This is a genomic window from Vibrio ichthyoenteri ATCC 700023, from assembly GCF_000222605.1.
Taxonomy (GTDB): Bacteria; Pseudomonadota; Gammaproteobacteria; order Enterobacterales; family Vibrionaceae; genus Vibrio; species Vibrio ichthyoenteri.
In genome coordinates this window covers 1-96,202 of sequence record NZ_AFWF01000107.1, presented here as the reverse complement: position 1 = coordinate 96,202, position 96,202 = coordinate 1, and the positions used below count along the sequence as shown (strand labels likewise).

At 45.0% G+C, this 96,202-nt stretch carries 81 protein-coding genes, 4 tRNA genes, 3 pseudogenes and 1 riboswitch; of the genes and pseudogenes, 41 read left to right on the top strand and 47 right to left on the bottom strand.

The window, feature by feature from the left end; genetic code table 11:
* Nucleotides 1-58: 58 nt before the first annotated feature.
* Together lptG and lptF are read right to left on the bottom strand one after the other, a co-directional pair.
* Complete coding sequence (gene lptG / locus RH85_RS09455) at nucleotides 59-1,129, bottom strand: LPS export ABC transporter permease LptG (protein WP_006711995.1); 1,071 nt, start codon at nucleotides 1,127-1,129, stop codon at nucleotides 59-61.
* Between the two features lie 3 nt (nucleotides 1,130-1,132).
* Nucleotides 1,133-2,236, bottom strand: a complete 1,104-nt coding sequence (gene lptF / locus RH85_RS09450) for an LPS export ABC transporter permease LptF (RefSeq protein ID WP_006711994.1) — start codon at nucleotides 2,234-2,236, stop codon at nucleotides 1,133-1,135.
* Between the two features lie 192 nt (nucleotides 2,237-2,428).
* On the opposite strand from lptF, the gene pepA reads away from it, so the two are divergent.
* The 3 genes from pepA to RH85_RS09435 all read left to right on the top strand — a co-directional run bounded on the left by pepA (nucleotide 2,429) and on the right by RH85_RS09435 (nucleotide 7,635).
* Complete coding sequence (pepA, locus tag RH85_RS09445) at nucleotides 2,429-3,949, top strand: leucyl aminopeptidase (protein WP_006711993.1); 1,521 nt, start codon at nucleotides 2,429-2,431, stop codon at nucleotides 3,947-3,949.
* Nucleotides 3,950-4,104: 155 nt separating this feature from the next.
* Nucleotides 4,105-4,554: a DNA polymerase III subunit chi gene (locus RH85_RS09440; RefSeq protein WP_006711992.1), complete on the top strand. Its 450-nt coding sequence runs from the start codon at nucleotides 4,105-4,107 to the stop codon at nucleotides 4,552-4,554.
* Between the two features lie 207 nt (nucleotides 4,555-4,761).
* Complete coding sequence (locus RH85_RS09435) at nucleotides 4,762-7,635, top strand: valine--tRNA ligase (protein ID WP_006711991.1); 2,874 nt, start codon at nucleotides 4,762-4,764, stop codon at nucleotides 7,633-7,635.
* Between the two features lie 94 nt (nucleotides 7,636-7,729).
* On the opposite strand, the gene RH85_RS09430 is transcribed toward RH85_RS09435, so the two are convergent.
* Nucleotides 7,730-8,692 carry a D-2-hydroxyacid dehydrogenase gene (locus RH85_RS09430; protein WP_006711990.1) on the bottom strand — a complete coding sequence of 321 codons (963 nt, stop codon included), beginning with the start codon at nucleotides 8,690-8,692 and terminating at the stop codon, nucleotides 7,730-7,732.
* 71 nt (nucleotides 8,693-8,763) lie between these two features.
* Nucleotides 8,764-9,501 (bottom strand): bifunctional tRNA pseudouridine(32) synthase/23S rRNA pseudouridine(746) synthase RluA, encoded by a 738-nt coding sequence (gene rluA, locus RH85_RS09425; protein WP_006711989.1) that lies wholly within the window; start codon nucleotides 9,499-9,501, stop codon nucleotides 8,764-8,766.
* A 330-nt stretch (nucleotides 9,502-9,831) separates the two neighbouring features.
* Between rluA and RH85_RS09420 the strand changes: the two are divergent.
* A pseudogene (locus RH85_RS09420) lies at nucleotides 9,832-11,112 on the top strand (Nramp family divalent metal transporter).
* A gap of 78 nt (nucleotides 11,113-11,190) precedes the next feature.
* Here the strand turns inward: RH85_RS09420 and rapA are convergent.
* Nucleotides 11,191-14,100 (bottom strand): RNA polymerase-associated protein RapA, encoded by a 2,910-nt coding sequence (gene rapA, locus RH85_RS09415; RefSeq protein ID WP_006711988.1) that lies wholly within the window; start codon nucleotides 14,098-14,100, stop codon nucleotides 11,191-11,193.
* A gap of 550 nt (nucleotides 14,101-14,650) precedes the next feature.
* Here rapA and RH85_RS09410 point away from each other — a divergent pair.
* The 5 genes from RH85_RS09410 to RH85_RS09390 all read left to right on the top strand — a co-directional run bounded on the left by RH85_RS09410 (nucleotide 14,651) and on the right by RH85_RS09390 (nucleotide 19,366).
* The gene (locus tag RH85_RS09410; protein WP_006711986.1) at nucleotides 14,651-16,027 is read left to right on the top strand and encodes a PhoH family protein; all 1,377 of its coding nucleotides are present in this window, start codon (nucleotides 14,651-14,653) and stop codon (nucleotides 16,025-16,027) included.
* Nucleotides 16,028-16,155: 128 nt separating this feature from the next.
* Entirely contained in the window at nucleotides 16,156-17,160 is a 1,005-nt protein-coding gene (locus RH85_RS09405) for an ornithine carbamoyltransferase (protein WP_006711985.1), read from the top strand.
* A 265-nt stretch (nucleotides 17,161-17,425) separates the two neighbouring features.
* Nucleotides 17,426-18,355, top strand: coding sequence for an aspartate carbamoyltransferase (gene pyrB / locus RH85_RS09400; protein ID WP_006711984.1), 930 nt, complete (start codon nucleotides 17,426-17,428; stop codon nucleotides 18,353-18,355).
* 16 nt (nucleotides 18,356-18,371) lie between these two features.
* A complete protein-coding gene (gene pyrI / locus RH85_RS09395; protein ID WP_006711983.1) occupies nucleotides 18,372-18,833 on the top strand; it encodes an aspartate carbamoyltransferase regulatory subunit in 462 nt (153 codons plus the stop codon).
* Between the two features lie 143 nt (nucleotides 18,834-18,976).
* On the top strand, nucleotides 18,977-19,366 hold the full coding sequence (locus tag RH85_RS09390) for a RidA family protein (RefSeq protein WP_005593163.1): 390 nt from the start codon (nucleotides 18,977-18,979) through the stop codon (nucleotides 19,364-19,366).
* Between the two features lie 55 nt (nucleotides 19,367-19,421).
* Here the strand turns inward: RH85_RS09390 and djlA are convergent, their stop codons facing one another.
* Nucleotides 19,422-20,276 (bottom strand): co-chaperone DjlA, encoded by an 855-nt coding sequence (gene djlA, locus RH85_RS09385; RefSeq protein ID WP_006711982.1) that lies wholly within the window; start codon nucleotides 20,274-20,276, stop codon nucleotides 19,422-19,424.
* 200 nt (nucleotides 20,277-20,476) lie between these two features.
* Here djlA and lptD point away from each other — a divergent pair, with 200 nt between their 5' ends.
* The 6 genes from lptD to apaH all read left to right on the top strand — a co-directional run bounded on the left by lptD (nucleotide 20,477) and on the right by apaH (nucleotide 27,241).
* Nucleotides 20,477-22,852 (top strand): LPS assembly protein LptD, encoded by a 2,376-nt coding sequence (gene lptD / locus RH85_RS09380; protein ID WP_006711981.1) that lies wholly within the window; start codon nucleotides 20,477-20,479, stop codon nucleotides 22,850-22,852.
* Nucleotides 22,853-22,903: 51 nt separating this feature from the next.
* Complete coding sequence (gene surA, locus RH85_RS09375) at nucleotides 22,904-24,199, top strand: peptidylprolyl isomerase SurA (RefSeq protein ID WP_006711980.1); 1,296 nt, start codon at nucleotides 22,904-22,906, stop codon at nucleotides 24,197-24,199.
* Nucleotides 24,189-25,178, top strand: a complete 990-nt coding sequence (gene pdxA / locus RH85_RS09370; RefSeq protein WP_006711979.1) for a 4-hydroxythreonine-4-phosphate dehydrogenase PdxA — start codon at nucleotides 24,189-24,191, stop codon at nucleotides 25,176-25,178. Before surA ends, pdxA begins: the two co-directional genes overlap by 11 nt.
* On the top strand, nucleotides 25,175-25,981 hold the full coding sequence (rsmA, locus tag RH85_RS09365) for a 16S rRNA (adenine(1518)-N(6)/adenine(1519)-N(6))-dimethyltransferase RsmA (protein ID WP_006711978.1): 807 nt from the start codon (nucleotides 25,175-25,177) through the stop codon (nucleotides 25,979-25,981). Before pdxA ends, rsmA begins: the two co-directional genes overlap by 4 nt.
* A gap of 63 nt (nucleotides 25,982-26,044) precedes the next feature.
* Entirely contained in the window at nucleotides 26,045-26,425 is a 381-nt protein-coding gene (gene apaG, locus RH85_RS09360; protein ID WP_006711977.1) for a Co2+/Mg2+ efflux protein ApaG, read from the top strand.
* 9 nt (nucleotides 26,426-26,434) lie between these two features.
* Nucleotides 26,435-27,241 carry a bis(5'-nucleosyl)-tetraphosphatase (symmetrical) ApaH gene (gene apaH, locus RH85_RS09355; protein ID WP_006711976.1) on the top strand — a complete coding sequence of 269 codons (807 nt, stop codon included), beginning with the start codon at nucleotides 26,435-26,437 and terminating at the stop codon, nucleotides 27,239-27,241.
* A gap of 140 nt (nucleotides 27,242-27,381) precedes the next feature.
* Here the strand turns inward: apaH and folA are convergent, their stop codons facing one another.
* The 6 genes from folA to rplU form a co-directional block, all read right to left on the bottom strand.
* A complete protein-coding gene (gene folA / locus RH85_RS09350; protein ID WP_006711975.1) occupies nucleotides 27,382-27,861 on the bottom strand; it encodes a type 3 dihydrofolate reductase in 480 nt (159 codons plus the stop codon).
* 29 nt (nucleotides 27,862-27,890) lie between these two features.
* On the bottom strand, nucleotides 27,891-28,364 hold the full coding sequence (locus tag RH85_RS09345; protein WP_039948930.1) for a threonine/serine exporter family protein: 474 nt from the start codon (nucleotides 28,362-28,364) through the stop codon (nucleotides 27,891-27,893).
* Entirely contained in the window at nucleotides 28,361-29,128 is a 768-nt protein-coding gene (locus tag RH85_RS09340; RefSeq protein WP_006711973.1) for a threonine/serine exporter family protein, read from the bottom strand. Before RH85_RS09340 ends, RH85_RS09345 begins: the two co-directional genes overlap by 4 nt.
* 170 nt (nucleotides 29,129-29,298) lie before the next feature.
* Nucleotides 29,299-30,474 carry an Obg family GTPase CgtA gene (gene cgtA, locus RH85_RS09335; protein ID WP_005593150.1) on the bottom strand — a complete coding sequence of 392 codons (1,176 nt, stop codon included), beginning with the start codon at nucleotides 30,472-30,474 and terminating at the stop codon, nucleotides 29,299-29,301.
* A 287-nt stretch (nucleotides 30,475-30,761) separates the two neighbouring features.
* Nucleotides 30,762-31,022, bottom strand: a complete 261-nt coding sequence (rpmA, locus tag RH85_RS09330; RefSeq protein ID WP_005593148.1) for a 50S ribosomal protein L27 — start codon at nucleotides 31,020-31,022, stop codon at nucleotides 30,762-30,764.
* Nucleotides 31,023-31,043: 21 nt separating this feature from the next.
* Entirely contained in the window at nucleotides 31,044-31,355 is a 312-nt protein-coding gene (gene rplU, locus RH85_RS09325) for a 50S ribosomal protein L21 (RefSeq protein ID WP_006711972.1), read from the bottom strand.
* 270 nt (nucleotides 31,356-31,625) lie between these two features.
* Here rplU and ispB point away from each other — a divergent pair, with 270 nt between their 5' ends.
* Nucleotides 31,626-32,597: an octaprenyl diphosphate synthase gene (ispB, locus tag RH85_RS09320; protein WP_006711971.1), complete on the top strand. Its 972-nt coding sequence runs from the start codon at nucleotides 31,626-31,628 to the stop codon at nucleotides 32,595-32,597.
* 71 nt (nucleotides 32,598-32,668) lie between these two features.
* Here the strand turns inward: ispB and RH85_RS09315 are convergent, their stop codons facing one another.
* Both RH85_RS09315 and mdh read right to left on the bottom strand, forming a co-directional pair.
* Nucleotides 32,669-32,860: a hypothetical protein gene (locus RH85_RS09315; protein ID WP_006711970.1), complete on the bottom strand. Its 192-nt coding sequence runs from the start codon at nucleotides 32,858-32,860 to the stop codon at nucleotides 32,669-32,671.
* Between the two features lie 97 nt (nucleotides 32,861-32,957).
* Nucleotides 32,958-33,893, bottom strand: coding sequence for a malate dehydrogenase (gene mdh, locus RH85_RS09310; protein WP_006711969.1), 936 nt, complete (start codon nucleotides 33,891-33,893; stop codon nucleotides 32,958-32,960).
* A 331-nt stretch (nucleotides 33,894-34,224) separates the two neighbouring features.
* Between mdh and argR the strand changes: the two genes are divergently transcribed.
* The 5 genes from argR (at nucleotide 34,225) to RH85_RS09285 (ending at nucleotide 39,833) form a co-directional block, all read left to right on the top strand.
* A complete protein-coding gene (gene argR / locus RH85_RS09305) occupies nucleotides 34,225-34,695 on the top strand; it encodes a transcriptional regulator ArgR (RefSeq protein WP_005593142.1) in 471 nt (156 codons plus the stop codon).
* 332 nt (nucleotides 34,696-35,027) lie between these two features.
* Entirely contained in the window at nucleotides 35,028-35,996 is a 969-nt protein-coding gene (locus RH85_RS09300; RefSeq protein WP_006711968.1) for a TAXI family TRAP transporter solute-binding subunit, read from the top strand.
* A gap of 220 nt (nucleotides 35,997-36,216) precedes the next feature.
* Nucleotides 36,217-38,796: a TRAP transporter permease gene (locus RH85_RS09295; RefSeq protein ID WP_006711967.1), complete on the top strand. Its 2,580-nt coding sequence runs from the start codon at nucleotides 36,217-36,219 to the stop codon at nucleotides 38,794-38,796.
* A gap of 44 nt (nucleotides 38,797-38,840) precedes the next feature.
* Nucleotides 38,841-39,278 carry a universal stress protein gene (locus RH85_RS09290; RefSeq protein ID WP_006711966.1) on the top strand — a complete coding sequence of 146 codons (438 nt, stop codon included), beginning with the start codon at nucleotides 38,841-38,843 and terminating at the stop codon, nucleotides 39,276-39,278.
* A gap of 150 nt (nucleotides 39,279-39,428) precedes the next feature.
* Complete coding sequence (locus tag RH85_RS09285; RefSeq protein ID WP_006711964.1) at nucleotides 39,429-39,833, top strand: DUF2061 domain-containing protein; 405 nt, start codon at nucleotides 39,429-39,431, stop codon at nucleotides 39,831-39,833.
* A 21-nt stretch (nucleotides 39,834-39,854) separates the two neighbouring features.
* Here the strand turns inward: RH85_RS09285 and RH85_RS09280 are convergent, their stop codons facing one another.
* Nucleotides 39,855-40,661 carry a glycosyl hydrolase 2 galactose-binding domain-containing protein gene (locus tag RH85_RS09280; protein WP_006711963.1) on the bottom strand — a complete coding sequence of 269 codons (807 nt, stop codon included), beginning with the start codon at nucleotides 40,659-40,661 and terminating at the stop codon, nucleotides 39,855-39,857.
* A 128-nt stretch (nucleotides 40,662-40,789) separates the two neighbouring features.
* Complete coding sequence (gene rraB, locus RH85_RS09275; protein WP_039948929.1) at nucleotides 40,790-41,206, bottom strand: ribonuclease E inhibitor RraB; 417 nt, start codon at nucleotides 41,204-41,206, stop codon at nucleotides 40,790-40,792.
* Nucleotides 41,207-41,735: 529 nt separating this feature from the next.
* Between rraB and arcA the strand changes: the two genes are divergently transcribed.
* Complete coding sequence (arcA, locus tag RH85_RS09270) at nucleotides 41,736-42,956, top strand: arginine deiminase (RefSeq protein ID WP_006711961.1); 1,221 nt, start codon at nucleotides 41,736-41,738, stop codon at nucleotides 42,954-42,956.
* A gap of 260 nt (nucleotides 42,957-43,216) precedes the next feature.
* Here the strand turns inward: arcA and tldD are convergent, their stop codons facing one another.
* The 26 genes from tldD to RH85_RS09140 form a co-directional block, all read right to left on the bottom strand.
* Nucleotides 43,217-44,662, bottom strand: coding sequence for a metalloprotease TldD (gene tldD, locus RH85_RS09265; protein ID WP_006711960.1), 1,446 nt, complete (start codon nucleotides 44,660-44,662; stop codon nucleotides 43,217-43,219).
* A gap of 9 nt (nucleotides 44,663-44,671) precedes the next feature.
* Nucleotides 44,672-45,490, bottom strand: a complete 819-nt coding sequence (locus tag RH85_RS09260) for a carbon-nitrogen hydrolase family protein (protein WP_006711959.1) — start codon at nucleotides 45,488-45,490, stop codon at nucleotides 44,672-44,674.
* Between the two features lie 12 nt (nucleotides 45,491-45,502).
* Nucleotides 45,503-49,375 (bottom strand): YhdP family protein, encoded by a 3,873-nt coding sequence (locus RH85_RS09255; RefSeq protein WP_083824859.1) that lies wholly within the window; start codon nucleotides 49,373-49,375, stop codon nucleotides 45,503-45,505.
* 10 nt (nucleotides 49,376-49,385) lie between these two features.
* A complete protein-coding gene (rng, locus tag RH85_RS09250) occupies nucleotides 49,386-50,855 on the bottom strand; it encodes a ribonuclease G (RefSeq protein ID WP_006711957.1) in 1,470 nt (489 codons plus the stop codon).
* Between the two features lie 19 nt (nucleotides 50,856-50,874).
* Nucleotides 50,875-51,435 (bottom strand): Maf family protein, encoded by a 561-nt coding sequence (locus RH85_RS09245; protein ID WP_006711956.1) that lies wholly within the window; start codon nucleotides 51,433-51,435, stop codon nucleotides 50,875-50,877.
* A 2-nt stretch (nucleotides 51,436-51,437) separates the two neighbouring features.
* On the bottom strand, nucleotides 51,438-51,926 hold the full coding sequence (mreD, locus tag RH85_RS09240) for a rod shape-determining protein MreD (protein WP_006711955.1): 489 nt from the start codon (nucleotides 51,924-51,926) through the stop codon (nucleotides 51,438-51,440).
* A complete protein-coding gene (gene mreC, locus RH85_RS09235) occupies nucleotides 51,916-52,803 on the bottom strand; it encodes a rod shape-determining protein MreC (protein WP_006711954.1) in 888 nt (295 codons plus the stop codon). The genes mreD and mreC overlap by 11 nt, the downstream gene beginning before the upstream one ends.
* A 59-nt stretch (nucleotides 52,804-52,862) precedes the next feature.
* Entirely contained in the window at nucleotides 52,863-53,906 is a 1,044-nt protein-coding gene (locus RH85_RS09230) for a rod shape-determining protein (protein ID WP_005593107.1), read from the bottom strand.
* Nucleotides 53,907-54,057: 151 nt separating this feature from the next.
* Nucleotides 54,058-57,849: a DUF6701 domain-containing protein gene (locus RH85_RS09225; protein WP_006711953.1), complete on the bottom strand. Its 3,792-nt coding sequence runs from the start codon at nucleotides 57,847-57,849 to the stop codon at nucleotides 54,058-54,060.
* A gap of 3 nt (nucleotides 57,850-57,852) precedes the next feature.
* Complete coding sequence (locus tag RH85_RS09220) at nucleotides 57,853-58,287, bottom strand: hypothetical protein (RefSeq protein WP_006711952.1); 435 nt, start codon at nucleotides 58,285-58,287, stop codon at nucleotides 57,853-57,855.
* Nucleotides 58,277-59,041: a PilW family protein gene (locus tag RH85_RS09215; protein ID WP_006711951.1), complete on the bottom strand. Its 765-nt coding sequence runs from the start codon at nucleotides 59,039-59,041 to the stop codon at nucleotides 58,277-58,279. The genes RH85_RS09220 and RH85_RS09215 overlap by 11 nt, the downstream gene beginning before the upstream one ends.
* Nucleotides 59,041-59,595: a type IV pilus modification PilV family protein gene (locus tag RH85_RS09210; protein ID WP_006711950.1), complete on the bottom strand. Its 555-nt coding sequence runs from the start codon at nucleotides 59,593-59,595 to the stop codon at nucleotides 59,041-59,043. The genes RH85_RS09215 and RH85_RS09210 overlap by 1 nt, the downstream gene beginning before the upstream one ends.
* Nucleotides 59,595-60,062, bottom strand: a complete 468-nt coding sequence (locus RH85_RS09205) for a prepilin-type N-terminal cleavage/methylation domain-containing protein (protein ID WP_006711949.1) — start codon at nucleotides 60,060-60,062, stop codon at nucleotides 59,595-59,597. The genes RH85_RS09210 and RH85_RS09205 overlap by 1 nt, the downstream gene beginning before the upstream one ends.
* Before the next feature lie 128 nt (nucleotides 60,063-60,190).
* Nucleotides 60,191-60,667 carry a type II secretion system protein gene (locus RH85_RS09200; RefSeq protein ID WP_006711948.1) on the bottom strand — a complete coding sequence of 159 codons (477 nt, stop codon included), beginning with the start codon at nucleotides 60,665-60,667 and terminating at the stop codon, nucleotides 60,191-60,193.
* 36 nt (nucleotides 60,668-60,703) lie between these two features.
* Complete coding sequence (locus tag RH85_RS09195) at nucleotides 60,704-61,279, bottom strand: prepilin-type N-terminal cleavage/methylation domain-containing protein (RefSeq protein WP_039948927.1); 576 nt, start codon at nucleotides 61,277-61,279, stop codon at nucleotides 60,704-60,706.
* Between the two features lie 70 nt (nucleotides 61,280-61,349).
* The gene (locus tag RH85_RS09190; RefSeq protein ID WP_006711946.1) at nucleotides 61,350-61,838 is read right to left on the bottom strand and encodes a hypothetical protein; all 489 of its coding nucleotides are present in this window, start codon (nucleotides 61,836-61,838) and stop codon (nucleotides 61,350-61,352) included.
* Nucleotides 61,822-63,042 (bottom strand): type II secretion system F family protein, encoded by a 1,221-nt coding sequence (locus RH85_RS09185; RefSeq protein ID WP_006711945.1) that lies wholly within the window; start codon nucleotides 63,040-63,042, stop codon nucleotides 61,822-61,824. Before RH85_RS09185 ends, RH85_RS09190 begins: the two co-directional genes overlap by 17 nt.
* 8 nt (nucleotides 63,043-63,050) lie before the next feature.
* Entirely contained in the window at nucleotides 63,051-64,775 is a 1,725-nt protein-coding gene (locus tag RH85_RS09180) for an MSHA fimbrial ATPase MshE (RefSeq protein ID WP_006711944.1), read from the bottom strand.
* Entirely contained in the window at nucleotides 64,765-66,009 is a 1,245-nt protein-coding gene (locus tag RH85_RS09175; RefSeq protein WP_006711943.1) for a tetratricopeptide repeat protein, read from the bottom strand. The genes RH85_RS09180 and RH85_RS09175 overlap by 11 nt, the downstream gene beginning before the upstream one ends.
* A 3-nt stretch (nucleotides 66,010-66,012) precedes the next feature.
* The gene (locus RH85_RS09170; protein ID WP_006711942.1) at nucleotides 66,013-66,852 is read right to left on the bottom strand and encodes an ExeA family protein; all 840 of its coding nucleotides are present in this window, start codon (nucleotides 66,850-66,852) and stop codon (nucleotides 66,013-66,015) included.
* A 6-nt stretch (nucleotides 66,853-66,858) separates the two neighbouring features.
* Nucleotides 66,859-68,499 carry a pilus (MSHA type) biogenesis protein MshL gene (gene mshL / locus RH85_RS09165; RefSeq protein ID WP_006711941.1) on the bottom strand — a complete coding sequence of 547 codons (1,641 nt, stop codon included), beginning with the start codon at nucleotides 68,497-68,499 and terminating at the stop codon, nucleotides 66,859-66,861.
* Between the two features lie 15 nt (nucleotides 68,500-68,514).
* On the bottom strand, nucleotides 68,515-68,847 hold the full coding sequence (locus tag RH85_RS09160; protein WP_006711940.1) for a hypothetical protein: 333 nt from the start codon (nucleotides 68,845-68,847) through the stop codon (nucleotides 68,515-68,517).
* Complete coding sequence (gene pilO, locus RH85_RS09155; protein WP_006711939.1) at nucleotides 68,840-69,490, bottom strand: type 4a pilus biogenesis protein PilO; 651 nt, start codon at nucleotides 69,488-69,490, stop codon at nucleotides 68,840-68,842. Before pilO ends, RH85_RS09160 begins: the two co-directional genes overlap by 8 nt.
* The gene (locus tag RH85_RS09150; RefSeq protein ID WP_006711938.1) at nucleotides 69,487-70,929 is read right to left on the bottom strand and encodes a type IV pilus biogenesis protein PilM; all 1,443 of its coding nucleotides are present in this window, start codon (nucleotides 70,927-70,929) and stop codon (nucleotides 69,487-69,489) included. Before RH85_RS09150 ends, pilO begins: the two co-directional genes overlap by 4 nt.
* A 7-nt stretch (nucleotides 70,930-70,936) precedes the next feature.
* Nucleotides 70,937-72,943, bottom strand: coding sequence for an RNase E specificity factor CsrD (csrD, locus tag RH85_RS09145; RefSeq protein ID WP_006711937.1), 2,007 nt, complete (start codon nucleotides 72,941-72,943; stop codon nucleotides 70,937-70,939).
* A 169-nt stretch (nucleotides 72,944-73,112) separates the two neighbouring features.
* Nucleotides 73,113-73,655, bottom strand: coding sequence for a single-stranded DNA-binding protein (locus tag RH85_RS09140; protein ID WP_006711936.1), 543 nt, complete (start codon nucleotides 73,653-73,655; stop codon nucleotides 73,113-73,115).
* Between the two features lie 298 nt (nucleotides 73,656-73,953).
* On the opposite strand from RH85_RS09140, the gene RH85_RS09135 reads away from it, so the two are divergent.
* The 4 genes from RH85_RS09135 (at nucleotide 73,954) to RH85_RS09120 (ending at nucleotide 80,544) form a co-directional block, all read left to right on the top strand.
* Entirely contained in the window at nucleotides 73,954-74,601 is a 648-nt protein-coding gene (locus RH85_RS09135; protein ID WP_006711935.1) for a LuxR C-terminal-related transcriptional regulator, read from the top strand.
* Nucleotides 74,602-74,719: 118 nt separating this feature from the next.
* A complete protein-coding gene (gene galU, locus RH85_RS09130; protein ID WP_006711934.1) occupies nucleotides 74,720-75,592 on the top strand; it encodes a UTP--glucose-1-phosphate uridylyltransferase GalU in 873 nt (290 codons plus the stop codon).
* Between the two features lie 181 nt (nucleotides 75,593-75,773).
* A complete protein-coding gene (gene uvrA / locus RH85_RS09125) occupies nucleotides 75,774-78,596 on the top strand; it encodes an excinuclease ABC subunit UvrA (RefSeq protein WP_006711933.1) in 2,823 nt (940 codons plus the stop codon).
* A gap of 178 nt (nucleotides 78,597-78,774) precedes the next feature.
* Entirely contained in the window at nucleotides 78,775-80,544 is a 1,770-nt protein-coding gene (locus tag RH85_RS09120; RefSeq protein ID WP_006711932.1) for a PglL family O-oligosaccharyltransferase, read from the top strand.
* A gap of 46 nt (nucleotides 80,545-80,590) precedes the next feature.
* Here the strand turns inward: RH85_RS09120 and RH85_RS09115 are convergent, their stop codons facing one another.
* Nucleotides 80,591-81,712, bottom strand: coding sequence for a pyridoxal-phosphate-dependent aminotransferase family protein (locus RH85_RS09115; protein ID WP_006711931.1), 1,122 nt, complete (start codon nucleotides 81,710-81,712; stop codon nucleotides 80,591-80,593).
* A gap of 155 nt (nucleotides 81,713-81,867) precedes the next feature.
* A riboswitch (Lysine riboswitch) is annotated at nucleotides 81,868-82,047 on the top strand.
* Nucleotides 82,048-82,177: 130 nt separating this feature from the next.
* Between RH85_RS09115 and lysC the strand changes: the two genes are divergently transcribed.
* Nucleotides 82,178-83,530, top strand: a complete 1,353-nt coding sequence (gene lysC, locus RH85_RS09110; RefSeq protein ID WP_006711930.1) for a lysine-sensitive aspartokinase 3 — start codon at nucleotides 82,178-82,180, stop codon at nucleotides 83,528-83,530.
* Between the two features lie 63 nt (nucleotides 83,531-83,593).
* Here the strand turns inward: lysC and RH85_RS09105 are convergent.
* Together RH85_RS09105 and RH85_RS09100 are read right to left on the bottom strand one after the other, a co-directional pair.
* Nucleotides 83,594-84,701: pseudogene (locus tag RH85_RS09105) on the bottom strand (PilT/PilU family type 4a pilus ATPase).
* A 9-nt stretch (nucleotides 84,702-84,710) separates the two neighbouring features.
* A complete protein-coding gene (locus RH85_RS09100; protein ID WP_006711929.1) occupies nucleotides 84,711-85,742 on the bottom strand; it encodes a type IV pilus twitching motility protein PilT in 1,032 nt (343 codons plus the stop codon).
* 24 nt (nucleotides 85,743-85,766) lie between these two features.
* On the opposite strand from RH85_RS09100, the gene RH85_RS09095 reads away from it, so the two are divergent.
* The 7 genes from RH85_RS09095 to hemW are packed head-to-tail and all read left to right on the top strand — an operon-like array spanning nucleotide 85,767 to nucleotide 90,492.
* Nucleotides 85,767-86,483 carry a YggS family pyridoxal phosphate-dependent enzyme gene (locus RH85_RS09095; protein ID WP_006711928.1) on the top strand — a complete coding sequence of 239 codons (717 nt, stop codon included), beginning with the start codon at nucleotides 85,767-85,769 and terminating at the stop codon, nucleotides 86,481-86,483.
* 50 nt (nucleotides 86,484-86,533) lie between these two features.
* Nucleotides 86,534-87,352, top strand: a complete 819-nt coding sequence (gene proC / locus RH85_RS09090; RefSeq protein ID WP_006711927.1) for a pyrroline-5-carboxylate reductase — start codon at nucleotides 86,534-86,536, stop codon at nucleotides 87,350-87,352.
* Nucleotides 87,353-87,393: 41 nt separating this feature from the next.
* The gene (locus tag RH85_RS09085; RefSeq protein ID WP_006711926.1) at nucleotides 87,394-87,951 is read left to right on the top strand and encodes a YggT family protein; all 558 of its coding nucleotides are present in this window, start codon (nucleotides 87,394-87,396) and stop codon (nucleotides 87,949-87,951) included.
* Nucleotides 87,951-88,241: a DUF167 family protein YggU gene (yggU, locus tag RH85_RS09080; RefSeq protein WP_006711925.1), complete on the top strand. Its 291-nt coding sequence runs from the start codon at nucleotides 87,951-87,953 to the stop codon at nucleotides 88,239-88,241. The genes RH85_RS09085 and yggU overlap by 1 nt, the downstream gene beginning before the upstream one ends.
* Before the next feature lie 31 nt (nucleotides 88,242-88,272).
* Nucleotides 88,273-88,704, top strand: a complete 432-nt coding sequence (locus tag RH85_RS09075) for a DUF4426 domain-containing protein (protein ID WP_006711924.1) — start codon at nucleotides 88,273-88,275, stop codon at nucleotides 88,702-88,704.
* A 12-nt stretch (nucleotides 88,705-88,716) separates the two neighbouring features.
* Complete coding sequence (locus tag RH85_RS09070; protein ID WP_006711923.1) at nucleotides 88,717-89,313, top strand: XTP/dITP diphosphatase; 597 nt, start codon at nucleotides 88,717-88,719, stop codon at nucleotides 89,311-89,313.
* 3 nt (nucleotides 89,314-89,316) lie between these two features.
* Nucleotides 89,317-90,492, top strand: coding sequence for a radical SAM family heme chaperone HemW (hemW, locus tag RH85_RS09065; protein WP_006711922.1), 1,176 nt, complete (start codon nucleotides 89,317-89,319; stop codon nucleotides 90,490-90,492).
* Between the two features lie 200 nt (nucleotides 90,493-90,692).
* Here the strand turns inward: hemW and glsB are convergent, their stop codons facing one another.
* Nucleotides 90,693-91,613: a glutaminase B gene (gene glsB / locus RH85_RS09060; protein ID WP_006711921.1), complete on the bottom strand. Its 921-nt coding sequence runs from the start codon at nucleotides 91,611-91,613 to the stop codon at nucleotides 90,693-90,695.
* A gap of 136 nt (nucleotides 91,614-91,749) precedes the next feature.
* Nucleotides 91,750-92,469 carry a tRNA (guanosine(46)-N7)-methyltransferase TrmB gene (gene trmB, locus RH85_RS09055; RefSeq protein ID WP_006711920.1) on the bottom strand — a complete coding sequence of 240 codons (720 nt, stop codon included), beginning with the start codon at nucleotides 92,467-92,469 and terminating at the stop codon, nucleotides 91,750-91,752.
* Nucleotides 92,470-92,641: 172 nt separating this feature from the next.
* Here trmB and mutY point away from each other — a divergent pair.
* From mutY to RH85_RS09020, 7 genes and pseudogenes are all read left to right on the top strand, one after another.
* Nucleotides 92,642-93,693: pseudogene (gene mutY / locus RH85_RS09050) on the top strand (A/G-specific adenine glycosylase).
* 16 nt (nucleotides 93,694-93,709) lie between these two features.
* Nucleotides 93,710-93,982, top strand: coding sequence for an oxidative damage protection protein (locus RH85_RS09045; RefSeq protein WP_006711919.1), 273 nt, complete (start codon nucleotides 93,710-93,712; stop codon nucleotides 93,980-93,982).
* A 74-nt stretch (nucleotides 93,983-94,056) separates the two neighbouring features.
* Nucleotides 94,057-95,193 carry a membrane-bound lytic murein transglycosylase MltC gene (mltC, locus tag RH85_RS09040; RefSeq protein WP_006711918.1) on the top strand — a complete coding sequence of 379 codons (1,137 nt, stop codon included), beginning with the start codon at nucleotides 94,057-94,059 and terminating at the stop codon, nucleotides 95,191-95,193.
* Between the two features lie 102 nt (nucleotides 95,194-95,295).
* A tRNA-Phe gene (locus RH85_RS09035) sits at nucleotides 95,296-95,371 on the top strand.
* Nucleotides 95,372-95,424: 53 nt separating this feature from the next.
* A tRNA-Thr gene (locus tag RH85_RS09030) sits at nucleotides 95,425-95,500 on the top strand.
* A gap of 7 nt (nucleotides 95,501-95,507) precedes the next feature.
* A tRNA-Phe gene (locus RH85_RS09025) sits at nucleotides 95,508-95,583 on the top strand.
* Nucleotides 95,584-95,622: 39 nt separating this feature from the next.
* Nucleotides 95,623-95,698 (top strand) — tRNA-Asn (locus tag RH85_RS09020).
* Nucleotides 95,699-96,202: the final 504 nt, after the last annotated feature.

Genomic DNA, 96,202 nt, shown 5'->3' with positions numbered 1-96,202 from the left:
ATAAAAAAGCCCTCACTATACCGTGAGGGCTTTTTTTTTTAATACTAAGATAAACGGGTTAAAGCTTACGTCTGAGTAACATTATCGCAATGGTCAAGAACACAATACTTGGCATGATCGCGCCAAATGCGGGCGGAATGTTATACACCAAACTGAGTGGCCCAAAGAATTCACTCGATATATAGAATGAGAAACCAGCCACAACGCCCGATAAGATACGCGCCCCCATGGTCACACTACGCAGTGGACCAAAGATGAACGACAGCGCCATCAACATCATTACCGCAATCGAGAACGGCTGCGTCACTTTACGCCAAAACGCCAGTTCATAACGCGAGGCATCTTGCTCTGATGCTTTTAAGTAATCGACATAATCATACAAACCAAGCAGAGAAAGTTCTTCAGGCTTTACCGTCACCACAGCCAAACGCTCTGGTTCTAGGGACGTTTTCCAATTTAACTCTGGCAATGTCTCTTTCGATAAACGAATAGGATCAGACATATCGGTCACTTGTACGTCTTTCATTCGCCAGTTTTTATCTCCAACGTATTCTGCTTCTTTAGCGTAAAATACATTTTCCAATTGTTTGCTGTCATCGAAACGCCACATCTGTAAGCCATAAAGCTTTTCATCTTCAATCTTACCAATAAAGATAAAATCATTGGCATCTCGCGCCCAAACTCCAGTTCGGACCGACATGATGGCCCCATTGGTGGTGGCAAAGGCACGTAAATCTCGCGCCATTTTTTGCGCTTGTGGTGCGCCCCACTGGCCTAATAACGTCACGATGATCATCAATGGTACTGCGGTTTTTAACACCGACAAGCCGATATCTAACTTCGAGAAACCCGCCGCTTGCATCACCACCAGCTCAGAGCTCGACGCCAACATGCCCAAACCAATTAGCGCACCTAACAGCGCTGCCATTGGGAAAAACATTTCGATATCACGAGGGACACTCAAGCCAACGAAAAGCAAAGCTTGGAGCAAATCGTAGCTACCTTGGCCAACTTTACGCAACTGCTCGACATACTTGATGATGGCAGAGAGACCAACAAAGGTTGCCAATACCATCGTCGAGGTAACAATAATGGTTCGACCGATATAGAGGTCTAAAATCTTAAACACGATTTAGGCTGCCTTCTTCTTTTGTCGCAATTTATCTTTAAAGCGTCGCACTGGAATACTATCCATTAAATTGACACTAATTGCCGTCATCAGTAACGCGAAATTAATTGGCCACATACCCACATACGAAGGAATCGAGCCATCTTCTAGCGCGGATTTCGTCGCGCTGATCGCAAGGAAATAAGCCAGATAAGTCAAGATAGCAGGGCCCATTTTCGCAAAGCGACCTTGACGAGGGTTAACCGCTGAAAGTGGCACCACCAACATCGTCAGCAATGGAATACACACCACTAACGAAATTCGCCATTGTAATTCTGCTTGCGCTTTCGGGTTTGAGTTGCCGACCAACTCTAGCGTTGGAATTGCCTCCCAATCACGCCCTTTACGTTTCACTTCACTTTGACCAATAACACCTTGGTACTGTTCAAAGTTAGTCACCATGTAGTCAATCCGTGTCGGAACGCCTTCATAGCGAGTACCGTCATACATACGAATCACTTGGCGACCATCGCTGAGTTCTTTGACTTCGCCCGATTTAGAAAACGATACGCTCGGCAGAATCGAATCACGTGGACGCATTTGAGCAATAAAAACATTGCTGAGCTTGTCATCACGAATCTCATCAATAAACACTACTGATGAGCCATCCGGTGTGCCTTGGAAGTGCCCTTTCTTCAACAAGTCGACGCTATTTTCCGCCTGAACCTGCTCTTCCAGTTGAATTAACTTCTCTTGACTATATGGCGAAAAGAAAAACGCATTAAACCCGGCTGCAACACCGGTAATCACCGCTAAATACAACGCAGCACGGATCAGAAATTTATTTCCGATCCCCGTCGCATTCATTACGGTAATTTCACTTTCCGCGTACAAACGGCCAAAGGTGAGCAAGATGCCCAAAAACAGACTCAGTGGCAGCATTAATAAGCCCATAGAAGGCATACTAAGGCCAACATAGCTCATCACCAGTCCAGCAGGTATTTCACCGTCTGAAGCTTCCGCTAGCACACTAATCAATTTTTGGCTCAAAAAGACCAAGAAAAGGATAAAAAAGATCGCAAATTGGCTTTTGAGTGTCTCGCGGATCAAATATCTAACAATAATCACGCTGAAATTACCTATACAAAACTTGTTTTTTTAATTGAATCACTATAATTTCTCGTTGAACCCGTTATTTTTTGAAATTTTCAGCTAACTGTTAGCTCACTTATTTAAAGGTAGTTCCGATTAAGGAATCAACAAGTAAGCGGGCATTATCTAACATTTAGTTCTATTTGTCTTCAGGATGTAGGAGTACTCATGGAGTTCAGTGTTAAAAGTGGTAGCCCTGAGAAACAGCGCAGCGCTTGTATTGTCGTTGGCGTCTTTGAACCACGTCGCCTCTCTCCAGTGGCCGAACAGCTAGATAAAATCAGCGACGGCTATATCAGTTCACTACTTCGTCGTGGTGACCTTGAAGGAAAACCTGGCCAGATGCTACTTTTGCATCAAGTACCTGGCGTGCTTTCAGAGCGCGTACTACTGGTAGGCTGCGGTAAAGAACGCGAGCTAGGCGAGCGTCAATACAAAGAAATTATCCAAAAGACCATTAACACGCTAAATGAAACTGGCTCAATGGAAGCAGTATGCTTCTTAACTGAGTTGCATGTTAAAGGCCGCGATACTTATTGGAAAGTTCGTCAAGCAGTCGAAGCGACTAAAGACGGCCTTTACACTTTCGATCAGTTTAAAACAATTAAACCAGAAACGCGCCGTCCATTGCGTAAATTAGTTTTCAACGTACCAACACGTCGTGAGCTAAACCTAGGCGAACGTGCAATTGCCCATGGCCTAGCCATTGCTTCTGGTGTAAAAGCGTCGAAAGATCTTGGCAACATGCCACCAAACGTTGCCAATCCAGCTTACCTTGCTTCTCAAGCACGCCGTCTTGCAGATGACTATGAGTCAATCACCACCAAAATCATTGGTGAGCAAGAGATGGAAAAACTGGGTATGACGTCATACCTTGCGGTTGGCCGCGGCTCGAAAAACGAATCAATGATGTCGATTATCGAGTACAAAGGCAATCCGAACACAGAAGCTAAACCGATTGTGCTTGTAGGTAAAGGTTTAACCTTCGATTCAGGCGGTATTTCTCTAAAACCAGGCGATGGCATGGATGAGATGAAATACGATATGTGTGGCGCGGCATCGGTATTTGGTACCATGAAAGCACTAGCAAAACTGAATCTGCCTATTAATGTAGTCGGTATTTTAGCAGGCTGTGAAAACATGCCTGGCAGCAATGCTTACCGCCCTGGCGACATTCTTACCACCATGTCAGGTCAAACGGTTGAAGTATTAAATACCGATGCTGAAGGCCGCTTGGTTCTTTGTGATGCTCTGACATATGTAGAGCGTTTTGAACCAGACTGTGTGGTTGACGTCGCGACTCTGACTGGCGCATGTGTGATTGCACTGGGCCACCACATTAGTGGTGTACTATCAAACCACAATCCACTGTCTCATGAATTAGTCAATGCTTCTGAGCAAGCAAGTGACCGTGCATGGCGTCTACCAATGGCAGACGAGTACCATGAACAGTTGAAGAGCCCATTTGCTGATATGGCAAACATCGGTGGCCGCCCTGGCGGTACGATCACGGCTGGCTGCTTCTTGTCTAAATTTACTAAGAAGTACAACTGGGCCCACATTGATATCGCAGGTACTGCGTGGAAATCTGGTGCAGCGAAAGGTTCTACCGGTCGTCCGGTCTCAATGCTTGTCCAATTCCTACTCAATCGTAGTGGCCAAGACGCTGAGGAACAAACCTCAAAATAGTGAAAAGGGCCGCAAGGCCCTTTTTTATTGTTCGATATCGAGTAGAAACATTACTCAAATGTGCTCTCACGAGTTAAAACGCTAACCTAGCTAGTACCGAGCAGATTGCCTACCAGCTAAACTTAGTTGGGCAGCAATAGACGGAATTCATCACTATGGCCAATGCAACTTTTTACATCATCAAAGCAGATAGCCCGCAAGCAAATGAATCTGGCTTTCTCGGCTATGTGGTGTTTCTTGCTCAGCATTTTGCCAAGCAAGGCGCTAAGGTATACCTCAACAGCCAAGATAAACAGCAAGCCGAACAGCTGGCAGAATTATTCTGGCAAGTCAAACCCGAGCACTATATCGGCCACAATTTAGTCGGCGAAGGGCCAAAGTATGGCACCAATGTTGAGATTGGCCATCAGGCACTGAAGCCAAGCTGGAACCGCCAACTGGTAATAAATTTGGCGGAAAATGAGACAACCTTTGCGAACAAGTTTGCTGAGGTGGTAGACTTCGTGCCTTGCGAAGAAAAAGCTAAGCAGCTCGCAAGAGAAAGATATAAAATCTACCGACAAGCAGGTTATCAACTGCAAACGATCGAGATCGAACACAACTAGCGGTCAATCCTTATAGTTAAGCTCTCCTACCAGAGAGTTCACTTATAAGAATTGACCATGATTAACCAGAACCAGTCCTCTAAATAGCTGGGCTTAGAGCAAGGCAACTCATGCGTAAATTGATAAGCATACATCAGTATGTGATTGATATTTACGAGTACAGTTAACGCCGCTATCTGCCCAAATATGACGAGGTGAAAGAGCGCTATGGAAAAGACATACAACCCAACTTCAATCGAACAAGCTTTATACCAAGCTTGGGAAGAAAAAGGCTACTTTAAGCCACACGGTGACACTTCAAAAGAAGCTTACAGCATCATGATCCCGCCACCGAACGTCACTGGTAGCCTACATATGGGCCACGCGTTCCAAGATACCATCATGGATACTCTTATCCGTGCACAACGTATGAAAGGTAAAAATACGTTATGGCAGGTTGGTACTGACCACGCAGGTATCGCGACTCAAATGGTTGTTGAGCGTAAGATTGCCGCTGAAGAAGGCAAAACTAAGCACGACTACGGCCGTGAAGCTTTCATCGACAAAATCTGGGAATGGAAAGCCGAGTCTGGTGGCACCATCACTCAGCAGCTTCGTCGTCTTGGCGCATCAGTAGACTGGGATCGTGAGCGCTTCACTATGGATGATGGCTTATCAGCTGCGACTCAAGAAGTGTTTGTTCGTCTTTACGAAGAAGACTTGATCTACCGTGGCAAACGCCTAGTAAACTGGGATCCTAAGCTACACACGGCAATCTCAGATCTTGAAGTAGAAAACAAAGAATCTAAAGGCTTCATGTGGCACTTCCGTTACCCACTCGCAAACGGCGTTAAAACGGCAGACGGCAAAGACTACATTGTGGTTGCGACCACGCGTCCTGAAACCATGCTGGGCGATACTGGTGTTGCAGTAAACCCAGAAGATCCTCGTTATAAAGATCTGATTGGTCAGCACATTGAACTACCTATCGTAGGCCGTTTAATTCCTATCGTAGGCGATGAGCATGCGGACATGGAAAAAGGCACTGGTTGTGTGAAAATCACACCTGCACACGACTTTAACGACTACGAAGTTGGTAAGCGCCATAGCCTGCCAATGATCAACATCCTAACCTTCAATGCGGATATCCGTACGACGGCAGAAGTCTTCACCACCAATGGCGAAGAAAGCGATGTTTATTCAAATGAATTGCCAGCGAAATACCAAGGTATGGAACGCTTTGCTGCACGTAAAGCAATCGTTGCTGAATTTGAAGAACTGGGCCTGCTTGAAGAGATCAAAGATCACGATCTAACTGTTCCTTACGGTGACCGTGGCGGCGTGGTTATTGAACCAATGCTGACTGACCAATGGTACGTACGCACTGCGCCTCTTGCTGCTCCTGCGGTAAAAGCGGTTGAAGATGGTCAAATCCAATTCGTTCCTAAGCAGTACGAAAACATGTACTTCTCTTGGATGCGTGACGTGCAAGACTGGTGTATTTCACGCCAACTTTGGTGGGGTCACCGTATTCCTGCATGGTACGACAACGAAGGTAAAGTTTACGTTGGCCGCACTGAAGAAGAAGTACGTGAAAAGAACAATCTTGCACCTGTCGTGGTACTACGCCAAGACGACGATGTGCTGGACACATGGTTCTCTTCTGCTCTTTGGACATTCGGCACACAAGGCTGGCCTGAAAATACAGACGCACTGAAAACATTCCACCCATCAGAAGTACTGGTATCTGGTTTCGATATCATCTTCTTCTGGGTTGCGCGTATGATCATGATGACCATGCACTTCGTTAAAGACGAAGACGGTCAGCCACAAGTACCTTTCAAAACTGTTTATATGACCGGTCTGATCCGTGATGAAAACGGCGACAAGATGTCGAAATCGAAAGGTAACGTGCTTGACCCTATCGATATGATCGATGGTATCGGCCTTGAAGAGCTAGTAGAAAAGCGTTGTGGCAACATGATGCAACCTCAACTAGCGAAGAAGATCGAAAAAGCAACGCGTAAGACATTTGAAAACGGCATCGAACCATACGGTACCGATGCACTGCGTTTCACCCTTGCAGCAATGGCATCAACCGGTCGTGATATCAACTGGGATATGAAGCGTCTAGAGGGTTACCGTAACTTCTGTAACAAACTATGGAACGCTAGCCGTTACGTACTGATGAATACTGAAGAGCACGATTGTGGCATGTCGCTAGCACCTGCTGATCGCGCTAACATGGAATTCTCACTGGCAGACAAATGGATTGAATCTCAGTTTGAAATCGCAGCAAAAGAGTTTAACGCTCACCTAGACAACTACCGTCTAGATATGGCGGCAAACACGCTGTACGAATTCATCTGGAACCAATTCTGTGACTGGTACCTAGAGCTAACAAAACCGGTTCTATGGAAAGGCACTGAAGCGCAGCAACAAGCAACGCGTTACACGCTAATCACGGTTCTAGAGAAGACACTTCGTCTTGCTCACCCAGTGATTCCTTACATCACTGAATCAATCTGGCAGAGCGTTAAGCCGCTGATTGACGGTGTTGAAGGTGAGACCATTATGACTCAAGTGCTGCCTCAGTTTAATGCAGACAACTTCGACGCTGAAATCGTTGCTGATATCGAGTGGGTGAAAACCTTTATCACCGCTATCCGTAACCTACGCGCAGAATACGACATCGCCCCAAGCCAAGGTTTGGAAGTTATGATCAAAGTAGCAGATGAAAAAGATGCTGCGCGCCTAGAAGCGAACAAGATCGTACTAACCTCTCTAGCAAAACTAGACGAGATTAAAGTACTGGCTACGGGCGAAGAAACTCCGGCTTGTGCAACCAAATTGGTTGGCAAATCTGAGCTAATGATCCCAATGGCGGGTCTAATCGATAAAGATGCAGAACTTGCTCGTCTTGATAAAGAAGTCGCTAAGACTCACGGCGAAATCAAGCGTATCGAAGGCAAGCTTGGCAACGAAGGTTTCGTGGCTAAAGCTCCTGAAGTGGTAATCGCAAAAGAGCGTGAGAAGCTAGACGGCTACAAAGAAATGTTAGTGAAACTGGAAGAGCAAAAAGCGACGATCGCTGCGCTATAATTTGTTTCTCTACTGCATTGTAAGTTAAAAAAGACCGGTCACTGACCGGTCTTTTTGTTTTTATTAGCAAAGAAAGCAAGGTAAGGCGTGAACGTTATACCACTCGGTTTTGCGCTTCCCCCGCAACGTAAGCTCGGATATTATCAATCAAGATATTAACCAAATTTTTAATCGACGAATCACTTCCCCAAGCCACATGCGGTGTTAATAATAAATTGGCTAAATCTGCATTAGCGATTAAAGGGTTGGTCTCATCGGCAGGCTCTTGAGTAAAGACATCTACGCCAGCTCCGCCAATGCGCTGCTCTTTCAACGCAGTGACTAAGGCTTGCTCATCCACTAACCCACCACGGCCTGTATTAATTAGAATTGCATCAGACTTCATTTGTTGCAGCTCGGCGGTACCAATCAAATTGCGCGTATCATCATTCAACGGGCAATGCAGGCTGATGACATCCGCCATCATCAAGACTCGCTCAAAAGGTAAATATCCATCACGGCACAGCTTACTGCCTTTACGCTCGGCAAAAATCACCTTCATACCGAGTGCTTTCGCTAGCGCCGCGGTTGCCTGCCCCAATCCTCCACTGCCAATAATCCCGAGAGTCGCCCCCGCAATATCACCAATAGGGTGAGTGAAAAAACAAAACTGTTTGGCACGCAGCCATTCACCAGCAGCAATATCATTGTGATAGCCACGCAAATTGCGCCTAAGGGCAAACATCAAAGCGATCACATGTTCAGGTACTGATTGGGTGGCATAGCCGCGAATATTCGCCACAGCAATGCCTTGCTGTTGGCAATAAGCAATATCAACGTTGTTATAACCCGTTGCGCACACAGCAATAAGCTCAAGATTCGGCAACTGCGATAAGATCAGCTCATCGAGCACGACTTTGTTACTAATAACAATTTGCGCTTGGCTGAGACGTTCAACAACTTGCTGAGGCTCTGTCGCATCATATTCGATCCATTGGTGATCAAAAGGCAGATGAGGGAATTCAATATGAGAGGGGATAGTCGAACGATCAAGAAAGACAACAGTAGGTAGCGACATAGTTTCTCCTTGTGCTACCGAGATTGCCAGCCTACTGGAAACATCCCGCAAGCTGACGATCTGCTTACTTTTTATGGCTTCGGTAGCATTTTATAGTCTGGTAATTTTCGCACAGGATCGAAATAGGTAAAGATCATCTCTTCGGCTTCAGGATAAAAGTCACAAGGGACAAAAACAGTGCGCAGCCAATCACTCTTAGGATGATAAAAACTCAGCTCTGCTGCATGCAGTGCCAAACGATCTGAGCAAGTAAATGCCTCACCTTCAGAGTAAAATTCATCACCAACAATAGGATGACCTAAGGCTTGCATGTGCACGCGTAATTGATGTGAGCGCCCAGTGATCGGCAATAAGCGAACAATGGTGGTTTTCTCTTCACGCTTAGCCACTTGGAACAAGGTTTTTGACGGTTTACCCGTCTCATGGCACACCATCTGTCTTGGGCGATTTGGCCAATCACAAATCAAAGGCAAATCAATTTCGCCTTCTTCTTGCTCTACATGGCCCCAAACGCGCGCATAGTAAACCTTATGGGTCAGACGATATTGAAATTGCTTTTTCAAGGCACTTTCGGCACGTTTGTTCTTCGCTAGCACCATTAACCCTGACGTGTCCATATCTAAACGATGGACTATTTGTGCGTCTGGGTGAGTCTCTTGCACACGGCTCCATGTGCTATCACGATGCTCAGCTAAACGGCCCGGTACCGATAACAATCCTGATGGCTTATTGACCGCCAAAATTTGTTCATCTTCAAACACTATTTCAACCCACGGATCTCGTGGTGGGTTGTACTCCAGCATGGCCATAATCTTTCTCTAAGCTAAATTTTCGCGCTGATTATAACCACTACTATCAATAATGACAGAGTAGAACTCAATTATGCACATAATCACGCCAACCTTAAAAATCAAACGACATTAACGACTTGTTTGACCACTTTTATTGCTTAATTCTTAGGTTATCAAACCAATATATTCAAATATCTCAACACGATAATTCAACCAAAAGACTTGAAAAGAGACTTTACTCTTTACGATAAATTTCTTATCGACTTGATTGTAAAACAAAATTGACGAGATCGTCTCGATTGCGGTTTATTTAAACTATTAAAAAGGATGTAAACACAAGGATAAATCATGGAAAATACCTCAGAGGCAAGTACCGCACCAGCGCGCCAAAACTCATTGGCACAACTGGTTCGGTCTATGGGCCCCGGAATTATGATGGCCGCAGCGGCTGTTGGCGGATCACATCTCGTCGCCTCAACGCAAGCAGGAGCGATTTACGGCTACCAACTCGCTTTACTCATTTTATTGGTCAACTTATTTAAGTACCCGTTTTTCCGCGCCAGTATTCAGTACACCATGGGCACAGGTGAAAGTTTAGTGGAAGGTTATGCCAAAATGGGCAAGCCATATCTGTGGTTATTTGCCCTGCTGTGCGTTTTCTCCGCGATTATCAATACGGCGGCATTATTACTTTTTAGTGCTAGCTTATTGGGTTATTTCATTCCATTTGAATTGTCCGCGATTGCACTGTGTTTTATTGTGCTCATCACTTGTTTAGCGATTTTATTTGCTGGCCACTACAAAGCACTCGATGGACTGTCAAAAGCCATTATGGCGGTACTAACGGTCGCCACCGTGGTTGCGGTTATCATGGCGGCCAGCAATCCTGTAGTTCCAAGTAGCGACTTTGCCTCACCATCACCTTGGACATTAGCGGCGATTGGTTTCATTGTGGTCACTATGGGTTGGATGCCAGCGCCTATTGAGATCTCAAGCTTAACGTCTATGTGGCTTAAGAGTCAGCGCCGTTACCATAATGTCACCGCGAAATCGGCTTTGTTTGATTTCAATGTCGGCTATATCGGCACCGCATTACTTGCGATTGTGTTCCTTTCTCTCGGCGCTCTTGTGCTGCATGGTAGCGGTATTAGTTTATCCAAATCTGGTGCAGGCTTTTCTCATCAATTAATCAATTTGTACGCATCAACAATTGGTGAGTGGTCACGCTATCTCATTGCCGTCATCGAATTCTTTTGCATTTTTGGCAGTACCATTACCGTCATTGATGGCTACGCACGAGTCATTTCAGAATCGCAACGCCTATTGCGTAAGCAACCTGAAATGAATCCAAGAACCACGCAAAATTGGATGTTAGGTATTTCGGCTTTGGCGATCGCCATCATTCTATTTGGGCTGGCGCACTATTGCCAATGCTCGACTTTGCCATGGTGATGGCCTTTATTACCACTCCATTTTTTGCGTTGTTAAACTATATTTTGGTAACGCGCACTCAACTGCCCGCAGAGCTAGCACTGAGTAAAAGCCAAAAGTGGCTCTCTATTAGTTAGTGGCTTAATTTACTTATTTGGCTTCTTAGCGCTGTTTATTTGGTGGAAATGGTTCATTTAACAATCTGAGTAAATCGCTCATTACCAGAAACAAAAAAGGCCTTCGCAATGAAGGCCTTTGTATTTATTTCAATCTCGATTACTGGTGAGACACCACAATCATACGCAGAGAATCTAGTTGATACTGAGCTTTACTAATATAGCCAGTCAGCTCTTTGATTTGCGCATCAATCGCATCAATCTCTTCATCACGAATGTTCGGGTTAACGGCTTTCAGCGCTTGCAGACGTTCAAGTTCAGCGTTCAAGCTCGCTTGCATCTCTTTTTCTGCTTGCTGGCGAATAGCGTCAACTTTGCTCACTACCAAAGCATCACCGGCGCTGATCAGTTGATGTACTTGACCTTGCACTGATGTCACCAATTTCGCCGCAATATGGCGACCAATTGGGCTCAACTGACGGTTAAAGCTTTCAAACTCTACCTGTTCAGATAGATCATTACCTTTGCCATCCAACATCACGCGAATCGGTGTTTTGGGTAAGAAACGGCTAATACCACTGCGTTTCGGTGCCTGAGCATCAACACTGTAAACCAACTCAAGCAACATAGTACCAACGGGTAGTGCTTTGTTCTTCAGTAGTGAAACAGCCGCAGTACCAACACCTTCACTCATCAACAGGTCAATACCACCTTGGATCATTGGGTGTTCCCAACTGATAAAGTGCATATCTTCACGAGAGAGTGCAGTGTCACGATCAAAGGTAATTGTCGCCCCTTCGTAAGGTAGGCCTGGGTAGCTTGGTACCATCATGTGTTCAGATGGCGTCACAACCAGTGCGTTCTCGCCTTTATCGTCTTGGTTTAAACCAATGGTGTCAAACAAGCTCAGTGCGAACGTGACTAAGTTGGTATCACCATCGGTTGCTGAGATTTTCTCTACAATTGCTTGCGCTTTTTCTCCACCATTGGAGTGCATCTCAAGTAAGCGGTCACGACCTTGTTCAAGTTGCGCTTTCAGCTCTTTGTTCATCTTAGCCGAGGCATCAATCACTTCATCTAGCCCTTCGCTGGTACCAGATGCCAGAATGTTAATCAAATCATCTGAGAAACGGTCATACACGGCACGTCCGGTTGGGCAAGTTTCAGCAAAAGCATTTAGGCCTTCATCGAACCAGCGAGCTAGGATCGCTTGCGATGTTCCTTCCAGATATGGCACGTGAATATCGATATCACGATTTTGACCAATACGGTCCAAGCGACCAATACGCTGCTCCAGCAAATCTGGGTTGAACGGCAGATCAAACATCACTAGTTGGTTGGCAAATTGGAAGTTACGACCTTCAGATCCAATCTCACTACAGATCAAGACCTGTGCACCGCCCTCTTCTTGTGCAAAGTAAGCCGCGGCTTTATCACGCTCAAGGATCGACATGCCTTCGTGGAATACGGTGGCACGGATGCCTTCACGCTCGCGCAAAGCTTGCTCTAGTTGCAGAGCCGTGCTGGCACGTGAAGCAATAACCAGAATTTTCTCTGCACGCTTATCTTTAATTTTTTCCAGCAACCAGTTCACACGTGAATCGAATTGCCACCAGCTTGAATCTTCCCCTTCAAACTCTTGGAAAATCTCTTCTGGGTACAAGTTTTTCAACGCGCGAGCTTCTGGGCTCATCTTACCGCCAATCAAGCCCGCCACACGCATTGAGGTGGTGTATTGCTGCGGGATCGCCATTGGCAGAAGGTTAACATTACGCTTAGGGAAACCTTTGATTGCTGCACGCGTATTACGGAATAAAACGCGACCAGTACCATGGCGATCCATAAGGTTATCAATCAGCTCTTGACGAGCGTTGGCTTTTTCAACTTCATCGCTGTTGCTCTCAATAATACGGAACAACGGCTCTACATCTTGCTCTGATAACAGTTCAGTAATTTGATTTTTAGCTTCATCAGGCAATGCTTGGCCTGAGAATAGCGCGCTAACAGAATCCGCCACTGGTGCGTATTGCTCTTCTTCTTCCACAAACGCTTGGTAGTCGTAGAAGCGGTCAGAATCTAATAGACGTAAACGCGCAAAGTGGCTTTCACGGCCTAGCTGCTCTGGAGTTGCGGTTAGTAATAGTACGCCCGGCGTACGCTCTGCCAACCCTTCTACTACTTGGTATTCACGACTTGGCTTGTCTTGGCTCCACTCAAGGTGGTGCGCTTCATCGACCACTAGAAGATCCCACTCACCTTCTACCGCTTGTTCAAAGCGTTTACGGCTTTTACGAAGAAAATCCAGTGAACACAAAACATATTGCTGGGTATCAAATGGGTTTTCTGCATCAGCAAAAGCTTCAATACAACGCTCTTCATCAAAGATTGAAAAGTGCAGATTGAAACGACGCATCATTTCCACTAACCACTGATGTTGTAGCGTCTCAGGAACCACAATTAAAATACGCTCAGCACGACCTGCCAGCACTTGCTGGTGAATGATCATGCCCGCTTCGATGGTTTTACCCAGACCAACTTCATCAGCCAGCAAAACGCGTGGCGCATGACGACGACCCACTTCATGTGCGATGTAGAGCTGATGAGGAATAAGACCAGCACGCATACCACACAAGCCACGCATTGGACTTCTGTGTTGCTCATATTGATTTTTTAGCGCGCGGTAACGTAATACGAAGTTATCCATACGATCAATTTGACCGGCGAACAGCTTGTCTTGAGGTTTATTAAAACGAATTTGATTGCTAAGCATGATTTCACGTAGCGTGATCTCTTGCTCGCCGCTATCTTCACGAATGCCGATATAGGTATAGATACCTTGATTCTCGATAACTTGCTCAACTTGCAGTGACCAACCTTCTTGGCTTTCAATCACATCACCAACGTTAAATGTCACGCGAGTGACAGGCGCTTCGCTACGGGCGTAGACACGGTTTTCTTCTGAAGCAGCAAACATTACTGTCACTGTACGAGCATCCAATGCCACTACGGTTCCTAAACCAAGATCACTTTCCGTATCGCTGATCCAACGCTGGCCCAAAGCAAATGTCATGTATCGACTACCTCATTTCGTAAAATTATTATTTATATCCAAGTGACTTCAAGATGCGGAATTCAAAGTTTAGTGGCTGATTTACGTTCACAGAAAACTCAGATCACACAAACAGTGATGCTGAAATTGAGCTTATGACCAACTCTTAAAGGACGAATTTCAAAGTTACTTGGGTATATTTTAGCTGTTCTTGCGCTATTTCAAAGGCGGCTGAGTCAGGAATTTTCCGTTCAGCAGTAGCGTAGAAAAAGGTCGCTAATATTACTCGAAGCTGTGACATTGGTCACGTGCCTAGCCCACATTTCGCCGTGATTTTTTGTCGCATCTTCGCCTGACATCAAAGTGTAAGAAACCAGTGGCACAAATGTATTGGATGATTGCCTATACTTTTACTAGCAGCCTGCGCTTGTTAGCCCGCTGCTTTAGGACGATCAACATGGGGTTGTTTTAGGCGTTCCAGTGCAACCATACCGCGGCAACGCCTGAGGCAAACAGTTAAAGTCAGCCTCACAGCAGTGAGCACTGCGCCGCTTTGCGGCAGGAGACGCTTATGGGTGATACGGACAGAAAACTCTTCGTACTTGATACAAATATCCTTCTTCATGAACCTTTTGCTATTTACTCTTTCCAAGAACACGATGTTGTCATTCCAATGACAGTACTCGAAGAACTCGACCGCATAAAAGACAGCAAACGCGATGTTGCACGCGATGCACGCGTGGCGATTAGAGCACTTGAAGCACTCTTTAAAGACGCGACCCCTGATGAAATTTCTGAGGGAATTCCGATTAATCGCGATAAAGAAGGCGCTGGACACATTGCGATTTTGGCCGATTTTGAGCTGCAAGAAACCGTTAAGGCCTTTGCCGACAAAGCCGGCGATAATCGTATTCTTAATGCGGTACTTTATCTGCAAAATAAACGCGCTCCGCGCGAAGTCATTCTCGTCACCAAAGACATCAATATGCGTTTGCGAGCCAAAGGTGCAGGCGTGCGATTTGTGGAAGATTATCGCAGTGATCAGCTGATTGACGATGTGCAATATCTAACTAAAGGGTTTCAACAAATTGAGGGGGACTTTTGGGCTCAGGTAGATGACGTTGAGAGTAAGAACTGGGCGGGAAAAACCTACCATACCCTCGCCAAATCACCTTTTGAACCGACCTATCTTAATCAATATATCCTCGATGAGCAGACAGATTTTATTGGCCGTGTGGCGCAGTTCGATGAAGAGCAAATCACGCTAAAAGATCTCAGTCGAGAGCGCCTCATGAATCGCCGAGCATGGGATATTACCCCTAAAAATATTTACCAAGGCATGGCGTTAGATGCATTGCTCGACCCTGATATTGATTTAGTTATTCTTACCGGAGCCGCTGGCAGCGGTAAAACTCTCTTAGCACTGGCGGCAGCGCTTGAACAAAATATCGAACATAAAATGTTTGATAAAATAATTGTCACCCGTAATACCCCCGATATTGGCGAGTCAATTGGTTATCTACCCGGTAGCGAAGAAGAAAAAATGTTGCCCTGGCTCGCGGCTGTGACTGATACCTTGGAGGCATTGCACAAGAATGACCATTGCACCGAAGGATCACTCAAATATATCTGTGATAAAGCCAATATTCAGTTCAAATCAATCAATTTTATGCGTGGGCGATCGATTCAAAACGCGTTTGTTTTACTCGATGAATGCCAAAACCTGACGGCTTCACAAATCAAAACCATCATTACTCGCTGTGGCGAAGGAACCAAAATTGTTTGCTCCGGCAACCTGGCGCAAATTGACTCTCAGTATCTGACTCCTGTCACGTCTGGACTCACTTATATGGTCGAACGATTTAAAAACTTTGAAGGGAGCGCTAATATCCATCTTAATGGCGTCGTACGTAGCCGCTTGGCGGAATACGCAGAAGAAAATTTGTAGTCACACAACAACGCCATCAGAGACGAATCACAGCTTGTGATTCGTCTTTGCAGAAAATAATTATTCACTTTTTGTGAGTTTTTATGTTTTACTGTCATTCAGTAATCTTCACTCTCAAGGACTAGAGCATGGCGTTCAATCTTCGTAACCGTAATTTCGTTAAGTTACTCGACTTCTCTCCAAAAGAGATTCAATTCCTACTCGATCTGTCAGCGGATCTTAAAAAAGCCAAATACAGTGGCACTGAACAAAAAACACTGTTGGGAAAAAACATCGCTCTGATCTTTGAGAAAGCCTCAACACGAACTCGCTGCGCTTTTGAAGTGGCAGCCTTCGATCAAGGCGCTCAAGTATCTTACATTGGTCCTTCTGGCTCACAGATTGGCCACAAAGAATCAATGAAAGATACCGCTCGTGTACTTGGCCGTATGTACGATGGCATTGAATACCGCGGATTTGGCCAACATATCGTGGAAGAATTAGCGGAATTTGCTGGCGTACCAGTATGGAACGGCCTTACCGATGAGTTCCACCCAACGCAAATTCTCGCTGACTTCCTGACGATGCTGGAACACGGTCAAGGTAAACAGCTCAATGAAATGACCTTCGCTTATCTAGGTGATGCTCGCAATAATATGGGTAATTCACTGATGGTTGGCGCGGCAAAAATGGGCATGGATATTCGCCTTGTGGCACCAAAACAGTTTTGGCCAGAAGAACAACTTGTTGCAACTTGCCAAGAGATTGCTCAGCAAACCGGTGCCAAAATTACTTTAACGGAAAACGTTGAAGAAGGAGTCAAAGGATGCGATTTCCTTTACACCGACGTCTGGGTATCGATGGGCGAGCCTGCCGAAGCATGGGATGAACGCGTAGCATTGATGACGCCATATCAAATCAATATGGATGTGATGAATAAAACCGGTAACCCACACGCCAAATTTATGCACTGCCTACCGGCCTTCCATAACGATGAAACAGCCATTGGCAAAGAAGTGGCGGAAAAGTATGGTATGAAAGGATTAGAGGTGACTGAAGAGGTGTTTGAATCTCATCATTCGATTGTCTTTGATGAAGCAGAAAACCGCATGCACACGATAAAAGCCGTGATGGTTGCAACGCTAGGTCATTAAAACCTTTTGCACCAGAAAACCGCTAGGTAATCGCTTGCGCTTGTCTTTCTTCAGCGTATAATGCTCGGCAATTTATCTGGAGGTTGTAATAATGCCACGTAACATTTGCACGGCGACACGCTGTCAATTGCGCACTACATTGCGTAAGCAACATTGCTTACTGGCTGTTTATTTTACAGCTTCCTCTTATTTTTAAAGCCTCCCCTATTGGGAGGCTTTTTTATTGCCTAAATTTTTATTCTTTCATCAGACAGGGATGACGATTATGACCAACACGCTTTACAACAAGCATATCATTTCGATTCCAGAGCTATCCCGTGCAGAGCTCGAACTTATAGTCCAAACCGCTGGACAACTCAAAGCAGAACCGAATCCAGATCTGATCAAAAACAAGGTAGTCGCGAGTTGCTTTTTTGAGCCTTCAACCCGAACTCGCCTCTCTTTTGAAACGGCCATTCAACGCGTTGGCGGTGATGTGATTGGTTTTGATAACGCAGGTAACACTTCGTTAGCCAATAAGGGTGAAACATTAGCAGACTCAATCCAAGTTATCTCAACTTATGTTGATGCATTTGTAATGCGCCACCCACGTGAAGGCGCGGCTCGCTTAGCAGCTGAATTCTCTAATGGCGTACCAATTATTAACGCTGGCGACGGTGCAAATCAGCATCCAACTCAAACGCTACTGGATCTCTACACCATTGCTGAAACACAAGGCCGCTTAGATAATCTCAATGTCGCTTTTGTTGGTGACTTGAAATATGGCCGCACAGTGCACTCACTGACTCAAGCCCTAGCGAAATTTAACAACATCCGTTTTTTCTTCGTGGCACCAGACGCACTGGCGATGCCAGATTACATTTGTGAAGAGCTTGATGAAGCAGGCATTCAGTATAGCCTGCATACTGATATGGAAAGCGTGATCCCTGAACTGGATATTCTTTACATGACTCGCGTGCAAAAAGAGCGCTTCGATGAGTCGGAATACGCACATATCAAGTCAGCCTACATTCTGACTGCTGCCATGCTAGAAGATGCACGAGAAAACCTCAAAGTATTGCATCCTCTGCCTCGCGTAGATGAAATCACCACTGACGTTGATAAAACCCCTCATGCCTATTATTTCCAGCAAGCAGAAAACGGCGTTTACGCACGTCAAGCCTTGCTAGCATTAGTCCTTAACCAAGCACTGTAATCGAGGAGTCAGAACCATGAACAAAGAAACTCAATTGCAGGTAGAAGCGATTAAAAACGGCACTGTTATCGACCATATCCCTGCACAAATCGGCATTAAAGTACTCAAATTATTTAGCATGCATAAGAGCAATCAACGCGTCACTGTTGGTTTAAATCTGCCTTCTTCTGCGCTGGGCCACAAAGACCTAATCAAAATCGAAAATGTTTTTGTCAGTGAAGAGCAAGCCAGCAAATTAGCACTCTATGCACCGCATGCGACTGTAAACCAAATAGAAAACTATCAAGTAGTGAAAAAACTGGCGCTCGAACTACCAGAGCAGGTAACTGGTGTATTTGAATGCCCAAATAGCAACTGTATTACCCATGGTGAACCCGTCGATAGTAGCTTTAAGGTGTTTGCTAAAAATAATGATGTTCGTTTGAAGTGCAAATATTGTGAGAAAGTGTTCTCAAGAGAAATAGTTACAGAACGTTAAGCTAAAACCAATGCTCTAATTAGCATTGTCTCACGCAGCACCATTCCAATACCTCGCTTCGGCGGGGTATTTTGATCTTTACCTAGTTTCTGAATGCAGGCACACTGACGTTCTTTGTTTCAGTGAATTGATTGGAAAAACTCATGACTAAAGTACTTCACACAGAATCTGCTCCAGCAGCAATTGGCCCATATGTACAAGGTGTAGACCTAGGTAACATGGTTCTAACTTCAGGCCAGATCCCAGTAAACCCTGTGACGGGTGAAGTCTCTGCTGATATCGCAGTACAAGCTCGCCAATCTCTTGAGAACGTAAAAGCCGTGGTTGAAGCGTCAGGCCTAAGCGTGACTGATATTGTAAAAATGACTGTCTTCGTTAAAGATCTAAACGATTTTGGTACGGTTAACGAAGTGTACGGTAAGTTCTTTGATGAACATAACGTCGCTAACTACCCTGCACGCTCATGTGTTGAAGTTGCGCGTCTACCGAAAGATGTAGGTATTGAGATTGAAGCGATTGCAGTACGCAAATAATCCCCTACCTAATAAAAAAAGCGAGCATCAGCTCGCTTTTTATTGATTAAAAGAGTTACTTAAAACCTTTCACTTTTTTTATTAAATCGTAAGCGTTTTGAATCTCTTGTGACTTTTCTTTGGCCACATTCATCATCTCCGGCGGCAGACCTTTCGCCATCAGCTTGTCAGGGTGATGCTCATTCATCAATTTGCGATACGCTCGCTTAACCGATTTACTATCCGCATCCGCATCAATACCTAACACATCATAAGCATCATTGACTTGGTTAGCCGAAGAGGCTTGTTGCCACGATCCTGATTGCTGACCACCCGCAGAGTGTCCATTGAAGCCGCCACCATGTTGAAAACGAAATGCCGCTTCTTGCATACGTAAACGCTGTTCAAGTTGCTGAGCAGAGAAACCCAGTTTTTGTGCGATACGGTGCAAAACGTCACGCTCACTCGGGTGCAATGAACCGTCGGCAAATGCCGCTGAAATCTGCAATTCTAAAAAAAACTGCAACAGATCAAATCGACCGCCAGATGAAATATTAACGCGTGCCAATACCTCATTTAATGGAAAATCAGATGATTTGCCATCACGAAACGCCTCTTGCGCTGCAGTACGTTGGCTACCATGCAAGTTCATTCGTTCCATCATGGTACTGGCCAACTGAATCTCTTCACGAGTCACTTGACCTTTGGCTTTCGCCACATGCCCCATCACCGCAAAAGCCGCTTTGAAAAACTCCTCTTGCTTTTGCGCTTGGCTTGGCCCGCCTCCAAATGGCGATGAATTAAAACCCGCCTGATTTAAACGGCGAGCTTTGTCAAACTGATGTCCAAGAAACAAGCCAAATAGTGCACCTAGCGGCCCGCCGAACATAAAGCCAAAAAAAGTGCCAAGAATTTTGCCAAAAATATGCATTATGTGCTCTCAATCTCTGAATTTTTTCATCGTGACGCGGTCTGATAGTGCCGGATGAGTTAAATTCCTTTATGATAAAGACCGTTTTATTTCTTAATCCGGTCGTTAATCCCCAAGTAACCCTGAGATACTCGGCTCAGCGTGAATATATCGGGATATATTAGCCGAATTTGTCAAGTTAAACAGGATAGTAAAACTCGATGCCACGTTTTCCCCGTTCGTTACTTGCCGCTTCAATCAGCGCTGCAGTGTTTACATCACAGATTCAAGCTAGTGAAGCGCTAGTTGACGACAGTGTGCAGGAACTGCCTGCTATAGATCAATGTTTGATCGATCAACCTGATGCCGAAAATCCCAACCAGCAACCGATCAACGTCGAAGCGGATAGCTTAGAGGGCGTCAATGGCGATAAAGCTACTTATAGCGGTAACGTGGTTGTCGTTCAAGGCAAAAAACGCATGCTGGCAGATAACGTTACTCTGCACCAGCAAGATAATGTCGTGATTGCCGAAGGCAACGTTACGTTCAGTGATGGTGAAGTAAAAACCATTTCAGACAAGGCCGTCAATCATCTCAATTCCGAACATATTGAACTCAATAATACCAAATACCAATTTCTCTGTGAGCCAGGCCGTGGTGAAGCGGTTTATGTAGCGAAAACCGGTAAAGCATTATACGAGATTGAAGATGGCTCGATTACCTCTTGTCCAGAAGGTGATAACTCTTGGCGCATGGTGGCATCAAGTATTGATATCGACCAAAACGACGAAGAGGCGACCTTCTATAATCCGCGCTTTGAAATTCAAAGTGTACCGGTTTTCTATCTGCCATTCTTAACCGTACCGATTGGCGACACTCGTAAAACGGGCTTTCTTTACCCGACAGTATCTTATGGTTCAAGTGATGGCTTTGAGATGGAAGTTCCGATTTATTGGAACTTAGCACCGAACTACGATCTCGAAACGACCATCAAATACATGGAAAAGCGCGGTACCCAACTAAATAGTAACTTCCGCTACCTAACTGAATTAGGCGCAGGTCAAATTGAATCGGAATATCTACCCGATGATAAAAAGCACCCAGAAAAAGGCGATCGCTGGGGCTTCCAATATACTCATAGTGGTATCTATGACCAAGCGTGGAAGTTTGATATTGATTACTCAAAAGTCAGTGATATCGACTATTTTACCGATGTCGATTCAGGTATTGGTAACCGCGAAGATGGACAATTAATCCAAGAGGGTAAAGTAACTTATCGCAGCCATGCTTGGGATGCATCGTTACTGGCGCGTGATTTCCAAGTGTTGACAGAGGAAGGAAATCTGCCATATCGCCTATTGCCACAACTATCGTTTAACTACTACGCACCCGAGCTAACACCGTATCTTGATTTTGATATGGTGAGTAGTATTTCACGCTTTGATACCGACGATGGTAATAAACCATCGGCAACGCGCGTGCATATTGAACCTGGTCTAACCGTGCCTATCGGCACCACTTGGGGCACATGGACGACTGAAGCGCGCCTACTTGGCACCTACTATCAGCAAGATTTGAGTGGCATCAACCTCAGTGATGAACAATTTAATGGCTACAATTTGAAAGAGGATGTCACGCGGGTTATCCCGGAATTTCGCTCTCATGCTGGTATCGTACTTGAACGTGATACCTATGTATTAGGTGGTTATACCCAGACACTAGAGCCACAAATTCAGTACCTTTATGTGCCTCAAGAAGATCAACGTGATATCTACTTATACGACACGACGTTATTGCAAACCGATTACTACGGCCTATTCCGCAGTCGAAAATACAGTGGCGTGGACCGCATTGCGCCGGCTAACCAATTCAGTTACGGCGCCTCGACGCGCTTTTTCGATGACCAGTACAAAGAACGTTTAAATATCTCTTTTGGTCAGATTTTTTACCTTGATAAATCGACTAAAAACTCGACCTCAATTGGAGAAAATGAAGAAGATTCGACCAACTACTCAGCATGGGCTGTGGAGATGGACTTTAACTTCAACGATTATTTGTTCTATCACGGTGGCATTCAATACGATGTTGACTCTGGTGAAATGCAATTGGGTAACAGCACCTTAGAATACCGCTTCAATGGCGGCTATGTTCAAGGTAACTACCGCTATGTCACCAAGGAGTACATAGAACAGACCGTCGATCTAAATAGTATCGATAGTGAAAATGGCATCAATGGCATTACTCGAGATGGCATTTCACAGGCTGGTTTCTTAGCGGGTTACAACTTATCGCATAATTGGAACGCGAGCGCTCAGTACTTCTATGATTTAACCACTGAAAACTCACTTGAATGGTTGGCGCGCTTAAACTATATCGATGATTGTTGGTATATTGGCTTCACGTATAGCAACCAACTGCGTAGCTGGAATCCGACCTTCAGCTCACCAAATTCTGAGCCTGAATATGAAAGCAACTTTAGTATTAACTTTGGCGTTGTCGGTTTTGGTACCAATATCGGAGCAGGCTCGGGACTCTCAGGACTCGACAGTGCTGGTAACTCGCTCGGTTATGGCCGTCCATTCTATTTGAACAACTAATTTTTTAGCCAGCCGATAAGGCTGGCCAAACGTTTATTTAAAGGGTTATTGATGAAAACTTGGAAATACACGCTGCTTACCCTGGTAGCGGCATGCCATATCAGTACAGCTTCTGCTGAGATGGTTGAAATGGATAAAGTCGCGATTATCGTCAATGAAGGCGTGATTCTCGATAGCGATATCAATACCGCAGTAAAAACACTCAAATTTAACGCGAGTGAAAATGGTCAAGCATTACCAGACGAAGATGTGCTGATTGAGCAAGTGAAAGAAAAACTCATCCTTGAAAACCTTCAGCAACAAGAAGCAGAACGAATTGGTGTGCGTATTGATGATAATCGTTTAAACGATGCTATCGCCGATATCGCCAAAAACAATAATCAAACCGTTGAACAACTGAGAGCCGCAATCAGCGCACAAGGCATTAGCTACCCTGAATTTCGTGAGCAAGTTCGAAATGAGATCGCTGCTAGCGAAGCGCGTAACGCGTTAGTTCGTCGCCGCATCAACATTCTGCCAGCCGAGGTAGAAAATCTGGCGGAAGTGTTAGCACAAGAAACCAGTGCGACCGTACAGTACAAAATTGGTCACATTCAACTTCGTGTGAATGACGGTGATGATAAATCGCAAGTAGAAGCACAAGCTAACGAGCTAGTAACAAGGCTCAATGGCGGTGAAGATTTTGCCAAACTCGCTTACGCCTACTCTAAAGGGCCAAAAGCACTGCAAGGTGGTGATTGGGGCTGGATGCGTAAAGAAGAGATGCCAACCATCTTTGCTGATCAAATCAAGCTGCAAAATAAAGGCAGTATTATTGGTCCCTTCCGCAGTGGTGTTGGTTTCCATATTCTAAAAATTGAAGACGTAAAAGGTCTTGAAACCGTTGCAGTAACCGAAGTTAACGCACGTCATATTTTGGTTAAACCAACCGTCATATTGAGTGATGACGGCGTGCAAAAGCAACTTAACGAGTTTATTCGTCAGATCAATGCTGGCGAAGCGACCTTTGCGGAGTTGGCTCAGCAATATAGCCAAGACCCTGGCTCTGCGGCACAAAATGGTGAACTAGGTTACCAAACCTCCGATCTATATGTTCCTGAGTTTAAACACCAAGTAGACACCTTAGCGGTTGGCCAAATTAGCGCACCATTTAAAACCGTCCATGGCTGGCACATTGTTGAAGTACTCGATCGCCGCGAAGTTGACCGCACGGATTCAGCAATGAAGAACAAAGCTTACCGTATTTTGTTCAACCGCAAGTTCAATGAAGAAGCCAGCGCCTGGGTACAAGAACTCCGCGCAGGCGCTTACGTAGAAATGGTACAGGATCAGCGTAATGTCAATTAAACGCATTGTTGTCACTGCAGGTGAACCTGCAGGCATTGGCCCAGATTTGGTCTTAGCACTTTCAAGCGAGAGTTGGGATCATCAAATCGTGGTTTGTGCTGACAAAACAATGCTCGCCGAGCGCGCCAAATTGCTCGGCATTGATGTGACCTTGCATGATTACGATGCAAGCTTAACAGTGAGCCCACAACAAGCGGGCTCTTTGATTGTGGATCATATTGCGAGTGACCAAACGGTTGCAGCGGGTAAACTCGATAAAGCTAATGGCCACTATGTTCTAAAGACCTTGGAACGTGCCGCGAATGGCAGCATGAGTGGCGAGTTTGATGCGGTTGTCACCGGCCCTGTGCACAAAGGTGTCATCAACCGAGCAGGCGTTGCCTTTAGCGGCCATACTGAGTTTTTTGCTGAAAAGTCTAATACTCCTTTGGTTGTTATGATGCTGGCAACGGAAGGACTACGTGTTGCCTTAGTGACGACACATATCCCACTCGCCTACGTATCAAAAGCTGTGACTGAAGAGCGATTGGAAAAAATCATTGATATTTTACATCGTGATTTAGTAGAAAAATTTGCTATTCGTCAGCCAAACATCTATGTTTGCGGGCTTAATCCTCACGCAGGAGAAGATGGCTGCTTGGGTCGAGAAGAAATTGAAACTATCACGCCTACACTTGAGCGCATTAAAGCTCAGAAAGGAATAAAGCTGATAGGCCCACTTCCCGCCGATACCATCTTCAATGAGAAATACTTACAAGATGCCGATGCGGTATTGGGTATGTACCACGACCAAGTATTGCCAGTCCTGAAATATAAAGGATTTGGACGATCAGTAAATATCACACTTGGTCTACCCTTTATAAGAACATCGGTTGATCACGGAACAGCTCTTGACCTAGCAGGAACCGGTCTTGCGGACACAGGGAGCTTCCGAACAGCGCTGACGCATGCAATAGATTTAGTAGAGAAGAAACAATGAGAAATGATGTCCATTTAGGACACAAAGCGCGTAAACGTTTTGGTCAAAACTTCCTAAACGATCCTTATATCATTGATGGTATCGTTTCTGCCATCAATCCTAGACCAGGTCAAAACTTGGTAGAGATCGGTCCTGGCCTTGGTGCTATTACAGAGCCTGTAGGCCGCGAAGTCGATAAATTTACCGTTATCGAGCTGGACCGCGATCTGGCTGAGCGTCTGCGTAACCACCCAGAATTAGCAGACAAGCTGACGATCCACGAAGGCGATGCAATGCGCTTCGACTTCGCACAGCTGGTAAAACCGAACAATAAACTGCGTATTTTCGGCAACCTGCCATACAACATCTCTACGCCATTGATGTTCCACCTGTTTGAATTCCATGCGGACATTCAAGACATGCACTTCATGTTGCAAAAAGAGGTGGTTAACCGTTTGGCAGCAGGCCCTGGTAGTAAGGCATACGGTCGTTTAACTGTGATGGCACAATACTTCTGTAAAGTAGTACCAGTGCTTGAAGTGCCACCAACAGCATTTGTTCCACCACCAAAAGTAGACTCTGCGGTCGTGCGCCTAATGCCGTATGAAGTGCTACCTCACCCAGCAACAAGCCTAAAATGGCTTGAGCGCGTATGTCGCGAAGGCTTTAACCAACGCCGTAAGACGATTCGCAACTGCTATAAAGGCCTGATAGAAGTTGAAACACTTGAAGAGCTAGGCATCAATCCAGCACTACGTCCTGAAAACCTAACGCTAGAGCAGTTTGTTGCGATGGCGAACTGGCTTGACGCCAATCACGTATAATTTTTAAGGGCGCTCAGGCGCCCTTTTCTTTTAACACGGCACAATGCTACGAGGAGCTAACACATGGATGTCTCACAACCTTGTATCAAAATCCAAGTCCACAGCAAATATATTGCGGAACAATCAAACCCTACCGAAAATCACTACATCTTTGCTTACTTAGTCACGATAAAAAATCTCAGTCGCCAAACCGTGCAATTAATCAGTCGTCGCTGGTTAATTACCGATGCTAATGGCAAACAAATTAATGTCGAAGGGGACGGGGTTGTTGGTCAACAACCTTTTATCGATGGGCATGATGAGTACACCTACAGCAGTGGTACCGCCATCGAAACTCCGGTTGGCGTGATGCAAGGACAGTACATAATGCTAGATGAAAAGGGGCAGCAATTCATTGCTGAAATTGACCCTTTCCGACTCGCAATCCCAAATGTCTTAAATTAGGAATAGTCAGTGGCAACTTATATCGTTGGTGATATTCAAGGCTGTTTAGATGAATTACAACGTCTTCTGGCAAGCGTAAATTTCAATACAAATCATGATCAACTGTGGATCGCAGGCGATCTTGTTGCTCGCGGACCAAAATCTCTGGAAACATTACGCTTTATCAAGCAGCTAGGTAACAGTGCAGTGGTTGTGCTCGGTAATCACGATCTACACTTGCTTGCCGTTTCGTTGGGTATTCACCGCATAAAAGACAAAGATAAAACGGCGGCGATTTTTACTGCTGAAGACAAAGATCAATTACTGTTCTGGTTACGTCAGCAACCTTTATTCGCGGAACATGCTGAATTCGTAATGTGTCATGCGGGGATCTCTCCGCAATGGGATCTCACCACTGCTCGAACAGCCAATCAAGAGATCGAACAAATATTACAAAGTGACAATTGGCCTTGGCTTATCGAACATATGTATGCTGATCAACCAGACAAATGGCACGACACTCTCACTGGTATTGACCGATATCGCTATATCATTAACGCATTTACTCGCATGCGGTTTTGCTTTGCTGATGGTCGATTAGACATGGCATGTAAACTGCCACCACAAAAAAATGATACCAATGAACTGATGCCATGGTTTGATTTACCCAATCGCATCAAGCTGGAAAAACCGGTTTTATTCGGTCATTGGGCTGCGTTAGAAGGCCATTTTTCACAAAGTGAAATAGGTTTAGACACTGGTTGTGTGTGGGGAGGCTCGCTCACAATGCTGCGCTGGGAAGACAAACAATACTTTGTACAGCCAGCGCTAACATAATTTGAAGGCGCAACATTTTGCTTTGCTGCAAGAGATGAGAATCGAGAAGACTAAGCTTTAAGAAACGAGAATGTAAAACGGCTCTCCACCAGAGAAACCGCGATGATACTTCAGCTCTCGCTTATCGAAACGACGTGTTCTTACTTCTCCAAGATAACAAAACGCATATCGTAAGCGTTCTTCTCATCTGCTTTATAGCTCTCTGAATAACGCTCTACAAAGCTTTTATCCCACGCGGGGAATCGAGTATCACCATCAATGTTCGCATCAATATGAGTCACATACAGCTTATCTGCCAGAGGTAAACAAGCGTGATAGATCGCACCACCACCAATAATCATCACCTCTTCGACATTATCTGCTGCGGCAAGTGCTTGCTCAATTGAAGTCACCATGGTGACACCATCAATGATTAAATCACGATCACGACTGATCACAATATTGTGTCGTCCCGGCAACGGACGACCAATCGATTGGTAGGTCTTGCGTCCCATCACCACCGGCTTGCCCATAGTACAGCGTTTAAACCACGCGAAATCAGCCGGTAAGTGCCATGGCATTTGATTGTCTTTGCCAATCACACGATCATTTGCCATCGCGGCAATCATACTGATGATCATTCTATATCCTTAAGTAATAATTAGACCGATCATACAATCGGGCGACGGCGATAGAATAACAAGCCCGGCATTGCTAAGCCAACCGCTAAACCAGCAATAATGAACATCGCTTTAAGAAAGTTGGTGGTGAGCATTTCCAACAATTGAGGCTCAAAACCTCGGTGGTTCAATTCCACTAAGGCAATCATTGCCTTAAAAGCAAACACTCCAGGCACCATTGGAATCAATGAAGCGACCGTAAACACCTTAGGGTGAGCAAATAGCTTACGTGACCAATGGACACCGATCATCCCCACCAGTGTCGCGGCAAAAAAAGAGGCCCATTCGATAGGAATGCCAAAATGCATCATCAAATAACGAGAGCCATGACCCAGAGCGCCGCCAAGAGCACAGTAGATCAACGCTTTTTGTGGCACGTTAAACACCAACGCAAAACCAACCGCGGGGATCGCAGCGAAAAACATATCGTTAAGCAGACCAATCAACAAATCTAGATTCATCATACTAGCCATCCCCACACTTCAAATAAGCTCATCGCCGCAACAATGCCTAAACAAGTCGCTAAAGTGAGTAAACTTGCCATGACAAAACGAGCAATCCCCATATTGACGTAACCTTTCAGCATATCCGCGACTGAGTTGATCAATGGCACCCCTGGCACCAACATCAAAACAGAAGAAGCCATGACAATAGTTGGGGCATTGCCCAATTCATACACTACCGCTTGGACCGAAATCGCCGTGGTAACAAATGCGGTCACAGTAAAGTTAACCAAAGGATTAAAATGTCGATGTCCGATCTCTTGGCGAACAATCATACCAACAGAAGAAGCGAGAAAAGTCATCGCGAAAACCGTCCAGTCACCACCAGCCAAACGGCTAAATGCAGCGCAAGACAAACCGATCATAACCACAACTAACCAGCGATTATAACGTTCAGGACTAATTTGATTGATTTTGTGCTGGGCAAGGTAATCATTGATGATTCCTCGTTCTAGCATAATGCAGATGCGTTGTACTTGGGTAATCACACGCATATTGATACCGCGATCAGGGCAACGGCGCGCAGTGGTAATACAGTGACCACGATAAACCGTTGTGACCACCAATGAACTTGCCGACAATGACACTTCCACTTCATCCATATCGCAGGCCAAACCTATCCTTTCCATGATGCTACCCACTAAAGCACTCTCACCTCCGTGGGCGAGCAACATCTGTCCTGCTTGAGCAATTAAGCGCGATATCGCTCTTTGCTTAGTTTCCATACAACCTAGCTTCCATACTAATTGATTAACATCTAAACCACTGGCCACTCAGCCATAACGCGGCGCAATATTGTGACGAAATTTTCAGCAAATAACTTTGATTTAAGACGTAAAAATATTTGAGACGAAAAAAAACCGCAAATAAATGCGGTTTCTTTAATTCGATCGGATTAGTCGCGAACGTAGACAACGTGACCGTCATCTTCTTCGTCATCCCAATCGTCGTCATCGTCATCACCATCTTCAGTAATAACGTTTTTGCCTGACATCGCGTCTTTATGGTAATCATCCCACATGAAGTCGACTTTATCTTCTTCACTAAGTTGTTCCAACTCGCGTGGCAGTGTTTCCATAAAGTCCGCAAGCTTGTAACAAAGCTCTTTAGTACCTTGACGATTTACTGCTGAGATTTTGAAGTATTCTTCTTCCCAGCCAAGCGCATCCAAAATACCTTCGATGATCTCATCCGCCTCTTCTTCAGGCATCAGATCCACTTTGTTAAACACTAACCAACGAGGTTTGTCTGCCAGTTTCTCACTGTACTGCTCTAGCTCATCAATGATCGTCAATGCGTTTTGGATCGGATCAGATTGATCAACCGGCATAATATCGATCATGTGCAGCAGCACACGACAACGCTCAAGGTGTTTAAGGAAGCGAATACCTAAACCAGCACCATCTGCCGCACCCTCAATAAGACCAGGAATGTCAGCGACAACGAAGCTTTTCTCAGCAACAACACTAACCACGCCTAGGCTAGGGATCAGTGTCGTAAATGGGTAATCCGCTACTTTTGGTTTTGCTGCAGATACGGCGCGAATGAAGGTAGATTTACCCGCATTTGGTAAACCAAGCATACCAACATCAGCTAGCAATAGTAGCTCTAGGCGCAATTCACGAATTTCACCTTTAGTACCTAACGTCTTTTGACGAGGTGCACGGTTTACTGAAGACTTAAAGCGCGTGTTACCAAGACCGTGCCAGCCGCCTTTAGCAACCATCACTTTCTTACCATGTTCTGCAACTTCAGCCACAATTTCATTGGTGTGAATGTCGACAGCACGCGTACCAACAGGAACTCGTAGTATTTTATCTTTACCACGCTTACCAGTACAGTTACCACCACGACCATTCTCACCACGTTCCGCTTCATAGAAGCGTTGGAAACGGTAATCAATTAGTGTGTTAAGGTTCTCATCAGCAACGATATAAATATCACCGCCATCGCCACCGTCACCACCGTCAGGACCACCTTTGGTGATGAATTTTTCACGCCAAAAACTAACAACACCGCTACCGCCGTCGCCAGCTTGAACTTTAACTACCGCTTCATCAACGAATTTCATCTGTTACTCCGCATTTTGTGCGTTGCAATATCATGTTTAGAACCAAAACGGTTCCATAACCACGATATAAATTCTAGCAGATCCCATATACAGATCGATCACCTGAGATCTTGGACCGCCCTACTTTGGACCAAATAACGAGAGGTTTTCCTTTAAACGTTAAACACTTAAGATAACGTAGCCCAAAAGCTTCTGGTTATTTGGTTCTCGTATAAATAAAAAACCCCGCCGATTTGGCAGGGCTTTTAAATTCAGCTAGAAACCTAATTCTAAGCTAGAAGCGTGAATTACTCAGCAGCTTCGATGCTTACGAATTTACGGTTCTTAGGACCTTTAACTTCAAATTTCACTTTACCTTCAGTAAGAGCGAAAAGAGTATGGTCTTTACCAAGGCCTACGTTGTTACCAGCGTGGAATTTAGTACCACGTTGACGAACGATGATGTTACCTGCAAGAACAGACTCGCCACCGAAACGTTTAACACCTAGGCGTTTGCTTTCTGAATCGCGGCCGTTACGAGTAGAACCACCAGCTTTTTTGTGTGCCATTGTTAAGCTCTCCTAATACGATTAAGCGTTGATTGCAGTGATTTTCACTTCAGTGAACCACTGACGGTGACCTTGCTGCTTACGTGAGTGCTTACGACGACGGAACTTAACGATTTTGATTTTATCGCCACGACCGTGTTGTACAACTTCAGCTACAACTTTGCCACCCTCAAGAAGAGGTGCACCAACTTGAATGTTTTCACCGTTAGCTACAAGAAGAACTTTATCAAATTCAACTGTTGCACCAGTTTCAACGTCTAATTTCTCTAAACGAAGAGTTTGACCTTCGCTTACACGGTGTTGTTTACCACCAGATTGGAAAACAGCGTACATATTTTACTCCGCTTTTTCCGCACAGCCTTTACATGCATTTTAGCAATTTGGGTGTGCGCTAAACTAATCATCAATAGGGCGCAGATTCTACAGAAGAGCCTTGCCTATGACAAGCCATATTTTTAAAAAAATGGCGAAAAGGTAATCGCCAAATAAAAGTGCCGAGATCATGCCCTTAAAGCATGTATTTTTCAACGTTTTTTAGTGTATTATTCATCTATTAAAGAATGTGTAAACACCAGACAGGTCCTAACCTCAGCCGGAATAACAATGGATTTTAAAGCTATCCAAACGCTTACTGCCGATGACATGGCAAAAGTGAATGAAACAATTCAAGCACAGCTAAACTCTGATGTATCCCTGATTAACCAACTAGGTTTCTACATTGTCAGTGGTGGCGGCAAACGTATACGCCCTCTTCTTGCGGTTTTAACAGCCCGAGCTCTTGGCTATCAAGGTGACGCTCATATCACCTCAGCGGCCTTTATCGAGTTCATCCACACTGCGACTTTATTGCACGATGATGTCGTTGACGAATCGGATATGCGTCGTGGCAAAGCCACAGCAAACGCCGCTTTTGGTAACGCTGCAAGTGTCTTAGTTGGTGACTTTATCTACACTCGCTCTTTCCAAATGATGACTGAATTAGGCTCATTGAAAATTCTCGAGCTTATGAGTGAAGCGGTTAATGTTATTGCGGAAGGTGAAGTCCTACAGTTGATGAACTGCAATAATCCAGATACGACCGAAGCAAGTTACATGCAGGTTATCTATTCTAAAACAGCGCGTCTGTTTGAAGCGGCAACCCAAATAGGAGCGATCTTGACCGACTCTCCTGCCGAAGTAGAACTGGCTTTGCAAAACTATGGTAAGTATCTCGGCACTGCATTCCAATTAATTGATGACGTCATGGATTACACCTCTGATGGTGAAGATATGGGCAAAAACGTGGGCGACGACCTTGCTGAAGGCAAACCAACGCTGCCTTTGCTCTACGCGATGCATCACGGTAATCCTGAACAAGCGGCGATGATCCGAGAAGCGATCGAAAGATCCAACGGCATGGATCGTTTGAATGATATTCTTGCGGCCATGGATCAAACAGGATCTTTGGATTACACCCGCCAGAAAGCCAATGAAGAAGCAGACAAAGCAATTGCAGAGCTATCGGTCCTGCCTGATTCAGAATACAAGCAAGCACTGATCACTCTTGCGCACATGTCTGTGAATCGCACTAAATAAACTCAGCTATCGCTATCAACAAAATGAAAAAAGGTAAGCCTAGGCTTACCTTTTTCTTTATTAACCCATCATTAATAGTATTTGTCACAACCCGGATGTAATTGCGGCTCATCAAACACTTCATCCAAGCTAAGTGCCTCTTGATGGTGGGTTTTCGTGTTCTCAACGAGCACTGAACGTGTCACGCTGTCAACGACCAAAACTTCGCTCACACCAAGATGACAATCTATCAGCATACCTTTATATAGATGATCAATTTCCATTGCCGACTCCTTGTTTATTGTTTGCTTACGAACAAGTCACCACAAGGATCAAAAAAGCCGATCATAAGATCGGCTTTTACGATGAGCTTTGATTACATTATTTTACGAAATCAACGCCAACTTCAATATCGCCATTTAGCGTCTCTAGCATGCCATCTAGCGCTGCTTTCTCATAATCACTGAGTGCCCCGTAGCTTAGTACTTCTTCGACACCTTCTTTGCCAAGTTTTATTGGTTGTGCAAAGAACGTCGCATGCTCACTACCACCATCAACATAAGCACACTCAACAACACCTTCTTCACCTTGTAGTGCTTTAACCAATGATAGACCAAAACGGCATGCCGCTTGACCCATTGAAAGTGTTGCAGAACCGCCACCCGCTTTCGCTTCCACGACTTCGGTACCGGCATTTTGAATACGTTTAGTCAGTGCTTCAACTTCTTCAGCGGTAAATTCAACACCTTCTACGTGAGAAAGTAACGGTAGAATCGTCACGCCAGAGTGGCCACCAATCACAGGAACGCGCACTTCACCTGGATCTTTGTCTTTTAGCTCAGCAACAAAAGTTTCAGAACGAATCACATCCAGTGTCGTCACACCAAAAAGCTTACGCTTGTCGTATACACCCGCATTTTTCAGTACTTCAGCGGCAATTGGCACTGTTGTGTTAACAGGGTTAGTGATGATACCGATACATGCTTTCGGACAAACTACCGCAATTTTCTCCGCCAATGCTTTTACAATGCCAGCATTAACATTAAATAGATCTGCGCGATCCATTCCAGGCTTACGAGCAACACCAGCAGAGATCAACACCACATCAGCACCTTCTAGAGCTGGGGTCGGATCTTCTCCTGCGTAACCTTTAATCGAAACCGGAGTTGGGATGTGACTCAAATCAGCCGCAACACCAGGAGTAACCGGTGCAATATCATAAAGGGCCAGATCTGAACCAGCTGGAAGGCGATTCTTCAGTAGTAGGGCTAAAGCTTGTCCGATGCCGCCAGCGGCACCAATAACGGCTACTTTCATCGTAGTTCTCCTTGAGAAATCATCTCTATTATATATTGGTAGGGTAATTTTTAGTCTGTTCTATAGCCCAAGCTATAATAATCAACCTCTGATTACAATTATTTAACGTCAGCTTTGCGAGGTTGCGCACCTCACACTTTACGTGCTACATAACCAGTGCATAATAGCACAACAAACCCCTTAAATGACAACGGGTTAACAAAGATAACTATCAGTAATTTATGCTAAATACATCCAAATTAAATTGACTTTTTTTCACCGCTTAACTGGCAGAAAGTGCATAGATATGCGAGACTATTCACTTGGTTATATGACGAAAAGAAAGAGAACCATGCGTCATTCAGAAAAACAAGACAACCTAGTACGTGCATTTAAAGCATTATTAAAAGAAGAGCGCTTTGGCTCTCAAGGGGACATCGTTGAAGCATTAAAAACGGAAGGGTTTGAAAATATTAACCAATCCAAAGTGTCTCGTATGCTAACCAAGTTTGGTGCGGTACGTACACGCAATGCAAAAATGGAAATGGTCTACTGCTTACCTGCAGAATTTGGCGTACCTACCGTATCAAGTTCTTTAAGAGAGTTAGTACTCGATATTGACCACAACGCGGCTTTGGTTGTTATTCATACCGGTCCAGGCGCTGCGCAACTAATTGCCCGTTTACTTGATTCACTCGGTAAGGCTGAAGGTATTCTTGGCGTCGTAGCAGGCGATGACACTATCTTTATTACCCCAACCGCAAACATCACCACTGAGCAACTGTTTAACTCTGTATGCCAACTATTTGAGTACGCAGGCTAAACCACATCAGCAAGCTACACCGAATAAGTCACTCTGTTTTTATCAGTGTGACTTATGTCACATCTTAACTAAACTCCTCTTACCTCTCGCGGTAACCATAAACGATTGATAAAAAAGAACTTTAATCAAAACCACAAAAGAAGTTGTTAGCTTGTCAAGCAGCCAATGTTGCTAACTTGTTTAATAAACATGTAATTATCTGTGGTTTTTTTGGTATTATTTAGCCACTTTTCTATTAAATCGCATGGAAAAGATGCCGTTTCTAATATAGGAAATTCCCAAAGCAACTACACTTGCAAAGGGGTTAATAATGAATAAAGGAAGGAAAATTCATGGCATTGAACAAACTTATTAAAGCCGGCGCAATTGCGGCTGCAGTTATGGGTGCAGGTGCTGTTAACGCGCAGGAATTTATTACTATCGGTACTGGTTCTGTTACCGGTGTTTATTATCCAACCGGTGGTGCTATTTGTAAGTTGGTCAACAAAGGCCGTAAAGATCACAATATCCGTTGTTCTGTCGAGTCTACAGGCGGTTCTATTTACAACGTCAACACCATTCGTGCTGGTGAGCTTGATTTTGGTATCGTTCAGTCAGGCTGGCAATACCATGGCTACAACGGCACCAGTAAATTTTCAGAGCAAGGCCCTTATAAAAATTTACGCGCAATGTTCTCTCTTCACACTGAACCTTTCAACATCATTGCACGTTCAGATGCAGGGATCGAAAATGTCTCTGACTTAGCTGGAAAGCGCGTCAATATCGGTAATCCAGGTTCTGGTGACCGAGCGACGATGGGCGTTGTGATGGACGCGATGGGCTGGACTAACGACAGCTTCAAGCTCGCATCTGAATTAAAAGGTTCAGAGCGCTCTCAAGCATTGTGTGACAACAAAATCGATGCATTTGTCTATGTGGTTGGTCACCCAAACGGTTCAATCAAAGAAGCGACAACATCGTGTGATGCTAAGCTAATCCCTGCAACGGGTGAGCAAATTGAAGCGATCGTCAACGCGAATCCTTACTACGCATTTAGCTCAGTGCCTGCTGGCATGTACCGTGGTACAGACCAAGATGTCAACAGCTTTGGTGTTGCGGCAACCATGGTAACGACTGCTGATGTTTCAGATGAAGTGGCTTACAACGTTGCTAAAGCAGTGTTTGAAAACTTTGATACCTTCAAACGTCTACACCCTGCATTTGCCAACCTGAAAAAAGAAGACATGGTGAAAGCAGGTCTTTCTATCCCTCTTCACCCAGGTGCGGTGAAATACTACAAAGAAGTTGGTCTTCTCAAGTAAGCCGCTCTTCTTAAGTAAGTAACAACAAGGAGGCTCCGCCTCCTTGTTGTCCTCCAACGTCTCACAGCAGACGTCTTTAGGCTTAATCTCAAGCCTTACCTCTTTTTTACCTAGTAAATCAATCGATGCGCATTTTTCAATCAGCTAACTACACTGATAGGTGCGGATTCAGGTTCAACATTAATTATGAATTGAACCAGATATTATAAGGATAAGGTACATGACGCAGACAACAGCACCGTCGCAAGATGTGCAGGAAATGGTCGCACAATCCGATACTGGGGCACGCTCACCATCTGGCATTCCTGGACGTATCTTATGGTTTGTACCGTTATGTTGGTCGCTATTCCAACTTTGGTACGCTTCCCCGTTACCATTTATTTTTAACTTTGCGGTATTAAATGACACGGAAGCACGCGCAATACATCTCACCTTTGCCATCTTTTTGGCCTTTACCGCTTACCCAGCATTAAAAGGATCACCGCGCGATCGTATTCCTGTTTTTGACTGGCTACTTGCGCTAGCAGGCAGCTTCTCCGCCGCCTACATCTATATATTTTATGCCCAATTGGCCGACCGTTCTGGGGCACCAACCTCTCCTGATATTATTATCTCGGTTGTCGGCATGTTATTGCTGCTTGAAGCAACACGTCGAGCCTTGGGGCCACCACTGATGGTTGTGGCAGCCGTCTTCTTACTCTATACCTTTGCCGGCCCACACATGCCGGATGTGATTGCCCATAAAGGGGCGAGCTTAAATAAAGCCATGTCGCACTTATGGCTTACCACTGAAGGGGTCTTTGGCGTTGCGTTAGGTGTTTCGACCTCATTTGTATTCCTGTTTGTTTTATTTGGTGCCATGCTCGAACGAGCTGGTGCAGGTGCTTACTTTATTAAGGTCGCTTTCTCATTACTGGGGCACATGAGAGGTGGTCCAGCCAAAGCGGCAGTGGTGGCTTCCGGATTATCCGGCCTTGTCTCGGGCTCATCGATTGCGAATGTCGTCACCACCGGTACTTTTACCATCCCACTGATGAAACGTGTTGGCTTTCCTGGAACTAAAGCTGGAGCGGTCGAAGTTGCCGCCTCAACCAATGGCCAGCTCACACCACCAATTATGGGTGCGGCGGCATTTTTGATGGTTGAATATGTCGGCATTTCTTATGTTGAGGTCATCAAAGCAGCCCTCCTTCCAGCTCTTATTTCTTATATCGCTTTGATTTATATCGTCCACCTTGAGGCATGCAAAGCCGGTATGGAAGGCTTACCGCGTCGACATAACCCGACGTTAGTACAAAGTCTATTGTCCTTTACTGGCACTATTTTAGGTCTATGTGTGGTCAGTGCTGCGGTGTACTACGGCGTAGGTTGGACGAAAGATGTCTTTGGTGATGCCGCAACGCCAATCATGGGTGGCGCTTTGCTGATTGCTTATGTTGCTCTGCTGCGCATCTCCGCTAAATACGCGAAAGAAGGCGATATCGAGATCGATGCAGAGTTAACCGAAGTTCCCGATCCCGGCCCAACAATAAAATCAGGCCTGCATTTCTTACTGCCTATTGTGGTTTTGGTTTGGTGCTTGACCGTCGAGCGCTTTTCTCCGGGGCTCTCTGCGTTTTGGGCCACGGTATTTATGATTTTTATCTTGATAACGCAGCGTCCACTCAAAGCCATAATGGCGAACAGCGGTGATATCCACGCACAAACAAAGCAAGGCTTTATCGACCTAGCCGAAAGCTTAGTATCAGGTGCACGTAACATGATTGGTATCGGTGTGGCGACGGCTGCAGCCGGTATTGTTGTTGGCGTAGTGACTCTAACCGGAATTGGTCTCGTCATGACCGAGTTCGTCGAGTTTATCTCTGGCGGCAATATCCTGTTGATGCTGCTCTTTACCGCAGTGATCAGTTTGATCCTTGGTATGGGCTTACCAACTACTGCCAACTACATCGTGGTTTCAACCTTGATGGCTCCGGTAATTGTCACCTTAGGCGCACAACATGGCCTGATTATTCCACTCATCGCCGTGCACTTGTTTGTCTTCTATTTCGGCATCTTAGCCGACGATACTCCCCCCGTTGGTTTGGCTGCATTTGCCGCCGCAGCTATCGCGAAATCCGATCCGATTCGTACCGGTATTCAAGGTTTTACCTACGATATCCGTACCGCGATCTTACCCTTTATGTTTATTTTCAATACTCAATTATTGATGATGGGCATTGACTCATGGTGGCACCTTGCTTTGACGGTGATATCAGCCATTATCGCGATGCTGCTCTTTTCAGCGGCAACACAAGGTTGGTGGTTAACGCGAAATAAATGGTGGGAGACGTTGCTGTTACTGGTGCTGACATTCTCATTTTTCCGTCCTGGTTTCTGGTGGGACATGATTTATCCCGCCAAAGTTCTTTCTCCTGGAGTGGAAATAACGCAAATCACAGAGTCACTCGATGTGGGTCAAGCCGTTGTGCTGCGCGTTTCTGGTGAAAATCTGGTCGGAGATTTCATTGAGAAAACGGTACGTTTACCTTTTGAAGATGATGCAATTACGGCGGAAGAACGCCTAAGCTCGATGGGGCTGATGCTAAACGAAAGTGACGGCAAAATGATTGTTGATATGGTTGAATTTGGCAGTCCAGCGGAAGCATCCGGGATTGATTTTGATTGGCAGATCGAATGGATCATTCAAGATGCAGAGAGACCAATGAAAGAGTGGGTATTCGTACCCTGCCTAATGATTGTATTCCTAATGGGAGTCAACCAACGACGTCGTATTCGCCAACAAGCACTCACGGCCTAATCCACACTATCGGCCCTAGTTTAGGGCCTTACTGAGAAAAAATAATGTATAAACAGATCCTTGTCCCTGTTGATCTCAACGAAAAAGGCTTCTCAGATCGTGCGATTGAGATCGCCATTTGGCACGCTAAGCACAATAACGCGCAACTGCATTTATTGAATGTTCTTCCGGGCATTCATTCGTCGATGGTGAGCAGTTATTTCCCTAAAGATGCAGCACAAAAAATGAAGCAAGACGTCAGCCTCCAACTCACCGCTTTTGCCCAGCAGCACATTGGCGATCAAGTTCCTTACAAGGTTCACATTGCGGAAGGCAAAGCGTACAAAACCATTTTGCAATATGCCGATAGGTTAGCCGCCGATCTAATCGTGATGCCAAGCCACAAACGATCTAAGTTGGATAAAGCCGTACTCGGCTCAGTTGCTAGTAAAGTCGTACAAGCTTCCCTAGTACAAGTTTTAGTGGTCAAGCCACAAAGCTAATTCGCCACAACATCATTTCAACCATTAAAAAGGCGCTCACCATGAGCGCCTTAATAGTTTTTAACTATCAATAAAATAAATACAAGCCATTTTTCTTTATTAATCATTTGGCCAATAATAAATCCATCATTTAAACAGAAGCCAATAATCATGAAAAAGACTCTAACCTTCGCCTCGATTCACTTTACCATCGCATTTACTGTTGCTTACCTGCTGACCGGTGACATTCTCATCGGTAGTATGATCGCGATGATAGAGCCAAGCGTGAATACGGTTGCTTTCTATTTTCATGAATTGGTCTGGGCTAAATCTCGTTCTTTGCAACGTTTAGCACAATCGGCCAAAGTGAAAACCACCAGCTTTGCCGTGATTCACTTCAGTGTCGCTTTTAGTGTGGTGTATCTATTGACTGGCGATGCCTTTGTCGGTGGTATTATGGCCGCTATTGAGCCTACAATTAACACTTGCGCCTATTACTTCCATGAAAAAGTATGGTTGCGTAAACAGGCTCAGCACCACGTTCAATCCGTTCAGCCTTGGGGTTGTGCTCACTAACGAGGATATCGATTGGCGATGTTATATCGGATAGTGCTGCACACAAAGATCTTCACACAGCCCAACATTAAAACGTTGGGTTTGTCCGTCAAGACTGACTTCCAATTGATATAAATAGCCGTTATCAGGTTGATTTGGGTCATTGTATATCGGCGCTTCAATTTGGAATAAAGCCGAAATATGGTTATTACGCACATCGATGGGGAGTTGATATGTCATACCATTGAATTTTACCGATGCTGACACCAAGCCCATGGCATAAGTCTTATAGTACAAATTGACTAAAAACTCACAGCCACCACCATGATGCCATATTTGCTCGGTACTAATGTGCTCGAGACGAACGTGACGTATAAACTGCAGATAAGGCTCCTGCCAAATACCGATTCGAGTATCGTACTGCTGGTAACACTCTTGGCCTAACGGACAAAGATCTTGCGGCTGTTCCTCTTCCTCAACAAGCCAATCCTCTTCTTGTTCAAGAAAAAGAATTTCAAAACGATTACGACCTAATTGCAGATAAGGGCGAATGTCTCTTTTATAGCGAGCTTGAGTTGAATCACAATCAAATACAGCGACACCATTGATCCGCACTTCAGCGTAGTAATCGACACCCGCCATAATCAGATCTATGGCTGGAAAAGCCAACATGGCTTCATCGACTTCAATATCATGCATGAGGTGCCACTCTTGAGCCGCAATAGTCTGCTCAGAAAGCGATTTGGGCAAAATATGACTAAGAGGATTTGGGAAGGTGATATCACCTTGAGGTATCGATAAGTCCGTTAATGGCGAGAGTTGCCATAGACCCGCGAGAGATAATTCCATGTTCTATAAACTTGCGCTAGATCAAATTAGCCCAGAGTATAGTGAATCCAACCTGAGATAGAAACAAAAATACCAGCGCAATGGCTGGTATTTTTTGATGCTGAGATGCAGTCGTTTAGAGGCTGAAATTACTCTTCATCGTCCTCATCTTCTTCAGGGTATAGAGCGTCTTCGCCCTCATAGTATGTACCCCAACCATCGTAGATAATGTCATATTTTTCAGCAAGGTGAACAAGCTTAAATACTTGCTCATCGATCGCTTCTGCATTCAACGCTGACTGCATTGTTGCATCACAACAAAGTAGCTTTTTGCCATCTTCGTCTTCTGTTTCTTCCGCTTCAAGTACTTCAAAGCCCATCTTAAACGCTTCAACAACTGCTTTTTCTAGCGTGTCGAAATCTTCAGCAAATAGATGGTGCTCGATGTCATAGAGCGAATCTGGATCACTGCCGTCTTCAAGCAATGCTTGGATAATATCGCGAGTCTCTTCCTTTTGAATCTCGATTAATTCTTCTACCGATAGATATTCATCTTCATGAGACATAATAGCGCTCCAGAGTGTGATAACAGTAATGATGATTTCTTGCGACGAAATATCGCATGGATCAAAAAAAAATTCCACCAAGAAACAGGCCTGGCAACGATCTTTATCCACATACGCTGCGCTTTATAGCGCAGATCTTAGCGAAAAAGATCCAAATTAACTCAATCGGCCACAATCGATAAAATCAGAACAATCTATCGCTCATCAAAGATCAAGTTTACAACTTAATACGCCTGAATATGGTACGACATTGCATATCTGGTGAGGTCACCTAAGTAAAAATATGGCTCACCTCCTTTATTGGCAAAAGTGAGTAGAATGCGATCGTTATCGCTTAGCTGAATATTCACTCATAACTTTTTCCATTATGCGCCTGCTAATCATTAGATTTATTGACTACCTATAAAGGAAATCAAAGTCATTTAGATAGAATAAGCGCCATTATAAAGCACTAGATATTAATTACAGACTTGCATCTTCCTCTTAACATTGTCATAAATAGTATAGGAACTAGATGTAAGGATACATAATGAGTAAGTTGTACGTAGGCTCAGAGGTTGGTCAATTAAAGCGAGTATTACTCAATCGACCCGAGCGTGCTCTTTCGCACCTCACCCCCTCCAATTGTCATGAGTTACTGTTTGATGATGTATTGGCAGTAGAAGAGGCGGGAAAAGAACATGATGCATTCGCCAACACGTTGCGCGAGCAAAATGTGGAAGTACTGCTTTTACATGATCTGCTGGTTGATACGCTCAACGTACCAGCGGCAAGAGAGTGGTTACTAACCACTCAGATATCTGACTTTCGCTATGGGCCGATGTTTGCTCGTGATTTTCGCCACTATCTGAGTGAAATGGATAATGAGCACCTTGCTTCCATTCTACTCGGCGGCTTAGCCTATTCAGAGCTACCATTTAAATCCGCTTCCATTTTACCCAAATTGCACCGCTCACTTGATTTCGCCATTGAGCCGCTACCCAACCATTTATTTACTCGTGATACCTCATGTTGGATCTATGGTGGAGTGTCACTCAACCCAATGATGATGCCCGCTCGCCAGCGTGAAACGAATCATCTGCGCGCCATTTATCATTGGCACCCTGTCTTTGCCGGACAAGATTTCATTAAATATTTTGGTGATGAAGATCTCCATTATGATAACGCCAATATTGAAGGGGGCGACGTACTGGTGATTGGCAAAGGCGCAGTATTAATTGGTATGTCAGAACGTACAACAGCGCAGGGGGTAGAAAACCTAGCCGCCCAGTTATTCAGACATAACCAAGCTCAACAAGTCATTGTGGTTGAACTACCAAAAAGTCGCTCATGTATGCACTTGGATACCGTAATGACCCATATGGATATTGATACCTTTTCGATGTACCCAGAGGTGATGCGTAAAGATCTCAATACTTGGGTACTCACCCCTGAAGGGGATGGGCAAGTTCATGTAGAGACCGCTACCGATCTAATGAGCGCCATCGAAGATGCGCTTGGCCTCAATGCACTGAAGATCATTACCACTGGTGGCGATAGCTACGAAGCCGAGCGAGAACAGTGGAACGATGCCAATAATGTATTGACCGTGAAGCCCGGTGTGGTGATTGGTTATGAACGCAATGTTTATACCAATGAAAAGTACGATAAAGCAGGTATTACCGTGTTGCCTATTCCAGGTAATGAACTAGGCCGAGGCCGCGGTGGTGCTCGTTGTATGAGCTGCCCAATCGAGCGTGAAGGGATCTGAGAATAAAGAGCGAGAAGCGAGAAGCGAGAAGCGAGAAGCGAGAAGCGAGAAGCGAGAAGCGAGAAGCGAGAAGCGAGAAGCGAGAAGCGAGAAGCGAGAAGCGAGAAGCGAGAAGCGAGAAAAAGAATAGAGAGAAAAAAGGGCTGACGCAATGACGTCAGCCCTTTCAATTAATCAGTGTCAGAACCCAAGCGATCGCCTCTCAATTATCGAAACGAAGTATTCTCCATTTCTAATAGCTAAGCGTTTTGCTGTTCGCTCTATTCTGTGCCGCCAACAGTGATTGAATCTAGCTTCAAGGTTGGTTGACCAACACCAACAGGAACGCTTTGTCCCGCTTTTCCACAAATACCCACACCGCGATCGATACTCAGATCATTACCCACCATAGAGACTTGCTGCATTGCCTCAAGACCTGAGCCAATTAAGGTTGCCCCTTTCACTGGTCGTGTAATCTTACCGTTTTCAATCAGGTAGGCTTCTGAAGTTGAGAAAACAAACTTACCGGAGGTGATATCTACCTGACCACCACCAAAGTTTGGTGCATATAGGCCTTTCTTCACCGTTGAAATGATTTCTTCCGGTGTATGTTGCCCTGGTAGCATATAGGTATTGGTCATGCGTGGCATTGGTAGATGAGCATAAGATTCACGACGACCATTACCGGTCGGCGCAACACCCATCAAACGAGCGTTTAGCTTATCTTGCATGTAACCTTTAAGCACACCATTCTCAATCAAGGTGTTGTATTGACCTGCCACACCTTCGTCATCAACGTTCAGTGAACCACGCAGATCTTTTAAGGTACCATCATCAACGATAGTACAAAGATTCGACGTCACCTTCTCGCCAATTTTGCCACTAAATACCGACGATTCTTTACGGTTAAAGTCACCTTCTAAACCGTGGCCTACGGCTTCGTGTAACAATACCCCCGGCCAACCAGAACCCAGTACCACTGGCATTGTTCCTGCCGGCGCCGCATCAGCTTCTAAGTTCACCAGTGCCATACGAATTGCTTCATCAGCGTATTGATACGCAACGTTTTGACCTTCAACACTGGTTAGGAAATAGTCATAATTGAATCGACCGCCACCGCCTGAACTACCACGTTCACGACGATCACCTTTTTGTGCCAATACGGTAATAGATAGGCGCACAAGCGGACGAATATCGCCGGCATAAGTGCCATCTGTTGCTGCAACCAACATCTGCTCGTGTAAACCACTTAAACTAATGGAGACTTCTTCAATCAGCGGCTCTTTAGTACGAATATAAGCATCTAACTCTTTTAGCAGAGCCGTTTTCTTTTCTTTTTCCCAACAGTTCAATGGGTTTACAGCTGCGTAGTAGGCTTGATTGTCAAAACGCTTAAACGCTTGAACTTTGCCATTTTGACCTTGTTGAGCAATACCGCGAGCCGCAATCGCACTCTGCTTTAAGCCATCAAGTTGAATTTGATCAGAATAAGCGAAACCGGTTTTTTCACCAGTAACAGCACGAACACCAAGGCCACAATCAATATTGAACGAACCGTCTTTGATGATGCTATCTTCCAGAACGAGAGACTCATGCCAGCTTGACTGAAAATAGATATCAGCGTAGTCAATTTGACGAGTAGCAATACTCTCTAATGTGTTAGCGATGTCTTGTTCGGTGAGACCGCCCGGTTTGAGTAGCGCATCTTCTACGTGATTTATTGTCATATTTCGCTCTTAATTTTTGATTTGATTAGTAAAGCGACTATGTGCCATCACAGGCATAGCCGCTCTAATCTCATGTACTGCTTGTAAATCCAACTCAACCAATAAGTTGCCTGGTTGCTCATCTAAGCTCGCAAACAGATCTCCCCATGGAGAGATCACCATTGAATGCCCCCATGTTTGGCGGCCACCTTGATGAAAGCCGGTCTGATTAACGGCGATGATCCAAGACTGAGTTTCAATCGCTCGTGCGGTTAATAACGGCTGCCAATGAGTTCGACCTGTCACAGCAGTAAATGCCGCTGGCACAACAATAACGTTAGCGCCTCGCTTGGCCAATTCGCTAAATAGCGGTGGAAAGCGCACATCATAACAAATCGTCAGACCGAGGTGAGCAAAAGGTGTTTCGATGGTGACGATTTCTCTGCCTGCCGTAAACGTTTCAGATTCACGGTAGCGTTGATGACTGTCCGCGACATCCACATCAAACATATGCAGTTTATCGTAATGGCTGACACATTCTCCATCGCTATTAAAAACCAGTAATGTGGTCGTCACACCTTGCTCGCGTTGAATGGGCAAACTGCCAATCACAATCCAAACACGGTAACGACGAGCCATTTGAGCAATTTGAGACTGCATCACACCATGGCCGAATGGTTCAGCATGATGATGGTAATCACTACGCGAGCCAAAAACCAACGCATTCTCAGGCGTGACCACCCAAGTTGCCCCTTGCTCTGCAAGTGCAGCCACTTGTTGCTCAATGTAGGCCAGATTCGTTTGTGGATCTGGCCCTGAGGTCATTTGTATTAGTCCAACTCGATCCATGAGTTCTCCTCTTTATTCCACCGCGTCACGTAGCTTTTTCGGCAGTTTAAATTCACCGCGACTACGAGAAAGTTCGTTAACCACAGGCGCATCCAATGGCCCTTTCACTTCGTAGTCAACTTGAGTAAACACCTCAACCACCGGTGCGATCACTGTGGTGATTGCCAGTACATAGAGCGCGGTTTGTGGTGTAACAGCAAAGGCCGTCAGCACTGGAATTCCCGATGTAATATCAGGCACAAAATTAACTTCTGCATCCACAGTGCGATTGTTTAAGTTGGCCAGACCTTTAATGGTCATCTCACCCGCAATCGCATCCATCTTAATATTATTGGTCAGGAAGATGCCGTTTTTAATATCGCCACTGCCAGTGATTGAATTAAATGCCATGCCGTCATCAAACACATCACTAAAATCGAGCTGCATCTTACGGATGATCGAATCTAAGCTAAACAAGCCTAATAATTTGGCAGCACCACTCACATCAGAAATGATCCCTTTACCCAATTTAGATTTTACATCGCCAGACAAAGAGTTAACTTTCATTGACCATGGCGCACCATCCCACTCCAACTTAGCGGAAATATCGTACGGCGCTTTTTGAATCCCAGATGAAATCCCAAAACGCTCCATGACTTCGCTGTTATTATCACCAGAGACAGAGATATCAAATTGAGTATGGCTTTGCTCTCCATCCAACAACCATGAACCGGTCATTGCCACTTTACTGCTACCACTTTCCAATGACAGTTTTTTCCACTCTAAGCGATTGCCTTGACGTTGAAGATCAAGATGAGCAGTCCCCAACTTGTAACCCTGAACCCACAAGTCATCAATCGCGATAGTGATGTTCGGCACCTGTTGGTGGAAGCGACGATCAAACTCAGAAATCAACGGTGAAGATTGGTCTTCCGCTTCAAACAAACGCTTACCTTTAAAGGTCTCATCTTCAAGCATAGGAACAAACACGTGTAAACGCTCAAGTTTCACCGACAAATCATATGGTTCAATGTAATTCGCTTCCCCTTTCGCTTCTTGGCTAGAAAGGGTCATATGCCAACCGAGATTGTTGCGCTTGGCATTAAAGTCGACATCGTTCCAATCAACAGCGGCCAACGTTAGCTCATCAACATTCATATCAACGCGCTGAGGATTTGGAATAATCGGCGTATTCAATTGCGCCAATACTGAGCGATGTTTCGGTGTCGGTTGGCTCAACGATGAAATCCAAGCGTCAAGATCAAACTTTCTCGCCCGAACTTGTAAGTGATGACCAGTCATTGGGCTAATTTTGAAGCTGCCTTTACCTAACACCATATTAGTCGCCGTCAACACTGGGGTCTGTGGTCGAATATCAATTTCTGTTTGGTACTTAAAATCGGGCAACTGTAATCGCGCCGTAATCGACTCTTGATTACCGGAGGCCTGCAAATGCGCTTTGCCTTGCTGACCAATCTGTCGGCTAAGCGGGTAAGGGTAAGTACTCGCTAACATTTGTAGATCAGCACTGGCATCAACTTGGTAGGTAAAACCAACGTCATTAAGCTGAATATCAACCTTGGTTTGCCATGGAAGGTGCCCAGTTACCGGTTCCAACCATTGTGCTCCAACGTAAGGTGCCAGCGGTTTCGTATCCCAATCACCTAACACATCAATGCCAACCCGATAGCCATTACCTTCGTTCTCGCCATTAAAATCGATAGAGACTGGCTGAGTTAACAAATTGGCGGATAAGCCCGCCGCTTTAACAATGTCGTTATCAAATTCAATTCGACCTGATACCGCCTCTAACTGCATTGGTGGCGTATCAATGGTGACGTGATTATTTTTAAGCTCGGCGTAACCCCACGCGCGAGTATCAAAATCAGAAAAAGGGACGATCAGCTTAAATTCAGAATTCACTTGCCCATCAACCTGAATTGTCGTCAGCGCTGCGCCCACAGAATCGACCAAAGGTGATGCCATCATATAGTCACGCACGGCATTGCCTTGACCATTGGCGACAGCTTCAATTTCAATATGACCGTCTTCCGCCAAATCAGGGATGCGCCCGGTTATACGCGTGGCATTCACTCCCATTAATTTGGCGCTTTTCGAATCTAAATGCATCGCCTCATTTTGAAACAGTAAATCAAGTTGTAACTCAGTCACCGCTGGCCAACCGGTATCGAAACTGTATTTACCTTGTTCTACCTCAACCCAGACTTGGAACATGCCATCATTTTTTTGATACGGAAATTGGGCTAATTCGCCATACCACAATATCTTCGCCGTATTGGCTTTTCCGCCTTGAATCGCCGTAGAAAGGTAATCCGTAAGCTCCGCCCCAAGAGCGGGAACAGGCAGGTATCGCCATGCTTCACCGGCATTAAACACATCGGCTTCTGCATACAACGATAGAAATGGGCTTTTGCCTGTAGGAAAATCAAGTCTAAACGCGCCGAGTACTTGCAAGTCCGGCGTAGCAGCCGTTACTTTATCTGCCCACAAACGCCAACCTTCAGCACCAAGGTTTTGCCAAACAATATCAATTTCCGCTTGCTTGACCTTTAATGGTGCTTGAAAAACTTCATCATATGGCAGGATATCATCGATAATAGTGACTTTTGCGTCAGCCTGATGATAGTTACCACTCACCTTCGCTTCGAGGTGGTTCATACCTGGCACGAGTTGCCATTGCTGCATCGAACCTTGAGTTAGCTTGGCTGAATACGTCAATGACTCCAGCGTTGCCCCCATCGCGACACGAATATCTTCAACTTGACCACCAAGCTGCAGTTGCTGCAAGGTTTGCGTTAAAGCATCCGAATCAGGAGCTAATTTCACCAATGGGACGACGGCTGACATGTCCAACTGAGAGACATTTAAACGCCATTTATCAGGTTGCCAGTTAAAAGCCACATCCAATTCAGGCCATGGTTGATCGTCTGTACGTAGCTTTAGTGAGTGAGCATTTACTTGCCAACCTTTATCACTAGGTTCGAGCTGGAGAATACCAGACTCAAACATTAACTCGTGACGCCCACCTTCTTGCCACACTAGTTCAGAAGGAAGCACTTCGACATACGCATTAACCGGTTTACTACGATTAAGGGTTATCCAACTATTTAAACTAACCTGACCTTTTTCAATTCCGGTTTCGTGTTGTAAATATCCCGTCAGCCAAGGCGTAATGAGGACATTTTCTGCCGACAGATAAAACTCTCCGGTCACATCACTCAAAGAGCCGTGATCGATGAAGTTACCCTTCACATCCAGAGAATTTAATTGTGTTCCAGCAATGGTCACTTCACCTGCGAGCGCATGATGACGTCCACTGTTCTGCCATTTTAGATTTTCAATGTCTAGCTGACGCTCTTCACCATTGACCGACATAAACTGTACAGCCGAATTTTTCAGTGAGAATTCATCTAGTTGTCTGAGCAGTAATTTATCCAACTGACCCATAACATTTTTCTGTTCTGCTTTTGGCGTCAGTTGCGGATTTTTTTCACTTTTGTCCCACTGAATCGCCCGAACATCTAGATTAAGATCGTGAACATTTAAATCAGCTACCACGGGCTCCAACTGAATAAGCGATTGAAATAAATCAAACTCAACTTCAACGGTCTGCGCAGAAAAATCGATACCGCTGCCTGCGGGAGTCTTAGCTCGAACATTTGCTAGCGAAATGGAGGGATGGGTATTACGCCAAAATCCGCTGATTTCACCGATTTCAAAATCCAATCCACTGCCTTGGTTCACCCAAGTTTGGATCTGAGTTTGGAAATGATTTAATTGCGGTAAAGTAATGCGCAGTGCAGTGACCGCAATGGCTAAAGTCGCCAATACAGTCACACACACCCAGAGTAACGTTCGTGTTATACGGTTTACGGTTTTGCTCACTGTCTTCCCGCTACATCATAACGACGTCAAATTGCTCTTGAATATAGAGCGGTTCAGCTTGAATTTTCACTTGTTTACCAATAAAGACTTCGAGTTCAGCCAACGCATGTGACTCTTCACCACGTAAAGTTTCAGCCACAAATGGAGAGGCATATACCACAAACTTGTCGGCATCATAAGCACGGTTCACTCGCGTGATTTCACGCAGAATTTCATAACAGACCGACTCAACCGTTTTCACGCTACCGCGACCTTCACACGTTGGACAAGTCGAACACAATACATGTTCAATACTTTCGCGGGTTCTTTTGCGCGTCATTTCGACCAAACCTAAATTCGTAAAACCATTAATATTGGTTTTGACTCGGTCTTTACTCAGAGCACTTTCTAAAGAAACCACAACTCGCTTACGGTGTTCTTCCGACAACATATCAATAAAATCGATAATGATAATGCCGCCCAAATTACGTAAACGTAGTTGACGTGCGATAGCTTGAGTTGCTTCTACGTTGGTATTAAAGATGGTTTCTTCAAGGTTGCGACGGCCAACAAATGCACCAGTGTTGATGTCAATTGTCGTCATCGCTTCGGTTTGATCAATGATCAAATAACCGCCCGATTTAAGCTCTACTTTACGATCGAGCGAACGCTGAATTTCATTCTCAGTGTCGTACATATCAAAAATAGGCTTATCACCTTCGTACAGCTCTAACTTCTCTGTCAGTTCTGGTACGTACTCAGATGTAAACTCTTTCAAGTTTTCAAATTCAAGTCGAGAGTCGACTAAAATTTTGGTCAAGTCCGTGCCAACAAAGTCACGCAGAATGCGTTGTGAAAGCCCAAGCTCACCGTATAAGGTTGAACGCGTTTTATATTTGCTACGACGCTCTTTCACCTTTGACCACAAACGTTTTAGAAACGCCGCATCTTGGCCTAGCTCTTTCTCGTCCGCACCTTCCGCGGCCGTACGAATGATAAAGCCACCATCTTCATCACAATAATGAGCCACCACCTTCTTAAGGCGATCACGCTCTTTTTCACTTTCAATACGTTGCGACACGCCAACATGGCTTGCCCCTGGCATAAAGACTAAATAACGAGAAGGTAGGGTAATATCAGTCGTCAGACGAGCGCCTTTGGTTCCCAATGGATCTTTCACCACTTGGACCACAATATCTTGGCCTTGTCGTACTAACTCAGAAATATCGCGAACTTGGAATTGTTTCTTTTCATTTTCAGCCACACACTCGGTGTGCGGAACGATATCTGAAGCGTGCAAAAATGCCGCTTTATCTAAACCGATATCGACAAACGCCGCTTGCATGCCGGGTAAAACTCGACTCACTTTGCCTTTGTAGATATTGCCTACAATGCCGCGCTTCGCTTCTCGTTCAACATGAACTTCTTGTAACACGCCCCCTTCGATCATCGCGACGCGAGTCTCGCTTGGGGTTACGTTGATCAACAACTCTGCACTCATGAGCGCACCTCAATGTAAATTATAAAAATTTGTGCAAGAGCTGGTCCGTTTCAAACAGTGGCAAACCAACTACAGCGTGGTAACTGCCTTCGATTCGAGTAACAAATCGTCCTCCCAATCCTTGGATTGCATAACTGCCCGCTTTATCGCACGGTTCACCACTTTGCCAATATTGTTCAATTTCTAGTTCGGACAAAGGTTTAAACCATACATCAGTCGTCACCACGACCGTCTCTTGCTGTTGTTTCGTTGCCACCGTGACAGCGGTCATCACCTGATGCGCTCGTCCCGATAACTGTAATAACATTTGTTTGGCATGGGCAAAATCAGTGGGCTTCTCTAGCACACTCTGATCGCACACCACAATCGTATCTGACCCAATTACGACGGAATCTGCCGGGGTAATATCGACTCCAGCCATCGCTTTATCGAGAGACAATCGAGAAACATACTGCTGTGCACTTTCATTGGCTTGGCGTACTTCTTCAACATCAGTACAAATCACTGAAAACGGGTAACCCAATTGCGTAAGCAACTCTTTACGACGTGGTGATCCTGACGCCAAAACTAACTGACTCATATTTATCTCACATGCCAACGACGTCGAACACGACGCATCAATAAAAACATCCATGGCCATAGAATACAGTTGATTAAGCCTGCCCACAGTGACATTGGATTAAAAGCGATATCTTGAATCAAATACTCGCCAAAAAAGATCATCACTTCCAGCGCCACTGACAACAAGCCAATCACAATCGCTTGTTGCCACAGAGCCATGTTACGGATAACCAAGAAATTCAGGGCCACAAGATAGATCAAAATAGCCATCATCATGCCTCGGATACCGAGCGTAGAACCGAGCAAGAGATCCCAAAGTAAACCAAGGATCAGCGCCGTTCCCACGTTGACACGGTGTGGTAACGCCAGCACCCAGTAACAGGTGACCAACAATAACCATGAAGGACGTAATACATCTAACACCCCTGGCCAAGGGATCGTTTGTAAAGTCAGTGCGATAATGAAAGAGGCAATGATGACCATCTTGCCTTTTAATATACTACTCGCCATTGCTGATTACCTCTGCCATGTTATTTGGGTCAGCTTGTTGTACTTTTTCTTGGCGAGAATCACTTGGCCAAATAAGCAATAAATAACGCAGACGGTCAAAATCGACCACGGGATCGGCCTCAATAAGAGCAAACTCTCGATGGCTGTCACGCTCAACGTTAGCGATATAAGCAACGGGATAACCTTCAGGGTATACACCACCAAGGCCAGAGGTCACCAAAAGATCACCTTGTTGAATATCGGTACTGATTGGGATGTGATCCAAATGAATGGTATCGACTTTACTGTTACCCGAGGCAATCACACGGATATCATTACGAATCACTTGAACTGGAATTGCGCTATTAGAGTCAGTCAGCAGTAGCACACGGCTGTTATGCGCAGAAACGAAGGTCACTTGACCAACAATGCCTTTTTCATTGGCAACCGGCTGACCAACATAAACCCCATCAATTAAACCTTTATCAATCACCACTTGGTGACGATAAGGAGAGGTATCTACGGCCATCACTTCTGCCACCATTTTACGTTCATCACGAACGAATGATGAGCCTAACAATTTGCGCAGACGTTGGTTTTCTTCTCGGTATTGATCCAATAGCAATACATCGTTTTTAAGACGCAACACTTCGCGTTTTAAAGCACGATTATTTTCCATTGCGCCTTGGCGAACGTTAAAGCGCTCATAGACACCATCAAACATGGTACGTGGTACATCCGCCATATACTGGATCGGTGCCACGATACTATTCAATAAATAGCGTACTTGAGCGAAAGCGCCTAAACGACTATCAGCCAGCATAAGGCTGGCTGATAAAATCACGGCGAAAAATAAGCGTAATTGAAGTGAAGGTCCTCGGCCAAAAATAGGCTTCATTGATTCTGAGTTCCTTTAATCTTTCTTATTTTGCCCAAGCATTGCTCAGGCATCAGTGATTATTCTTCGCTAAATAGATCGCCACCATGCATGTCGATCATTTCTAATGCTTTACCGCCACCACGAGCCACACACGTTAGTGGATCTTCTGCGATAACCACTGGGATACCAGTTTCTTCCGTTAGAAGACGATCGATATCTTTTAGTAGTGCACCACCACCGGTTAGTACCATACCATTTTCAGAAATATCTGAAGCCAGTTCTGGTGGACATTGCTCAAGAGCAACCATCACAGCAGAAACAATACCAGTAAGCGGTTCTTGCAGCGCTTCAAGAATCTCATTTGAGTTTAGACTAAAGCTACGTGGTACACCTTCTGCAAGGTTACGACCGCGAACTTCGATCTCTTCTACTTCATCACCAGGATAAGCAGAACCAATCTCATGTTTGATTTTTTCTGCGGTTGCTTCACCAATCAAACTGCCGTAGTTACGACGTACGTAGTTGATGATCGCTTCATCAAAACGGTCACCACCGATACGAACTGAAGATGAGTAAACCACACCGTTAAGAGAGATAACCGCAACTTCAGTGGTACCACCACCGATATCGACCACCATTGAACCAGTCGGTTCAGAAACTCGTAGACCAGCACCAATCGCTGCTGCCATTGGCTCATCAATAAGGTAAACCTCACGAGCACCAGCACCCAGCGCTGATTCACGAATCGCACGACGCTCTACTTGAGTCGAACCACATGGCACACAGACCAGTACGCGAGGGCTTGGTTTTAGTACGCTGTTATCGTGTACTTGCTTGATAAAGTGCTGCAACATCTTTTCTGTCACATAAAAATCAGCAATTACGCCATCTTTCATAGGACGAATCGCTGAAATATTACCCGGTGTACGGCCTAGCATCTGTTTTGCAGCGTGACCGACCGCAGCAACACTTTTGCCTACACGGTTACGGTCTTGTCGAATAGCAACGACTGAAGGTTCGTCAAGAACAATACCTTGTCCTTTAACATAAATTAGGGTGTTAGCTGTGCCTAAATCGATTGAAAGGTCATTCGAAAAAATGCCACGAAGTTTTTTGAACATATTCTTCGCTCGTCCTGAAAGAATTAGAAGATAAAAATTGGTTTAAATGTACCAATGCCTTGCCATCACAGCAAGGCATTGTCTAATAAAGATGGAGTGAAACCCGCAATTTCTAACAGTTTCCTTACTTAACGCAGATTTTTGACAATCACTACAGGCCTACCAAGCCCGATTCTCTGCGGAATATGATCTTATCGTTACCACGGAAGATCCCGAAAGTGGCAACGGTAGAAGGATCTTCATCGCCATCACTACTCCAGTTGTATTGCAACCAAGGTTGCGCGGTTGCGCTGGCGCCACAACTCACTCCAGAGCGGGTTACTTGCGGAGAAGTATGCCCAGTGCTTGGCGTGTCATCCAAACGCAACCAAAAACGAACTTGCTCACGTACTGTGCTATCAACAGTATCCGCGTTTGCTTTTAGTTGATCGTATTCTCCCATCGTCACGCTAGTTGAAGTCGTAGCACCACTTAATGCAGAATTGGATGTAGTTCCTTCACTCCAAATTGTCTGCTTACAAACATAGCCTGCCAATGAGTTCAGCTTGGAATTGTTGTCATCATCATTAATAACAAATTGAGCACCATCCCAATATTCCACTCGCAAAGGCACCGTCAGTTCACTGCCTGATTGACCTCCTGAACTGCCCAATACCATACGCCCATAACGTAATGCCGGCTGATGGAGAAAAGCTTGGCTCACAACAACAGTGTCTTGATCGAATGAAACGGGGTCATGCTCTCCAAAAAGACTCAAACCAAAGTCAGTATCACGCGATAATGGCTCAATGGCAGTATCAATATTGAAAGGGCCATTTTCCTTGCTGCTAATGGTTAAACCATTGACTGTCTGATTGCGATTAACCTGTGCTGCATCACTAAAGACCCAATAAGAACCACCAGCATGTAATTGCCAATTGCTTGCGAGCAAATCGAGCACCAACTCATTATCCCCCGCACTGTCCTGCTGAACATTAAATGCTGCCTGAAGGTCATTCTCGACAAACAAATGATAATTTTTGACAGGGTCACTCTTACCATACGCCAATGCCGCAACTTTAATAGCCGTAGATTCAAACGGCTGACTTAAATACGTAATGCTATTTTGATTGGCTGGCGCAGTCCAATCTGATTGACTAATAGCAAAATGATTTGGGTAGAAACGGCCGATGTTTTGAGTATCATCGACGAGACTCCCGTCCATATAATTTGCCGATGTTTTAAATTCAATTGTACCTACTTCATCCCACCAATATTGGACTGTCAGCGATGGACTCGTTGGAGAAAAGGCCGGTTCAACTGACGGGGTAATAACGCCTATTTCCCCAGATATCGGATAAGCAAGACTATAGTCAACTTCTATAGGACCATTATCTAGTGCGTAGTTGCTTGTCACTGGATAAGCGCACTCTCCTTGAGCTGCCCCTTTAGAATCAAAGTGAACAATCGGAATGAATGTAGCTAAAAATGGTCGACCTGCGGCCATAAAGCCGAGATCTTCTGTCGTTGTGGCTGGATTAAGATTGCTATTGTCATCGCTCTCTTTAACGTCGCAAATCGCAATTTTATAAGGGCGAGATTTAAGTTCAAAATCACCCGCTAATACCCCCTTGCCGCCAACCGGACAGTGATTTAAACCAGAGCAATCAAATTCAGTATCTTCTAAGGTAATTATAAATTGCCCGCTTTCAGTGATAATCAATGGTGATGTCGCTTCTCCATTAAGAAACTTAGGTTCATATGTTAATGTTCCTTTGCTCCCGCCGATTGCTGCACTTGGAACCACGAGCTCATAACTGACCTCAGGCTTACCTTGATACTGCGTCGCAATTTGTGGCTGATTATTCTTATCGCAGGTATATACCTTGGCGGTAATATCCACGGATTGCCCAGCAATGATGTTGGCATCATCAATTGAGAACTCAAATGGATAGAACTGAAAATTTCGATAAACGATATTACGTCGGTCCTGATTCATCTGCACTTTTAAAGTGTAATCAGAGCTTAACTCCGTCTTATCTGGATCAGAGGTCGATATTTCTAACTTTAATTTACCAGCGCTATTAGTTAAAAATTGCGTATCTGAGATTGCACTACCGATATTATCAACCACCTTCGCTTTCAAATACGGCGCATCACCTACTTGTTTGTAGTAAAGTTCAACCGTGACGCCTTCCATCATTGGAACACCATCTTTTTTAGTATTGATGGTAAATGTGGGCTTCTCTTCACCACACACTAAGCCACTGTCTCTTGGCGGGGTAACCAGTAACTCATAGCGACCATCCGGTACGTAACACTGACGTGGTGGCTTAGCATCAATAATATGGTTGTTACTGGTGATCAAAATTTGTTGCGCTGAAATAGAGCCTTCGAACTCAAAGCCGTTGCCTTGAATCGAAATCGCACTTGAAGAGTCCACATACCATAGCGCTTTCATCGTTAACGAGTTTTTATTCGTTGCCAGATGTGAAGCATTACCATGACCAATAAGAACTAAATCTTCGTAATAGCCACGCGCATTTACATTTACATTATTACCATCTACATCAAATTCTAGATAATGAATAAACACTTGCCCTTTCGTCTCTATACTAGCGCCATTCTCTAACTCCAGTTCCTTGATCCAATATTCGCCATTGAGAAATGTTAATGTTGCATTCGAGTCAATCTCTACTTCCGAATAACTACCCGGAGTAATCGTACAGTTCCCTTTTGAACAGGTGAATTTTTTCGAGCCATGGCTAAATGATTGCAGGGCTGGGGGGAAGTCAGGAAAGGTCAATGACGCATCAATGAGACAAGCTTCTGTGTTGGTACCATCATAGATACAACCACTATTTTTTCCTGAGAAATTAATAGATTGATAAGACAAAGGATCTAAGTTCGGTAAAAATATTTTCGTATCGTTACCATTGGCACTAATTGTGCCCCCAAACGGTTTTCCCTGATGATAATTATTATTTTGCAAAGAACTTGGAAAGTACTCACAAATATCTATTTTAGGCGAACCATAAACAAAATAAGCCAACTCTTCAGGAACAGGGTGGCTTCGATTGGTATGATCTTCTTCCAAGGTCAAGGTAAAATGATTTTCAGCACTTAGATCACATGCTCGAACCCATCCACCATCACCACCATTACGAGTTTGCTTCTTCGCAATGACACCATAGTCATGATAGCTCTGCGGTAAATCAATCTTAGTGTCTCTGCAGGATTCAATTAAGCCTGCCAAACCATTTTTTTGGCTATATGTTACGGGTGATTTAACAAACGAAAAATCAATGTTATCTGCCGTCACACCTGTAAAGCTTGGTGCCACTAAATAGCCGACATCCCTCGTCCGCTCCGGCAATGATGGCAATGCCTGACGGCCAAAATCTAACGCAAATCGAAAACCAGTATTATCAGGTCGATGAATAGCAGCGGTAACCCAAAATGTTTTACTCGCGTCAGGCTGAACTTGTGCCAGCACGACCGGATCACGCCCATCTAAGCTAATGCTATAAGTATGTGAATCCCAACTTTCTCCACTCCTATTCCCTTGTTGTTGATACTTAGACGTCGTTAATCGTCCTACTTCCACCACGTTATTGGGTTGATTGGGATCGGGCGCCCAAATACCAGGTTCGGCAACCACGTAATAAATCGGGTCCATAATCTGATTTGGAGTGGTAAAAACATTACGCTGTTTTACCTTCGCTTGAGTTAAAGAGACCGATTCAAGCGTGGCGATAGCGGGATCTGTATTGGCAATATCATTCTTATTAATCGAAGCCATGACAAATACCACCGGAACTTCTTTATAAGATTTGGCAAATGTAATGGTGCAGGAAGTGGAGTGACAGTCTTTGCCATCAATGACTCCAAACTCAAATTGAGCAAAAGCAGTAGTAGCAATAAACCCAAGCATCACAACAAACAATCGCAATAATATTTTCATGGCTTATTCCCTCACCCAAATTTCTTCCGCTCGTTCAACCACACTCTTACCTGAACCACAGCTTACCCGCGCAATCAGTTTAAAGTAGTTAACTTGAGCCAACGTGCCTGATGGCGTACAGCTTGACTCAACGATTTTACAATTTTCAACATTAACAAACTTGTCATCTGCATCAACTAACGCCGAAGCCTCTAGAGTTGAACAATTGGTTGCAATCGCACTACTTTGAGTCTGTAAGGGATAGACAATGGTTAATGCTTCTTCGTTGATTGATTGCGCTAACAACCACGCCTGCGTTCCTAGAACTTCTTTCGTTTGAGCATCTGCGTTTGACCATTGAATTCGGCTCAACGTAGAGGCTAAAAAGCCCATCACGACCAAAACAAAGATCACAACAATGTACAAACTGCCCTTTTGACGGCTTCGACTATGGAACATTTAACACCTGTATGTCCTGTTGAAAATGCGTTGATTCTCCAGATTGAGCGAAGTTCAAATCGATATGAACAACGCCATTATGCTGCACTGTCGCAGGTGTATAACTCAAAGTACCATTCACGGAAGCCGAACCCAGTTCAGTTATAGGGCTGGTCGTTAACGGTAAACTTCCATCACCTTCACCACGTACCACTCGCTCACTGACTAAACAGTAAGAGATTTGCTTGTTAGGAGCGGCTATATATTGTCGTTGACTGACTGAACCGCCAACCAAATCAACCGCACGATCAGGCAATGAAAATGTTAAACCCACAGCGCCTGAACTCACATGTTCAACCATATTGGTTAATGGGAAGCTATTGTGAGTTATGTTGGCCAGATTTTGTCCCGCGGCTAGAGTTTGTGATGGGTGAATAAGCAAATATTTATCTTTTAACGTCGCGACTGTGGCCTCGGGATCACCAACAATAAAATTAATATCAGCGCCAGAAACGACATAAAATCCCGAATCAATGATCGGGTAAAAGGAAAAACAATTTCCTCCAGAGATAAAAATATTTGGCACCGCATGACGAACTTCACGAGCCATTTTTTCTAACACAAACTTAGCTTGAGTTTGCAATCTTTGGCGGTCAACACTATCGGCATACCCCTTCACACCCAACTCAACAAAACCGGCAATTCCAAGCACCAAAATACTACTAACCAATAAGGTGAGTACCATTTCAATTAGAGTAAAACCACGGCGAATCATCAGTAATTACCTCGGTAAGCAATAAATTCAAGTGGTGCTTGTTGGCCAGCTTTTATTTCTAGCGTGACCTGTTTGAGCATTTTATTGGGAGTATTAGTAAAATAGGTAACCGCTATATTGACTTCAAAATTATGGTAGGCGCTGTTCGTTCCGGAAGAAATCAAATCATAGAGATTATTAGGGCAACTTGTTGTTACTGCTGATGTCGTCCAACAGCCAATATAATCATCAACGTCATTAAAATTTGCAGGTACTTCACCATCTGGGCCTAACGATGACGATGCCCCCGAAATACCGCTACATAACTCTGAGTCAGCATCAATGGATGAACACCGTACGACACCACCTAATTGAGTACTATGCTGATCAAAACTGCGCGCTAAAATTTGCGTCATCAAACCATGACCAAGCGCTGAAGCTCGCGACTGATAATGAAGATCGGCGGAACGACTAAATTGAGGAACTAAGAAGCTGGTTATGGTCACCATAGCGAGCGCCATCACCACCATCACAACAATGCTTTCTATTAAGGTGAAACCGCGTGGCGCTTTCATTAGAAACACCCCGAGGTTGAAATAAGGCCATTAGGACAAACAGAGACAACAGCGTGGCTATTTCCACCTTGGATGGTGATATCCACCCCAGCACTGGCAGCGCCTAATGGGTTGCCAAGCAAATCAAACTCAATCGTAGCAATGTTGGGCATAGCAGAAAAACTGACACTATCGTTCATCACCCAATCACTGCGGCTATCAATTGGGTTTGCACAGGATTCTTTAGAGCCAATACAAGCAGTGGATATTGAGAGCACAAAGCTATCATTCAATGTACTGGTATTGGATTGCATGCGGTTGAGTTGTACTTGACGGGCAACAGAGATGACAGAATCTTGAATGGCGAATGCAGAAAAACTGCCAACACCGATATAACGGCTAGCAGCGTACGCAGAAATGATGGCCAATAGAATAATCACGACGATCAATTCAACCAAGGTAAACCCCAATCCTTTGCGAGTTTTCATGCCACCTTCGTCAATGAGAGATAAACTTTAGCAGTATACCGTAAGGGATTAAAAATGCGGTGATTTTACGGAAATTTTGAGACCGGCGTAAAAAAGGCCAGCTAGGCTGGCCTTTTTTACGCAATCAATCAATTACAATCGTTAACTACAATACTCGGTTGAGAAGCAGATGTACTAGACATTGTGTATGCTACAGTACAATTTCCCAATGTTGGTGACGTTTCACCTGCGAATGTATACTCGATTGTATCTCCAGTAGCAGCTGAAACTGCTACCCAATCAGCACCGCTTCCTGACAAACCAACAACTGCATTACCAATACCATCCTCACTTGCTTTTGGATAACCAAAATCGGTAGTGATATCAGGTTGACCAGTTGCTCCAGAAATACTTTGTCCAGCTTGATCTTCAATGCCGTTAATAGCCGCACGACCGTAAACAATACCAGTTGCGCCAGCCATAGCACCTTTTAGACCTTCTAGTGATGCTTCGCGTGCATCGTCTTGTAGGTTTAGGAAACGTGGTGCTGCAGTTACTGCCAGAATACCTAGAATAACAATTACCACCACTAGTTCGATAAGGGTGAAACCACCTTGTCTTTTCATAGTATCAATCTCTCTATTTAAAATTTATTAGCAGTACTACTGCAGGGTTACGGTCACACGACCGGTTTTGATTTCATACTCAAATTGATGCGCAGTGCCGCCTTCTTGTTGAATGTAAATACAAGAGCTGCCCCCGTCACCCGCTTGAGCGGAATACTTAATGTTTTTATTGTCTTTAGCATTATCGACAGTATCAACTTGAGGAGGATTCTGAAGCAAGTTCTCCATCAACAATATGCAGGTTGATTCTGATACATCGGTCGGAAAACTCGCATTTCCGTCCTTAACCGTAATAGGGTAACCATCACGGAAGCCGGTTTCTGTACCATCGGCAGATTCCGAGCGAGTTAACCAAAAGTCGACGCCATCGTAATTGACGTAGTTTTGCTTTTCGCCGTTTTTAGTCACAGAAGGGCGAGCTTCCGCTTCCCACTGCGCTCGAGCCGAAAGAACACCGGTTGCAAAACCACCAGCGACGCCTTCAATACTGGCTTTTTTCGCTTCATCAGTTACATCCAGAAAACGAGGCAATGCAGCAACCGCCAATAAACCGACCACGACAATCACCACGACAAGCTCAACTAATGAGAAACCAGTTTGTTTATTGTTCATAATCTTATCAACTCGCTTTTTGGTATGGCGTATTATACGCTTTTTTTGTAACAAAGTCACCGCGAAAGCGTCAAAAAACATATTCTGACGAAAAGCTGACGCTTACACTAAACTTATTATTCTTTAGTTGGACATATATCGCATGTTCTCGGCTATATGAGTACTCACATTGAAAACCCAACGCATCTGAATTATCGATAATTTTCTCTGGTAAAGATTCCAAAACCTTTCTTTCTTGATAAAGAACATCCAACCAGTCATCACAAACCGTTTTATTGGCACTTTTCTGAGGAATTACCCAACCTGAGTGAGTAAAAATCAAGGGGCGCCCCTCGATGGTTAACTGCTGAGGTTGTCCTGAAAGTAACCATTGTTGCTTGTAATAATTCGCTCTTTCTACAATACGCTTACTGGCAACCGTTAAGGCAGTATCACTCGCCTCTTGCTCCACTTTTTGCCACGACCAAATAAAAGCCAGCAATATTGCCAATAACACCATTAACCAAACCACCCACCGAGAACGATCTAAATTGGCGAGTAAACTACCCTTTAATGGCATCCAACATTCCCCACATAGGCAAGAAAATACCTAGCGCTAAAATCAATACCATACCAGCGACAACCACCAGCAAAAATGGCTCAATACGTGCCGTCAATGTCTTGAGGTCATAGTCAACTTCTCGGTCATAAAAATCGGCCACTTCAATAAGCAGTTCATCAATACGACCTGTTTCTTCACCGACGGAAAGCATCTGAATCACCAGCGGAGTAAAAATACCTGTCGCAATTGCGGTATTAGAAATAGAACTACCCGCCTCAATAGAAGCCTTCATTTCTAATAAACGAGCCTCTAAAAACTTGTTATCTAAAGCCTCTGCAGACAAAGACAGCGACTGGTTCAGCGGTACACCCGCTTTGAGCATCAAAGCAAAGGTCCGAGAAAAACGAGCCAATTGCGCGCGATTGACGATACCGCCAACAACGGGCATGCGGAGGCGGATCTTATCCCACTTCTCTCGACCTTCGGCGGTTTGTAACCAAGTTCGAAAAGCAAATAAGCCACCAAAGATCGCAGCCAACATTAACGCCCAGTAATTGACGAAAAAATCGGAGGTGGCGATAAGAATACGTGTTGGCAATGGCAGGTCGACACCAAAGCGACTGAACATACTTGAGAACTGCGGGATCACCTTAACGTTAAGAACAAACATCGCTAAGATAATGAACGTGATAACAAAGGTTGGGTAACGCATCGCGGTTTTGATGCGCTTGCGTGTCTCTAATTCTTGCTCATAATAATTGGCTAATTGCAGTAACGCATCGTCCAATCGACCGGTATTTTCACCCACACTAAGCATGGAAACGAATAGTGGGCTAAACACTTCAGGATGCATTTGCATGGATGCAGAGAGGCTGCGGCCATTGGTCAGTTCATTGGTGACATCTTCTAATGCCTCTTTGAGCTGTTTGTTGGCACAGTTTTGCGTCAAGCCTTTCATCGAGCGCAATAGCGGTACACCCGCTTTGGTTAAGCTGTACATCTGGCGACAAAAAATCACCAAAATATCGAGCGGTACCGCTGGCGTAAACAATGCTTTTAAATCAATATCCAGTCCGGCCGCTTTTTTTCCTTCGCGCAATTGAGTCGGAATGACTCCTTTGGCCATCAACGCTTCTGCGGCCAGTTCTGCAGAACCCGCATCAATGTTACCCGTGACTTTATTCCCGTCTAAGGTGCGTCCTTGATAGTGAAATACCGACATGACTTCCCCTACAAGTAGATAGCTTGAACGCTACCCGTTGAGTCGCCTTCGCCAAGGTTCATCACTTCATCGAAGCTCACAATACCTTGCAACGCTAACTCCATTGCTGATGCCAGCAGTGGTTTATAGTTCTCTGATGCCCGAGCAATTTGTGCAAAACCAACTGCATCATTAGCTCTAAGTGCATCCATCATATCTTGCTCAAGCTCTAGGATTTCAAACACACCAATTCGGCCACGATAGCCCGTGAGGTTGCAGTTTTGACACCCTCGGCCACGGACAAACTTAGCTTCAACTTGATTTGGGAAACGCTGCATTAACCACTGACGCGAACCATCATCGACATGATGTTCAGTCTTGCAATCAGGGCACACTTTGCGTACTAAACGCTGCGCAACCACAGCGCGAACTGCACTAGCAACCAAATAGCCCGGAGCGCCCATATCCATCATGCGCAACGCACTATCTACGGCATCGTTGGTGTGTAGTGTACTTAACACTAGGTGACCGGTTAGTGCCGCACGCAAGCCAATCTCTACCGTTTCTTGGTCACGCATCTCACCAATTAGGATGATGTCTGGATCTTGACGCAAGAAAGTACGCAGCACCGTTGAGAAGTTTAAATTGATTTTGCTGTTTACTTGCACTTGGTTAACGCGAGGCAAGCGGTATTCCACGGGGTCTTCAGCAGTAATAATCTTCTTACCCGGCTCATTCAATTCCGTTAGAGCACCATACAAGGTGGTGGTTTTACCCGAGCCCGTTGGACCTGTAACCAAGATCATACCGTGCGGACGACGTAGCTGACGGCGTAAACGCTCTAGCAATGCCGGCGGTAAGCCTGACTCTTCTAGATTTCGAACCCCGGAGGATTGGTTAAGTAAACGCATCACCACCGATTCGCCATATTGCACCGGCATGGTCGACATACGAATATCCACCGACTGGCCTTTTGCTTTTATATTAAAGCGACCATCTTGTGGCAGACGTTTTTCGGAAATATCTAAGTTAGCCATCAATTTCAGACGTAGCACTAATGCTGGCGCAACATTGACTTCATTGAGCAATGTTTCGTGCAGCACGCCATCAATACGCTGGCGCAAGCGCAATACGTTAGAATCAGGTTCAATATGAATATCGGATGCGCCCACTTGGATCGCATCTTCAAACAATGAGTTAATCAGCTTTACAACGGTGACTTCATCGCTGTCTTCATCTTCAATGCTAAAATCAAATGCTTCCGTGACTTGGTGCTCAGCTTGTAACTGCTCAGCAAACGAAGCGATTTCTTTGGTACGGCGGTAATAGCGATCAAAGCCGTCAACCAACTGATTTTCCGGCGCGATGACAAACTCGATTGAGTATTGCGGCAATTGGGACAACAGTGATTCTTGGGCAAAAAGATCGGCAGGATCACTCATCGCAACCCGCAGGGTGTCAAGGTTACGGCCAATCACTAATGCTCTTAAACGACGAGCATGAACCTCTGGCAGCAGTTGCACCGCATCCACATCAATGTTCATGCGGCTCAGGTCGATTAATGGCAGATCAAGCTGTTGAGAGAGGAAGGTCAACATCTGCTTTTCACTCAAGAAGCCCAAGTCAATTAACGTCGCACCCAACTTTCGACCTGTTGATTTCTGTGCTGCCAGCGCCTGTTCAACTTGTTGCTCGCTAATGATCCCTTCTTCAACCAGCAAGTCACCGAGGCGTTTACGTAATTTAATCTGCACTTGGCTGCTCCTCTAATCGAGTTAATACATTCAAACGGTCACGAATGAATTGCTGAGATTGGCTAGATATACCCACTTTTGTCAGTGCTTGTTGGTAAGCTTGCTTCGCCTTGGGTATTTCAAACTCGCGCTCAAGTTGAATACCATAACCTAGCCACCAACGACCATTTTCAGGTTCAAGCGCCACCAAGCTCTGGTAGCTCTCTAATGCCAACGGATCTTGATTATTCTTCTGAGCTAACGCTGCTCGCAGTGACAAGTAATCACTGGTTGGGTTATTGGGTAAATAGACTAGAGGTGTTAGTGCGGCTGCCGTTTGTTTCTCTTTAAGCAGTAACTTAGATAGCGCCAAACGGACACTCATATCATCATTATCAATCGCAATGCCTTTTTGCAGTAAATCAACCGCCTTACGCGCATCCCCTTTGCCGTAATACAATGCGGCCAATGTCTGGCGTACCTTACTATCGCGTGGGGTGTAACGAATTGCATCATTGTATTGTGCGATGGCTTCCGACAGGTTGTTTGCGTCCAAAGCTTTTTTAGCGCGCTCTTGTGCATTAAATGAAAGTTGCGTTGGCGTTAGTTCCACTTGCTCAACAACAATCGCACCATCTTCGAGTTGCACAGCCGAATGCTTTGCATTCGCGCCACCTGAAGCAATCTCTGCATTAGGCTCTGCATCGCTGACAAGATGGTTATCATTACGCGCGAGTAATCGCGGTTTATCTTCAATCGATTGTTCCGTGACATTGGCCAACGGCTTTTCAATCGTTTGTGACTCAACAATTGGGGCATCCACCACAACGGCGTTGTGCACCATTGGTGACGTTGCAATTTTGGCAGACACTACTGGCTTAGAAACATCATGAACAACCGGCGTTACCGCGGGCTTGATAGGAGCGCTATAAATCGCATCGCTGGCTTGAGTTACCTTCGCCGTTGGCGAGGGACGTGAAGCCACCGAAGCTGTCTTTGACACCGCATCAAGTGCTGCGTTAGAGAATGGAGCCTGAGTAATAGGGTCAGATGCATCGGCCAGTTCAATTCGCTCTTCTGGAGCTTGCAATGAAATCGCCCACCCGCCAACCGCTAAGCTCAAACTAAAGCCAGCAATCAACCACGGTAGTCTTGGCTTTTGCTTAATCGCCTGAACCTGAACTCTTTCTATATCATTAATCGAAGTCGTTTGTGACTTTGATAACTCAGATAGCGCGTTATTAATCGCACTCATGATCTAACTCCAACCCCAACACATTGGGCTTTTATACTTTGGTTTACAAGCATCGAACGTATCATGCGCCGCTGCGTGTAAATGTGAATGTTGAACAGTGCTTACACCTTGGCTGCTCGCAAGCAGCAAACTTTTATGGCAAAGCTGATTGATCAATCGTGGAATACCTCGGCTTGCTCGCCACACCGCTTTTTTCTGACTGAGCGTAAACACATCACCGCTACCACCCGCTTTCTCTAGCCGAGTATTGATATAGGTGACCGTCTCTTCGATAGAGAGTGGTCTGAGCTTGGCACTGAAAGTAATACGTTGACGAAATTGCCTTAAGTGATGCTGGACTAATCTTTCATCCAACTCAGGTTGACCAAACAAGACGATCTGCAATAGTTTCTGCCGTTCCGTTTCCAAATTACCAAACAATCGTAACACTTCGAGAGCGTCATCACTGAGCGCTTGCGCTTCATCAACCAGCACCACAACTTGTTTTCCCGCTTTAGTAAGCTCGATCAAACGATGTTGGATATCATCAACAATTGAAGTGACATTTTGGTTATGAACCATTAATTCTGCAGCAACAGACTGACGTAGCTCACTGCCTGACAACGCTGGATTTGGTAAATAGACCAATTGAATATTAGGTTCAAAATGATTGACTAACATTCGACAAACCATGGTTTTACCCGTGCCGACTTCACCGGTCACTTTAATCACCCCTTCGCCCATTTTAAGCGCAGCGTTCACCGTCTGAATGGCTTCATAGTGAGGTGCTAACCCCAAAAACAGTTCCGTATTTGGGGTTAGATGGAAGGGCAGTTGGCTAAAACCAAAATGCTCTAAATACATGGTCAGTTACTGCTGTTGGTCAGGAAACCATTCTTGCAACAAGTCGCGTGAGCGTTCTAACTCTTTTTGCCACGTATTGACACCAACGACCGTCGGTTTAAGCAAGATAACCAATTCAGTTTTTTGTTGCAGTTGTGACGTATTGCGGAAGAGATAACCCAAGCCTGGAATATCGCCTAAGAACGGTACTTTCGAGGTTTGATCGATACTATTTGACTTCATCAAACCACCAATCACGACCACATCACCATCTTGGGCACGAATCACCGAATCGGATTCACGAATCGAACTTTGCGCCAGCGGTAAGGTTAAGCTGTTGGCACCAAAGCCAATTTCTTTAACCTGCTCCTTCACATCAATAACCGCAGGGTGAACATGTAGCAGTACATTACCTTGGTCATCAATTTGTGGCGTCACATCTAACGAAATACCCGAGAAAAATGGGGTCAATTCCACTTCTGGCGATGGCTCAGAATTATCAGCAGTGCCCACTACACTCGAAAAATCCGTCACGTAGTATTCATCGGTACCGACTTTAATCACTGCTTTTTGGTTATTCGATGCCGTCACTCGCGGACTAGAAAGTACATTGAGATCACCTTGTGTCGCCATAAAATTCAACACGGCATCAAAGCTACCACTTGAAATAACAAGGTTCGTTTGACCACCAAGTAACGTACCGATGGCATCAAGCCCAGGCAGAACTTGAGGCAAGATATTACCATTCGGATCTTTCACGATGGTGCCTTGGCCTATCGAGTAATCAGTACCATTCGAACTAAAGGCTTTGTTCCAGTTAATGCCTTGCTGATAGCCATCACTCAAGGTCACTTCCAAGATTTTTGCTTCCAAGATCACCTGGCGATGCATACGTTGTTGAGAAATGCCCAAGAACTCGCGCACTTGACGTATTTCATCCGGGAAAGCACGTACCGTAATCACACTAGCTTGTGGAGTAACAACCACTGACTGCCCTTTACCACTACCGATCAGTTGTCCTACTGCCACTTGTAGTTGCGGCCAAAAATCGCTTTCACTGGTGGTCTCAATCTCTGTACCACCTTTTGAAGTGCCAGAACTTGAAGACGAAGAAGACGATGAATCAGAATCACTTGAAGAGCCACTATCAGTATTGGTAATGGTTCCAGTGGTAATTGAAGTTAATGAACGGCCTGAGCGTTTAAATTGCAAATAATCGACAGGAATCGTCACCGTGCGCAACCCCGCAGGATACACTTGAATCACTTTGCCTGTTTTTTGAATATCGTAACCATACATATCGCTCACAACAGACAACACTTCATCCAATGTTACATCGGATAAATTAACGGTGATTTTGCCCGCCACATCAGGGTGAATAGCGACACTAAACTGAGTCCCCTTCACCAAACTGGTGAAAAAGGCTCGCGCATCAACGCCACTGGCTTTAATTCGAAAACGCTTTACCGTCTCGCTGCTGCTAAGACTTTCGCCATCAAGCTCGGGCATCAAATCCGCTTCAACTGACGGCGGCAACTCTTGCAACGCGCGACCATTGGACTCATTGATAGCTTCATTTAAAACGCTCTTAGCCTCGACAGGGTCGCGATGCCCCATAGAACAGCCGACTAATGAAGCAATGGTGATTGCTAAAACGAGTTTACGCATACGATCTCATTAACCTTATTGTTTTACTTCTAGAGGAAACAGTTCCAGCTTCCACTGTTTACTGCCTCGAGCGACGGTGACGTACTCCGATCTCACTTGCTTTACTTGAAAACCATCAATACGTTCACCTTGCGCCAATGCTTGGCCATTCAAAATCGCGACGCACTCTTTGTCATCACGACAGACGATACTTTGTAAATTAGGCACGCGATATTGTGTGACCTTCTTCGCTTGCTTGCTTTCCGCCACCGGCTGCCAATTCAGTGGTGCCGTTGGATCTTGTGAAGCCATCGCAAATGAAGAAATACTCAGGGTGCCCAGTAGCGCAATCAAAAATTTATTAACCACCGATAAACTCCTGTCTTGTGCCTAACGTGTACACTTCTAACACCAACTTCGCTTGAGGATAATCTTCCACTTGATAGCTAAAATTACGCCAATAGTAATTCACTGGCAGTGACTCAAGCGTTTCTAAATAACTCAAAATGGCAAAGTAGTTTCCGGTTAATTCCAATCGCACAGGGTGAACGTAGTAACCGTTATAATTTTCCGTAGCTTGGCCATTCACTATCGGCTCAGCCTTTAGTGACTCTAAAGAAACCAAGTGCAGACCTTTCGTTCCTGCCAATACATCTTCTAATAGTTTGGCCATTTGGCTTGGAGAAATTAAGTCTTCAAACACTTTTGCCAGTTGCTCAGATAGCATCTGGCTTTCAGTAAATAATCTTTTATATTCAATGTTGATGGCTTGATCAGGATCTTTCTTCAGCTTTGCTGTGATGGCAAGAACTTCACCCTCTAAACGCAAGTTACTTTGTTCTGTAGTGGTGACTTGCTGGCGCAAAGACTGATTCGCTTTGAGCGTTGGCTCAACCAACAGTACATACCCACCTAAAATAATCCCAACCCAGCTACACAAAGCGATCAACCACTTTTCTCGTGCACTCAAATTAGCAAATTTTTCAGCCATATTTAGCCAATGCGTTTTCATTGCTCGGCTTCCTCTTTGGTATGCAGCTCAAAGGTCAATATATTCTGTTCATTACGGCCTATTTTCAGCTTTTCAAATGAACGACCGACTAGGTTCAACTCACCTTTAAACTGATTAACCCAATTAGGAATCGCTTGTGGATCACGCGCTAACCCCTTGATATCAAGACTTTCATCATCCATGCGAATATAATTAATCGAAATATCTTTACGGCCTAATTGCGCCAATGACGACATAATTCCGGAATAGCCCGCTTGCTGTGAACCGTCATACTTGGTCACTGCATTTAGCGAATCTCGCTTGGATGAGATGTCCTCTTTCAGCCGTTCGACTGCATGCACTTTTTCTGGCGATGGTCGATGCTTCGCTAATCGTTGCTTAAGACTGGCGACTTGCTGGCTAAACTCTTTCTCTTGAGACTTAACGATACTGAGTTCTTGGTTCAACTGGCTACTTTGCCAAGAGTTATAACCGTATGCAGCCAGTATCACAACCAACAAAAAGCCGGTCGCGAATGCGACATTGTTCAGGGTGAAATGATCAACTTTTGGCTGTAGATGAGCAGGATATAGGTTGATCCCCGCATCATAATTTTGCGAAATAAACTGAGTGAGCAATGCACCAGACTCTAATCCTGAGTCGGTCAACCGCGACACTGATACGCTTAATCGCTCATCAAGTGCCTTAGCTAACTCGTCATTATCTTCATCGTCACAGCATACTTTCATGCGATGCAAAGTCGCGCCACGCATCTGTGATGAAAGATAATCGATCGAACGTTGTAGCTCTAACGCCACACTATCGAGTTGAAAACTTGCACTCGCCACACCCGTTAACGGTGCAGTGACGCCTCGAATAGTCCGTTGGAATACACAGCGATTATCCACAAAAGCACTAACTTTATAGGCACCGTTTTGGCTACGCTGCAACAAGACAAAACGCTCGGTATCGATTGCAACTCGGCCCCAGACATCATCCTCAACCAGAATGTGACCAAGCTTTAAATTAACCTGCTGCAATGCTTGAGCAAGACCCAATACCATTGATTTTGGTACCACATACACTTGCAGCTTATTACTCGTAAGTAACGGCATCGCATCGGCAATGATGTCGGTAATTTTTTCGCTGATAAGATCTTTGAGCAAAAACGGTAACGTTAAACTCAACTCTTCTTGCGGGACGTTGGGCTTTTCAATTTGATAGTTTTGGTAGAGGCTTGAATTTAGAACGATATCAATCGAACTATCAATAACCTGCCCCTTAACTAAAGTGCTAACCAATACTTTCTGCCAATCAGCGCCTTCAGTGGAAACTCGCTTAGGCAATATGGCGGCACTAGACTCTGAGAAATAGAGCGCGCTCGGTTGGACAACTACCCTCAGACAGTTTCCCGAACGCGTACCAGAGCTAAACTTTTCAATTAAAGATTGAATATTCATCTACAACTTAACTTCTTCGCCAACGGTTACGTCGTCCAACTTGAACATTGGATTTGGACTGTATGATTTGCTCCGCTTGCTGTTCCGGTATCAGTTGTTGCTCGGCCGAAAAATAACGGCCTTGAACCCCTTGAACACCAAGCTCTAAAATGGTTTTGTACTCTTGCTTTTGGTCGACACCAACAGCAATGACTTGCGTTTTTAATCCTTCACATGCCCCTAAGAGGCTGCGTACAAACAATTGATTTTCATGTCTTTGATCAATTTGCTTAATCAAGCTGCGGTGCAACTTCAAATAATCAATCGCTAAATCTTTTAAATAGTGAGTGCTCACAATAGAGCGACCAGCTTGCCCTACGATTACTTTACAACCTAAGCCGGTTAACATCTTGATCACAGGTCGCATATAGTCAATATGTTTCACTAAACGCGCTTCGGCGAACTCAAAATAGAGCTGATGTCTCGATTCTGCGGGTAATTGTAATAACTCATCCCTAAACCAACGAAAGTACTTTCGATCTGAAAAGGGAGTCACATGAAGGTTTACAGAATAACATAAACTATTTTTTGACGCTTTCAAAAATCTGACGACCGCCAAAAAAACTGAGCGATCTAAAAGACTTTCGTAACCAACCGACTCAATTGCAGAATTAAAACGTGACGCCTTAATCAACCCTTTTTCTGGATCGTTAATACGCACAAATAACTCATAGTGATTGAGCTCTGTTTCTTGCTGTGAGTTCAACAGGTAACATGGCTGCGAAAACAAGTAGACTTTTTCTGGCGTTAGTTCTTTGTCAAACAAGGTACGCCAGCGCACGCTACCGCGTTCATCTCGCTGAGTAGAAAGCTTATTGAAACGACTCCAAGTATTCACTTGCTGAAGATGAGCACTCTTCAATGCGGTCTCCGCTTCATCCATGATCTTGCCCTGCCGCTCTCCTTCTTGGAACATGCTCACGCCGATATGGCACCAGTTGTCTCGATCCAATGGCATAGGTAAATCAAGCTTGCTCAACTGCTTCAAGCTGTTTATCGCGATGCTAGAGACTTCTTTACTACTTAAGTTTGGCGCGAAGATCGCAAAATCGGCGTTATAATAACGCGATAAAATGACATCGGGATAACGCAATATTATTTTGCTGATCGCTTCACCAACAGCGACAATAAATTCATTCGCCTGCTGTTTGCTGCTTTCTTCTTCAACCTGATCCCAATCGTCAATACGAAGCAATAACACGCCGCCATGTGAACCGCTTTCAGATAAAGCCGATTCCAATTTGCTGTCAAACAGCACTCGATTGGCGGTGCCTGTCAATTGATCAAGAAAAGTCTGGGTTCGAATGAAAGTATCAAAGCGGCTGCGTTCTTGTCGTGCATCCTGCAGCTCTTCAATTAAGCGATCCAACGCTTCACTGGCAGTGTAAGGCCACTCTTTGAGATCGCCCTTGGCAAACTCTTCCACTCGACCAGCCAATATCATTCGCCCCCGCTCTTCAAGTAACTCTGAGCCGAGTAACTGTAACTTGAGCCATTTCACCCCTTGCATTAAGCCAAAAATAATCAGCATCACCGCAACCGTGATCGACCATAAGGCCTGCATTGAGTAGCCGTAGCCAAGATAAGGAGGAATAGCAATAAAGCGAATCTTATAACCATTATTGCGCTCGAGTTGATATTCCACTCGATAAAGCAACGAAGGATCAAAGGTATTAGAGGTGTCTTTATAGCGATAGATTACGCCAGCTTGCGAAGAGAGTTCCATCTCAACGATATTTGACGCTTGCAGCATTTTCGGCATCCAGCGCTGCATCGAATAAGCGGCGTCAGGATCTTCCATTTCTTTATCAACCACTTCAACAATGCCATTGAGAGAGTGATCGAGATATTCATGGCCTAAGCTGCGAAAAGATAATGTGCCTCCGAGAAAGAGGATAAACATCGCGCAGATCACGATCATAGTGACAAAAGCCACCAAACGTGTGCTCAATTTTAAGGTAGGCGTATACCTCATAAATAATGGATTCCCTTCACCTGAGAGTGTCATCTATACAGAATGAGAGCCCACATACTACGTCAAAAGCAATCATCTGGCACGAGAACTCCCTATCCTTAGGAGCTAAAGCAAAGATTACTATATAAAAAAGCCGCGACATTCGCGGCTTTTTTTCAGTTTGGATAGATTAAAACGGGATGTCGTCGTCAAAATCCATTGGCGGCTCATTGTATTGAGGCTGCTGTTGCTGAGGTTGTTGTTGCTGCGGCTGGTGTGATTGCTGCTGCATTGCAGGTTGTTGTGGCTGACCCCAACCTTGTTGCTGCTGTTGTTGCTGCTGCTGAGGCTGACCACCCATAGGGGCACCTTGACCGCCTTGACGGCCGCCTAGCATTTGCATTACGCCATTAAAGCCTTGAACAACAACTTCTGTTGTGTACTGATCTTGGCCTTGCTGGTTTTGCCATTTACGCGTTTGTAGTTGACCTTCAACGTAAACTTGAGAGCCTTTACGTAGGTACTCACCAGCTACTTCCGCTAGTTTGCCAAACAGCGCAACACGGTGCCACTCTGTTTTTTCACGCTGTTCACCGGTAGCTTTATCACGCCATGACTCAGAAGTAGCCACTGTAATATTTGCTACTGCACCGCCACTAGGCATGTAACGAACTTCAGGATCTGCGCCCAAGTTACCGACCAAGATTACTTTGTTTACTCCACGGCTAGCCATGTTTCGCTCCGTCTAGATAGAATTTCTTAAATTTAATAGCGCACAAGAATAACACCCTAGTTACGCTACAAACAACTCTTGATGTCCTACCACTAAACAACTTTTCTGTTACTCGTCCCAGAATTCAATACTTACTCATCTTCTCTTCGCCCATTTTCAATGAGATAAAGATAAATCACTTATCAAATATGAAACATGATGCAGTTGTTATTGACCACCAATCGCTCTTTCAGGGCAAATGAGACAGGATAGATTAAAAATAACTAATAAATACAAACCTTAACAACGAGAAAATCCTATGGCTAAGAACATCTACACAAGAACCATCTATTTCCTATGTGAAAATAAACACGCTCACTACCCAATTGTAGATCGTATTGAAGCAACCCTTGGTTTACCGATACCGAGAATGGAACCACAAGACTGCATGCTGGCAATGCAGCAACATAAACATAAGATCCTGCTTATCGATCACAATAATTATCAGACTCTCAACAGCAGTATTCGTAACCTACCGCTTTCAAATAAAATTTTTGAAACGATTATTTTTAACGTTGAGAAACGACTCACCACAGATGAACTGCTCAGCTTTGGCAATCTAAAAGCGCTTTTTTATCGTAACGACGATCTTAATGATGTCGCATTTGGCTGTGGTGAAGTGATCAATAGCCATAATTGGCTACCAAGAAAAGTGGCGGCTCAGTTATTACATTACTATCGCCATATCTTTGATAGCCAAACCTCACCAGCCACGGTTGATCTCACTACGCGCGAGATTCAGATTTTACGCAGCCTAAAAACCGGCGCATCCAATAATCAAATCGCCGAAGACTTGTTTATTAGTGAGTTCACCGTCAAATCCCACTTATACCAAATATTCAAAAAGCTATCGGTGAAAAATCGTATACAGGCAACATCGTGGGCAAAACAGCACTTAATGTCTTAAAAATAAAGCAAGGGCTAAAAAATCAACTTTTGCACGAAAGGATTGATTATCTCCTGGTAAAAGCGTGTTATCTTGTCGCCAACTTATTAAATACATCAGATAGATAAAGGGTTTTATCATGATCAAAAAATGCCTATTTCCAGCGGCTGGTTATGGCACGCGTTTTCTTCCAGCCACTAAATCAATGCCAAAAGAAATGATGCCAGTGGTAAATAAACCATTGATTGAATACGGTGTGGAAGAAGCGATCCAAGCTGGCATGGACGGCATGTGTATTGTTACTGGCCGTGGCAAACACTCAATCATGGATCACTTTGATAAGAACTATGAGCTAGAGCATCAGATTAGCGGCACTAACAAAGAAGAATTGTTGGTTGATATCCGCGATATCATCGACTCGGCAACCTTCACCTACACTCGCCAACGTGAAATGAAAGGCTTAGGCCATGCCATTTTGACTGGCCGTGAACTCATCGGTGATGAACCTTTTGCCGTGGTGCTTGCCGATGACCTTTGTGTTAATGAGCAACAAGGTGTTCTGGAGCAAATGGTAACGCTGTTTAAACAGTTCCGTTGCTCAATCGTCGCTGTACAAGAAGTCCCTGAAGATGAAACACACAAATACGGTGTGATCTCTGGTGAGATGATTAAAGATGACATCTACCGCGTTGATGACATGGTTGAAAAACCAGAACCAGGTACGGCGCCAAGTAATCTTGCGATTATCGGTCGCTACATTTTAACGCCTGATATTTTTGAGTTAATTGAAAATACCGAACCTGGTAAAGGTGGCGAGATTCAAATTACTGATGCCCTGCTTAAACAAGCTAAATCTGGTTGTGTCTTAGCGTACAAATTTAAAGGTCAGCGCTTTGATTGCGGTAGCGTTGAAGGCTACATCGAAGCGACTAACTACTGCTTTGAGAACATGTACCTCAAAGACAGCAAGAAAACTGAATTAGGTAAGAAAGCGACCGCCAAACAAGCTTAAGCTTTACCACTCAAGATTCTCTTTTAGGCAGCCACTACGGCTGCCTTTTTTGTTACTGTTTTTTTATCCAGTATCTTCTTTGAACATTTCTTCCGCTGTGCAATACTAAGACAAACTGCACACAACATTAATTTGTGAGCTTAGTCAGCCTTAATACTCTTCCCCATACAGAGCGATAATAATGGATAAGATAGAAGTTCGCGGAGCCCGCACCCACAATCTCAAAAATATCAATCTGACTATCCCACGCGATAAACTGACTGTCATTACCGGTTTATCTGGCTCAGGGAAGTCATCTTTGGCATTTGATACCCTCTACGCTGAAGGTCAACGCCGTTATGTCGAATCACTCTCGGCATACGCTCGTCAATTTCTGTCGTTGATGGAAAAGCCAGATGTTGATCATATTGAAGGGCTCTCACCCGCTATTTCTATCGAACAAAAATCCACCTCGCATAATCCACGCTCAACCGTAGGGACAATTACCGAGGTCTATGATTATTTGCGCTTGCTTTACGCTCGTGTTGGTGAGCCTCGCTGCCCTACTCATAAAGAGCCACTCACGGCACAAACCATTTCACAAATGGTCGACAAGGTGCTTGAGCTCCCTGCGGGTTCAAAAATGATGCTGTTGGCACCCATCGTAAAAGAGCGTAAAGGTGAACACGTTAAGACGTTAGAGAACTTAGCCGCGCAAGGATTTATTCGCGCTCGAATCGATGGGGAAACCTGCGACTTAAGCGATCCACCACCACTAGAGTTACATAAAAAGCACACCATTGAAGTGGTTGTGGACCGTTTTAAAGTCCGTGAAGACTTACAGCAACGTCTGGCTGAATCCTTTGAAACGACTTTAGAGCTGTCTGGTGGTATTGCCATCGTCGCCCCAATGGAAGGGGACGGTGAGGAAACGGTATTCTCAGCCAACTTTGCCTGCCCACATTGTGCCTATAGCATGCAAGAACTAGAGCCTCGCCTGTTCTCGTTTAATAACCCTGCTGGTGCTTGTGGAACGTGTGATGGCCTAGGCGTACAACAATATTTTGATCCTGCACGCGTGATTCAAGATGAATCGCTAAGCCTAGCTCAAGGAGCAATACGAGGATGGGATCAGAAGAACTATTATTATTTTCAAATGCTCAGCTCGCTGGCGAAACATTATGACTTTGATCTCCACCAGCCATTTAATCAGCTCCCGAAAAAGATCCAATCAGTGATTTTAACCGGCTCTGGTCGCACTGAAGTTGAGTTCAATTACATCAACGATCGTGGCGATATCCGCGTAAAACGTCATCCTTTTGAAGGCATTCTCAATACATTAGAGCGTCGCTACCGCGATACAGAATCTAACTCTGTTCGTGAAGATCTCGCCAAATATATTGCGACGAAATGCTGTTCAAGTTGCGACGGCAGCCGCTTACGCCTTGAAGCGCGTAATGTATTTATTGGTGATACCGCATTGCCAGAAATTGTCGAACTCAGCATTGCTGATGCGCTGACCTTCTTTGCTCAACTCAAATTGGAAGGGCAACGCGCTAAGATTGCTGAAAAGGTAATGAAAGAGATTAACGACCGCCTTGAGTTTCTCGTCAACGTCGGTCTTAATTATCTTAACCTATCGCGCAGTGCAGAAACCTTGTCAGGTGGTGAAGCACAACGCATTCGGCTTGCTAGCCAAATCGGCGCAGGTTTAGTGGGGGTAATGTATGTACTCGATGAGCCCTCCATTGGCTTGCATCAACGAGACAATGAACGTCTGTTAAAAACATTGGTGCATTTGCGTGATTTAGGCAATACCGTACTGGTTGTTGAGCATGATGAAGATGCTATCCGCAGCGCCGATCACGTGATTGATATTGGTCCTGGGGCTGGTGTACATGGTGGCCAAGTGGTTGCTCAAGGCACGATGGCGGATATTCTAGCTGAGCCAGAATCATTAACCGGCCAATACCTTTCTGGCGCCAAGAAAATCGAGATCCCTCAGGTTCGCACGCCGTTTGACAAGAAAAAAGTCGTTGAGTTAGTTGGCGCATCAGGCAATAACTTAAAAGAGGTAGATCTGACAATCCCTGTGGGGCTGTTTAGCTGTATTACCGGTGTTTCGGGTTCAGGAAAATCAACTTTAATTAACGACACTTTCTTTAAGATCGCCCATACACAATTGAATGGGGCGACCACTGCAGTCCCTGCGCCATTTAAAAAAATTAAAGGCTTAGAGCATTTCGATAAAGTGATCGACATTGATCAAAGCCCAATCGGTCGCACTCCACGCTCAAACCCAGCGACTTATACCGGGATTTTCACCCCGATTCGTGAGCTATTCTCTGGTACTCAAGAATCTCGTACCCGTGGTTATAAACCGGGCCGCTTTAGCTTTAACGTACGTGGCGGTCGATGTGAAGCTTGTCAGGGTGATGGCGTAATCAAAGTAGAAATGCATTTCTTGCCGGATGTTTATGTGCCTTGTGATGCCTGTAAAGGCAAGCGCTACAACCGAGAAACTCTCGATGTACGCTATAAAGGAAAAAGCATTGATGAAGTGCTAGAACTGACGGTCGAAGATGCTCGCCAATTTTTTGATCCTGTTCCTGTGATTGCACGCAAACTACAAACACTGATTGATGTTGGCCTTTCTTATATTCGTCTTGGCCAAGCAGCAACAACACTATCAGGCGGTGAAGCACAACGCGTCAAGCTAGCTCGTGAATTGTCAAAGCGAGACACAGGTAAAACCTTGTACATCTTAGATGAGCCAACCACCGGTTTGCACTTCCACGACATTCAACAATTGCTGACCGTGCTGCATCGCTTACGTGATCACGGCAATACCGTTGTCGTAATCGAGCATAACTTGGATGTGGTTAAAACGGCCGATTGGGTGATTGATTTGGGGCCTGAAGGTGGCCAAGGTGGCGGTGAGATTATCGCTCAAGGTACGCCGGAAGATGTCGTCAAGGTCAAAGGTTCACATACTGCACGATTCCTGAAAGGTATGTTGAAATAATCGACTTGAAGGATTTTTTGCGACGTCAGCGCTTTATTCACTAGGGTTAGAGCAATTTCATCACCTTTCCTTAGTATAAATAACCCACAAACGCTGCAAAAATCCGCTCAAAAGGTCAACAGCGTTTAGAAACCAGCGTATCATAAGCTGGTTTTGTTTTTGTAGAAGTGACTGCTATATGGCAACCATACATGTAACCGGAACGCAGCTTGAGCCTCTTGCGCCAAGACTGCCACTCATCCGCCCCTTTTTAGCCTCTATAGGGCTTATTTTCATTGTTGCCATGCACTTTTTTATGCCTAATCCAGGCGGTTCTGGGTTGGCCTTATCATTCAATGCAACAACATGGCTGGCACTAGGCTTTAGTATTGCGATTGGCCTCTATCAAATCGGCAGCGCAGGAGCGATTCGCTATAACAAATTAACCATCGTACTGTTTATATGCTGCTTGATGCTAACCGCGCCAATCCTCTATCCCAACTCCGAGCCATTGCTTGCTATTAATCGTCTTTCTGGCTTGTGGTTTGGTTTTTTGTTGTTTGTTATCTTGCAACAATTTCGCTTTAGTAATCGTCAAAAGCAACGCTTATTGTGGTTTATTGTCATTGCGGTCGCGATTGAAGCGCTACTCGGTTGGGTACAATATTTACTGTTAGAGCCGGGCAACATTCTTGGTTACAACACGGTACAGAATCGCCCTTATGGCATTTTTCAACAGCCAAATGTCATGGCCAGTTTTCTCGCGACAGGTTTAGCGATTTCCGGCTACTTACTTGCTCGTCAACCGACCAAATATCAGCGCAAGTTGAGTGATGTTAGCTTACTCTACATCATGCCAGCTCTAACCATTCCACTATTAATTGTTCTTGCCTCTCGTACCGGCTGGCTGGGCAGCATAGTGGCGGTTGCATTCGTGCTGCCATACTTATATCGTTTTGCAACACACAAGCGAGTGATTGGCTGGTGTCTATCGGTTGTCATAGGTGTACTCGCCGGCCTTCTTGCGCCTCTAATGCAAACCTCAGGCAACGCTGATCTCGTCGCAGCCAAAGCCAATCTAGAAAGTCCACGCAGCTATATGTTCCCACAAGCGCTGGACATGTTTATCGAAAAACCATTTACCGGCTATGGCTATGGCGATTTTGAAGCGGATTACATGTTATATACCGCTCGTCAGCATCAACTTAATGACGATTACCATGTTGGGTTACCAGCACTTGATCACCCACACAACGAAATTTTGTATTGGGCAGTCGAAGGTGGGCTACTGCCGGTTTTAGCCATTATTTTAGCAGCACTGTTTGTCTTAATTCGCATCTACCAATGTAAAAAAGGCACCCGATTAGCGATGTTTGGCCTATTTGTGCCTATCGTTCTGCACAGTCAATTGGAGTACCCTTTCTATCATGCCATTATCCATTGGATAACCTTCATCATTCTGCTGTATTGGATTGATCAGCGAACAAACTCCTACCGCTCCGCTTCATTCAGTCGTATCACTAAGACCTTACTTAGAATTATGAGTTTAGTGGTGCCAATTACGCTTGGTGCGTACATGCTCAGTTCACTGCATACCAACTATGTACTGACTCAATTTGAGAAATCGAGTCCGAAAGATCCAGAAATCCTAAATCGAGTGACCAATCCGGTTGTATGGAAAGATCGCTATGATTGGGATGTTTACAATACTTACCTCAATATCGGCCTAATAACCCAAAACCCTCAATACATTCAGCCCTATATTGATTGGTCTTTACAGATCATAAAACACAAACCACGTCCGGCGTTTTACAACAACTTGATCTTGGCTTATCAAGGTTTAGACGAAACACAAAAAGCTGAGCAGATCCGCAGCGAAGCGAAGTTTCTTTTTCCTAATCGAGACTTCGATAAGGTGCAATATATCGCTCCCGATATTGACGCATTAAAGCCCTCAGCAGCGCAATAAAATAAGGCGGCCTAAAAGCCGCCTTTTCTACAAATATAGTTCAATATTATTGAGTAATAGACTCTTCTAATGCCCTTAGACAAAGCGCTATATTTTCTTGTCTTGCGCCGTAGCCCATCAAACCAATTCGCCACGCCTTGCCAGCTAACATTCCAAGACCAGCCCCAATTTCTAAATTGTAGATCTCCAGCAGATGGCTCCGCACCTTGGCTTCATCAATCCCTTCAGGCACATAAACAGCATTGAGTTGTGGCAATCGGTAAGCTTGTTCAACCACAAATTCAAATCCCAATCTTTCCAGGCCAACTTTGAGTTTGTCATGCATCACTTGATGACGATGCCAAGCGTTCTCTAACCCCTCTTGCTGCAACATAACTAAGGCTTCATGCAACGCATACAAGCTATTCACAGGCGCAGTATGGTGGTAGCTACGTTTGCCTTCACCACTCCAATAACCCAGCACTAAACTTTGATCGAGAAACCAACTCTGCACAGGCGTGGTACGACCCTGTATTTTTTCAATCGCTTTGGCGGAAAAGGTCAATGGTGATAAGCCCGGCGTACAAGAGAGACATTTCTGGCTGCCTGAATAAACGGCATCTAACTGCCACTCATCCACTTTTAATGGCACACCACCGAGTGAGGTTACGGCATCAACAATCGTCAGAGCACCATGTTGTTTTGCTAGCGCCCCTAACGCTTGCGCATCTGAGAGCGCTCCTGTGGACGTTTCGGCATGCACAAAGGCAACAATTTTGGTATCCGGATGATCCACCAGTGCTTGCTTAACTTTGTCGACAGACACAGGGCATCCCCACTCATCATCGATCACAATCGCTTCACCACCTGCGCGAATCACGTTTTCTCGCATTCGCTCACCGAACACCCCATTGCGGCACACAATTACTTTATCGCCCGCTTCAATGAGATTAACAAAGCAAGCTTCCATTCCGGCACTTCCCGGAGCCGAAAGCGCAATGGTAAATTCATTTTCGGTTTGAAAGGCATACTTTAGTAACTGCTTTAGTTCATCCATCATGGCGATAAAAAGCGGGTCTAAATGACCGACCGTTGGGCGGCTCAACGCTTGCAGAACTTGTGGTGAAATATCGGAAGGGCCCGGGCCCATTAAGATTCGGTGTGGCGGAATAAAGCTGGTTATGGTCATGATCGCTCCTTGCTGAGTTAAGTGTTCATCTCCACTTAATCCACCATAGAGCAATAACCTACTAACAACAATTGGCCGTAAGTCTAGATAGCAACAATTTTGTTATATTTGTAAATTTTCAATTGACTTTGATCACATAAAAACGTTCAATATTTAGTCACAGAAGAGGAGCGCTGCCTAGGTAGATGCATCGTGGAGCCACAACTCCGATACGATTCATTGAAGGGAGAGCAGTGCCGAGATTGCGCTAAGTTGTCGGATTAGAGCAGTCGGTTGACTTGAGTTGATTCTCATCAATTGTCATCAGCACAGCCTGATGAAGCGCTTCTGAGGTGAACTATTAGCAACAATAACTTACCTCTTTATACCGCTCAAAAAAACTCTCTTCTTGTTTGATTTATCAAACGTAAAACATCGGACGTTGGCAACACCAACAACAATTTAGGAAGTCGTGGGAGAAACACTGTGAGCTCTTTTAATGTCGCCAAATTTGGCGGTACTAGTGTCGCAAATTTTGAAGCTATGAGCCGTTGTGCGGCCATCATTGAAAACAATCCAAGCACCCGATTAGTCGTCAGTAGCGCTTGCTCTGGCGTAACCAATTTATTGGTTGAACTCGCTAACGGCGTACAAGATCAACAACAACGCAATCAAGTTCTCAGCCAAATTGCAGATATTCATGAAGCCGTTCTCGGCAAGCTTGAAGACAGCAACAACACCGCCGCTGAAATTTACAAGATTCTGGATACCGTCACTAGCCTTGCGGAGGCGGCTTCTATTCAAGCGACTGACAAACTCACCGATCACCTAGTTGCGTGTGGTGAGCTAATGTCAACCCACCTCTTGGCACAGCTGATGAGAGAACGCGGTATCAATGCCGTACGCTTTGATATTCGCCAAGTTCTGCGTACCGATAGCACCTTCGGTAAAGCGGAGCCGGATGTAAAACAAACCTCTGAGCTGGCAACCCAGCAGCTTATTCCACTATGCCAAAAGTCTGTTGTTATCACACAAGGCTTTATCGGTTCTGACGAACAAGGCAACACCACCACGTTAGGCCGTGGCGGCAGTGACTATAGTGCTGCATTGATTGCTGAAGCGGTCAAAGCAGAGGGATTAGAGATCTGGACAGATGTTCCGGGTATTTACACCACCGATCCTCGTATTGCAGAAAAAGCCTCACCAATCCCTGAGATTAGCTTTAGTGAAGCCTCTGAAATGGCCAACTTCGGTGCAAAAATTTTGCATCCATCGACATTAGTTCCGGCATTGCGTCATGATATTCCGGTTTTTGTCGGTTCATCAAAAGAGCCCGAGAAAGGTGGTACTTGGATTCGTCACCAAGTGCAAAGCTCACCACTATTCCGCGCGTTGGCACTACGCTGCAACCAAACGATGGTTACGCTGCACAGTGCCAACATGTTCCATGCTTATGGCTTTCTGGCTAAAGTGTTTGAAATCCTCGCCAAGCATAAAGTTTCCGTTGATTTGATCACCACCTCTGAAATCAGTGTTTCACTGACGTTAGACCAAACCGGGACCGCCGGCGGCGCGCCACAATTGCCAAGTGCTGCCCGTGAAGAGCTTGAAGCTTTATGTACCGTAGAAGTGGAGCACAACCTGTGCTTGGTTGCGCTAATTGGTAACAACATGAGTGAAAGCCGTGGCTACGCAAAACAAGTATTCGGTACTCTGGAAGACTTCAACTTGCGTATGATCTGCTATGGCGCAAGCCCGCACAACTTATGTTTCTTGCTGCATGAATCAGTCTCTCGCCAAGCAATACAAAAACTCCATCAAGAGCTTTTTGAAAAATAATCTATCTTTAGATGCAAAAAACCGAGCGTGATGCTCGGTTTTCTTTTCTGTGTCCCAACAAAATCAATCCATATCGATGCTGATATCCGCAAGAGAGCCATTAGAAACAGAATCGCCACGTTGCGTTTTGAGCATAATGCGTAAATCATTGGCCGAATCAGCACTATGCAACGCATCTTCCTCACTGATTTTCCCCTCCGTCACAAGCTGGAATAAAGCCTGATCAAACGTCTGCATACCAACTTGTTGGGATTTCGCCATAGTCGCTTTCACTTCATGGAGTTCCCCACGACGGATCAAATCCGCAATGCGAGGGCTATTGAGTAAAACTTCAAAAACGCCATGTCGGCCCAGCCCCTCTTTGTCACGCAACAATTGCTGCCCAACCACGCCTTTGAGATTCATCGACAAATCAAATAAGAACTGCTCTTTCTTCTCTTTTGGTACTAGATGCAAAATGCGCTCTAGTGCCTGATTGGCATTATTCGCGTGTAAGGTCGCCATACATAGATGACCCGTTTCAGCAAAAGCCATCGTGTATTCCATGGTTTCGCGACTACGGATCTCGCCAATCAAAATCATATCCGGTGCTTGGCGTAGAGAGTTTTTAAGCGCCACTTCGTAGCTTTCCGTATCTAACCCCACTTCACGCTGAGTAACGATACAACGCTGATGTTCATGAACAAACTCAATTGGGTCTTCCACTGTGAGGATATGCCCAGTTCGATGTTGGTTACGAAATCCCGTCATCGCAGCCATCGTGGTCGATTTACCTGAGCCGGTTGCCCCTACTACCAACACCAAGCCTCGCTTCGCAGTCGACAAGTCTTGTAATACCGTAGGTAAATTGAGTTCTTCGAAGGTTGGTATCGTGGTTTCGATGCGGCGAATAACCGCACCAGGAAGCTCACGCTGGAAAAAAGCCGACACACGAAATCGACCATACTCTCGTACTACGGCAAAGTTGGCTTCACGGCTACGTTTGAACTCCGTCAAACGCTCGCTATCCATAAGCGAGCTCAATAACGCAAACACCTCTTGCTCTATCAAGCTTCTCACCTTGGGCCTGCAACTCACCATCAACACGATAAAGTACCGGAGCACCAACCGTTACATACAAGTCTGACGCTTTTTGCTTACTCATTCCTTGTAGGAAAGCATCCATCATTATCGTGCTCCCTTAATAATCTAACGAGCCAATTTTTTGTTCCACTTCCTGTGGCTCAACCAGACCTTTAGCAATCAAAAGCTTGGCGTTTTGCTCCATGGTTTGCATCCCTTGAGCTGCACCAGTTTGGATCACGGAATACATTTGCGCGACCTTATCTTCACGAATCAAGTTACGAATAGCTGGTGTCGCCATCATTATTTCATGGCAGGCAACACGGCCCCCACCAATACGCTTCAAGAGTTTTTGCGCAATCACCGAACGCAGTGATTCGGATAACATTGAGCGCACCATGCCTTTGTCACTACCGGGGAAAACATCGATAATACGGTCAATGGTTTTTGCCGCCGAACTGGTATGCAGCGTACCAAACACCAAGTGGCCAGTTTCTGCCGCCGTTAGCGCTAAGCTAATGGTTTCTTGATCACGCAACTCACCGACTAAGATGACATCAGGGTCCTCACGCAATGCACTGCGCAGCGCCGCTTTAAAACTGTGCGTATCCCGATGTACCTCACGTTGGTTAACTAAGCATTTTTGATTGGTGTGCACAAATTCAATCGGGTCTTCGATGGTTAGAATGTGCTTGTTATGATTTTTATTGATGTAATCAACCATGGCCGCCAATGTGGTCGACTTGCCCGAACCCGTAGGCCCAGTAACCAATACTAAACCCTTTTCAAGATTAACGATTTTTTCGAAAATCTCGGGAGCATCAAGTTGCTCTAAGCTTGGAATCGTGGTCGGGATGGTGCGGAATACCGCCGCGCTGCCACGAGCTTGGTTAAAGGCATTAACACGAAACCGACCGACATCTGGCAATTCGAATGAAAAATCAACTTCTAAGTGTTGTTCAAATTCGCTACGCTGAGCATCATTCATCACATCAAAGATTAAACGATGCACGTCGGCGTGGCTGAAAGCAGGGATTCCCAGCTTTCGAACTTCACCATCAATTCGTACCATCGGAGAAACACCTGCAGAAAGATGTAGATCTGACGCATTATGTTTTACACTAAAATCCAGTAACTCAGCGATATCCATTTAAATTCCTTAGTAAAGTAGGCTATGAGTAGTATTCAACAAAACATTGAACAGATCACCTTACAGATCTCTAGTGCACAGCAAAAATGTGGCCGCGCTCAAGAGTCAGTGCAACTTCTCGCAGTAAGTAAAACCAAACCTAATCAAGCAATCCTTGATGCAGCCCTTGCGGGGCAACAGATGTTTGGTGAAAACTACGTTCAAGAAGGCGTTGATAAAGTAACATATTTTTCTGAACAGCATCCTAGCCTAGAGATCGAATGGCACTTTATTGGACCCATTCAGTCCAATAAAACGCGCCCAGTGGCAGAAAACTTTGCCTGGGTACATACCGTCGATCGCGCTAAAATTGCCCAACGTTTAAATGACCAACGTCCAAGCCAGTTGCCTCCTCTGCAAGTACTGATTCAAGTCAACACCAGTGGTGAAAGCAGCAAATCGGGCATTGATGAACATCAAGTGTTTGAGTTAGCTGCATTGATTTCTTCTCTTCCCAACCTCACGTTAAGAGGGCTGATGTCGATTCCGGCCGATGTGCCTGACTACTCATCACAATTGCATGCGTTCAAACAACTCGCGGCACTGAAGAATACTTTGGCTGAACGTCACCCTGAGCTTAATCTCGATACCCTTTCAATGGGAATGAGTGGCGATATGGAAGCGGCGATTGAAGCCGGCAGTACTATGGTACGAATTGGCACCGCTATTTTCGGCGAGCGTGATTACACCAATAAACCGTAACGAATGACCAACAATAACCAATAACACTATTACCCATTTAGGAAGTCATCATGGAACACAAGAAAATCACCTTTATCGGCGCAGGGAATATGGCGCGCTCTATCATTGCCGGCTTAGTGGCAAGTGGCTACCCTGCCAACTTGATCACCGCAACCGATCCCAATCAAGAGCAACGTGATTTTCTTTCTAACCAATATGGTATCAATACCGAAGCGGATAATGCGATTGCCGCACAACAAGCCGATGTAGTGGTACTGGCGGTTAAACCACAACTTATGGAAATCGTAGGCCAAGGTATGCAAGGTGTCGATTTCTCTCACAAATTGGTTATTTCGATCGCGGCAGGGATCAGCGCCGAGCGTCTAAACTCGATGTTTGCGGCAGAGCTGAGCTTGGTGCGCGTAATGCCAAATACCCCAGCGCTAGTCAGCCAAGGCATGAGTGGACTTTACGCACCAGCAAATGTATCAGCACAAGATCGTCAATTTGCTGCAGACCTTATGGGCGCGGTAGGTAAAGTCTGTTGGGTTGAGCAAGAGTCTGGCATCAACAATGTTATCTCTGCTGCAGGCAGTGCGCCGGCTTACTTCTTCTTATTTATGGAAGCGATGCAAGCTGAAGCGATCGCACAAGGTTTTGACAATGAGACCGCTCGTCTATTAGTCCAACAGTCAGCACTAGGCGCAGCCGAAATGGTGATTGCTAATCCACAAATTGAACTTTCAACGTTGCGTGAACAAGTGACATCAAAAGGCGGCACTACCGCTGAAGCAATTCGTACTTTCAATGAGCACCAATTATCGGATATCGTAGCTAAAGCAATGCAAGCTGCGGTTATTCGCGCTCAAGAAATGGAAAAACTATTTTAATAAGCAGAGCCAACTAGGCTCGATTGATTTAAGGGCAACCTATGAGTTCACTCAGTTTCTTAATTTCTACCGTGTTTGATTTGTACATCATGGTGGTTCTTTTGCGTCTTTGGCTACAAGCAACACGTGCCGATTTTTACAATCCATTCTCACAATTTATTGTTAAAGCAACCCAACCGGTTGTTGGCCCACTGCGCCGCGTGATCCCTTCGGTTGGCAGCATTGACCTATCAACCGTACTATTTGCTTACGTGCTATGTGTGGTGAAATTTGTCGCGGTTATTTTAGTCGCCTCTAATGGCTCTGTCGCCTTCAGCGCTGACTTCCTCTTCCTCGGTGCATTATCACTGGTGAAAGCCGCGGGCGGATTGTTATTCTGGGTACTACTACTGCGCGCGATTCTAAGCTGGGTAAGCCAAGGTCGCAGCCCTGTTGAGTATGTATTTCATCAATTAACTGAACCAATGCTAGCGCCTATTCGTCGCATTCTTCCTGAAATGGGTGGTTTCGACCTAAGCGTATTAGTACTGTTCATCGTGCTGCAATTTGCCAACTTCCTTATGGGTGACATTATTGGTCCTATTTGGTACCAACTATAGTGTCTGTAGCGGTTTGGAAAGAAGGTGAAGACATTGTGCTTCGCCTTTACATTCAACCCAAAGCCAGTCGCGATAAAATCGTCGGCTTGCATGGTGAAGAAGTCAAAATCGCCATTACAGCACCGCCAGTCGATGGCAAAGCCAATGCACATTTAACTAAGTATTTGGCAAAACAATTTAAAGTGGCTAAGGGATTGGTCAAGATTGAAAAAGGCGAACTCGGGCGGCACAAGCAAGTACGCATCGCTACGCCAAGCCAGATCCCTACTGAAATTGAAGCCATCTTATGATGGCTTTTTATTTATCTTGGGAGCACCATTAATGAAAAAATACCTCATCGTATTGCTTGCTAGCGTCTTATCGATGCCTGCAATTGCTGGGCAATTTACTACGATCAAAGATGTAGAAGTACACTACTCAGCCTTCAATTCTACCTTTCTTACCCCACAAGTTGCTCGCAGCTATCAGCTAAAACGCAGTGGCTATTCTGCTATTTTAAATATCAGCCTACTCGACCGTTCGCAACTCGGTAAGCCAGCCATCAACGGTGAGTTAAAAGGAAGCGTAAAAAATTTAATCGGCCAAACTCGCGAGCTAAACTTTAGAAAAGTGACAGAAGGTGATGCGATCTACTATCTGGCGGAGTTTGCCATCAGCGATGAAGAAAATATTCGCTTCAATATCGATATCGACGCTGGCAATAAAGGCAAAGGCACTTTAAAGTTCACCCAAAAATTTTATGTTGAAGAGTAAGTAGGACAGAGCATGAGCAAGATTGTATTAGCGACAGGTAACCAAGGTAAGGTACGCGAGATGGCCGATCTATTGGCTGACTTTGGTTTTGACGTGTTTGCTCAAAGCGAATTTAATGTCGTTGAGGCAGACGAAACCGGCACCACCTTTATCGAAAATGCGATCATTAAAGCTCGTCATGCGGCAGCTGAAACCGGTCTTGCCGCAATTGCTGATGATTCTGGCCTTGAGGTTGATTTTCTTCAAGGAGCACCTGGTATCTACTCCGCGCGTTACGCCGGCGAAGGTGCGAGTGATCAAGACAACATCGACAAACTACTTAAAGCGATGGTTGATGCACCTGAAGAACAGCGCACTGCACGTTTTCACTGTGTTTTAGTCTTTATGCGCCATGCCGCCGATCCAACACCGATCGTTTGCCATGGCAAATGGGAAGGTCGTATCCTGACGGAAGCACAAGGTGAAAATGGCTTTGGCTACGATCCGATTTTCTATGTTCCTGAAGACGATTGCTCATCTGCCGAGCTTGAACCGACGCGTAAAAAGCAGCTTTCACATCGTTCAAAAGCATTGCAAAAACTCTTTGCTGCGTTATCTGAGCAACACTAAGTTATGCAGCTAATTCCACCAGCACTGAGCTTATACATCCATATCCCGTGGTGTGTACAAAAATGCCCTTATTGTGATTTCAACTCCCATGCGCTGAAAGAAGAGATCCCGGAGGATCACTACATCAATGCACTACTCGAGGATTTGGATCGCGACATCAGTAAATATCAGCTTAACGATGTACCAAGGCCATTACACTCGATCTTTATTGGCGGCGGCACACCAAGTTTGATTTCAGCGCAAGGTATCGAACGCTTACTCAAAGGGGTTGAGCAGCGCATTCCATTTAAAGCCGGGATCGAAATTACCATGGAAGCGAACCCAGGAACGGTAGAAGCAGAACGCTTTGTCGGTTACAAAGCCGCTGGCGTTACGCGCATTTCGATTGGTGTACAAAGCTTTGCTGAAGATAAGCTCACCAGTCTGGGGCGAATCCACGGTAAACAAGAGGCGCTTAATGCGGCTAAGTTAGCCCATCAGATCGGTTTAAACAGCTTCAACCTCGATCTAATGCACGGCCTGCCAGATCAAACCATCGAACAAGCTTTAGCCGATTTAGATCAAGCCATTGCTCTTAATCCACCGCACCTCTCTTGGTATCAACTGACCATAGAGCCTAACACCATGTTCTATTACAAGCAGCCAACGCTGCCTGATGATGATGAATTGTGGGATATCTTTGAGCGAGGCCATCAAAAATTGACGGCAGCGGGTTACGTTCAGTATGAAATCTCTGGCTACAGCAAAGTAGATTATCAGTGCCAACACAACCTTAATTACTGGCGTTTTGGTGATTACCTCGGCATCGGTTGTGGTTCACATGGTAAATTGAGCTTTAGTGATGGGCGTATTATCCGCACCACCAAGGTCAAGCATCCACGCGGCTATCTCACGGCATACCAAAATATGGTTAAACCCTATTTGAGTGATGAAGTGGAAGTGGCGGTAGAAGATCGCCCGTTTGAATTCTTTATGAACCGCTTCCGCTTGATTGAGGCATGCCCCAAGCAAGACTTTATCGATACCACAGGCTTACCATTGAGCGCCATTCAATCCACCATTGATTGGGCACTAGAGCAGCAATACCTGTCGCAAACCGAGACGCATTGGCAGATCACTGAGAAAGGTAAACTGTTCTTAAATGACCTATTGGAAGCGTTTATGGCGGAAGAAGAGTAAAAAAACCAAACGAATTGAACGTGAAAATTTCGCATCGGGAATTGAAACATTATTGTTTTAACCTCAATCGAAAACTCAATTTCAAATACGAAAAGGGTCAGCAAATGCTGACCCTTTGGCTATTCATGCGACTCAATAAAACCCACAGCGATCGATTCTCGGTTCTCGGTTCTCGGTGCTAAACTCTCGCATCTTCCTGATTAAAAGATCGAACGACCAATACGCTCTGATAGCAATTCTAAGGCTTGAGTGCCCGGCAACGAATTTCCTGATGGGTCCAGCTCTGGGGACCACACTGCAATCGTCATTTCACCCGGAACGATAGCAATAATACCGCCACCAACACCCGATTTACCCGGCATACCGACTCGATAGGCGAACTCACCCGCGCCGTCATACAAACCACAAGTCGCCAACAAAGCATTCAATTGCTTGGTTTGCATAGGCGTAATGATTTGTTTACCGGTTTGCACCGAAACCCCTTTGTTGGCTAGATAACTAAAGGTTTTCGCCAGATCCACACAACTCATTTTCATTGCACAAGCATGGAAGTAGTTATTCAGAACCGGAATCACTTCGTTCTCAAAGTTACCAAATGCACGCATCAGATACGCAATCGCGGCATTTCTATCGCTATGCATCATTTCTGACGCCGCTACGACCTTGTCGTAAACAATATGGCTTTCCCCTGATAACTGACGTACAAAATCCAACAAACGCTGTCTGGGCGCAGACAGGCGGCTATGCAGCATATCAGCTACTACGATCGCACCCGCGTTAATAAATGGATTACGCGGGATACCTTGCTCCATTTCTAACTGAATCATCGAGTTAAACGCTTGGCCAGACGGTTCTTTACCAACACGAGTCCAAATTTCTTCGGGCTTATAGAGAGACATTGCGAGCGTTAAACTGAGCGCTTTAGAGATGGATTGAATTGAAAATCCCTCATCGGCATCGCCCGCTTTAATCACTTCACCTTGGTTGGTAAACACCGCGATCCCGAGCTTGGTATTCGGCACTTTCGCCAATGCTGGAATGTAATCTGCGACTTTCCCTTGTCCTACTAAAGGACGAACTTCTTCCAAGATGTCCGCCAGAATCTCATAGGTTGGTTTCATCATGACCTGCTTATGCTTGTTGTATGAACCCAAAAATTTGGGGATTTTAAGGTCAAAAAAGCCAACATGAAATGTTGGCTTATTGTCTATATCTTATACCTAACAAGGCTAGGTATGGAGAGAAATTAAATACGGATTACGCAGTGCGTTTGTATTTAATATCCCAAACGCCATGGCCTAAACGGTGGCCGCGCGCTTCAAATTTAGTCAGTGGTCGCTCATCCGGACGAGGAATGTAGTCACCATCTGTGGCAATGTTTGCAAAACCTGGCGCTTGGTTCATCACTTCAACCATGTGCTCAGCGTAGTTCTCCCAGTCCGTTGCCATGTGGAAGATACCGTCTTCTAATTTCAGTTTTTGGCGCACCATTTCTGCGAAATCAAGCTGAACGATACGACGCTTGTGGTGACGCTTCTTATGCCAAGGGTCAGGGAAGAACAGTTGTAGCGTACTTAAGCTGCTATCTGGGATCATGTGAGCGAACACTTCAACCGCGTCGTGACACATTACGCGTAAGTTGGTAATACCCGCTTCGCGAGCATCAGATAGACAGGCACCAACGCCAGGACTGTGCACTTCGATACCGAAGAAGTTTTTCTCTGGGGCATTTTTTGCCATTTCAACTAATGACGCACCCATACCGAAACCAATTTCCAATACCACAGGATTGTCATTACCGAACACTTCTTGCCAATCAAGTAGCGTATCTTGGTAATCGATACCCATGGTTGGCCAGCAATCTTTCATTGCACTTTCTTGACCTTTGGTTAGACGACCCTCACGGCGCACAAAGCTACGTATTCTGCGGATCAACTTACCTTCGTCATTGTATTCGTTAGTAGTCACTTCACTCATGATTTTGCCTGTTTAAAAATTGGTCTCGATACAAAGGGATTGTGATTATCCAAAGAATCGCCATTGGTGCAAGCATTTCCGAATAAAACCACATACTTTATCGGTTGTACTTTACCCACAATCTGTGATGCAATTTTAGCCCAATATCGAATAAATAATAAATGAGCACGTCGTGACGCCTTTTGCCCAAGCCATTTTGCAATGGTATGACGCTTATGGAAGGAAAAACCTTCCATGGCAACAAAACAAAACTGCCTACAGCGTTTGGCTGTCGGAGATCATGCTGCAACAAACTCAAGTGGCCACTGTCATCCCCTACTTTGAGCGCTTTCTGGCACGCTTTCCAACCGTCATCGAACTCGCTAATGCCGAACAAGATGAAGTCTTACATCTATGGACTGGCCTTGGTTACTACGCGCGCGCTCGTAACCTGCATAAAGCGGCGCAAATCGTCGCCAGCGACTATCACGGCAAGTTCCCGACCGATATCGAAGCGCTCAATGCACTACCGGGGATTGGTCGCTCAACCGCCGCCGCAATTCTGTCATCCGTTTACAAACAACCGCATGCGATCTTAGATGGCAATGTGAAGCGCACTCTAGCGAGAAGCTTTGCGGTAGAAGGCTGGCCGGGACAAAAAACGGTTGAAAACCAACTCTGGCAATACGCCGAGCAGCACACCCCGAAGCAAGATACCGATAAATACAATCAAGCGATGATGGATATGGGCGCAATGGTCTGCACCCGCAGTAAGCCAAAGTGTACCTTATGCCCGATTGAAAAATTGTGCCTTGCTAACAAACAAGGTAACCCACTCGATTATCCAGGTAAAAAACCGAAAAAGAAAAACCCGTTAAAGAAACATGGTTTGTGATGTTGCACTACCAGGGCCAAGTCTGGCTCGAACAGCGCCCGCAATCTGGTATCTGGGGTGGCTTATTTTGTTTCCCTCAGCACGATAATGCAGCGATTGATCACCAGTTAGATCTACGCCACATCGATCCTGATCAGATCCTAAGCCAACAAACATTGATCGCTTTTCGCCATACCTTTAGCCATTACCACCTCGATATCACGCCGATTTTGCTGGATCTATCAAAACAGCCTGATGTGATAATGGAAGCGAGCAAAGGTCTTTGGTATAACTTATCTCAACCAGAAGAAGTGGGGCTTGCAGCACCAGTCAAACTATTACTGCAAAGCTTGCCGCATGAGCTTCATTAGTCAAAAGGAATCTATTATGAGCCGCACCGTATTTTGTGCTCGACTACAACAAGATGCAGAAGGTCTTGATTTCCAACTGTATCCAGGTGAGTTGGGCAAAAGAATTTTCGACAATATCTCAAAACAAGCATGGTCTGAGTGGCAACAGAAGCAAACCATGTTAATCAATGAGAAGAAACTGAACATGATGGACCCAGAGCACCGCAAGCTACTGGAAACAGAAATGGTTAACTTCCTGTTTGAAGGTAAAGACGTTCATATTGAAGGTTACACACCACCAAGCGAATAACGTTAAGCCAATAAAAGTCCAATGACACCCCAGTTTTCTGCGGTGTCATTTTTGTATTTGTAGTTAGGATACTCATGAGAAAACTCGTTTACTTTTTTACCGCCTTAATGCTGGTTGGCTGCAGTCGCGAATTCGTTGAGAGCTTTTACGACGTCGATTACGAGCCCACCAATCGTTTTGCAAAAAACCTCGCGCAACTGCCTGGTCAATTTCAAAAAGATACTGCCGCACTCGATGCGTTAATTAATAGTTTTTCCGGCAACATCGAAAAACGCTGGGGTAGTCGTGAAATCAAAGTAGCCGGCAAGAGTAACTACGTTAAATACATCGATAACTACCTCAGTCGCTCTGAAGTAGACTTTCAAAAAGGCACCATCATCATTGAGACCGTTTCACCGACGGACCCAAAACAGCATCTAAAAAATGCCATTATGACCACACTATTGACTCCAGACGATCCCGCTAACGTCGATCTCTTTTCGTCAAAAAGTATTACTTTGGAAGGTAGGCCATTCTTGTATCAACAAGTGGTTGACCAAGACAACAAAGCGATTCAATGGTCTTGGCGAGCCAATCGCTTCGCCGATTATCTGATAGCCAACAAACTTAAAGTCAAAGATGTCGATTTTAAAAAAGCCTACTACGTTGAGATCCCTCTGGTAGAAAACCAAGTAGAGATCCGCAGCTACCAATACGCCGACATCGTGCGTCGTGCGTCGCAAAAATACGACATCCCAGAAGATTTGATTTACGCCATCATCAAAACCGAAAGCAGCTTCAACCCCTACGCGGTTAGCTGGGCGAATGCTTACGGTTTGATGCAAGTGGTACCAAAAACAGCAGGTCGCGATGTTTTCAAATTAGTCAAAAATCGTTCTGGTGAACCCACACCTGAGTATTTGTTTAATCCAGAGAACAATATCGATGCCGGAACCGCTTATTTTTACATCTTAAAAAATCGTTATTTAAAAGATGTGCAGCATCCATTGACGTTGGAGTACACCATGATCTCCGCTTACAACGGTGGAACTGGTGGCGTTTTGAACACTTTTAACCGCAGCAATCGAAAACAAGCGATGAACGACATCAATTCTTTGCAACCCAATCAAGTTTTTTGGGCACTAACCAATAAACATCCCAAAGCAGAAGCGCGTCGTTACCTAGAAAAAGTTACAAAATTCAAAAAGGATTTTAACCCTGGTAAAACCTAATGGTGACTTTCGCACAAAAACCGAGCAAACAATCGTTATTTTGAAATTATTTTCAAAAACACGTTGACGGATGACCTGAAAATCCGTTTAATACGCTCCGTTGCCCGGATAGCTCAGTCGGTAGAGCAGAGGATTGAAAATCCTCGTGTCGGTGGTTCGATTCCGCCTCCGGGCACCACAATTTGATTGTTGGTGTCTTAGACGTCAACGAGTTAGCAAAGAATTTAGTGTGCCGACTTAGCTCAGTAGGTAGAGCAACTGACTTGTAATCAGTAGGTCACCAGTTCGACTCCGGTAGTCGGCACCATTCTTTTGCCTCGATAGCTCAGTCGGTAGAGCAGAGGATTGAAAATCCTCGTGTCGGTGGTTCGATTCCGCCTCGAGGCACCATTATTTGGTGCTTATCTCGCAAGAGATGACACAGATAATTCCCCCTTAGTTCAGTCGGTAGAACGGCGGACTGTTAATCCGTATGTCGCAAGTTCAAGTCTTGCAGGGGGAGCCACTTTAAGAAAACCGTATCGCAAGATACGGTTTTTTTTCGTCTTAAGTTTGGTAAATAAAACCGACACACATTCCAAACCACAAATCCCCTCCCTACTTCTTCATTTCTTCATTTCTTCATTTCTTCATTTCTTCATTTCTTCATTTCTTCATTTCAAGCTAGCGTTTCATTAAGCGTAAAAATCAACATACTCCTTCATCTAGATCTCATATTGCGTTATATTTATACAAAATGACATTCTGTAACTATTTTTTTGCTGCGTAATAAATGGCTAGATAATTAGAAAACGTATCGTAATCTGACTAAATAATTCCAAAACTCCGGACTTAATACAGTCAAATCAGATCTTTCCATGCATTTATCTCGAATCATCACCTTTTTTATTTTGTAGCAAAAATTTAATCAGCGTCATATTTTTGAGCTTTGCCGCTATACCGAGCCAAGGTGGAGCGTAATAATTTTGTCATATTCAACGATACCAAAAGCTAGTCGCTGTTAAAGGCC

What these genes read in the sequence shown, in the direction of transcription:
- pepA (WP_006711993.1), top strand. Translation starts at nt 2,429, where the DNA reads ATGGAGTTCAGTGTTAAAAGTGGTAGCCCTGAGAAACAGCGCAGCGCT.
- RH85_RS09440 (WP_006711992.1), top strand. Translation starts at nt 4,105, where the DNA reads ATGGCCAATGCAACTTTTTACATCATCAAAGCAGATAGCCCGCAAGCA.
- RH85_RS09435 (WP_006711991.1), top strand. Translation starts at nt 4,762, where the DNA reads ATGGAAAAGACATACAACCCAACTTCAATCGAACAAGCTTTATACCAA.
- RH85_RS09430 (WP_006711990.1), bottom strand. Translation starts at nt 8,692, where the DNA reads ATGTCGCTACCTACTGTTGTCTTTCTTGATCGTTCGACTATCCCCTCT.
- rluA (WP_006711989.1), bottom strand. Translation starts at nt 9,501, where the DNA reads ATGGCCATGCTGGAGTACAACCCACCACGAGATCCGTGGGTTGAAATA.
- rapA (WP_006711988.1), bottom strand. Translation starts at nt 14,100, where the DNA reads ATGACATTTGCTTTGGGCCAGCGTTGGATCAGCGATACGGAAAGTGAT.
- RH85_RS09410 (WP_006711986.1), top strand. Translation starts at nt 14,651, where the DNA reads ATGGGTGATACGGACAGAAAACTCTTCGTACTTGATACAAATATCCTT.
- RH85_RS09405 (WP_006711985.1), top strand. Translation starts at nt 16,156, where the DNA reads ATGGCGTTCAATCTTCGTAACCGTAATTTCGTTAAGTTACTCGACTTC.
- pyrB (WP_006711984.1), top strand. Translation starts at nt 17,426, where the DNA reads ATGACCAACACGCTTTACAACAAGCATATCATTTCGATTCCAGAGCTA.
- pyrI (WP_006711983.1), top strand. Translation starts at nt 18,372, where the DNA reads ATGAACAAAGAAACTCAATTGCAGGTAGAAGCGATTAAAAACGGCACT.
- RH85_RS09390 (WP_005593163.1), top strand. Translation starts at nt 18,977, where the DNA reads ATGACTAAAGTACTTCACACAGAATCTGCTCCAGCAGCAATTGGCCCA.
- djlA (WP_006711982.1), bottom strand. Translation starts at nt 20,276, where the DNA reads ATGCATATTTTTGGCAAAATTCTTGGCACTTTTTTTGGCTTTATGTTC.
- lptD (WP_006711981.1), top strand. Translation starts at nt 20,477, where the DNA reads ATGCCACGTTTTCCCCGTTCGTTACTTGCCGCTTCAATCAGCGCTGCA.
- surA (WP_006711980.1), top strand. Translation starts at nt 22,904, where the DNA reads ATGAAAACTTGGAAATACACGCTGCTTACCCTGGTAGCGGCATGCCAT.
- pdxA (WP_006711979.1), top strand. Translation starts at nt 24,189, where the DNA reads ATGTCAATTAAACGCATTGTTGTCACTGCAGGTGAACCTGCAGGCATT.
- rsmA (WP_006711978.1), top strand. Translation starts at nt 25,175, where the DNA reads ATGAGAAATGATGTCCATTTAGGACACAAAGCGCGTAAACGTTTTGGT.
- apaG (WP_006711977.1), top strand. Translation starts at nt 26,045, where the DNA reads ATGGATGTCTCACAACCTTGTATCAAAATCCAAGTCCACAGCAAATAT.
- folA (WP_006711975.1), bottom strand. Translation starts at nt 27,861, where the DNA reads ATGATCATCAGTATGATTGCCGCGATGGCAAATGATCGTGTGATTGGC.
- RH85_RS09345 (WP_039948930.1), bottom strand. Translation starts at nt 28,364, where the DNA reads ATGATGAATCTAGATTTGTTGATTGGTCTGCTTAACGATATGTTTTTC.
- RH85_RS09340 (WP_006711973.1), bottom strand. Translation starts at nt 29,128, where the DNA reads ATGGAAACTAAGCAAAGAGCGATATCGCGCTTAATTGCTCAAGCAGGA.
- cgtA (WP_005593150.1), bottom strand. Translation starts at nt 30,474, where the DNA reads ATGAAATTCGTTGATGAAGCGGTAGTTAAAGTTCAAGCTGGCGACGGC.
- rpmA (WP_005593148.1), bottom strand. Translation starts at nt 31,022, where the DNA reads ATGGCACACAAAAAAGCTGGTGGTTCTACTCGTAACGGCCGCGATTCA.
- rplU (WP_006711972.1), bottom strand. Translation starts at nt 31,355, where the DNA reads ATGTACGCTGTTTTCCAATCTGGTGGTAAACAACACCGTGTAAGCGAA.
- ispB (WP_006711971.1), top strand. Translation starts at nt 31,626, where the DNA reads ATGGATTTTAAAGCTATCCAAACGCTTACTGCCGATGACATGGCAAAA.
- RH85_RS09315 (WP_006711970.1), bottom strand. Translation starts at nt 32,860, where the DNA reads ATGGAAATTGATCATCTATATAAAGGTATGCTGATAGATTGTCATCTT.
- mdh (WP_006711969.1), bottom strand. Translation starts at nt 33,893, where the DNA reads ATGAAAGTAGCCGTTATTGGTGCCGCTGGCGGCATCGGACAAGCTTTA.
- argR (WP_005593142.1), top strand. Translation starts at nt 34,225, where the DNA reads ATGCGTCATTCAGAAAAACAAGACAACCTAGTACGTGCATTTAAAGCA.
- RH85_RS09300 (WP_006711968.1), top strand. Translation starts at nt 35,028, where the DNA reads ATGGCATTGAACAAACTTATTAAAGCCGGCGCAATTGCGGCTGCAGTT.
- RH85_RS09295 (WP_006711967.1), top strand. Translation starts at nt 36,217, where the DNA reads ATGACGCAGACAACAGCACCGTCGCAAGATGTGCAGGAAATGGTCGCA.
- RH85_RS09290 (WP_006711966.1), top strand. Translation starts at nt 38,841, where the DNA reads ATGTATAAACAGATCCTTGTCCCTGTTGATCTCAACGAAAAAGGCTTC.
- RH85_RS09285 (WP_006711964.1), top strand. Translation starts at nt 39,429, where the DNA reads ATGAAAAAGACTCTAACCTTCGCCTCGATTCACTTTACCATCGCATTT.
- RH85_RS09280 (WP_006711963.1), bottom strand. Translation starts at nt 40,661, where the DNA reads ATGGAATTATCTCTCGCGGGTCTATGGCAACTCTCGCCATTAACGGAC.
- rraB (WP_039948929.1), bottom strand. Translation starts at nt 41,206, where the DNA reads ATGTCTCATGAAGATGAATATCTATCGGTAGAAGAATTAATCGAGATT.
- arcA (WP_006711961.1), top strand. Translation starts at nt 41,736, where the DNA reads ATGAGTAAGTTGTACGTAGGCTCAGAGGTTGGTCAATTAAAGCGAGTA.
- tldD (WP_006711960.1), bottom strand. Translation starts at nt 44,662, where the DNA reads ATGACAATAAATCACGTAGAAGATGCGCTACTCAAACCGGGCGGTCTC.
- RH85_RS09260 (WP_006711959.1), bottom strand. Translation starts at nt 45,490, where the DNA reads ATGGATCGAGTTGGACTAATACAAATGACCTCAGGGCCAGATCCACAA.
- rng (WP_006711957.1), bottom strand. Translation starts at nt 50,855, where the DNA reads ATGAGTGCAGAGTTGTTGATCAACGTAACCCCAAGCGAGACTCGCGTC.
- RH85_RS09245 (WP_006711956.1), bottom strand. Translation starts at nt 51,435, where the DNA reads ATGAGTCAGTTAGTTTTGGCGTCAGGATCACCACGTCGTAAAGAGTTG.
- mreD (WP_006711955.1), bottom strand. Translation starts at nt 51,926, where the DNA reads ATGGCGAGTAGTATATTAAAAGGCAAGATGGTCATCATTGCCTCTTTC.
- mreC (WP_006711954.1), bottom strand. Translation starts at nt 52,803, where the DNA reads ATGAAGCCTATTTTTGGCCGAGGACCTTCACTTCAATTACGCTTATTT.
- RH85_RS09230 (WP_005593107.1), bottom strand. Translation starts at nt 53,906, where the DNA reads ATGTTCAAAAAACTTCGTGGCATTTTTTCGAATGACCTTTCAATCGAT.
- RH85_RS09225 (WP_006711953.1), bottom strand. Translation starts at nt 57,849, where the DNA reads ATGAAAATATTATTGCGATTGTTTGTTGTGATGCTTGGGTTTATTGCT.
- RH85_RS09220 (WP_006711952.1), bottom strand. Translation starts at nt 58,287, where the DNA reads ATGTTCCATAGTCGAAGCCGTCAAAAGGGCAGTTTGTACATTGTTGTG.
- RH85_RS09215 (WP_006711951.1), bottom strand. Translation starts at nt 59,041, where the DNA reads ATGATTCGCCGTGGTTTTACTCTAATTGAAATGGTACTCACCTTATTG.
- RH85_RS09210 (WP_006711950.1), bottom strand. Translation starts at nt 59,595, where the DNA reads ATGAAAGCGCCACGCGGTTTCACCTTAATAGAAAGCATTGTTGTGATG.
- RH85_RS09205 (WP_006711949.1), bottom strand. Translation starts at nt 60,062, where the DNA reads ATGAAAACTCGCAAAGGATTGGGGTTTACCTTGGTTGAATTGATCGTC.
- RH85_RS09200 (WP_006711948.1), bottom strand. Translation starts at nt 60,667, where the DNA reads ATGAAAAGACAAGGTGGTTTCACCCTTATCGAACTAGTGGTGGTAATT.
- RH85_RS09195 (WP_039948927.1), bottom strand. Translation starts at nt 61,279, where the DNA reads ATGAACAATAAACAAACTGGTTTCTCATTAGTTGAGCTTGTCGTGGTG.
- RH85_RS09190 (WP_006711946.1), bottom strand. Translation starts at nt 61,838, where the DNA reads ATGCCATTAAAGGGTAGTTTACTCGCCAATTTAGATCGTTCTCGGTGG.
- RH85_RS09185 (WP_006711945.1), bottom strand. Translation starts at nt 63,042, where the DNA reads ATGTCGGTATTTCACTATCAAGGACGCACCTTAGACGGGAATAAAGTC.
- RH85_RS09175 (WP_006711943.1), bottom strand. Translation starts at nt 66,009, where the DNA reads ATGAGTGCGATTAATAACGCGCTATCTGAGTTATCAAAGTCACAAACG.
- RH85_RS09170 (WP_006711942.1), bottom strand. Translation starts at nt 66,852, where the DNA reads ATGTATTTAGAGCATTTTGGTTTTAGCCAACTGCCCTTCCATCTAACC.
- mshL (WP_006711941.1), bottom strand. Translation starts at nt 68,499, where the DNA reads ATGCGTAAACTCGTTTTAGCAATCACCATTGCTTCATTAGTCGGCTGT.
- pilO (WP_006711939.1), bottom strand. Translation starts at nt 69,490, where the DNA reads ATGAAAACGCATTGGCTAAATATGGCTGAAAAATTTGCTAATTTGAGT.
- RH85_RS09150 (WP_006711938.1), bottom strand. Translation starts at nt 70,929, where the DNA reads ATGAATATTCAATCTTTAATTGAAAAGTTTAGCTCTGGTACGCGTTCG.
- csrD (WP_006711937.1), bottom strand. Translation starts at nt 72,943, where the DNA reads ATGAGGTATACGCCTACCTTAAAATTGAGCACACGTTTGGTGGCTTTT.
- RH85_RS09140 (WP_006711936.1), bottom strand. Translation starts at nt 73,655, where the DNA reads ATGGCTAGCCGTGGAGTAAACAAAGTAATCTTGGTCGGTAACTTGGGC.
- RH85_RS09135 (WP_006711935.1), top strand. Translation starts at nt 73,954, where the DNA reads ATGGCTAAGAACATCTACACAAGAACCATCTATTTCCTATGTGAAAAT.
- galU (WP_006711934.1), top strand. Translation starts at nt 74,720, where the DNA reads ATGATCAAAAAATGCCTATTTCCAGCGGCTGGTTATGGCACGCGTTTT.
- uvrA (WP_006711933.1), top strand. Translation starts at nt 75,774, where the DNA reads ATGGATAAGATAGAAGTTCGCGGAGCCCGCACCCACAATCTCAAAAAT.
- RH85_RS09120 (WP_006711932.1), top strand. Translation starts at nt 78,775, where the DNA reads ATGGCAACCATACATGTAACCGGAACGCAGCTTGAGCCTCTTGCGCCA.
- RH85_RS09115 (WP_006711931.1), bottom strand. Translation starts at nt 81,712, where the DNA reads ATGACCATAACCAGCTTTATTCCGCCACACCGAATCTTAATGGGCCCG.
- RH85_RS09100 (WP_006711929.1), bottom strand. Translation starts at nt 85,742, where the DNA reads ATGGATATCGCTGAGTTACTGGATTTTAGTGTAAAACATAATGCGTCA.
- RH85_RS09095 (WP_006711928.1), top strand. Translation starts at nt 85,767, where the DNA reads ATGAGTAGTATTCAACAAAACATTGAACAGATCACCTTACAGATCTCT.
- proC (WP_006711927.1), top strand. Translation starts at nt 86,534, where the DNA reads ATGGAACACAAGAAAATCACCTTTATCGGCGCAGGGAATATGGCGCGC.
- RH85_RS09085 (WP_006711926.1), top strand. Translation starts at nt 87,394, where the DNA reads ATGAGTTCACTCAGTTTCTTAATTTCTACCGTGTTTGATTTGTACATC.
- RH85_RS09075 (WP_006711924.1), top strand. Translation starts at nt 88,273, where the DNA reads ATGAAAAAATACCTCATCGTATTGCTTGCTAGCGTCTTATCGATGCCT.
- RH85_RS09070 (WP_006711923.1), top strand. Translation starts at nt 88,717, where the DNA reads ATGAGCAAGATTGTATTAGCGACAGGTAACCAAGGTAAGGTACGCGAG.
- hemW (WP_006711922.1), top strand. Translation starts at nt 89,317, where the DNA reads ATGCAGCTAATTCCACCAGCACTGAGCTTATACATCCATATCCCGTGG.
- glsB (WP_006711921.1), bottom strand. Translation starts at nt 91,613, where the DNA reads ATGAAACCAACCTATGAGATTCTGGCGGACATCTTGGAAGAAGTTCGT.
- trmB (WP_006711920.1), bottom strand. Translation starts at nt 92,469, where the DNA reads ATGAGTGAAGTGACTACTAACGAATACAATGACGAAGGTAAGTTGATC.
- RH85_RS09045 (WP_006711919.1), top strand. Translation starts at nt 93,710, where the DNA reads ATGAGCCGCACCGTATTTTGTGCTCGACTACAACAAGATGCAGAAGGT.
- mltC (WP_006711918.1), top strand. Translation starts at nt 94,057, where the DNA reads ATGAGAAAACTCGTTTACTTTTTTACCGCCTTAATGCTGGTTGGCTGC.